This window comes from Mucilaginibacter sp. SG538B, assembly GCF_013376065.1.
GTDB lineage: Bacteria > Bacteroidota > Bacteroidia > Sphingobacteriales > Sphingobacteriaceae > Mucilaginibacter > Mucilaginibacter rubeus.
Genome location: NZ_JABMJI010000002.1, coordinates 1,441,785 through 1,524,506 on the forward strand (window position 1 = coordinate 1,441,785; position 82,722 = coordinate 1,524,506).

Consider the following 82,722-nt stretch of genomic DNA (forward strand, 5'->3'; position numbering starts at 1 on the left):
GTTTGCAAGAGATGAAAAGAAAATTGAGTTGCGGATTCTATAACTTTATCATGATACGGAAGCGCATGGCATCTTCATAACAACAAAGCCCTCTCCAAACAGAAAGGGCTTTCACATTTTATATAGGTAGATGATATAAATTTACTTAACAAATACTGCTTTTCCTTCAACACTTTCCCCGGCAGCTTGTCTTCTTTTATATAATACAAAGAGTGCGGTTGCTAATACCCCGATAATTCCCTCAATACAAACAGCCCTGCGTGGCCCAAGCTCATTGGCTAACCAACCGGCCATCAAACTTCCCACCGGGATCATGCCCTGGTAAGCCATTACATAATAGCTGATAGCCCTTGCCCGCATAGCCGGGATAGCATGGGTTTGGATATAGGTGTTGATGGCCGATGTTTGCGCCATCATACCAACCCCGGTAAATACCATAAATATTAAAGCAAAAGGGAGTTTGCCTGCATAGGCCACCATCAGCACGCTTGTACCAAAAATAAGACTTGCTATCGACATGATCTTTACCAGGTTTTTATTACTCTTCAGGTTAGCCAGATATACAGCACTAATTACTGAGCCTAAACCAGCTGCGCTCTCAAACCAGCTGAAGGTTTTTGCATCGCCATTAAAAAGATCTTTGGCGAAGATTGGCATCAGTGTATTAAATGGTATCACAAACAGGCTGCTTGCAGTAAGCATCAGGATCATGCTGCTCAGGTCGCTGTCACCGGATACGTATCTGAAACCTTCCTGTAATTCTGTCCAGATACTTTTTTCTGAACGGACAGGCACTATGGTGTTTAGCTTCATCATAAATAAACAGGTGAGCACAGGGATATAGCTCAAAAAGTTGCCAAAGAAACAAACATCCTCACCAAAAGCACTTAGTACGATGCCTGCAATTGCCGGGCCTGCAATACGTGCCAGGTTGGTCATGGTTGAGTTTAAGGCGATGGCATTAGGCAAATCGGCCTTGTCATCAACCATATCAACCATTAGTGATTGACGGCAGGTAACGTCAAAGGCGTTTACAATGCCCTGCAACAGGCTGAGGCCAATAATAGCGGGAATATTATAGATTTTGAAAAAGATCATGAACGCAAAAGCACCGGCTTGAAGCATGGATACTACCTGGGTAATAACTAAAATGCGGTAACGGTTATGCCTGTCAACAATACTGCCCGCATAGGGTGCCAATATTAATGACGGGATCAGGCTCACAAAACTCACAATCCCTAATAAAAGGGCCGAACCGGTGAGGCGATAAACCAACCAGCTCACTGCTGTTTTTTGCATCCATGTGCCAATGAGGGATATTGACTGACCGTAAAAAAACAGCTTGAAATTACGGTATTTTAAAGAGCGAAACACATTCATTTGTTCAATTCATAACAAAAGCAAATTCAGGTGAGTACTTAATGCAAGACTATTGAATTGTTTTATGTTGCAAATATCGCCCATATCAATACATTTGTAAAATAGATTGTTTTAATAGGATTGATAGATAAAAACGATTAATTATGGAATTGCGTCAATTGCAATACTTTGTTAAAGCTGCCGAAACCATGAACTTCACTGAGGCAGCAGCTGCTGTGTTTATAACACAAAGCACGTTATCACAGCAAATCAAACAACTGGAAGAGGAACTGGGCATGCTGCTGTTCGACAGGATTGGCAAGCACGTACGGATCACTGAGGCCGGTCATATATTTTTAACTCATGCCCGCAAAATCCTTAACGATGTGCAGCGGAGCAAGCAGGCCATCAGCGAATTGCAGAACGCCACCATTGGCGAGTTGAACCTTGGCGTTTCATATGCATTTACTTCTTTGTTATTACCCGCACTGGCACCGTTTAGCACCAAATACCCCGGTATCAAAATCTTTATCACCTATGGCAGCCCGGAAGAATTAGAAAAGAAACTACGCCTGGCCGAACTGGATATGATCCTCGCTTTCCACAATGAAAGCGACGACGAAGACCTGGAAATGCAGGAATTGTTTAGCTCGAGCGTGGTCATGGTGGTATCTAAAAATAATCCGCTGGCCCAACTCAAAAAAGTAAGTTTGGAAGAATTGGCTAAGCTTGACCTCATCCTGCCGGGAAAAGGCTTCAGTTCGCGCGATTTTATCAATGATCTGTTTAACCGTAAAAAGATAGTGCCCAATATAAAAATCGAGCTCAATGATGTGCATTCATTATTAGCCTTGGTTGAGAACGGCCATTGGGCAACTATCCTGAATGAAAAAGCTATCATAGGCTGGAATAAAGTTATCGCCATCCCCATCGAATCAAAAGATATCAAAAGGCAATCATACATATTATGGCAAAAAGGTGTTTACCGTAAAAGGGCAGCTATTTTATTTATTGAGGAATTGATGAAGGTGATGGAGAGTGTGTGAGAGAAGATATCTTCGTTTGATATTATGAATGATATAAATATCATTGGCGATTGTTTTTGATAACCAATGGTTTGTAATAAGGATTGACGTGTGGAAAAGTTGATTAATATTAAATTATAATTGAAATAGAGATTAAATATCTCAATTATTTAATCATCTTTAAGTCCTAATTATTTAAACACATGAAGAAAACCTTACTCTTTGTCACGATTTGTTTAATCGTGTTGAATGCTTCTGCTCAATCATCGAAGCAAATTTTTGAAAGTCCTAAAATGAAGGATGCTATCAAGACTCATAAAACGGTAGCTATTTTGCCATTTATTGTAAGTATAACTTATAAAAAACCGCCCAAAGGTTTTGATTATGCTGCTAATAAAGAACAAGAATTGAAATTAGGAAAATCTATCCAGTCGAGCATGTACACGTACCTTCTTAGAAAGGGTAGTGATTATACAGTTGATTTTCAAGATGTCGAAAAAACCAATGTGCTTTTAAAAAAGTACAAGCTTGCGGATAGCCTTGATTCACATACAAAGGATGAAGTTGCAAAACTACTTGGTGTAGATGCGGTTATTTATGGCTCTTATGCACAAGAAAGTACAAAATCGGAAGCAGGCGCAATTGTAACAACGGCATTGTTCGGTTTTGGAGGGAAGACCGGAGATGGTAGTATTATTATGCAGATAGCCAATGGCTCTGACGGAGAAACGATTTGGAGATATACCAAAAGGATGAACGAAAGCTTGTGGACATCAACCGACGATGTAATTGAGAAACAAATGAGGAAGATATCCAGAAACTTTCCTTATACAAAGTAACCGTTATATTATTAAAAAGGAATGGTGGCAGTTGAAGCTGTCGCCATTCTTATTCTATTATTATCTTTTATCTCTAATCACTTTTCTTGGTAAAAAATACCCCAAGTACACCGCCCAGTATCGCCTCAAAATAAGGCAATATCTTGCTGGTTTGTTCAAAGGAATCTTTGGCATATTGCTGACCGTGCTGAAATTGATCTTTAGGGATCATAACCAAAACCACCAGCAGGAAACCTATATAAAAAATGCTTACCAACAATGATAGCCTGTAAAAGAAAATATCTATTTGCGCATTGTCGTATTTGTTTTCCTGACTATAAGCCACTATAAAACCTGTTGTAATGAGAGTGAGGTAGGGGACAAGATGCTGTAATAACCATGATGCAATATCTGTAATGGTCTCTTTACCGGTCATCTGCCATAAAATTACGTAAATCAAAAGCAATGCGGATGAACAAAACCAAACTGTTGTTAGCTTTTTCTGGGCTTTATATTTAATGATCGAGGCCATAATCAGGGTTGTAAGCTTTCGGCTATATGTGATTTTTGGAGATGGGTTTGAGCATTGAACCGGGGTGATAACAAAGGTGACAAATGCGTGTTGGCCTCCTCCGATTTAAATTCATAAACAATTACGGTGCAATTATATCCCGGCTTAAAAGGTTTCTTTTTAATGGCATCAGGTAAAACATTGGCCGCCATACGGATCCATTCCAGTGCATTGCCTGCAGTTACAGGGGTGTTAGTTGCATTAAATGGCACATCCGTTACCAAAAAAGCGAAAACCCTGAAATATCCTTTACGGGGAGCAAAAAAATCTAACAGGCTCATGCTTTGGTACCGCCCTTCAGAAAAACGGTCACTGCCGCTAACGGAAGTAGCATCGTCATTAATTTCTTCTACTTTGGTAACTACTACAAAGCCATCAGGAATAGCGTAGTACCCAACGTCACCATAATTGCAATTTGATGAAGTAATAGCCCTATAGATGATATTGCTTGCATCACCTAATAACTGGCAGCTGCTAAAAATCGCATCGTCAAGTACCGCGTAAGTGTAACCTATCGGCGGAGGAAAAGGGAAAGACTTAATAGGGGCAACTGCTTTGTCAAAAGCCACCATCAGGGTATCCTGCGATAACGCCTGGAAATTTTGTTTCTGATCGGTAGTGAGCAATTGACTGGCTTTTTGTCGGGTTTCAGTCTGTAATATCATTAAACTACGTTCAGATACAACAGGCGACATCCGTCTTAGGTCGTTTGCTTTTATTTTATAAGCTCTTAATAATGAATCAAGCCTTCTTTGCTGTTCTGTTGAAAACGCATAACGGGTGGGCATACGGCGCATAATAACCTGAGGAGTAGATTGCGGCCTGGGACGGCTGATTATTTGTGCAAAGGCCAGGTTGCTCATGATACATAAATACCAAAGCAATGCACTTTTAAAGAGGTTCATACCAATTACTTTAAGGTTAAACTATTTGATAGAAACTAATGGTGCCGTTGTAACATATAAGGCAAAAGCTTTATTCAAAAGGCTGCCTGTAGCATACGGTCCAAATATAAACGGTGGTATTTTAAATAACGTAAGTAGTTTTACTCAATATGGTAAATGTGAGCGCGTAATTTTACCTGAATCAGGCGGTTGATGGTCAGTGCATTAAGGGGACTGATTACTTCTTCATCTCTTCCTTTACCGCCCTCAAAAACTCATTAGGATGTTTGGAGCCGATGATATAAAGCAGGCCATCGCGATCTGTAAGGTGGATAGCTTCGTTGCCTGATGTGAAAAAGCGGATGGTACCTTTGGTGTGCAGGTTATAAACCGGGTTGTTGAAAAGATAGCGGCTATAGGTACCTTTTTCAGCCTTGACAATGCTGTTCAAATCTATTTTTACCAGTTTGGTTGTCCATAAGCCATCGAGCATAACGCTTTTGTTTTCTACACGGGTGCGAAAATGCAGCAGGAACCCCATAATAATGGAAATAATGATGATGGCAAAACCTACAACAACCAGTAAATCGCCGTTTCGTTCACGTTCGTCGGTAAAAAAGTAGGCAGCAAAACAAAACATGGCTAAAACCAGGCGTATGGTTAGCGGTATAAATTCCCGGCCAAGGTATTGTTTTTCGGTAAAAACGGATTTATCGCTCATGTTAGTTTAAACAGTTCGAAGATAGTAACTTTTTTAGTGTTATCACTCACTTTATACCTTTCATCGGGGCGATAGCCGCCAACCCACATAATTTCGCCATTGCCATTTATCAGGATTGGGATTTCTTCCTTTTGGTGCAGCGGCACTTTTTGATTAATAAAAAAGTCGCTCAGCTTTTTTTTGCCCTTCATCCCCAAAGGGAAAAAATGATCGCCCTCGTGCCAGGTACGCATTTTTAACGGATAAACTAACTTATCAGCATCAATGGATACTGCCAACGGATTATCTTTTATAATCAGCGGACTATCATCATGCAGCAGGTTAAGCTTATAAACGCCAAAATTTGCTTCATGGTCTGTGGCATTGATAATAACTTCGGACAGGTGGGTCGCTGTTTTTTGTTTGAGAATGATGTTTTCCCTGTCAAGCAATAAGGTATGTGTTCCGGACTCAAATACCCGGCCCGGATGTTTATCAAGTGAGGCAATGAGATCGTCGATGGTAGTTTCATTAAAACCGTATTCATCCAGCAGTTTAAAAAGAAGCAGCCGTTTGGGGTTTAGGTTTTTTACTTTGGTAATGGGCAGGTATGTAAGGTCATTATGTATCTGCGGCAACGCTTGCCTTAATTCATCAAGCTTAAGTTCAAGCAATAGTTCCAGGTCACGGAAATGGAGCAGGTTGTTTTCAAATGTTTTTTCCAGCGATGGGTTCAGTTCCTTCAGCTTAGGTACTACTTCAAGCCTGATCTTATTGCGGGCATATTTTGCCGAGGCATTGGAACTGTCTTCAACAAAAGCTAAACCTTCGGCACTAACAATTGTCTGTATCTCCGTGCGGTTAAGAAAAAGCAGAGGCCGTACCAACCTGCCGTTTTTGGGCAAAATGCCGTGCAGGCCGGCAATTCCGGTACCGCGTGTAAGGTTTAACAATATTGTTTCGATAGTATCGTTTTGGTGGTGAGCAAGCGCAACAACCTCATAACCTGATTGCTGACCGATGGTTTCAAACCACTGATAACGCAAATCGCGGGCTGCCATTTGTATGGATACCCTGTTGTCTGCGGCGTATTGCTCTGTATCAAAATTAACAGTATGAAAAGGTACACCAAGAGCTGTGGCGAGGTCACGGCAAAAGGCCTGATCGCGCAGGGCTTCATTACCACGCAGTTGAAAGTTACAATGGGCAATACCAAAATCATAACCCGCGGCTTTAAGCAGGTGTACCATTAAAACCGAATCGATGCCGCCGCTTACAGCTGCCAGTATTTTGGCAGCAGGCGTAAATAAGCTGTTTTGCTCAATAAAATTAACAAACTGATTAACTGGCAGCATTCATCAAAATTATTAATTTAATAACCCCAACAAAAAACTAATTTTGCCATTGTGAGGAAATACGTTTTATGCTTTTTGTTTTTGGCGATGGCAACTACAGCCATGGCTCAAAAAAAATCAATTGTAAACCTGATACAATCTGAACGAAGCACCGGCGGAAAAACGGCTAGCGGCAAACAGCTGATTAAGGTATATAAAGGTGTGTTTAAGCAGGATTACTCTATCCTCCGGTCGGATAGTGCTTACTTTTATCCCAGCGATAATGCTTTTGATGCTTTTGGTAATGTAAACATAAACCAGGGCGATACGCTGAACATATTTTCGGATAAACTGAACTATAACGGCAATACCAAAACGGCCATCCTTACCGATAATGTTAAAATGGTTGACCGTGATGCCACACTAACCACTAATTATCTTACCTATAATACAGCCAGCCGCATAGGCACTTATACAGGCGGCGGAAAGTTGGTGAATAAGGACAATGTGCTTACCAGTAAAAACGGTTACTATTTTGCTTTTAGCCGCGACTCATATTTCAGGTACGATGTGGTGCTCACCACACCCGATGCTTTGATAAAAAACGATACCCTTAAGTATAACACGGGTACGCGTATTGCCTATTTTTTCGGCCCAACCAATATTTACGGCACCAAGGATAAAGATACCCTGTATACCGAGAACGGTTTGTATAACACCGTTACCGAGCAGGCGTATTTTGGTAAAAAAAACTCATACAGACAGGGTACCAAATCATTAAAAGGTGACAGCCTTTTTTACGATAAGCTGAAAGGCTATGGCCGCGCGGTAAAAAACATCACCTTCGAAGATAAGGAACAAAAAGTAACCATTAAAGGCGACCTGGGTACTTATTACAGGGCCGAAGAAAAAACTGTTGTTACCGAAAATGCTTATGTGGTACTGATCTCCGAGCAAAAGGACACCAGTAAAACCGATACCACGGCAAAGCAATTACCCGCTGCAAATAAGAATGCCAAAGCGGCGGCCAAAAAAGTAACTGACCTTACTAAAATTGCTAATGCTATAAAACCTGATAGCAACCGCAAAGCCCCGGCCAATACTATTCCCGTTAAACAGCCTTTTGCCATAGGTAAAAAGGATAGTGCCAATGTTGATATGGCGACTACGCTGGTACAGGGTGCTTTAAAAAATAATAAAGATGCTAATGCCGATGCTTTGATAAAAGCGGCAACACAGGCCAAAAAAGGGAACGAAAAGCTGATCGATTCGGCACTAAAGGCGGCGGCCCCAGCATTAAAAAACAATAAAGATAAAGCGAATATAAAAAACATAGGCAGCCTGGCCGGGGTGGCCGATGCTATTAAGCCTGGGGTTGCTAAAGTAGCAGGAAAGCTTGTCCCCGTAAAAACAACTGTGGCGCCGAAGGATACCAGCCACATCAAACGCGATTCGATATATATGACTGCTGATACCATTGAAACGCAGATCATGACCTATAAAAACCAGAAAATTTACCAGGAACGCCAGCGTACTTTACGCGATACTACGTTGAAACAGCGTAAACTGGCGGCTGATAAAAAATCGTCAAAGTTCCTCACTGCTTATTATATAAAGGTGCCTAAAGATACAAGTTATTTTCACCGCGATTTTTTTGGAAAGCCTAAACCGGTAAATGATTCATTACAAAGGAAAAAGGACGCGCTCGCTGCCGCTAAAAAAGCAAAGCAGGATAGTATATACCGTGAACAAATGCAACGCGACCCGGTTTTTAAACAATACCCGGTTAATTTGAAAGATACGGCACGTGTGCGGATGCTTATTGGCCATCACCACGTTAAGATCTTTAAATCAGATCTGCAGGCTAAATCCGATTCGGTATTTTATAGCAACAGCGATTCTACCATGCGCATGTATGTAAACCCGATTATCTGGACACAGGGCTCACAACTGAGCGGCGATACCGTATACATGCAAATGCGGCATAAAAAGCTGGATAATATCGAACTTTTCCCCTCGGCATTTATCGTAAATATTGAAAAGGATGACTCAACGCATTTTAACCAGGTATCGGGTAAAAAAATGCGGGGATATTTTAAGGATGATAAGCTTGACCAGATGTATACGTTTGGCAATGCCGAAACCATATATTTTCAGCGCGACAGCGGCAAGGTTTCGGGTATGCAGCGGTCATTAAGCAGCCGGATCCGTACCGTTTTTAAAAAGAACCAGGCTACGGATATTTACTTTTTAACCAAGCCCGAAAATCGTTATATCCCTATCGAAAAAGTTAAAGAGGATGATAAGATATTGAAAGGCTTTTTGTGGAAACCTAAAGAGCGTCCGGCATCAAAAGAAGACATTATTAAGAAGCGTAGTAAAAAAGCACCGGCAACTAAATCTCCAGGAAAAAATGCTCCTGCTAAACCCGGAACTGCTAAGCCGGGAGTGAGCCTCAAAGCGGATAGCCTGAAGAGCCCCGGAATAAAAAACCTCCCGGATAGTACCCTAAAAGTTGATACTGGGAAGAATAATGTAATAAAATTTAAAAAGGATACGATAATCAGAAATTTTGTGCCAAAACTACCCGGAAATGGGCAGAAAAAGGACAGTATTGTTAACAAAACGCCATCTGTTAAGAAAAACTGATCCAAAATTGAAAAAAAGTAACATTTTTTATCAAAAAAATTAGTCTACTAATTCTATAGTGCTTATATTTGACTAATTGTTATTATCGTTCTAACCAATTAGTTCTTTATGATAAATAATGAGGTCAGTCAACTTAAATTTAAAAAAGAGACAGCCGGCGGGCTATCTCTTTTTTTCTGCCTCATTTTAAAGCATGTTTAAACAACTGTTTTATTTTTCAATAAAGTAAACATCATCAATCGTGGTATGTTATCTCAATAAACAAACTGCCATGATCGATCAAAAAGATACCACACCGGCCGCGAAAGATGGGAAGTACGAATTCCTGATCAACTACTCAGAACGTGAGCTTACCTGCCGTGTTGAAAAAGAGCAAAATAAGCTGCATGTTTTTATTGATAACAACATCAATGCCGAACTCGAGTTACAGCCCGACGGCAGCCTTACCCAGGCCAGCGGCAACGCCCTGCCCGAATCAACCATCGAGTTTATTAAAAAACACATTATGGAGGGGTAGGAGAATAAAACTGTTGCTAAACTTGGAGATGGTATTTATAAAGGCTCTCGTTAAATTCCCGTAACATATTTGAAACCGCTTCTGTCAGCAGGTAAGCTTCGGGCGAAAGCGGGCAGAACAATGGTGGCCAAGAGCGCAGAAAAGGGCATAGCAAGTTTTTGCAGGAGCGGGAGCCTGTGAAGGCAGGGCAAAATAATTGCCGCCCGTGGTTCTGCCGCCCGGTTTGCAGGGCAAAGGCCTTGCGCGCAAAGAAGCCTATCTGCTGACTTGATTTATTCGCGAAGTATTTTGTTTTATAGGTGCTCATGAGCTCACTTGGCTCGGTTTTGATTCTTTTTATCAAGAAAAAGAACAAAGCCAACCCACGGCGATTGAGCGGGCCAATGTAACTTGGATACAACAACAGCTCTTACATGCTCCCAACAAGCATCTTCCAAAAATTTTCAATTTCTAAATATTATTCATTAATCTTGAACGGTATTCTAAACCAGATAAACCCTGCGCGCTGTTCCAATTATCGGCGCTTTATTATATATACGTTTTATGAACAAAACTAAAGTAGCCATACTGGGTGCCGGTTTTATTACCGATATCCACATGGAATCATATCATCGCTTTATTCCCGAAGCTGATGTGGTGGCCTGCTATGCCCGCAACCCGGAAAAAGCCAAAGCATTTGCCGAAAAATATCACATAGCCCAATGGTTTGATGATATTGATAAACTGCTTGCCGAATCGGGCTGCGAAGTGGTAGATATCTGCTTACCAAACTACCTTCATGCCGAAGCTACCATCAAAGCCGCGAAAGCAGGCAAGCATGTTATTATTGAAAAACCGCTTGCCGTTACGCTTGAGGAGGCCGATGAAATGATAGCCGTATGCAAGGCCAACAACGTAAAGCTGATGTATGCCGAAGAACTTTGCTTCGCGCCCAAATATGAGCGGGCACGGCATTTGGTAAAAGAGGGCGCCGTCGGCGAGATCTATATGCTGAAGCAGGGCGAAAAGCATTCGGGTCCGCATTCGGATTGGTTTTATGATATCAATTTTTCGGGCGGTGGGGTGATCATGGATATGGGCTGCCACGCTTTAGGCTGGTTTCGTTGGATGCTGAATAATGCCAAACCTAAAAGTGTTTATGCCAGCATGAGCACGGTGCTGCATAAAGGTCGTACCAAAGGCGAAGATAATTCGGTAATTATTGTTGAGTTTGAAAACGGCGTAACTGCCGTGGCAGAAAACAGCTGGTCAAAACATGGTGGAATGGATGACCGTTGCGAAATCCATGGCCTTGGCGGTGTTATTTATGCCGATTTGTTTATGGGCAATGCGGCGGTAACCTACAGCAGGGATGGATATGGTTATGCCATGGAAAAATCAGACACTACACAGGGCTGGAGCTTCACCATTTTTGAGGAGGCCTTTAACCAGGGCTATCCGCATGAGTTAAAACACTTTATTGATTGCGTACAAAACAACAAAACCCCGCTGGTGACCGGTGAAGACGGCAGGGCTGTGCTCGAACTCATCTACGCGGCCTATGCATCGGCCGGAGCAGGTAAAAAAATTGAACTGCCGTTTTCGGCGAAGATTGATAAACCGGTAAATCTTTGGCTCGATAATAAATAGCAAATGAAATTACATACATATCCTGATTATAATACCATGTCGAAGGCGGTGGCCGACCTGGTAGTTACCCTGGTTAACCAAAAGCCAAATGCGCTAATTTGTTTCCCTTCAGGTGATTCGCCGACCGGTTTACTTAGCTACCTGGTTCAATATGCAAACCATGGCCTTGTTAATTTTAGCCAAACCAATTTTGTTGGCCTGGATGAATGGGTGGGCCTCGACCGTACTAATGATGGCAGCTGTACCTACTTCCTCGAAAAACATTTTTTTACGCCGCTTAATATTTCAGCTAACAAAAAGAAGTTTTTTAATGCCGTTGCCGATGATCTGGATGCCGAATGCCAGGCTATGAACAAACATATTGATAAACTTGGTGGTCTGGATATGATGGTGGTTGGAGTGGGGCTAAATGGTCACATCGGTCTTAATGAGCCCGGTGCTGATTTTCATTCGTATGCCCATCACTCGGCTCTGGCGCCCATTACTATTGAGGTTGCTCAAAAATATTTTACTAAGGACACTGTTTTAACCGAAGGCATTACGCTCGGTTTAAGGCACCTGGCCGAAGCTTCCGTACCGGTGCTGATAGCCAGCGGAAGTAAAAAAGCACCTATAATAGCTCAGGCTTTGCAGGGATGTGTCACCAGCGATATACCGGCTTCCATATTTAAAACGTTGCAATATGCGCAGGTGTTTTTAGATGAATCCGCGGCGGCGGAACTGAGCTTAACAGTATAAGAGCTGAACCGAAGGCGGAAAGCATAAAGCCAAAGGTGAATGGCTTTATGCCTTTAGCTTTGCGCTTTTAGCTTTATAAAACCTATTGGCAATTAAACAGTTTATTAACCATAACCAATTGTATCCATGCCTGATGAACCTAAAAATACCGCCGAGCGGTTTACTTATGATGCCATAGTAATAGGCTCGGGCATCAGCGGCGGATGGGCGGCTAAAGAGCTTTGCGAGCAGGGCTTAAAAACCCTGGTGCTGGAGCGGGGCCGTGATGTGCAGCATATCAAAGATTATCCCACCGCAACTATGGATCCCTGGGAGTTTAAACACCGCGGGGCTATGACGAAAGCGTTCCTCGACGAAAACCCGTTGATAAGCCGTGCTGCCGGTTATGGTGAAGACGATGCCCATTTTTTTGTGAAGGATAAAGATCATCCCTACATACAGGAAAAACCTTTTGATTGGATCCGAGGTTATCAGGTTGGTGGTAAGTCGCTTACGTGGGGGAGGGCTTGCCAGCGATGGAGCAAGTTTGAGTTTGAAAACCCGGCCCGTTTTGGTTACGGCATTGAATGGCCTATTAGTTACGATGATGTGGCTCCATGGTACTCACATGTAGAAAAATTCATAGGCGTTTGCGGTAATAAAGACGGCATTGAGGCTATGCCCGACGGGGAGTTTTTGCCTCCTTTTGATATGAACGCAGTGCAGGAACATATCAGCGAAAAGATAAAAGAAAACTATCCCGACAGGCACCTGGTACATGCCCGCTGGGCGCATATTACTGAGCCGAAGCAGATCCACATAGATCAGGGGCGCGTTAAATGTATGGCACGGAACCTGTGTATGCGCGGCTGCCCCTTCGGTGGTTATTTTAGCTCAGTGAGTTCAACGCTGCCCTGGGCCAAAAAAACGGGTAACCTCACTATACGTCCCTTTTCGGTAGTGCATTCAATTATTTATGACGAAAAGCTTGGCAAAGCTACTGGGGTAAAAGTTATCGATACCAATACCAAAGCGGAGTTCGTGTATAAGGCCCGGATCATTTTCATGAATGCTTCGGCATTGAATACTAACCTCATCCTGCTCAATTCAAAATCAGAAAGGTTCCCGAACGGGCTTGGCAATGATAATGGCCTACTGGGTAAATACATCGCTTTTCAAAATTACCGGGCATCGGTAACGGCAGATATGGATGATTTTTTAGATCGATATTATTTTGGCCGTAACCCAACCGAGCTGATCCTGGCCAATTATCGTAACCTGCACAAACAGGAAACCGATTATAAAGGTGGCTTCACCACGTTTATGGGTGCATACCGTAACCGGGGACCAAAAGAAACTGGCGAAGGCGAGATAGGAGGGGCTTACAAAGATTCGCTTACAGAACCGGGCGGATGGAGTGCTTACATGTACCTGCAGGGCGAAACCATACCCAAGGAAAGGAACCATGTGCGTTTAAGTACAAAGCAGAAAGATCAATGGGGGATCCCGCTGCTAATCACTTCGGTTGAGTATGATGATAATGATGAGCGCATGATCCAGGACTTTTTAACCCAGACTGCTGATATGTTTGAGAAAGCCGGCTGTACCAATATTCAAAAGCACGAAAACAAACAGGCGCCGGGTCTTGATATCCATGAAATGGGAGGGGTGCGCATGGGGAAAGATCCAAAAACATCGCTGCTTAACCAATGGAACCAGCTCCACTTGTGCAAAAACGTGTTTGTGACCGATGGCGCTTGTATGGCGACTACCGGAAACCAAAGTCCTTCAATTTTGTATATGGCTTTAACGGCCCGTGCTGCTACTTATGCGGTGGGTGAATTCAAAAAGGGAAATCTTTAAAACTTACTAATTAAACATAACACCAATGAACAAGGTATTTTTAATAGCATTAACAGCCATCGCCATAAGCGGCTGCCATTCATCCACCCCAAAAAACTATAATAACGACAGCACCGTTGTTGCCGATACCAACAAAAAAACGGCGGTCACAACTACTGGATTTGAGCCATTATTTGATGGTAAAACTACCGACGGCTGGCATGCGTATGGTAAACCGGCACCGGGTTTGGCCTGGAAAGCAAAAGATGATGTACTGCATCTTGACGCATCGCAAAAAGGCGACTGGCAAAGCAAAAACGGCGGCGACATGGTTAGCAATAGTGAATATGAAAATTTTGACCTGAAGCTGGAGTGGAAAATTTCCAAAGGCGGCAACAGCGGGATCCTGTTTCATGTTAAGGAAGATACTACTAGATATAAATACAGCTACTTTACCGGCCCCGAATGCCAGGTTGTTGATAACAAGGAGAACGAAGACGGCAAACTCATCAAGCACCGTGCAGGTGATCTGTACGATCTGATCTCCATATCAAAAGAAGTAGTTAAACCTGCCGGCGAATGGAACCAGGTGGAGATAGTTTGCGATAACAGCAAGCTTGATTTTACTATCAATGGCGAGCATGTATTGTCAACTACGCTATGGGATGATAACTGGAAAAAACTGGTAGCAGGTAGTAAGTTTAAAGAATGGCCCGATTTCGGCACCTTTAAAACCGGCCACATCGTATTGCAGGATCATGGCGCTGATGTGTGGTACAGGAATATTGAGATTAAGAAGTTATAAGGCTTGTCCATGACTAAATCGTCATTATTGTGAGTTGGAAAATTTGACGTGTGAAGACTTACGAAGTTTCTGAAACTTCGTAAGTCTGGATTCTACAACTTGACGATATATTTCATCCCTGCCTCTTGTTTCCTGGGCATCTCGTGTCTTTCCTCACCTCAATACCGGAACATTAATGTAGCTATCATTAAACCATTTTATTTGCAGTGGTTCTTTAGCATCGCTGATAGTTTCGTCACTTACATTTTTTCCCGTTCCGTAGTTAATCTGCTCAAAAGGGCTTTTGTTGATATTGAGCAGGATCACAATACGGCTGCCTTTGCTGAATTGCCTGCTGGTGATATAGCTGTTAAAAAAAGGGATGCTTTCCATTTGTCCCGGTTTTAACAAATGCCTTTTCTCCGGGTTTGTAGCATAACTCGCCCTGCCCATAAAGTAGGTAAGGTAAAAGTATTTTCCGTAGGGCATTTCTTCAAACATCACTACGTGGTAGTCCATATCTTTTTTATTGATGATGGTTTTTAAAACCCCCGAAAAAGCTCCGCTTATAATTAAAGGTTTTGCGAGCGGAGCACTTTTAAAAACAATGCTGCTACCCGTATTCAGCGTGTCATAAATAAGCTGGTTTAAAAAATAATAGCTGCTGATACTATCCCGTCGGGCAAAGTTGACGGTTTGTGAAGCGAAAGCCTTGTTTAACGGCTTAACCGGATTTAACCGGGAGTTATCCAAATAAAACTTCAGGGTATCGTTACTCATTTGCTTTAATGAAGGCACATGTTTCCACTCGTTGCTGCTCATAACTTCAAAGTTGAATTTATTCTTCAGGATAGCAGGTTTGGGTTTGTTTTTGAAGATATAATCAAACCACTGGTAAATAATTTCGTGGATGTTGATCTGCGCCACGTCATCAATGCGGTAACCATTAAAAACCGAATCGGGATGCCCTTGTGAACCGAAATGCCCGTAGGGGCCGATGATGACATAGTGATTGGCGTTATGATTATATTTAAGATGTTCGCGATAGTAATACATGCCGCCAATTTGCCCGCCATCGTAGTAGCCGGTAGTTGTTAACACGGGTATATTGATATCTGCAAATTCTTTTTTATAAGGGATCATATCCTGCCAGTATTGATCATAAGTGGGGTGTGCTACCCAGTGCCTGAACATATAGTTAACTCCGCGGCCGGTAAGGCTATCAAGGGTATGATAAGCTAAGCCTGCATTATACCATTTCCAGTACAACTGGTTCCACTGCGGACTGTTGTAATCTTTTTCATCCAGAAATTTATTGTTGCTGGTGTAGTAGGTCCACGAAAAAACAAAGCTCATTTGCACGTTATTGGTCATGGGTACATCAAGTCCGGGTGCTACCGCGGCCGATGGCACAATGGTTTTAAGAGCAGGGTGAAGCTTCTTTGTAGCAGCCCATTGTGTAAAGCCGTTATAGCTTCCGCCGTACATGCCAACCCGGCCATCGCTCCAGGGTTGTTTGCTGATCCAGTCGATCACATCGTATGCATCGCGGCCGTCGGTTTCATAAGCCAGCGGCTCACCGGGACTGTTCCATTTGCCGCGGGTATAGGCAAATACACCAACATAACCCCTGTCTGCGGCTTCCTGAATTTTTAATGAATCTGTTCGTCGGGCATAAATGGTAAACTGGAAAATAGCTGGCAGCTTTTCGGTTACGCCTTTTTTGCGGGCCACCATCACGGTAACAAATGCGCCGTCACGTGTTTTTAGCAATACGCTATCCTGAAGGTAAGATCCCGTGGCTTTTTTGCTTTGTGCCAATGCCATGCTGCCAAAAACAAGGCATAGCAGGAACAGGGAGATTAATTTTCTCATCATTTTTAATTGTTGTAATATGTAATGGTTGATCTACTTATTTGCTGCCCAGTGCCTGAATTTTGCCGATTGCCGTTCGGATACTTCCAGTTGTGCGCCTGTATTTATGGTTATTTTTAAGCGGCCATCCACGGTTGTAATGGTTTGTATGTATTGCCTGTTAATGATCTGGGCACGGTTAATCCTGAAAAATATGTTGCTGTTCAATTTATCCTCTAACTGGTTGAGCGAGCTTTTTAGGAACACATTTTTATTGCCAAACAAAATCCGGGCATAGTTATCCATCGATTCGATAAGATGTACCGAGCTCCATTGGATAAAATGGTATTGTTGACGGTCTCTCACAAAGATCTGCCCGGCAGGATCTGCTTTGTTTAACCGCTGCCTTGCCTGTACTATGGCTTTTTCAAATCTTTCATCGCGGATAGGTTTTACGAGGTAATCAAGCGCACTTACTTCGAAAGCTTTAACCGCATATTGGTCATAAGCCGTTGTAAATATCACCGGTGGTATCTTCTCTAACGATTCCAGTAAGTCAAAGCCTGATTTTTCGGGCATCTGAATGTCTAAAAAAAGGAGGTCTGGGGTTTCTTCGCCTATCATTTTCAGGGCATCGTCGGCATTGGTGGCTTCTCCTGCAATTTCAAAGTCTGGGTAATTGGCCAACAGTCGCCGTATTTCATTTCTGGCAGCGCGTTCATCATCAACAATCAATACCATTATCTTTTTCATGAAACAGGAATTTTAATGGTTGCCGTTACTATGCCATTTGTTTCGCTGATGGTGAAATGGGCAAAGTCTTTGTATTGTAATCGCAAACGCTCAGTTAGGTTTTTAAGGCCAAGCCCGCTGCTATCGTGCGTCGGATTTAACCGGCCGGGATTACTTACGGATATTATCAAATTGTCACGGTCATTAATAAGTTGTACCCGAATGAGCCCACCTTGTTTTTGCTGACTGATGCCATGCTTTATAGCATTTTCAACAAGCGTTTGAATACACAAGCGGGGAACAAGCATACTATGATACTCATCGCCCGCTTCAATGTGATACTGTAGCCGCTCTTCAAGCCGGAGTTTTTCCAGTTCGAGGTAATCTTTAACAAGTTCCAGCTCTTCTTTTATGGAGATCATTTGTTTGTCGCCGCTGTAAAGGGAGTTTCGCAGTAGATCGGCCAGCAGGTCGATTGCCCGTCTTGCCGATTTGGGATCATCAATAACCAAAGCTTTAATGTTATTTAAAGAGTTGAATAAGAAATGCGGGTTAAGTTGTGCCGAAAGGTTGTTAAGCTGCGCATCGCGCGTAATAACCGCCAGCCGGGCATTTTCTTGGGCTATATTGATTTCGCGTTTTGCATAGTGGTATAAATGATAAGCCAGTAGCCAGATCGACATCAATCGTACCCCGGCCACAAAAATGCTATCGCGATAGAAATCAAAAAAATCGCCGAACGGTTCCGAAAACCCCGGTTTAAACCAAACCCTGAAAAGGTAAACCTTTGAAACAGTTACAAACAGGTAAACCAACCCCAATACGACGACTGCGGGTACTAACCTGGGTAATAATTTGTTTAATCCGAGGTTTTGCCAGCCCAATTTTACAGCGAAGCGATGGTAAAGGTGGGTTATGGTAATATAAACGGCAACATCGGTAGTAAATTGAAGAATGCCTAACCACCAGTTAAAGCCCGGCTGATTGTAGCCGGTATATCCCCAGTAAAGCGCCGCAACCGACCAGCCAATGAGCTGACATTTCCAATAAAGCGATATAGTTACCTGTTGTTTCAATTTGCTTGCTGCCGAATTATTATCAAAGCAACAAAAACTATTATATAGTTAAAAGATAAAGTACATGAGTGCAGGTATTTAGGGGATGAGCGCGGGAAGAGAATCGAGACTTTTAGACATAAGAGCCAGGAATGTTATGACCTGTAAAGCCTTCACAGATTTGTAACTTTAAGCGGGTTACTTCTTAGGGACTTTAAGTTTCTTCTCTCTCTTATTATCAGATACCATTTTTACAATGGTTTTACCCTGGGTTAGCTGTTTGGCATCTTTAACTTTTGCCAGCGAATTTTGCCAGGCTTCGTCTACCAACTTTCTTATTTCCTGCTGCGGAAAAGCTTCAATATCGTTCACCAGCAAATAGCGATACTGCTTGCCTTCGCCAATAAGTATTTTGTGCGGATCGGAAAGTTCGGAGCCCCAGTAAAAGCCGAAATGGGTATTGTAATTACCCCCACGGTACAGGGCAAATGAGCAAAAGATATGGCTCATTTTTTCGGTAGGCGACCAGCCCACTGCCAAAGCATTGTAATTGTCATAAATAAGTTCGTTGGCCTGAGGGTACAGATCCCATATAAAATCGCGCAGCCATAAGGCACGTTCCCGCACTTCGGATGGGAAGGTTCTCATAAAGAAAAGCAGATCGGTAACCTCATCTTTCGGCATATTATAAATGTACAAAGAACTCGCCTGAACCAGGATGGCAGACAGAAAAATTAATTTCTAATTCTATTCATCAATATCCGGCCCCTTGATCTTGTTACGATCAACACCACCTTCAAGTGATAACAAAAACGCAGGCAGCAACGTAAGGTTGCTGATCATAGCCACCAATAGGGTAATGGATAGCAATACGCCCAAAGCAACGGTGCCCCCAAATTTTGATATCGCGAAAATACCGAACCCAAAAAACAGCACAGTAGCAATGAAGATCATGCTGACACCGGTTTCGCGGATAGTGTCTGAAACTATTTTAGAGATACTTTTCTTACTGTGACGTAATTCATGACGGTAACGGGTAATGAAATAAATAGTTTGGTCGGACGAGATGCCCATGGCTATGCTGAAAATCAATATGGTTGACGGTTTAAGCGGGATCCCGAAAAAGCCCATGATGCCCGCTGTGATAACAAGAGGAATAAGGTTTGGCACAAGCGATATGGCAATCATTTTTATACCCCGGAAAAGGATCCACATTACGCCCGCAATAAGTACAATAGCCCACGCCAGGCTTTCATATAGGTTTTTCAACAGGTAGTTGGTGCCCTTTATAAATATGATGCTCGAGCCGGTTAGCTCAACATGGAACTTCTTCGGGTTGAAAATAGAATCGATCCTGGGCTGCAATTCAGCTAATACGGTATTCATTTTTTTTGAACCGGCATCAACCATTTCAAAGGTAACACGGGTAACGCGGTGGGTGCTGTCGAGATAGGTTTTTAGCAAACCGCTTGTACCTTTGCCTGAGTTGCCTGCATAGTTAAGGATAAAGTTTTGCTCCAGTCCGTCGGGCAGGCGATAGTATTCCGGACTGCCGCCGTAAAATGCCTGTGTGCTGAATTTCAACACCTGGATCAATGATACCGAACGGCTAAACTCCGGGTAGGAAGAGATCAGTTTTTCCAGTTTCTCTACCTTGCGGATAGTAGCCAGATTCATTACCCCGTTTTTGCGTTTGGTATCGATACTAACCTCTAAAGGAAGCACCCCATTAAAATTCGATTCAAAAAATTTAAGATCGTGCAGGGTGTTGTTGCTTTGGGGCAGGTCGTCAACCACATAGCCATTGATATTGATCCTGATCATACCAACAATGGCGATGACAACCAATAGGGCGGTGGTTAAATAAATAGTTTTACGTTTGGTATGCACCAGCTTATCTAAAGTGGCTAATAAGCCGTCCATCAGTTTACTGTCTTTAATACCGGTTTGGCTTGCCTTTGGTGCAGGCAGAAAACTGAATATAATAGGAACCAAAATAAGGCTCAAGGCAAAGGTTCCCATGATACCAATTGATGCTATTAAACCAAATTGGGTAAGCAATTCGCTATTGGTAAAGCATAACACACCAAAGCCAATAGCCGTAGTTACGTTGGCTATAAAGGTGGTGATACCTGCTCGCTCAACGGCAACCTCCAATGCAGCCATCTTATTACCGCTGATGCCATACTCATGAAAATATTTATTGAGGATAAATACGCAGTTGGGGATCCCGATTACCACAATAAGCGGCGGGATGATACCGGTTAAAAGTGTCATCTCATAATGCATCATTTGCAATACGCCGAGGCTGAATATTACACCCAATATCACGATCAGCACCGGAAAAATAACCGGAAACACCGAACGGAAAAACAGTAACAGGATCAGCGCGGTAATAACTACCGAAAGGCTCAGGAACAACGAAAACTCATGGGCTACCAAATCGCCTACTACAGTGCGGATAAGCGGTAAACCCGAATAGTGTACTTTGATATTATGCTTGTTTTCAAATGCCTGCCCAAGCTGATTTATCTTTTTAATAATGGGCACGCGGAATGGCGTATTAATGATCTTATCATCAAAAGTGATGGCCATCAGGGTGCTCTGGCCATCGTTACTTACAATCAGCCCCTTATAAAATGGCATGGAAGCAAGTTGTTGTTTTACACTATCAACAGCCGCGGCGGTTTGCAACAGACCGGTAACCAAAGGTTTCAGGACAAATTTATGCTGCAGGGTGTCCTTTTGCAGGTTGTAGATATTAGCCGCCGAGATCACAGCTTTGATCCCTTTTATTTTCTTTAACTGTTCGCCAATCTGGTACCAGTCGTTAAAAACATCTTTATCAAAAATATTGGGCGATTTAATGCCGATAACCATCGATGAAGCATCCTGCCCGAAGGTTTTCTTAAACTCGGTGTAGCGGATAAACGCCGAATCAGTAACCGGAAGCACTTTGCCGCCATTGAAGGTGATTTTTACCTTCGACGCTTCATAGCCCATAAAGGCACTCAGCGCTAAAACGCAGATAAAAATTATCAGCCTGTTTTTAAGAATTGCAGAAGCTACATGTTTCCAGAACATTATTAACAATATATAAAAGAGAGGCGCAAAACTACAAAAAATGCGTTATCTGCCTATTAATGATAGTGATAATGTGACAATGAGTTAACGGGTAACGGGTTATATGCCATTAGCTGATTTATTTGCGGCGTTTAGTGTTCAACTTTTTTAGGGCTGAACACTTGTTGTTGTTTTATAAAATATTGACATTGATAATCAGTGTGTTATATTTTGTTGGATTGGTTGTTTTTGGGCGTTTGAACAAGTTGATGTTGATAATCAAGGTTTTGTGTTTTGGTAAAAGAAAAAGTTGAACACCGGTTTTTTTAAAAGTTGAACACTTGTATTATGCCCTTTGCTATGTTAATATTGGCACTAATAACAATGGTATGGACACTGTAAATGCGCTATCCGCATTTGCACCTAAACTTTGTATTTTTGAGCATGAAAAGGTTGGTACGCAGTTTTGGTTTTGCGTTTAAGGGTTTAGGGTATGCTGCTAAAACCCAGCCTAATTTCAGGTTTCATTTGGTGGCCGGTATAATAGCTGTAGTATTGGGTTTTCTTTTCCGGCTTTCAACTGCCGAGTGGTTTTGGCTTACGGCTTGCATTGCCATAGTGCTTATTACCGAATTACTTAATACCTCGCTCGAGACACTGACCGATCTGGTTTCGCCCACTTATAACGAAAAAGCAGGTCATGTAAAAGATATAGCTGCCGGCGCTGTTGTTGTGGCTGCATTATTCGCGCTGATAACCGGGATAGTTATTTTTTTACCGAAGATCATTTTATTGATAAGGCATGCTGCATAAAACCAGGGGTATCATATTCAGGGCTACTGATTACGGCGAAAGCAGTGTGATCGTACAGATCTTTACCGAGAAATTTGGTCTGCAATCGTACATCATTAATGGTGCTAAAAAACCCAAGGCTAAAATAGGCAGGAACATGCTGCAACCCCTGCATTTGCTCGACCTGGTGGTTTATCACAAAAATACAGGCAGCGTGCAGCGCATTTCCGAATTAAAGAATGCGCCGGTACTGCAGAGTATTCCTTACGATGTGATTAAGAGCTGTATAGCCATATTTTTAAATGAGGTGCTGTATAAAGCCATAAAGCAACAATCGCCGGATGAAAACTTGTTCGATTTTATTTTCAGCGCTATTGAATGGCTCGATCATCAAACCGAAAGCGTGGCCAACTTTCATTTGATATTTTTAACCCGGCTTACCCGTTATCTCGGCTTTTACCCCGACCGTTACATGGCGGGTGAAGCTGATTATTTCGATATAAAAAACGGACAGTTTACCCGCTATAAGCCCGAAAGCATTTCCTACCTCTCGCCCCCGCATACCGATAATTTTCGATTAGTATTGCAAACCAGTTTTGAAGATATGCACCTGCTTAAACTAAGCAATGATGAACGCCGCTACCTGGTGCAAAAGCTGTTGGAATATTACGCTATGCATATCGAGGGCTTCGGCAATATCAAATCGGCTGATGTATTGGAAGAGGTGTTGGCGTAGGGCTAAAGTTCAAATTTTCTCTTTTTTGCGTTAGCGATAGTAGCGGATACCGGCCAACGTGGCTAAGGCTTGGTGCAGTATGAGCGGATAGCGCGGGCCACAGGCAACGCCCATATTACAAAACAGATCAGAAAATATATTTAATAATCAGCGCCTTGCAATTACGTCATTATAAGGAACGAAGCAATCTCCCACAGGCAGGTAACAGGGTATTGTTGTAATGAACTTACATCGTCGCGCTCCTGGCCGCGCGGGGCCAGGTACTTTTGTCGCCACAAAAGTACCCAAAAAGGCTTACAGCAGAAAGGCTTCTTTGAGCACACCCACCCCAACGGCCACCACTTGGCCTTGCCCTGCAAAACGAACAGAACCACGGGCTGCAATTATTTTGCCCCGATTCGCACTCGCCCATGCTTCTGCAAAAACTTGCTATGCCCCTGCAACAGCACATTCCCTCCATCGTTCTGCCCGTTTTCACTGCTGTGAAAAACACCAATTTTTAGTTTGTCATGGGTAGGAACGAAGCTCCTTCTTCACCCCGCAAACATACACAACTGGCGCGAGTACGCAGCGCCGGACACAGCTTGGCGTACTCGTGAATTTTTAAATTTGATGGAAAAGTCACGAGTACCCCAAGAACCCTCAGCACACCCTGCATACTCACGCCAGAATAGAGTTGGCATCTATATACCAAGGTAACTTATATTAAGAGCATCAGAATGATGTAGATGGTTATAAGGAGGATTAGCTATAGTAAGATCGAAAGCAGGAGATACAATTAAATTGTATAATTAAATTGCAGGTAGTGTTCAAAGATGTTATATTTGAGATAGAAGAAAGAGAGGAGGGGTATCCAGTCCGCTAAGATTTCCACCCCCTATACAATCGCCTCACACGAGTTACCTCTCAAGAATTAAAAGCTACTGGTGGTACAGTGGCTTTTTTTATATCAAATGCTTGATAATAACTCTAATATACGGGTAAACAAGTGATTATTAAAAAGAATAAATTCCACATAGTACATCGACGGTATAATTCGTTCGTATTGAGCGTTATAAAATTCAATAACTATTTTTTATTGACCTCGTTTTTTGGCCTTTTTTATTCATTTATAGATAGATAGCATCCATATCCCAACTGGTGGGAGTATGCAGGGTGGGGCTTAATACTTTGGGGTACTTGTGACGTTTAGGTGAATATAATTATCCAATCCTATCGCCGATGATTACCGGCAACTTTATGCAATATTCCCAAAACGGATTGGGGCTTTCTTTGCCCTCCCAGTATTGATGAGCTAAGTAAGAGCTTGTAATATTCTGTGTTCCGAAGAAAAGCCAATTCATGTCACATTTCTGAAAATTGTCGGTTTTGAGTTCAAATATTGGACTGTCTTCACTTCTAAATTGTGTCCTTAGCTTCTTCGCATCTTCTATCGAATCACAGGCAAAAATAGACTGAAATCTTGAAGTAAGCGAGCCAAAATAAGCTTGTCGAACGTGTTCAATATTAGCTTCGGTTATGATGGGCATATGATGAGTGAAATTTGGATGTGTTCCATGGGTGTGGCGCTGGTTGAGGTAATACCATCCATGGTGGGACAACCCTTCCGGGTAAAGTCTTTGAATATGTTTTCTTAATGATCCCTCTTCTAAAAGATTATCGACGCTCCATAATTTGATGTTGTAAGGATCTTGGTTTGTAAGTGAAATTGTTAGCCCTTCATTTAATGTTTTTGCTCGATCAACGGTAAAAAACTTCATAATTAAATAGATTCGGTTTATTTACAAAGATAAAGGAATCCAACTGGTGTGAGTATGCGATGTTAGGGAAAAGGTGTCGTAACCAATTAGACAAGATCTTATTTGGAAAAGTAACGAATGTCCAAGTATCAAGCCCCACGCTGAATACTCGCGTCAGAATATAAATAATGCTTAACTGGTCTCTGCGAGAGATGGTTGGAAAATGTAGATCCATAGTCCAATTTCTCCTTCCCATCCGTATTCTTCATCTATTCATCGATAAAACTTGCTATTGTAAAACTTAATTTTTACTATTGTGTAATAATGACACAAAGAGTATATTTTCCTTGCTGTCGTTATCGCCAATTAGCCCCTTTAACCTATTTAATTTTAAAAAATGAGAACGAGCTACAAACTACACGTTGCTTTAGCATGCGTTTTATTTGCCGGTGGCATTCACCAGGCAGTACAAGCCCAAAGCAAAAGCCCTGCACCACAATTAAGCGCAACAAACGTCAAGCAGATTGTTGCTGCCATGACACTCGAAGAAAAATCGAGGCTTGTTGTGGGGATGGGTTTTAAGATGCCGGGCGTACCCCCGCCGGTAAAGGGCAAAAAACCTGAAGCAATTGATATAGGCGGTTTTAAATTGCCTCCGTCTGATCCGGATGCTTATAATATACCCGAAAAAGTACCCGGAGCTGCCGGTCGCACGCATGCTATTCCACGTTTAGGCATCCCGTCTATCACGGTATCTGATGGTCCGGCAGGGTTGAGGATCGAGCCTATCCGCAATGGCGATAAATCAAAAACGTATTATGCTACGGCGTTCCCGGTTGCCACCTTGTTGGCCTCAACCTGGGATACCCAACTGGTAAATAAGGTAGGCATTGCCTTTGGTAACGAAGTGCGCGAATACGGTGTGGATATATTGCTGGCGCCGGGCCTCAACATTCACCGCAACCCGCTCGGCGGCCGGAATTTTGAATATTATTCTGAAGATCCGCTGGTTGCCGGCAGTATGACCGCTGCTATTGTTAACGGTATCGAATCAAACGGGGTAGGTACTTCTATTAAACATTATGCGGCTAACAACCAGGAAACCAACCGTAACTCCATCAACACCATAGTAAGCGAGCGTGCCATGCGCGAGTTGTATTTGCGTGGTTTTGAGATTGCGGTAAAAAAAGCACAACCCTGGACAGTGATGTCGTCATATAATAAACTCAACGGCACTTTTACTTCCGAAAGGCGCGACCTGCTCACTACCATTCTTAAAAAGGAGTGGGGTTTTAAAGGTTTTGTCATGACTGATTGGTTTGGCGGTAAAGATGCAGTAGCGCAGATGAAAGCCGGAAACGACCTGCTGATGCCGGGTAACCCAACCCAATCTGATGACATAGTGGCTGCTGTAAAAAGCGGGAAACTTAGCGCTCAGCAACTTGATGCCAATGTGGAGCGCATCCTGAATGTGATAGTTCAATCGCCTACGTTTAAAAAATATAAATACTCTGATGCTCCTGATCTGGCCGGTCATGCTGCTGTAGCCCGCGAGGCCGCCGCGCAGGGTATGGTGCTTTTGAAAAATGATGATCACGCGCTGCCATTTGGTGCAGGGAAAAGGATCGCTGTATTCGGTAATACCTCGTATGATATTATTGCAGGCGGTACCGGCAGCGGCGATGTAAACAAAGCTTACACTATTTCATTAATGCAGGGCCTGGCTAATGCCAACTTTAAATTACAGGAAACGCTTTCCAATAATTATAAGGCCTACCTGGCTGATATGAAGGCCAAACAACCGAAACCTAAAAACTTTTTTGACCATCCAGCCCCAATACCCGAAATGGATGTGAACGCAATCGTGGGCGAGGAAGCTAACGGTGCTGATGAAGCGCTGATTACGATAGGCCGTAACGCAGGTGAAGGTGCTGACCGAAAATTGGAAAGCGATTATTATTTAAACGATCCCGAAAAAGGGTTGATCAATGGTGTTGCCAGCGCTTTCCATGCTAAAGGTAAAAAGGTAATTGTTGTACTTAACGTAGGTGGTGTTGTTGATGTTACCGCATGGCGCGATAAAGTTGACGGGATTTTATTAGCCTGGCAGCCTGGCCTGGAAGCCGGTAATGCCATTGCCGATGTGCTAAGCGGTAAAGTAAACCCATCGGGCAAACTGGCGACCACTTTCCCGGCCGACTATAAAGATGTGCCATCGGCCAATAATTTCCCCGGTACGCCCGAAGGTAAACCAACCCAGGTTATCTATGAGGAAGGTATTTACGTGGGATACCGTTATTACGATGCCGCTAAAGTTACCCCGGCCTATGAGTTTGGCTACGGTTTGTCATACACCAACTTTAAATTCAGCGATCTGAAACTAAGCTCAAAGGTTTTCAAAAACATGATCACTGCCTCGGTTATCGTTAAAAATACCGGTGATGTAGCCGGTAAAGAGGTGGTGCAATTGTATTTGGCTGCTCCTAAAAAGGACCTGGACAAACCCGAGGATGAACTGAAAGCTTTCGGTAAAACAAAGCTGTTGGCACCGGGCCAATCTCAAACCTTAACGTTTACTATCAAAGCGGCAGATCTGGCTTCGTTTTATACCGACAGGCAGGCCTGGATAGCTGATGAAGGAGACTATAAAGTGAAAATAGGTTCATCATCGCGCAAAATTGAGGAAACGTCATCTTTCAGCCTGGCTAAAGATATCACTGTTGAAAAAGTAAACAAGGCGCTGCTGCCCGAACAAGCTATAAACGAACTAAAACTAAAGTAAAACCAACCTCGGCCTCTGCAATATTTTTTGCAGGGGCTTTTTTCTTTAACCTGAATCATGAAGGATTATGGCCAAACCAATTAAACTGATAACCTTGCTGGTCCTGCTGCCGGCAACCGCTGCTATAGCACAAACTAAGTGGACAGAAAGAAAAGCGGGCGATATTGCTTTTGTTACTAATACAGGCGGGCAAAACCTGGGCTACGCTACTACATCGGGTGTGAAAATATTAACCGTTGATGGCTTTGCTTTTAAAGATCTGAACAAGAACGGCAAGCTGGATAAGTACGAAGACTGGCGCTTGCCGGTTGATGAACGCGCTAAAGACCTCGCCTCAAAAATGAGCGTGGAGCAAATAGCTGGTTTAATGTTGTACAGTCGTCACCAGCCTATCCCGGCGGCGGCAGGTGGTCCGTTTGCAGGTACTTATAACAACAAGGTTTTTACTGAAAGTGGCGCTAAAGCGTCCGACCTATCTGATCAGCAGAAGCAGTTTTTGGCTAAGGATAATGTAAGGCATGTGCTGGTAACATCTGTACAAAGTCCTGAAATAGCCGCGCAATGGAATAATAACGCGCAGGCTTTTGTAGAAGGTCTGGGTTTGGGTATTCCCAACAATAACAGTTCCGATCCCCGGCATGGCACCGTGGCTACTGCCGAATACAATGCCGGGGCAGGAGGGGCTATTTCCATGTGGCCGGGCTCGCTTGGATTGGCTGCAACCTTTGATCCTGAAGTGGTGAAAAACTTTGGGCATATAGCTGCGCAGGAATACCGGGCTTTAGGTATCTCAACAGCACTTTCGCCGCAGGTTGATATCGCTACAGATCCACGCTGGGCACGTGTTAGCGGCACTTTTGGCGAAGATCCGCAGTTAGCTGCCGATATGGCCCGTGCTTATATTGATGGCTTCCAAACCTCGGCTGCCGAAAAGGAAATTAAAAATGGCTGGGGTTATAACAGCGTAAACGCTATGGTTAAACACTGGCCAGGCGGCGGTGCAGGAGAGGGTGGCAGGGATGCGCATTATGCTTATGGCAAGTATGCGGTTTATCCGGGCAATAATTTTAAGCAACATTTGATCCCTTTTACCGAGGGCGCATTTAAGCTGCAGGGTAAAACCGGCATGGCTGCGGCCGTGATGCCTTATTATACCATCTCCTATAACCAGGATATCAAAAACCACGAAAACGTCGCCAATAATTATAACTCCTATATTATTAACGACCTCCTCCGTAAAAAATACAAATACGATGGCGTAGTTTGTACCGACTGGCTGGTTACCGGCGATGAAACTACGGTTGATTCCTTCCTTTCGGGCAAATCATGGGGCGTAGAAGGCCTTTCTATAGCGCAGCGCCATTACAAGGTGCTGATGGCGGGTGTTGATCAGTTTGGCGGCAATAATGAGGTTGCCCCGGTTGTTGAAGCATACCAGATAGGCATAAAAGAACATGGCGAAGCGTTTATGCGGGCAAGGTTTGAGCAATCGGCAGTGAGGTTATTGCGCAATATTTTCAGGACTGGCTTGTTTGAAAACCCTTACCTGGAACCTGAAGTTTCCAAACAAGTTGTTGGCAAGCCTGAGTTTATGGATGCAGGTTACCAGGCCCAGCTTAAATCCATAGTAATGCTGAAAAACAAGGCTAACATTTTGCCTTTGCAAAGCGGCAAAACGGTATATGTACCTAAAAAATTTACTCCGGCAGGCAGGAATTTTTTGGGAATGGAGACACCTGAAAAATTGGAATATCCTGTAAATATGGAAACTGTTAAAAAGTATTTTAAAGTAACCGATAACCCTGATGAGGCCGACTATGCCTTGGTATTCATAGCCAGCCCCAACAGTGGCGGCGGTTATAACAGCGCCGATGCCAAAAACGGAGGAACAGGATATGTACCGGTTAACCTGCAATACGGAGCATACACGGCCACCGATGCCCGCGCTACCAGTATAGCAGGTGGCGACCCGCTGGAGAAATTTACCAACCGTACTTACAAGGGTAAATCAAGCACTGCTATTAATGTTACCGATTTGGCTATGGTTACCGATACTTATGCCAAAATGAAAGGGAAGCCGGTTATTGTATCTGTTAATATGAGCAATCCGATGGTATTTGCTGAATTTGAAAAGGATGCCAATGCCATCATCGTTGATTTCGGCGTGCAAGGCCAGGCTTCACTTGATATCATGACCGGTAAAACCGAACCATCTGCATTATTGCCGCTGCAAATGCCGGTTGATATGAAAGCCGTTGAAGCTCAGTTTGAGGATGTGCCGCACGATATGAAATGCTATGTTGACGAGCAGGGCAATAAATATGATTTCGGTTTTGGCTTAAACTGGAAAGGGGTGATTAAAGACGGGCGTGTGGATAAGTATGTGAAAAGTGTGGTGAAGCCGTAAAGGCGCGTCTCCACTGCGTCATGGGTAGGAGTTAAAATACGGGTCTCTGAAGGAGAAATAACATGCTCCATCGTCATGCCGAATTTATTTCGGCATCCCACAGGACAGGTAGTCGCTTTGCTTAGCATGGCTGCTTAGCGAGTGGGGTGCTGAAACAAGTTACCCATGACAAAAATAAAAAATGGGTCATGCTGAGCCCGTCGAAGCATAGTGGGCAGGCCTCTGCGCGCGAGTCTTCGACAGGCTCAGACTGACAGGCCGTCTTTTGTCACCTTCAGAGTCCACGGGTTTAAACACTCAGCATGACAAATGTTCGTTATAATTCAGACTTACGAAGTTTCAAAACTTCTTAAGTCTTCTGCTTTTTATTTGGAATAATAAGGTGGAAAAATCAGATGGTCTCACTTCACAACGCGCTTGGCATTGTCTTTCACAAAAGTATCCCAACCTGAATATGATTTTTTAGAGCCCGGGTTTCCGGAACCCGAACCCGTAGGGATCCGCTGAAATGAATGGCAAACAGCTACAGCCAAACCATCGGTAGCATCCAGAAAATCGGGGGTTTCCTTGAACTTTAATAGGCTTTGCAGCATGGCAGCTACCTGTTCTTTGGTAGCATTGCCATTACCGGTTATAGATTGTTTTATTTTGCGGGGAGCATATTCGGTGATGTCTACATTGCGCGATAATGCCGCTGCTATGGCCATTCCCTGCGCGCGACCGAGTTTCAGCATCACCTGTATATTTTTGCCGTAAAAAGGGGCTTCAATAGCCAGGCAATCGGGGTGGTAGTTATCTATAAGGGCAACGGTTTTTTCGAAGATGCGCTGCAGCTTAAGCATATGATCGTCGGTAACGGGCATTTTTACTACCCCCATAGCAAGCAGCTCAATTTTAGGGCCGGTTTCCTTTAGCAGTCCGTAACCCATAACGGCTGTGCCGGGGTCGATACCTAAAATGATCCTTTCCTTTAAATTTACCACCTGCTGCATATGGCTCAAAGGTAACTAATCAAACTAAATTATTTAGCAATACATCCATATATTGCTCCCGGCTTATCATCCTTGCTCCAAGCGATTCGAGATGACCGGTGTGTACCTGGCAATCGATAAGCTTGTACAGCCCTGTATTGCACAGATAGATGAGTGCTGTTTTTGAAGCGTTGCTGACGCGGCTAAACATACTCTCACCACAAAAAACATCACCTACGTGTACACCGTAAAGGCCGCCGACCAGCTTGTCATCCTGCCATACTTCAACCGAATGGGCATAGCCTTCCAAATGCAGACGGTTATAAGCGGATATCATATCGGGCACTATCCAGGTGCCGTCCTGCCCTTCACGCGGAGCGGTTGAACAGGCTGTTATGACATCGTTAAAGCAGGTATCAACAGTAACCTTCAGTTTGCCGGAGCGTAATATCTGCCGCATGGATTTGGATACTTTCAACTCATCAGGAAATAAAACAAACCGCTCATGAGGCGAATACCACAGGATAGGTGTATCATCACTATACCAGGGGAAAATGCCGTTTTGATAGGCCAGCAATAACCGTTTGGTACTCAAATCGCCGCCAACAGCCAAAAGCCCGTCTGGTTCGGCCAGATCGGGCTTTGGAAATATTAAACGTTCGTCGAGCCTGAATATCATCAGGCGCAAATTTATGCTTTACGGCGGATCACCAGCTTTTTATTTTGGGCTTTGGCTATCGCATCCAGATAAACCTGCAATTCGGTGTATTTGGCGGCTGGGATCACATGGTTTTTTAAGTTGAATTTGGTAGTGCTTACCACCTGGTTTTTAGTTGTGTCATAAACATACTTAACATCATAAGTGCCGTAAGTAAATTTAAGGCTTTGATCGGTAGGCAAAGCATCAATTTCAAAGCCGGCAGGCAAATCAATGGTGGTAACGCATGTTTTTAACATGGGAATTTCAAAGAAAAAATCGCTTTTTCGTTTTTCAAGTATGGGTACGGTTGTTTTCCACAGATCAAAAACACGGGGTTTGTAAAACTGCTTGTTGCCCGCCGATACATCGCAAAATTTATCGTACTCCAGCTCAATGTCCAGTTCTTTTATGCCGTCTTTATCTGTTGATGGCTTGAACTCAAAAACTGATGGCTGCTTCATGTTCAGCATCTTGATGAGTACCTGTTTTTGCTCGTCGGTTTTTAAGGCGGCTATACCCAGGTAATCATCGCGGTATTCGCCTGTGCTTAAAATTTTAAGTGTTGCCTTTGCGCCGCCATCCGCGTCAAGTACCACATGCGCTTCGCTATTAAACTGGTTGTCAATATCTGTACTGCGCGGAGTTTTAACCAGTTTGCCTCCATCTTCAGTTACCAGCAGGGCGTACCTGTTTTCGGTAAACGGCCCGAGCTTGCCAAAAGGCTTTTGCATATTGGTACACTCAAGCCAGGTAGTATCACCTTTAAAAGGTACACATAAAATAATGTGATTAAAGGGATCGCTTGGAAATGCAGGATCAGCGGGCTCTTCGTTTGAGCCTGCGTTTATTATGGCATAATACGATGGAATATCAGCTGCCTTTAATAAGGCATACATGTAGTTTGATAAGGCCTTGCAATCGCCATACTTTTTCTGGTCGACAAATGTAGCCGGGAATGGCTTTAAACCCCCAATGCCGAGCTGGATACTTACATAACGCATGTTTTGCTGCATGTATTGGTATAAAAATCTGGCTTTCTCTTTGTCTGTTTTAAAGTCGGCCGTCATTTTTTTAACCTCGGCTATCCGCTCCGGACTAAGCGAGCATACGTCTGCATTGAGGGCCTGCAGCCATTTGCCAAAATTTTGCCAGGTGCTGATATCGCCGGGAATACCACCAAACTGGAATGAGTTTGCTGCAAACATGATCCGCGGCATAACCTGCCATGATTCAGCATCGTCTTCGGGCTTTATAGCTTTTAAATTTTTTACATGCCAGGTGTACTTTTCAAACTCTCCGGCAGGTGTTTTTTCGGGCTTGATGGTGGTATTCTTATTCATGTACCTGAAGCCTACCGAAGGATTGACCAGGACAGTATACTCCGCGTTTTGGACGGCCCTTTCAGATCGTTGGATCTCCCATTCACCAAGATCAAGAAAGCTGTTCATATCCTCCTCAAAAATTACCTCTATAGTAGTTGGATATGCAGATATCGGATGTTTTATGGCCAGCATCCGGTCGTCCGTTACAATCGAGATCCCATCGGTAGCGGCATAATCATAAAAATCGCTCTTGTGATATTTTTTTATCATCGTTCCATCAGCGTTGTAAACCAGCATTTGCACGTTATCAACACTGCTGAATTTTTTATCGTAACCCAGGCCAAGTTGAGCAGCGGCATCACCTTTTTCATTTAAAACAGTAATGATGGCGTGATGCTTTAGCGTCATTTTACCAGCTGCTTTTACGGTAACCTCGTCTGAAGAATACCGCACAACCGAATTTGCTTCTCCCTTTAATGAATCGGGGATGGTTGATGCTATATAAAATTCTTTCGGGAGATTTTTATCCTGTCCATAGCTTTTGATTGATAAAATGACAATGCCTGCAATAGTTAGCAGTCTGTAAAAATATGTAGTGCTCATGTTTTCGATCAGGCTTTTTTAAGTACTATCTGCTCAGTAAGCATATCCTGCATTTGTTTGTAGAACTCTCTCAGCTCAGGATAACTTTCTTTTTCGTAAAAAGCCTTTTCGTATGATATAACATATCGCACTACAATCATTCCATCCTGTTCGGCAATAAAACGTTTAAGGCTTATACTTTGATCGGGCATAACCATGCGTATGCTTTTTGGCAGCGCATCAACTTTATAACCTGTCGGAATTTTGTAGGTACCGTTTATCTCATACCTGTTACGATGCCCAAAATCAATATCAGTAGCGCGCTTTTCGCTCAGGAAAGGGTTGGTACGTATAGGGGTAAAAAGGTTGGGGTTAAAATAAATATATGTTCCGTCGGAACCGGTGAGCTCCAGGTCAAAAGCTATATTTTGTACCAGTGGCAGGGTATCTGACTCCATATCCTTCATTTTTAATGATGATATTTTAAGGTTGTTATCGTTGGCCTTTATGTAGTCGATATATTTTTTTTCACCATCGGTTTTATAACGTTCAACACTGCTTATTTTGTGGTAGCTGAAGCTGCTGATATCTGCGGTTCCGGTCATTTTGCTATCCGCCCTAATGTCGGCATTGATCATGACCACCTGCCTGGCCGGAACTGCTTTTGTAATATAGAGCATATCATAAGTGTTAGCCTGCTTATCAATATACAAACCCGATGAATTCAGTAGCATATCGGGTGTTTCATTATATAAATTGTATTTGTTTGTAGCATCAAGTATGTACTCTTTTGTGCTATCAACAGGAATATAAACCACTGCACGGTTAAACTGCGAAAGCGAGGTGTTGAAGCGGTTCACTTTTCCGTGTTCGCGGGTGCTCACAATCATTGGGTAGATTTCCTTAATGCCCGATTGCTTAAGCAGGTGGTATAAAATAATATTTACCTCGGCCGAATTGCCCGTTTTCTTTTCCCAGGCCCGGTAAGTACCATCGTTGGTATACCAGCGGTCAACGCCATCCCATTTCATGAGGGTTTTTACCTGGTTAAAAACGTAAGCTATTTTTTCATCATCAGTTTTAAAGGTTTTAGCTTTGGTGATAATAGGCTCTTCGTCTTTTAATTTACGTTTTAACTGGCCGCCAAAATCTTCATCATCGGCAATAATGCCGCCCACTTTAGCCCAGGTATCTGAATATGACTTGTAAAAGCCATAGCTTGATTTTACAGAAGTAAGGTTAAACTGTAACGACATGATATTGTCGGTATATGAGCGCATGTAAGGCTCATCATGCAGCGAAGGGATGTTTTCCATAACCCTAAAATCTTTTTCATCATTATATGATAAAGGATTTGTGCCGGGCATGGTGCGGGCTTCTGAATCATGGGTTGCTTTTGAATAAGGCATCCAAACGTGGTTCACCGTGCGGAAATACAACAGATCGGGAATAGACGTATCCAACTCGCTGTACCGCACCGGTATTTTTTGCTGAAAATCCCACGACGGGAAATTGCTTATCGAAACAGTATGATATTTATACTTGTATTCAATTACCGACCCCGCTTTAACGTTGGGCATTGAAAATACAATGGCATTGCGTACCTTATCAATGGTTTGGGTATAGATAAGTTTTTTATCCAGTTTGGTTATTTCGGGCTTTCCGTTAACCAGGTTAATGGTTTCGGCTTGCACGTCGGTAATATATTCCAGCCGGTTACCGCCGTAATATTCAATACGGATGTTGGCTTCATCTTTACCATTATCGTTAAAAATCTTGATCCGTTTGTGGTACTCGCCGCTAATGTCAAATGAACTATCGTAATAAACATCGCCTTTGTTAAAAAGAACTTCGGCATTGGCATCGGGCTCAAAATCGCATTTGGCCATTTCAAGGTCGGCAATTTCAATTTTGCCAAAAGGTAAAACTTTAGAAGGGGGGGCGGTTTTTTTTTGAGCGGTAACCGGTAACGCAAATAGGGCTGCTCCAAGCAGCAGTAAGAGCCTGTTCATCGTGATGAGGTTTAATCACATCAAAAATAACAATTACCGGAATATTTAAAAGCAAATTTTTTTAGTCATTTTAATTTAATTTTTCATAATGAAAGTTCCTGTCATGAATTTATTCCCGCGTATGTTATTTTGACATTAAAATTTTATTTCATAGCCCCGTTTACGTACATTTATTTAACTGGCATTTGGATTGATATACTGTAATTAATGAAACAAAAATTTTATGATACTGCTGTGAAGCAGGAAAAAGCGGTACTTGTAGGTGTAATAACGCCCAATGAAACCGACGAGATTGAGAAGGAACACCTGGAAGAGCTCGAGTTTTTGGCCAGCACCGCGGGAGCGTTAACGGTGAGCCATTTCACTCAAAAACTACAGCGCCCGGACAGGGCAACTTTTGTTGGCTCAGGTAAACTGGAAGATATTAAAGCCTACGTTAAAGAAGAAGAAATTGATATAGTTATTTTTGATGATGGCCTTTCGCCATCGCAACTGCGTAATATTGAGAACGAACTGCAGGTAAAGATCCTGGACAGGAATAACCTCATCCTGGATATTTTTGCAAGCCGTGCCCAAACAGCACAAGCTAAAACGCAGGTTGAGCTTGCCCAATTGCAATACCTATTGCCCCGCCTTACCCGCCTCTGGACCCACCTTGAACGCCAGAAAGGTGGTATTGGTATGCGTGGCCCGGGCGAGTCGCAAATTGAAACCGACCGTCGTTTGATCCTGAATAAGATCTCACTGTTAAAGGATAAACTAAGGCAGATAGATAAACAGAACGAGACCCAGCGCAAAAATCGCCATCAGCTTGTACGTACAGCATTGGTTGGTTATACCAACGTAGGTAAATCGACTATCATGAACATGATTGCCAAATCGGAAGTGTTTGCCGAAAATAAACTGTTTGCTACACTGGATACCACCGTAAGGAAAGTCGTGATTGAGAACCTGCCCTTCCTGATGTCGGACACGGTAGGGTTTATCCGTAAGTTACCGCACCATTTGGTTGAATGTTTTAAATCGACGCTTGACGAAACCCGAGAAGCCGATATCCTGATCCATGTAGTGGATATTTCGCACCCAAATTTTGAAGATCAGATCCGTACGGTTAACGAAACCCTCAAAGATATCGGCGCTATTGATAAACGCATTATTACTGTGTTTAACAAGATAGATGCCTTTAAACCCGAAGATCACCAGGTACCACATCAGGAAGAGCCATTAACGCTGGAAGACTTTAAACAAAGCTGGATGGCGAAGAACAATGCACCAGCCATATTTATTTCGGCAACTAAAAAGGAAAATGTGGAGGAGTTCAGGGCCTTGCTTTATAAGGAAGTGAAGGCTATACATACTGAAAGGTATCCTTATGATGCTTTATTGTATTGATAGCTGATTGGATAGATATAAACAAAAGAGGGACGCATTTTGGTGAGTCCCTCTTTTGTTTTTGGAAGCAATGCAGTTAGACTAATCAGTCAAAAATATACCCTGCTTCACCTCCGGTATAATCCCTTTCTCCAATGCAGTATCAAACATCAGGTTAATAGCTTTACGTCCTTCCTCGCCAAGTTCAATTGAGTATTGGTTTACATAAAGTTCGATGTGTTTATACATCACTTCTTCGCTCATTTCCTGGGCATGTTGTTTAATAAACGCTAAACCGGATTTTGGATTAGCAAAAGCAAACTCCACCGATTTACGCAGCACCCGGTTAATTTTATGCTGAACATCCAACGGTAAATTGCGGTTAGCTACAATGCCACCCAATGGAATTGCACAGCCTGTACGTTTTTCCCAGTAGTCGCCAAGATCGATGATTTTTTTGAGGCCTTTATCCTGGTAGGTGAAACGGTTTTCGTGAATGATCAAACCAATATCTATACGGTTATCAAGCAAAGCATCTTCAATTTCTGAAAATACCATTACCTGCTTGTTGGTAGCTTCAGGAAAGGCAAGGCCTAATAAAAAGTTGGCTGTAGTATATTTGCCCGGAATGCCAATCAATGGGTTTCGGCTTCCTGATTTCGGATCGTGGATCAGGTTTTTCTCCAAATCCGAAATCGAAATTTCCAGATTCGAAATCAACAATGGCCCTACACCAAAACCCAGCGCGCTGCCCGAGTCAAGCAGCACATATTTATCAGTAACGTAAGCAAAGGCGTGGTAGCTTAGCTTAGTGATATCCAGCTCACCGCGGAAGGCTTTTTGGTTAAGCGTTTCCACATCATCATAAAATACTTCAAACTCCAGGCCTTCAGTGTCAATTTTATGGTGAATGAGGGCATCGAAAATAAATGTATCGTTAGGGCAGGGCGAAAATCCGAGCGTAAGTTTCATGCGGGTAGTATTAACTGTTAATGATCTGGCTCACCAGGTCGACGGCAAATGTATTCAGATTTTTAATGGCCAGCCCAATGTTCCAGGCCTCACGATTACGTTTCTCAACATAATTTGACACTGCCCTGATTTGCATACCCGGTACGTTCATCTGCCGGCAGGCGTAAAAAAAAGCCGCGCCTTCCATGCTTTCCAATTGCGGGTTTAACCTTTGCTGTACTTTTTGGATGGATGGCTCGTGGCCGTGCACCATATTAACGGTTATAGCCTTTGCCTTTTTCAGAAAAAAGTTTGGATAAACCTGCTCAAGCGATGTTGTGGGCAAAAAAACACTCTCGCCAAAGCCAAGCATATCAATGGGGATAAAAGCTTCGTCATCCTGTGCGCCAAGCTCAGCAAAGGTATCTTCGGTTATTTCCAGCACATCGCCTAAATGGAAATTACGGTCGAAACTGCCTGCTATGCCCAAATTGAGTACAAGATCATAGGTATGGTTGCTTAATTGCCGGGCCATGCCAAAGGCTGTTGGTACCATGCCTGTACCGGTTATCAGTACATCAACCTTATTGCCCAATTGATTTACGAGAGGGGCAACCTCAAATTTGGTAGCTGCAACAATGAGTATAAGCATATTGCATTATTTTGACGGCTAATATAAAACAACTACCCTGTTTTTGTTTTGTATATTTGCACCCACTTTTGTTATGATGATACATATAACGCGCAAGGAACATTTTAATGCCGCTCACCGGATGTACCGTGAGGAATGGAGCGCTGAAAAAAACTTTGAGGTGTTTGGCAAATGCGCCAACCCCAACTGGCATGGTCACAATTACAACCTGTTTGTAACTGTAAAGGGCGAAGTCACGCACGCCACAGGCTATCTTATCGACTTAAAAGAGCTGAAGATAATTATCAACGAGTACGTTATCGAAAAGCTTGACCATAAAAACATCAATAAAGATGTTGATTTTATGGCGGGCAAAATGGCATCGACCGAGTTGCTGTGCATTGAGATCTTTAACCAGTTAAAAGGACCTATTGAAGCTTACGAGGGGGTGTTTTTACATTCGGTTAAGCTTTACGAAACTGAAAATAATTCTGCCGAGTATTTTGGCGGTTAATTTTATATAATGAGCGACTCACAATTTAGCCAGGATACCGACGATGACGATTTCGGCGGATACATTAAAATAGATCGTTATAACCAGGACCGGATTGATAGTTTGAAAGATAACTACCATAACGTATTAAAGCAAATAGGCGAAGATGCCGCACGTGAGGGCTTGTTAAAAACCCCCGAGCGCGTTGCCAAAGCCATGCTTTATTTAACCCATGGTTATGAACTTAATGCCGAAGAGATCCTGAACTCGGCCAAATTCAGGGAAGATTACAGCCAGATGGTTGTAGTAAAAGACATTGAAGTTTATTCGATGTGCGAGCACCATATGCTACCCTTTTTTGGCAAGGCGCACGTTGCCTACATCCCTAACGGGCATGTAGTGGGCTTAAGTAAGATTCCAAGAGTTGTTGATGTATTTGCCCGCCGTTTGCAGGTGCAGGAACGTTTAACAAACGAGATCCGCGATTGTATTCAGCAAACACTTAACCCTGTAGGCGTTGGTGTGGTAATTGAATGCCGCCACCTGTGCATGAGCATGCGCGGCGTACAAAAACAAAACTCGGTAACCACCACATCGGCCTTTACCGGCGAGTTCCTGAAAGAAAAAACCAGGACAGAATTTTTGAATTTGATAAGTTCGAAGTTAAGTTAAGCCCCGTTGGGGAGAGATTAGAGGTTGGAGATCAGAGATTAGTTTTTAAAAACCTAATCAGATTCCCGCCTTTAATCGTATACAACTAATCTCTAATTAACTAACCTCTAATCTCTAAGATGAAAGCATATATTTTCCCGGGCCAGGGCGCCCAGTTTCCGGGTATGGGCAAGGACCTGTACAATCAATCAGAAAAAGCACGTGAGCTGTTTGAAAAAGCCAACGAAATCCTGGGTTTCCGCATTACTGATGTAATGTTTGAAGGCACAGCCGATGACCTGGTGCAAACCAGCGTTACCCAGCCTGCTATTTACTTACATTCAACCATTTTGGCCACAGTTTTGGGTGATGATTTTAAGCCCGAAATGGTTGCGGGCCACTCCCTGGGTGAATTTTCGGCCCTGGTAGCCGCGGGTGCTTTGTCATTTGAAGATGGCTTGCGTTTGGTAGCAGCACGTGCCAACGCTATGCAAAAAGCTTGTGAAATACAACCATCAACCATGGCTGCTATTTTAGGCCTTGATGATTTTACGGTAGAAGACATTTGCCAGCGCATAAGCGAGGTTGTTGTGCCTGCAAATTACAACTGCCCAGGCCAGCTGGTGATATCGGGCTCCATTGCCGGTATTGACGAGGCCTGTATTAAGATGACCGAAGCCGGTGCAAAACGTGCCCTGAAGCTCAAGGTAGGCGGAGCGTTCCATTCGCCGTTAATGGAAGCCGCGAGGGTTGAACTGGAGGCCGCGATTGTGGCTACCGAGATCAAAGCCCCCATTTGCCCCATCTATCAAAACATAGATGCCAAGCCATATACCGATCCTGAACTGATTAAACATAACCTGATAGCCCAGCTTACCGGTGCCGTTAGGTGGACACAAACCGTAATGCATATGCTTGAAGATGGTGCCACCTCATTTACCGAAGTAGGGCCGGGCAACGTACTGCAGGGCCTTGTTAAAAAGGTTGATAAAACCGTTGAAACTGCAAGCGCCGCGTTACCGCAATAATTTTTAAAAGCCACATACAACATGTGGCTTTTATTTTTGTTATAGGCTTGTATTAAACAAAAAATCCATAGTATAGCAACATCTTGACTACTTCCGGAAAAATACGCCTATTGCTTGCCCTTTTAGGGCTTAGTTTGCTGCTTACGGCCGTTATTGTTCAAAAAACATATACGCCCGTAAACAGCCTTGTGCAGTCTGCCCGGATACTGGAAGACAACCTCCATAACAAAGAAGCGTTTATAAATAAGCAGCTTAACGGCACCGAACGTTTTAAAAAGATGATGAACCTGCGCAATAATGAGCAGGACGCTATTAATGCTATTGAAAATTTTACCACCCAAAACAACATTTGGTTTATAACCTTAACCAATAATAAATTAAGCTTTTGGAGTGGCATAAAAGTATTGCCCGATAGTACCAATACCATTAAAGATGGTTATTCCTTTATTAAGCAGCCCAATGGGTATTATGAAACGTTCCGGAAAACGGAGGGAAATTTTTCCGTTATCTTCTTTATTCCGGTTAAGATCAATTACGCGTTCCAGAACAAATACCTTCAAAACAAATTTGCCAGGGATCTGCTCGATGATGATAACATTGATATAGCCGATTTTACAGATGTCAACGTTTATGAAGTTCATAGCAGCGATAACGATTACCTGTTTTCGGTAAAGCTTAAAAATAATGACGCCAATAATGATTTTGTTTATTATGAACTTTCATTTTGGATACTCACCGCCATTACGCTTTGTGTACTGATGCATAATATTTGCAATTACGTGGCATCAAAAGGGTATGTGGTATTATCTATCATATTTCTTGCTTTATATATTGCGCTGTTCAGGTTTGTTAACCTGCATTATAACCTGCCCGATTTTACGTATAAGCTTAGCATTTTCAATCCGGCATTTTATGGCTCAAGCCTGGTTTATCCTTCGCTGGGCGATTTTTGTATCAATATCCTGGTCATTTTTTGGTTTGTAGCCTTTGTGTACAGGCAGCGCCGCAGGTTTTTAACCAATGTACAGAGCAAAACTGCCGGCTATGTTATTGTGGTTGTTGCTATTTTAACGCTTATAGGGGTGTCAACATCGTTATTGCGTTTGTTTCATGGCCTGGTTATCAACTCAAAAATCAATTTTGATGTAAACAATGTACTCAGCTTAACGGGGTTCAGCATATTGGGGGTATTAATGCTGTGTTTTAGCTTTTTGATATTTTACCTGCTCAATGAAATCATTTTAACCATATGTCTGAAGCTTAACGTACCCCGAACGCACCAGTTATTCCTGTTTTTGTCCGGAATTATCATGGCTACCGTCGTATTTGCCTATTTTCATGAATTTACGCTGTTTTACATATTGTGGGCACTGTTGGTACTGATAAGGGGCTATAGTTTTATTTACTATAAAGGGCAGCTTTTTGCCACATCGTTTTTAGGTATCGTGTTTATTTGTGCCCTGATAGCGGCCATTAAGCTTAATCATTTTGAAGATCTGAAAGAGCACGAAACCCGGAAAGCCCTGGTACAAAAACTGGAGATCCCGGATGATGCCACAGCCGATTATATTTTTAAAAGGATAGAAAATCAAATTATAACGGATACGGCCATAGTACGCTATTTTATCAATGGCCTGCACAACGGCGATTATCTAAAAACCCGTTTCCAAAAACTTTATTTTGATGGCTACCTGTCAAAGTACGAGTTTAAAGTTCATGAATTTGATGCCAATGATGAACCTACATCGGCAGATAAAAACTACTCGCTGAGTGTGTTTAAAGACCTCGTATTATATAGCTCATTTAAGGTATCCGACTATTTTTACCGCGAAAATGAATCATTCGGGTACCAGAATTACTTTGCCATACTGCCTGTAAATACCAGTAATAAGCAATTGGGCACTATTGTAATTGAGCTTAAATCAAAACCACTGCAATTATCGGGCGCTTTCCCCGAGTTATTGATTGACGGCAACATAAGCCCTGAAAATGACTTTAAAGATTATTCATACGCCTTTTATAGCGATAATAAATTGCTGAGCCAGCGCGGCACCTATGTTTACTCGCTCGATAACAGGGAGTTTAAAGGCGACCTGAAAAAATACACCGAAAAAACCACGCAAAACCACAGCACTGCCTGGTACGAAAGCTTTACAACATACAATCACCTGATATACAGGCCCAGTGAAAGAAACCTGATTGTTGTTAGCAGGGAGGAAAACTCACTTTACTATGCGGTTACTTCGCTCACCTTCTTTTTGGTGGTTATACTGATATTCAGCGCGGTTATCATCACTTTAAAATGGTCATGGGCCCGCATCAAGATCTTTAACATAGCCGAAGACGGGCTGAAGATAAACTTCAGGATAAATTTTGATAAGGTATTGTATAAAACCCGCATCCAGATCTCGATGATCCTGGCCGTAGTGGTTACCCTGGTGCTTGTTGGTTTTATTACTTTTTTATCCATCAGTAACCAGTACTATACCCAGCAGGAAAAAATGATCAGGGATAAAATAACCCGTATAGCATCGGCATTTGAAAACGGCCTTTTTACCCAGTATGTTGAGCATCTCAATGAGGAGAGCCAGGTTCATTTTAATGAATTGGCCAATACTTACGCAACCGATCTTACTTTGTTTGATACCAACGGTGTTCCCTTACTAACCACTCAGCCTAAAATTTATGAAAACGGCCTCGTGGCAAAACGGATGAACGCCCGTGCATTCATCTTTTTGAGCAAATTGCAAAAAACCGAGTTCGTAAACGACGAGAAAATTGGCGAACTGAGCTATAAAGCGGCCTATGCCCCGGTAACCCTTACTGCATCAAACAAAACGGTTGCCTATATCCAGCTGCCTTATTTTAGTAATGAAGCCGATTACCGCGAGCGCATAAGCTCATTGCTTAACGTGATGATAAACGTTTACGCCATTGTTTTTATAGCAATTGGCTTGTTTGCCATTATTATAGCAAGGCAGATAACCGCGCCCTTAAACTTTATACAACAAAGCCTCAGCAAAACCATCTACGGTAAAAAGAACGAACACATCAAATGGTCGCGCGATGACGAGATCGGCGCATTGGTTAAGGAGTATAACAAAATGATATCGGCCCTTGAAAACAGTGCCCAGCGGCTGGCACAATCCGAACGCGAAAGCGCCTGGCGCGAAATGGCCAAGCAGGTTGCGCATGAAATTAAAAACCCGCTAACGCCGCTAAAACTGGGCTTACAACTGCTTGATAAATCATGGAAGGACAAAGATCCCAGGTTTGATCAAAAATTTGAACGTTTCAGCAAGTCATTTGTGGAGCAGATTGAAAGCCTGTCGTCGATAGCGTCGGAGTTTTCGGCATTTGCCAAGATGCCGGATACCCGCATTGAGCAGATCAATATTTTTGATATGTTGAACCAGGCAGTTACCATTTTTAAACAGATGGATAATGTGCAGATCACCTATCTGCAACCAGAGAATTCGTTCATTATCAATGCCGACCGCGACCAGCTATTGCGCTGTTTTAATAACCTGTTGAAAAATGCTATTGAAGCCACCCCTCAAGACAGGAAGTGCATCATAGATATCAATTACCTGGTAACCAGCAAAAACATCCTGCTTACCATCAAAGATAACGGTAACGGGATTCCGGAAGAGATGCGTGAAAAGATCTTTGAGCCAAACTTTACCACCAAAAGCTCCGGAACGGGTTTAGGCCTTGCATTCATCAAAAACTCTATTGAAAATGCCAACGGCAAAATTTGGTTTGAAACAACTATGGGCACAGGAACCACATTTTATTTAAGTTTACCTGCTGCTTAATAATTAAACCGCAGGTAAATCAAAGGTAAACAGCGGATTTACAATACAACACCGCAATTCACAAAAGCTATGAGCAATAACCTGGAATACAGAATTGTTAAGCCCGGTAAACCACTTTCGGATTTTGTTGATAGTTTTTGGTTTTTACGTAACCTATCGGACGCCGATAAAGATACAACGGGGTTACCCGACGGACTTATTGATATATTGCTTTTTAAATCCGCTACACAGCCTTTTAGTATTGCACAGCTTGGAGGACTAACCCAGTTTGAACAGGCCAAAGTTTCGGCCAATAGCGTAATATTCTGCATTAGCTTCAAATTGCTTGCCGTTGAGTATATTTTTGGAGAGGCCATTGCCGATATAGTAAACGGTGGCAGATTTTTACCGGAAGGCTATTGGGGGTTTACAGAAAACGATTTGCTGGATTTTGACTGCTTTGTTGAAAAAGCAACGCAAAAGATCAGATCACTTATTCCGGAAGGCATAGATGAACGTAAACGAAAATTGTTTGAACTGATTTATCTAACGAAAGGGAGGATCACGGTTAAAGAGCTTTCCGAAAAAGCGTTTTGGAGCAGCCGGCAGATAAATCGCTACTTTAATCAGCAATTCGGGATCTCACTTAAAGCTTATTGCAATATTCTTCGTTTCCGCGCCTCGTTGGAGCATATTGCAGACGGCCGGCTGTTTCCGGAGGAGAACTTTTTTGACCAGAACCACTTTATCAAAGAAGTGAAAAAGTTTTCGGGCGTTGTACCCAAAGAATTATCCAAAAACAAAAACGACCGATTTATACTATTATCGGCCATCAGGCAGAAATAATTTTGCATCGTAATTAAACGATGGAAAATTATGTTATTAGATAATAAACAGGTTGCTATAGTAGGCGGCGGACCGGCGGGGTTGGCCTTAGCAAGGCTTTTACAACTTAAAGGTGCAAATGTAAAAGTATATGAAAGGGATATGGACAGAAATGTACGGGTGCAGGGCGCCACGCTCGACCTGCATGAAGGCACAGGACTGGAAGCGCTGAAGCGGAGCGGTTTGCTGGATGAATTTTATAAATACCACCGTCCTGTAGCAAGTAAGATGCTGCTTGTGGACAGGATGCTCAATATTACATTTGATGACCACAACTTTGCGACTATTACCGCGGAAACCCGCCCCGAAATAGACCGTGCGCCTTTGCGGGATATTTTATTGAACTCATTGCAGCATGATACCGTGGTATGGGACAGCCATTTCATTTCAATGGAAAGAGAAAGAAAAGGCTGGCGTTTGTTTTTTAAAAACGGATCGAACGCCTATGCCGATCTGATAATTGCGGCTGACGGAGCCAATTCAAAAGTGCGGCCTTATTTAAGTGACGTTGAACCGGTTTATTCAGGTATCACGCTGATTGAAGGCAATATTTACAACGCTGAAAAATACACCCCAAAACTTTTTTCCTTTGCAAAAGGAGGAAAAGTAATGGCGTTTGATGACGGGCGATTTGTAGGTTATGGCACAAAAGCCGATGGCTCAATTATGTTTGTGGTGAATTTTAAAACACCCGAAAACTGGCTGGAACAAAGCGGCATTAATTTCAATAACAGAGAGGAAGTTTTTGAATGGTTTAAGAAAGATTTTGCCAGCTGGAGCGATGAATGGCATGAGTTTTTTACAAATGAGGTGGTTTGTTTCATTCCCCGTCCGCAATATTATTTCCCATTAAATCAAAGCTGGGAAACGGATGAGAGCCTTACAATGATTGGGGATGCCGCGCACCGGATGCCACCATATGCGGGCGAAGGTGCTAATGTGGCATTGCAGGATTCATTTGAACTGGCCGAATGTTTAACCGGGAATCAATTTACGGATATCAAAACGGCGATTGCCCATTTTGAAAAAGAAATGGTTGCAAGAGGAGCTAAAGCCACAAAAGACACGCTGGAAAATTCGGAGAGAATGTTTTCAAAAACTGGTTTGGCACAAATGGCTGAATTCTTTAAACGGCACTGAATATATTAAGTCGATTAGAATAAAAAGGCTGCGGTATTCTGTTGCCATGTCACGACTTTTACCTCGTGGCCATTTGTCAATATTGACGGGGCATCACGGCTAATACGTTCTGTTATTTGTTTGCGTAAACATTGCCGCTCGCGGCATGTTAATAAATAATGATCAGGAAATTAAAATCAGGGCAATACAGGATCTACTCCAAAAAAGTCGATCCTGAAAGCCGCAAGCGTAAAAATCTCGGCACTTTCGATTCAAAAGAAGCCGCAATGAAACACGAAAAAGAGATACAGTATTTTAAGCACCATTAACCTGCAATTGCTTTTCCAGGTAGTGAAACAAGGTGGTAGGCCCATGTTGGGCGGTTGGAATTTCCGATTGCTGGCTAATGGTAAGTCTCGTCATATTAGCGAAAGATGCCGCCGCTTTTTCGGAAAAGCCGCCCTTTATCATAAAGTCTTTCCAACCAGCTTCCGGGATAGTCACCACGTTTACCGTTTTGTGCAATAGCTTACCGAATGTTTCAGCCACATCCTGATTAGAATAGGTTTCAGGCCCTTCCAGGAAGAACAGCCCGGTCTGGTCATCCAACATTAATTTGGCTGCAAATGCACCGATATCTGCCGGCGCGACCATGGGCAGCTTAAAGTCCGCCGGAAACAAAGTGGTCAATTCTCCCTTTTCACGGACGGCTGGTATTGCCTGGTCAAAATTGCTCATGTAATAAGCGCTGCGGATCACTGCCAGCGGGATGTCGAATTTGGCTAAGCCCTGCTCTAATTCATACAGTGCACCGAGGTCAAAAATATGATCTCCGGGCTGTGCGCCATAGGTAGAAGCGGCGACGATCTTTTTCAGTTCCGATCCTTCAAGCGCGTTTAGGATACTGCCGATCTGTTCCCTTTCCACCGCATCGATATCTTTATCGGGAGCCGCATTCGGATTCAGCACAAACAGGCGCTCAGCCTGTCCGAACAGTTCTTTTAAACGGACTGTGTCCCGGATGTCTGCAACCTCATAGGCTGCCCCCTTAACAATCCATTCGGCAGCTTTAGCTGGATCATGGCCAATGATCATGACCTTTTGTTGTTTTTGCAGCAAAGCGGTCGAAAGCGCGGCACCGATATGGCCGGTTCCTCCTAAAATAGCGTGTGTGTATTTCATAACGCTATTAATTTCAATATTCATGCCGTAAAAACTTGCCAGAAGTCCGCAACGATTTTTTGTTTTTCGTCATCCCAACCGTCGGCCATTTCTACATGCATCCGCAAGGAATTGTCAAGGCATCACCGAACGATGCTTTCTGCGAAATTGCTTAAATTGGGCAAGCTGTCAAAAAGCAGCAAAGCCTATGATCAAGTATATAATTTCATTCCTGTTGTTGGCGCCAGTCGCCGTTTGGGCCCAGTACAAACCCGGATTGCTTGTACTGACCAATGCGACCATCATTGATGCAGAACACCGGGTGCCGCTTCCCCGTCAAACAGTGTTTATTTGTGATGGTAAGATCAGCCTTACTTTTACGGCCGGTGAGCACACCATTCCGGATTCTGCTATAGTAATCAACCTCGAAGGGAAATCACTCTTGCCGGGCCTGGTCGATAGTCATGTGCATATGGCAACCGATCCGAGCGGTGTAGACAACCGCGCGCGCACACTTGATGTGCTGAAGCGTATGCTGTGTAGCGGTGTGACCTGTGTGAGGGATATGGCCGGTGACGGACGTGTACTTGCCGGTTTGGCCCGCGATGCACGGCTCGGAGAGATCACGTCACCTGAAATCTGTTATTCTGCCCTTATGGCCGGTACCGTGTTCTTCAGTGACCCGCGAACAGCGACGTCAACAAGAGGCGGTATTAACGGGAAAATGCCCTATATGCAGGCTATCAGCGACTCCACAAACCTGACACTGGCAATAGCCGAAGCCAAGGGCAGCGGCGCGAGCGGCATCAAGCTCTATGCTAACCTGACCACCGGGCAGGTTAACCGGATAATGACGGAAGCACAGAAACAGCAGATGCCCGTTTGGGGGCATGCCTGGCTGCAGGGCGCAGGGCCGTCCGACCTTGTCCGGGCAGGACTGATCTCCATTTCGCACGTGCCGCTGCTGGTCTGTGAAAAGGCACAAATACCGGAAGCCTGGAAAAAAGCCGGGCATAACGCCGCGTATTGGGATCAGGTGACGCCTGATCTGCACGGACTTTTTGACCTGATGCGAGCGCATCACACCATTCTGGACGCCACTTTACTTACCTACAAAGTTTGGGCAAGCCAGGATTCGGCCGCTATATGGGACTATGAGATAGGTAAACGGATCGTTGCTCAGGCTTATCGCGCAGGGATAGCCATTTGCGCCGGCACCGATGACGATCAGGAAAAATTTGTTCAGGAAGAAATGCGCCTGCTCGTAACGGAAGCTGGTTTCAGCCCTATAGATGCCATCATAGCCGCCACCCAAAACAGCGCCGCAGCCATCGGACTACAAGGGCGAAAAGGACTCGTTAAAGCAGGGATGGATGCCGATCTGATCGTATTGGACGCTGATCCTTTGGCATCCGTCGATAACATCACAAAAGTAAAATTAGTGATCAAAGGCGGCAGGATCTACAACAGGTAACAACTATCATAGCTTTTTGTCAATATAACTTCGGCGTGGCCCAACTCTTGCTGAGTGTTTAAATCCCGGACCTCTGAGGGTTAGATGACAAAGAGGGGCTGTCAGTCTGAGCCTGTCGAAGACTCGCGCGCAGAGACCCTGCCCACCATACTTCGACAGGCTCAGTATGACACCCATTTTTTAAGTTGTCATGGGTAACATAAGGAGACAGGTTCGTTTAGCACTCTTACTCTGTCATGGATTACAAAGCGGCTTTACGAATTATACAGCTACCTTATTGAGCTTTAGAACCCTGCTTTTTTGCAGTTTCTTTTTTTCTTTTGTCCATAATCAGACTGCCAACGGTGTAAATAAGCATCAGGAACCCAACCAAAGCTGTCTCGGCTTTACTTTGCACAACACCGCCCAGCAGGCATATCGCGCCGAGGATGGTGCCATAAATAAGCGCAGGCTTTCTGCGCATGAAAATAACCATAATAAGAAATTTAAAGATTATCAATAATGTACATAGCGATCAATCAATGTACGACAAGGTCGGCTTCGGCATTGATCTCGTTGCCTGCTTTTACTTTATCCCATATGCGCACGTTGACATGATAAACTTGCCCGGATGCCATGGGCTGTGCAATTGTGATATCACCCCGTAGCTCGGTTGCTCCTGCCGGCGGATAACCTTTGCCGCCGGCAAAAAGGTCGGCAGACTTGATCACCGGGTTACCTTGCTGATCGGTAACGGCCAGCATCATACCCGGATAAACTTTTCCGTCCTTTAATCCGTAATTAATGATGCCCAGGGCTGCAACGGACACACGCGTGTTTAATGATACCTTGTTGCTGCTCAATGGCGTGCCTGATGCATCGATCAGTAAAACATTCCGCACACTAAAGCCATTGTAATTGTAGGACAATCCTGTACTGAGGTCTTTTTTGGCGCCCCTGCTGAAATTGCATGCGGTAAGTGCCGTGCAGAAATATATCAACATAATGATTAATAATGTTTTCATGGTGTCGGGCTGTTTTTTATTGATAGGCGATATCAATTATTGTATGATCGATAGCAGAAGCCGGGTTGTTAATTTCTATTCTGTCGATGTATCCCTGGGCATTTTTGTGATAAGTGAGATTATGGGTGTAGCCCGGGCCTTTTATGAGTGTTGGCAAAGTTTTACCTGCGTATATCGATGGGAAAGTTACGCCGCTCCCGCCGTTATCGTTAGGTACAAAGTCGCTCGGATAGTCTGCGGTGCCAAAATAATCGAATCCAAAATTGCTGCCTTTTAATGTGTTTACGTTTTCGGCCGAGAATCCTGAATAGGTTACCGTACTATCGTCATTATCGCTGATGATCCTGCTGCTTAACAAATTGTCGTTATCATCCCATGTGTAAATAAATGTCAAATGACGGACCTCCCTTCCGTAATATGTACCTGTTTGGACTATTTTGGCCAGGCGGCCTTTCGTGTCATAGCTAAAGATTGAGTTATATCTTTCGTTAGTGCTCGGATAACTAAGAACCGTTCCAATACGTCCGCTGTTATCTAAAGTAACATCCGTAATTAATTTATCGGCGTTATAAGGCTGTGATATCTCAAAACCGCCGGCATTATAAGTGATGATGTTATTGGCATTTCCTACGGTGGCTAATCGTTTCTGGTCATCGTAAGTGTTATTATATACGCTCCTTATGTAAGGATAAGTGATCACCATTTGCTTTACCAATGGTGTCACCTCCTGGGCGGGTGGGGTTTTGGCATCTTTTGAACAAGATATAGCTGCCGTTGCAACAAATATTATTGCAAACAATGGTTTTAAAGTTTTCATAGTGTAAATAATTTTACCGCCGTTAGCTTTAATAATTTTTTCATAGGTAAGTTTTGTTATTTGTAATCAGCGCTTTCAACAGGAAGCGCCGTAATGCCCCGGAGGCAAAATTGTTATTACAAAAAAAATAAACTGTTGGGAAAGTTAGTTTCGCGGTTGTTACAAATCAGTTCGAAATCGTTTCATGAATAGGGCAGGTTTAGCTGTATGTAACAAAAGGTAAAGGATTTGTAACATAAACATAAGTAACATCATGAAGTATCACCTTTATTTGTAGTATCCGCTATGAATGTTTGTCCACCTGTATATAATACCTATGAAAAAGATAACAAGCCTGATACTTCTGATATGGCTATGCTGTACCAGCGCCCTGGCCCGGCAGCCCGACACTGCATCGAACAACGCCGCGATACGGCAGATGATTAAAAATTATGAAGATGCATGGAATAGCCATAACCCGGAAAAACTGGCGGCCAGTTACACCTCTGATGCTACCTGGGTAAACTGGTTTGGTGCCTACTATAAAGGTCGGGATGATATTTTTAAGCATTATAAGCAGGTTCATAATACTTATTTTAAAAACACACAGTACTATACCCGGGCTGTTGAAGATATTACCTATCTTAATCAGGACCTTGCGGTTGTACACGTACGAACGGGTCTTGCCGGCGACGAACGATATCCGGGTCAAACGTTTGAGTTTCGCAGGATGATCGTCGTGGTAAAACGGGACGGTGAATGGAAGATATTTGCGGGTCAAAACGCCCAGCTTGAAAAAGGCATTAACTAATATTAAGGCCGCTCTGTTATGAATAAAGCCATGCAGTATCTGTATATTATAATAAATATAATATATTTTTGATTATAAAATCCCGGCAGTTTTACGCAAACTTAATCTCAACATGCATCCAGCTAAATGTACCTTCGTCTTGTTGCTTTTGGCTTTGTACGGTACGGCCAATGCGCAAGACACGGTAATTCTGCATCATAAAGATTTCGGCGCCTACAATGAAATATCACTGCGTGATAAACACTGGTTCTTTCATCCTGAAATAAATAACGCAAATACACCGCCTGATGTTCGTTCCGGCGGCTGGGAAACTGTACAGTATACGGCGTTTGGCACAGACAAGCTACCCGCCGGGTGGAAAGGTATTGGCTGGTTTAATATTTGGGTAAAAGCAGGTAAGGATGTGGCAGGCCAAAAATTTGGCCTGCGCATTAATCATGATGGCGCGTCAGAAATATTTATTGATGGTGAGCCAATAGGCGGCTATGGCAAAATCGGCCACCCGGTTGAAGCAACGGAAGCCAACCGGGCACCATTGGAGATGATACCCTTTTGGTTAAAGGGCAATGCGCCGCATCTGGTAACTATTCATTACGCCAACCCTTTTGGTGTGTACCGTAATTTTGTAGGCTTTGAGGTGTTACTTACCAATTACGATTTGTATAGCAAGCGTATAATGCGCGCCCGGACGCTATATAATTTTGTGCCAATGTGTGCTGCCGCCGCCTTCATTCTTGGCCTGCTGCACTTTTTGCTTTTTCTGTTTTATCCGAAGCAGAAGCTGAATTTTTATTACGCATTGTTTGTTATGCTAACGGGCATCACCAGCGGGTGTGTATACCTTTTTTATTTAACTGCCCATCCGCAGCTGCAATATATTGCTCATTACATGATCTATAACCTGAAGGTGTTGCTTTTGTGGTGGGGGCTCATTTTGTTGTATAAGTTAGATTATGGCCAGGTACATCGCTGGCGCCAGGTTACCCTGGCGTGCGTATGCTCGGCCTATTTACTTTTTTACTTTTATAAATTTTATATATTAAAGGAAACTGATTTTCCTGATTTTTTTTCATCAGTTTTCCTGGTTTGTAATGTGGATGGCTTTATCTGTGTATATCACCTTATACGTAAAGGCAGGCGTAAGGCGTGGTTGGTTACAACGGGTGTAATGGCAGTTTTCCTGGTTTATATTTTTTGCTGGGATGATACGTTCGGCGTATGGCCTTACGGTTATAATTCAATGCGGGTATTTGTGATGAGCGCGGGCGAACTTGTTTTACCGGTGTGCCTCTCCCTTTATCTCGCGCTCGATTATGCCGGCACAAACCAGCAATTGGCCGCACAACTGGCCGAGGTTGAAGCATTGTCGGCTTCTGCACTGTCAAAAGAAGCTGAAAGAACCGAAATGGTTGCGGCTGAGGCCCGGAAGTTAGAAGCTATTGTACAGCAACGCACAGCAGAACTAAAAGAAAAGGCGGATAAGCTGCGTGAACTGGACGCTGTTAAATCAAGGTTCTTCGGCAATATTGCGCACGAATTCCGGACGCCGTTAACGCTCATCCTCAATCCGGTTAAGGAACTTGCCGGCAAGACCTCCGATCCATCATTGCTGAGGGATTACCGGATGATCCTGAATAATGCCGAGCGCTTGCTGAGGCTCATCAACCAGTTGCTTGATCTGAGTAAACTGGAGCAGGGATTAATGGAATTGTTGTACGAACCGCTCGATTTAAACGCATTGTTATTAGGCCATGTCCAAAGTTTCGAGCCGCTTGCATTGCAAAAGGGCATCACACTGCATTTCCGGTCAAACTATCGCGAACTTTGGGTAATGGCAGACCGGGATAAATTGGATAAGATCATGCTGAACGTTATCGGGAATGCGGTAAAATTCACGGAGGTCGGCAGGGTGGAGATTTTTCTTTATCACGATGATGGGGTGCCCGGGAATCAATATATAGTTCGCGTTCGCGATACAGGTAAAGGGATACCCAGATCAAAACTTCCCTATATTTTCAGTCGTTTTTACCAGGTCAATTCGCCGGGCAGCCAGGCTGCAGAAGGAAGCGGTATCGGTTTGGCACTTTGTAAGGAACTGATTGAGCTAATGGGAGGCAGTATTGCGGCAAATAGCTGGGAAGGGGCATTTACCGAAGTGGTGATCCAGTTGCCTTTAGACGAAGCGGCGGGCGGTCATGAGGGTGTAGTGGAATTTAAGACCATGAAAGCAGCCGCTGAAAGCGAAGAAGCAAAACCTGATAAAACCGAGACCGATATGGACTTGATTTTGCTGGTAGAGGATCACCGGGAGCTCCGTGACTTTATTGAACGTCAGCTTGCGGAGCAGTACCGGGTAATTACCGCTTCGGACGGCAAGGCCGGAATCACAATGGGTATAGAACAAATTCCGGCACTCATTATTACCGATGTGATGATGCCCGATACAGATGGTTATGAGTTGTGCGGGATATTGAAAAAAGACGAACGGACAAGCCATATCCCGGTCATCATGCTGACAGCAAAGGCCGACGTAGATAGCCGTGTAAAAGGTATTCAAACAGGAGCTGATGCTTATCTTGCCAAACCTTTTGAGAAGCGCGAACTGCTGGCCCTGATCGGGAATCTGATCGGGACGCGCAATGTTTTGAAACAACATATTGCAATGCACAAGAGATGGCTGATAGAGTTGCCCAATATGCCGACGATAGAGCAGGCTTTTTTAAATAAGATAAAAGCCGCGGTTGAAAATAACCTGGATGACAACAGCTATGGAACCGATCAGCTGGCTGGGGATATTGGTATGAGCAGAATTCAGCTGCATCGAAAATTAAAGGCAATAACTGGCCGGGCCCCTGGCGAACTGGTACGCGAAATACGGTTACAGCACGCACACGATCTCCTGGCGCGCCGCACAGCCACCATTGCGGAAGTGGCTTACCAGGTAGGTTTCAGCAGTCCGGCAAGCTTTTCAGCAAGTTTTTCACGGCATTTCGGTTTTTCGCCCAAGCAGGTAAATTCATTGCATTAACTCCATTTATTAAGCCAGATCTTTTTCTTGCTGCTCTTCTTCAAAACCGGAATATGGCAGTGGGTTTTCGAAACGGCAGATAGAATTATTTAGGCAGTTTTATAGCATGTTTCCAATTGCGAACGCACTTCGTTCGCAATTGGGCCGGACACATTACAAGAGAATATTGCGCATCGATAATTCAGATAAAAGAGATTTTTACATAGCGGAAGCCATAAAGAATAATTGGACGACACGTTAGTTAGAACGCCAGGTTCATAGCAGTTTATGAGTAATGACAAAGATAGCGTGTTGGCAGTAGCCCGAAATGAGAAGGAACTATCTGATGCCATAGAAATCATAAAAGATCAAATATGAAAGTTCGAACTTCAAGGCTTTTTGCTTGAAATGTAGCCATATACATATGTCGAACTTTTTCTTGGAGGATTTGCGTAAAATGGTGTTTTAGAAAAAGGTTCGAGAGCGGCGCATCGTATTTCTCGAACTTTTTTCTGCATCATAACAATGTTCGGGAACTCTCAAGGTAGATGCTTGGTTTCAATTCAATCTCCTGTATTCATTTGGCGTGACACCTACCTGTTGTTTAAACAGGCGGGTAAAGTGTGATGGGTATTTGAAGCCCAATTCATAGGCTATCTGACTGATGGTTTTCCGGTCGTCAAAGATTTTCTCTTTTGCCGCGTCGATCAGTTTGAGCTGGATAAATTCAAGCGGTGTTTTGCCGGTTTCTTTTTTGATCAGGTCGCCGAAGTAGTTAGCCGATAGGTTGAGTTCGTCTGCAAAGTATTTTACAGCCGGTAAGCCAATTGTTTGCGGTTTGTCAGAAGTTAAATAACCATTCAATAAACTTTCAAAGCGTTCGAGGATACCCTTATTCACTGTTTCCCGGGTAATAAATTGACGGTCATAGAAACGTACACAATAAGTCAGCAGCAATTCCAGATTAGCTACGATGACTTGTTTGCTGTGTTTGTCAATAGGGCGTTTCGTTTCCGTTTCGATTTTCGCAAAGCAGTCTTTGATAATCTCCTGCTCATCTTCTGAAAGATGCAGCCCTTCATTAACCTTATAGCTAAAGAAATTATACTCATGAAAATGACGGGCAAGGTTAGTGCCGCGTATCAGGTCAGGATGAAAAACAAGTATCAGTCCTTGGGGTTGGCGCCATTCTTCATTGCTTTCAATATGAAGAACCTGCCCCGGTGAGAAGAACACCAGCGTTCCTTCCTGAAAGTCATAATGACCTTTTCCGTAACGGAGGTCGCCAACTTTTACGCCTTTCAAACTAATGGCATAAATACCCATGTGCATGTGCTTAATCTGATTGGGCTTCGCCCTGGACAAATCCAAAACGCTGATCAGCGGATGATAGGTCGGGTGATTACCAAACTTATTATAGGTGCTCACACTGTCGAAGTTGATGCTGTGTTCCATAACCGGATGAATTAATACACTCAAAATTACAGGTTTTCATTCCAGCAACGGCTTCTGCCGGTCACAATATGTAAAAATGGTAAGCATCCCCGTAAAACGTATAAGTTAACATTTCTATACGCGGGCTAATTTTGCACTATCAATTTTAAACATAGAAAATATGGAAATCTCATTCAGTAACAAAGTGGTTCTGGTTACAGGTGCAGCATCGGGCCTTGGCCTGGCAACAGCTAAAGCCTTTGCGCAGGCAGGCGCAGCAGTTGCCCTGGCCGATGTGGATGAACCAGCCGTTAAGGCGGTGGCAAGCGAACTGAGGCAGGCCGGATATAAGGCCATAGGCATCGGCTGTGACGTAAGTAACGAAGCAGAAGTTGCAGCAATGGTGGAATATACTATTACTACACTGGGGGGCCTGGATGCAGCCTATAACAATGCAGGTATACAAGTGCCGGTAGCGGAAACTGCTGATGCATTGGGGGAAGACTTTGACCGCGCTATAGCAGTAAACCTTCGGGGCGTTTTTAACTGCCTGAAATATGAACTGCGCCATATGCGCGAACAAGGGAGTGGTGCTATTGTCAACTGTTCCTCACAAGGTGGCCTGATCGGCACCGCCAACTTAGGCGCTTACACCGCTGCCAAACATGGCGTGCTGGGTTTAACCAAATCATCGGCCTTAGAGTATGCTGCAAGAGGTATTCGCATCAATGCCATTTGCCCTGGTGTCATCGAAACGCCGATGGTTTCCAAAGCCATTAAGGATGCGCCTGAGCACATGGACGCGATCATCAGATCCATTCCAATGGCAAGAGTGGGTAAGGAAGACGAAATCGCTTCAACCATTCTTTGGCTTTGCAGTCCGCTTGCAGGCTTTATGGTCGGACAGGCCGTTGCGCCTGACGGTGGTTTTACCATAGCCTAAGACTGTTGTAAATACATTTCAACAAAATCTTAATTATCAATAATTATATTATGGTAAAGGTATTTAGGATAACAATAATCTTGACGGCGGAAAGATGTTGCCACTGTATGGCCGCACAATTTCTGCTGGATATTAACAAGGCCTTAACGCCCCGAAAAAAATACGCTTGATTTAAAAACATATAAATAGATATATTATGAAAACAAGAAAATTAGGAAGCCAGGGTTTAGAAGTTTCAGCTATTGGCTTAGGCTGTATGGGTATGAGCTTTGGTTATGGCCCTGCTGCAGACAAAAATGATATGATCAAATTGATTCGTCGTGCAGTAGAAAAAGGCGTTAGCTTTTTCGATACCGCTGAAGTTTATGGCCCGTTTGCCAATGAAGAACTTGTGGGAGAAGCATTGGCACCATTTGGCCACGAAGTAAAAATTGCCAGTAAATTTGGCGTCAAAATAGAAGATGGCAAACAGCTGATGGATAGCCGCCCCGATACGATCCGTAAAAGTATTGAGGGGTCGCTAAAACGACTGAAAAGAGATGCTATTGATCTTTACTATCAACACCGTGTAGATGTTAATGTGCCGATGGAAGATGTAGCCGGAACCGTTAAAGACCTGATACAGGAAGGTAAAGTTAAATTCTTCGGTATGAGTGAGGCTGGTGTCGATTCCATCCGCAAAGCGCATGCTGTTCAACCATTAACCGCATTACAAAGCGAATTTTCGTTATGGTGGAGAGAACCCGAAGAAATCATCATACCTACCCTGGAAGAACTGGGTGTCGGCTTTGTTCCGTTTAGCCCGCTTGGTAAAGGGTTTTTGACCGGTAAGATTACAGAAGATACTCAGTTTGGGGACAAAGATGTGCGCGCCAATTTTCCGCGTTTTCAGAAAGAGGCAATCGAAGCAAACCAGGCATTGATCGACCTGATCGGTAAAATCGCCAAAGATAAAGATGCCACACCGGCACAGATTGCTATTGCATGGGTACTGGCACAAAAACCGTGGATCGTTCCGATTCCGGGAACTACTAAAATCCACCGCCTGGATGAGAATTTGGGAGGTGTTGAAGTTGAGTTAACACCTGCTGATCTGAAAGATATTGAAGATACCGCTGCTCAGATAAAAATTGTAGGCGACCGGTATCCGGCTGCTATGCAAAAAAGCATCAACCGCTAATTTAAATTTTAACAACCGGTCCTGCCTCTTGATGCAGGATCGGTTTAACACACATTTATCATGGAAATAGTGCTCAAATATTAAATACCCGGCAACAGGATCTGGACAAAATATCTGCATTCACTTCGGTCGGCAATATTCCCAAATTAAAGCAAGCGTTAACAGCGGCGTTAGAAAATGGCTTAACCGTTAACGAGATCAAGGAAGCATTAACACATCTCTATGCTTATGTCGGTTTTTCACCATGTATATTAGCATTAAACACTTTTAAAGCATTAATAGACGAGCGTGAGGCAGCCGGAATAAAAGACGTTGTTAGAATAGAAATCGCACCAATTCCGCAGGAAGATAATCGCGGATGGGCGTATTTTAAAAGAGTACCTTTTTGCTGATATTTTTGATCGTGATTTAGTAGTCTCTGGGCGAGATGAACCTTAAGGAGAAATCGAACTGCAAAAAGATTGTTGATCGTAGTGCCATCCTATTTTTTTGACTGTTAGCTACAACCGGTTTACGAATTTCTTTACTAAAATCGAATTAGTAAAGCTCGGATTGTAATTGTCTGGCTTATAGATTTTTATTAGCATAAAAAAAGGAAACGGCCACAGGGTGGTGTTTCCTTAAGTAGCGGGGAGCAGGATCGAACTGCCGACCTTAGGGTTATGAATCCTACGCTCTAACCATCTGAGCTACCCCGCCGTTTTTATTTTTATGGCTCTTTTTGTGGTTAATAAAAAGAGTGGCTTTGCTATAAAACAAACGGCCGTCCCTAAAAAGGTTTGCAAATATAGTAGAAATTCGTTTTCTTTAGAAAAAATGTTTCACATTTACTTTTGTTCCTGTTTTTTTAAGTGTAAACCGAATGTCCGAAAAGAAAAAATTTACCATTGAGTACGAGATTAAGTCATCTCCGCGTATCCTGTTCAGCTTCTTAAGCGAGCCTAATGGCTTGTCTCAATGGTTTGCCGATGAGGTTAATATTCGTGACCATGTTTATACTTTTACATGGGATGACGAATCGCAAAAAGCCAAACTTTGTTCAGTTAAGGAAAACAGATCCGTACGTTTTAAATGGCTCGATGATGATGCCCAGTATTATTTTGAAATGGAAATAATGCAGGATGAACTTACCAATGATGTAGCCCTGGCCATTACTGATTTTGCCACCGAAGATGCCATTACAGAACGAAAGCAGATCTGGGATAACTCTATCGATTACCTCATAAGTGTATTGGGCGCCTGATAAAACTTTATTTTAGCTAATTTTGTACGCTGAACTGGTTTTGCACGTTAATTGGTTTTAACTGTGCGGCTAACTGGTTTTGCCCCTGTTAATTGCAAATAGCACTAATGAAGAAGATCCACCTTTTACTCCTTAAATCGTTTATAAGGCCTTTTTTGGTTACGCTTTTCATCGTGATGTTTGTGTTGCTGATGTTGTTTTTGTTTAAATACATTGACGACCTTATTGGAAAGGGCTTTGCCTGGTATACCATCCTGGAGCTCATGATGTATAATTCGGCCACCAATGTTCAAATGGCCCTCCCGTTATCCATCCTGCTCTCTACCATCATGACCTATGGCTCCCTTGGCGAGAATTACGAGCTCGTTGCCATCAAAGCTGCCGGTATTTCATTAAGACGTGCTATGTACCCGATGATAGTCATAGTTACCATACTTAGTATTGCCGCGTTCTTTTTTTCTGATTATATGCTGCCGGTGGCCAACCTTAAATATTATTCGCTGTTGTATGATGCCCGGAAACAAAAATCGGCCGATTTGCTGCCCGAGGGGGTGTTCAGTACCAGTTTTCCCGGCTACACAATCCGTGTAAAGCGTAAGGACCCGGACGGACAGCGGTTGTATGATATCATGATCTATAAAAAAAGTGAGAAAGGTGATAATAACAATTCGGTGATCCTGGCCCGCGAGGGCACCATGTTCCGCACCATGGGCGATAAATACCTGGTATTACGTTTAAAGGATGGGGTGACATATGAAGAAACCGCTTCCGAAAATGCTACATATAATACGAGGCAGCGCCTGCTGCGGGAGCGTTTTAAGGAAACCGAAACCAAGTTTGATCTGTCGGCATTTAAGCTTACCCGTACCAGTGAAAGCGAGTTTAAGTCCGCATCGCAAATGATGAACATTAAACAGCTGAGGCATTATCTCGATTCGTCGCAGCGTTCAGTAGATAGCAATGTGATGGTGAATTATAAACTGGTTACCCCATACATTAAATACTATTCAATACCTGCGCAATCCAAGGTTATTAAAAAATATAAAGAGTTTGATCCTAAAAAAGATGTTTTTCAGGGCCTTACCTTATCCGAACAGCAAATGAGCCTCAACAGTGCGGCTTCCGAAATAAGGTCGATAAAGGATGTGATCAAAAACCGGAGCGACAGGTATAAAGGCGATTCGGAAGGTATCCGCAGGTATTTTGTAGAGTATCAAAAAAAATATAACCTTTCGGTAGCTTGTTTGGTATTGTTTTTAATCGGTGCGCCGCTGGGCTCCATTATCCGCAAAGGTGGTTTGGGTTTGCCGGTAGTAGTTTCGGTGGTATTTTTCCTCATCTACTATATCATTACCACTATCGGCGAAAAATCGGTTAAGGGCGGCGATATTAACAAGTACCTGGGCATGTGGATTTCTATTATCACGCTGCTGCCTATCGGTTTGTTCCTTTCTTATAAAGCGGCTACAGACTCCGCCCTGTTTGATATGGAGATTTATAAACGTTTTGTAAACCGCGTGGCAGCAAAGTTTAAGCCCAAGGCAACCCGCCACGGTCATTAACGGTATATTTAATAAAAGCCATATTATAAAAGCATTATCATTTTACACAAGGCCGACCCAAGTCATGGTAATATGCGTTAAATTTGATTTAGATTAAACAAGCGTTTAGGCGCTACCCAACAAGTAAGTATAGAATGTTAAACACCATACAGGAAGCGATTGAAGAAATCAAAGCAGGTAAAACAATTATCGTAGTTGATGACGAAGATCGTGAAAACGAGGGCGACTTTTTAACGGCCGCCCGCAATGCCACCCCCGAAACAATTAATTTTATGGTACGCCATGGCCGCGGCCTGGTTTGCGCCCCAATTACAGCGCAAAGGGCGCGCGAGCTTGACCTAATGCCTATGGTAAGCCATAACACCACATCGCACGAAACTAACTTTACGGTTTCTGTCGATTTGCTTGGTCATGGCTGTACTACAGGTATTTCTGCAAGCGACAGGTCAAAAACCACACTTGCGCTTATCGACCCGGCTACTAAACCCGAAGACCTTGGTCGCCCGGGGCATATTTTCCCGCTGATAGCCAAGGATGGCGGTGTACTGCGCCGTACAGGGCATACCGAGGCTGCGATTGACCTGGCCGTTTTAGCCGGTATGGAACCTGCCGGCGTTATTTGCGAAATTATGAAGGAAGACGGCGAAATGGCCCGCCTGCCCGATCTGCTGGAGATAGCCAAAGAATTTAATCTTAAAATAGTATCTATCAAAGATCTCATTGCTTATCGCCTGGAGCATGAGTCGATGGTAAGACGTGAAGTAGCTGTTAAAATGCCTACCGAATGGGGCGATTTTGACATGATAGCTTATACGCAGGTTGATACCGGCGAAAATCACCTCGCTCTGGTAAAAGGAACTTGGGAGCCCGGTGAGCCTATTTTGGTCCGCGTGCATAGCTCATGTATGACCGGCGATATTTTTGGCTCATGCCGTTGCGATTGCGGTCCGCAGTTGCATAAAGCAATGGAGATGATCAGCAAGGAAGGTAAGGGCGCTATTGTTTATATGAACCAGGAAGGCCGCGGCATTGGCCTCATCAATAAATTGAGGGCTTATCACTTGCAGGAAAACGGTTATGATACTGTTGACGCTAACCTAAAGCTGGGCTTTAAGATGGATCAGCGCGATTATGGTATCGGTGCGCAGATCCTGCGCAGTTTGGGTATCACCAAAATGCGTTTAATGAGCAACAACCCCAAAAAACGGGCAGGCCTTATCGGCTACGGTTTGGAAGTTGTTGAGAATGTGCCTATCGAAATAGCGTCAAACCCTCATAACGAAGCTTACCTGCGCACCAAACGCGACAAGATGGACCATGCCATTATGCGGGATCATTGATCGTTATAAGCTAAAAGCGAAAGGCTGAAAGCCCAAAGCGAAATAAATAATTTATAATAAAAGGCTTAAAGCAGATCGCTTTAAGCCTTTTATTATTCAATGTATTTGTGCAGGAAAGCTTTTGGCTTTTAGCTTTAAGCCTTCGGCTCTACTGATCCTCATCTTCATCGGGCCTGGTTGCCGGTGTGGTAATTGACGATGGGATAGGAGCGGGGTTAACCGGCGCATTTTTGCGGCGGCCCTGTCTGAATATGTTCCGGATAAACTCACCGAAGGTATCAAAGTCACGCTGGTAAACCAAACCTAATCCGTTTACATACTGTGGTGCCAGCACATCTGTAAGGCTGCTTAGTGTTACGTTGTTTAACGCCCTGTAAGAGTATCTTGCCGTTAAGTTGCCGTCACGGCGTATTTTGTATAAGGCCTCAAAGTCTTTGGTGAGGCTGTTAAACCGTTGGTTAAACAGGTTGCTGTTGCTGTTATTAAAAATATCATTTGAGCCGTTGTTGCTGAACAAGCTTCCGTTAAATGATAGCCTGCTATCAAAAAAGCGCAGCGAAGCACTTGCCTCGTTGAAGGAGCGTATATTTAAGTCGAAATTTTTAATATTTGATTGCGAAATCAGGCTGTTAAGCTTGTTAAATGCAAATTCGCTCACGGCCTCGCCGGCTGTGCCCAGCACCTGGTTGGTTAAGTTATTACTGTTTGAGGTAAAGTTACGGCGAACGATAATACTGATAGCCTGCTGGCTCCGGTTATTGGCATCGGCAAGGTAAGTTGACAGATCGTCTTTAACCGAAGGATCGGTAGGGAAGTTAAAGTCAAAATCAATATTAGGCTGCAATAGAGATTTGGTCAGGATCAGTTCGGCCTGTACCAAAGTTTGCTGCCCCGAGGTAGGGGTTTGTAAACCCGCGGCAGTGTACAGCGGCGCCTTACTGGTACGTACCTCATACAGGGCTTTAAGGTTAATCTCGGCATTTGAGGGGTTACCTGTCCACCTGATGGTACCGCCCTGGCTTACTGTAAAGTTTTTACTGATAAAGTTTTTGGCAGTAAATTCAAACTTGCCCGATGATATCAAAAAGTCACCGTACATCTCAAAATCGCCCAGGCTGTTAATATTTAATTTTAAATTACGGGCTACGCCGCTGCCCTCAAGTTGCCCATAATCAGTAGCTATTTTTACAATAGTTTTTTCATCGGCGCTCAAATCAAAGTTTAGGGTAACACCATTAAAAGCACGCTCTTTGGCAACAACTTTGGCGGTATCACTATGGCTTACAAATTTAATGAAATCATAATCGTTGGCGGTTGACGAGGTGTTGAGCGGTATATTGAAAACGGTACCTGCATTGGTGCTGGCTGTAATATCAATCTTCATGTTATCAACCGGTCCGTTGAAGTTAAATGTGCCTGTGCCATAAGCCGTACCATAATAAAGGTGGTTATCTTTAAACGTGGTATTCAGGGCCATCAGGTTATCGGCTTTAAGGCTTACATTAATATCCGGGTTAGATAGGTTATTGAGGTTTACGGTACCATTGGCGGTTCCGATACCTTTGTGAATGTCTTTCAAAACCATATCCTTAATGCTGATAATGCTATTGTTGACATCCAGCTTATTATTAACCGTATAAGCTGTTTTTAAATAATTAACGGTAAGGCCGGTATTAACAAGGGTAACGGTGCCATTAAGCTGGGGGTTTGATGGCTTGCCGGTAAGCTTCAGGTCGGTTGAAACATGGCCTTTTATATCCGAAACGAGGTCTTTAACAAAAGGCTCAAATATAATAGCTTCGGTTTGGTTCATCTTGATATCAAAATCAAGGTTATCATCAGTCTCTTTGCCAAACGAGTAGGTGCCGCCAATGTTCATGGTTTCCAGGCCGCGGTTAATGATATTCATATTAACATCGGCTTGTTTACGGTCGTTACCAAGCATGGTGGCCAGTTTCACATTACCTATCAGCGTTTTGTTCATGGTAAGTGAATCAATGGTTAAATGCGAATCGATGCCCGGAGATTTGAGCACTGAGGTCAGTTTAACATCGCCATCCAGGTAGCCCTTTAAGTTTACCCCCGAAGTGCGCGTGAGCTGGTTAAACGTACGCATGTTAAACTTCCGGAACGAGAGCTTTAACTGATCGGCGGGATTATCGGATATAAAACCATCGATAAATACTTTTTGCGGCCCGTTTGAAAGCTCAAAGCCCGATACCTGCGTTTTGCCGTCCAGTAAACGGATGCGCACCTGCTCCTGGATCTTCCATTTCTCTTTTTCCAGTATCACGTCTGATGGTAGTAGCTTCAATTTGGCCGTGGTATCGCGTCCAAATTCAACCAGGCCATAAAGGTCCAGCTGGTTAACAGCGTTTTTATCCGAGAGCTTAACGTTAAAGTTAAGGCTGTCGTTTTTCAGGAAGTTGGTAATGTTGATATCCTTTATAAAAAGACTGTCGGTTAGGTCAACCCGCCTCAGGGATACGTTGAGGCCCAGCAAGCTATCGGTAGTGTTTTCGTCAATAATAAAATCATGGAAAACTGTTTTGCCGTATTTAAGCGTTTTGATATAGCCCGATAGCGTAGCTGTTTTCTTTTCCGAGTTAAACTGCCCAACAAAAGTTCCTTGCTCAGGGATTTTCAGATCGGGCAGGAAGATGGCTGTAAGCGGATCGAGGTTTTTAAGGTTGAGATTAAAATCAAACTCCTCCGGCTTAGGCGGCACTATAGTTGTTTTTATGGAAGGGATATACTTTTTAACGATGGTTTTAAAATACGAAGGCAGGGTTGCAAGGTCATATTTGCCCTTGATGCTGCCATCGGCAAAGTCAGATTTTAAAGCGATGGTGCGGTTATTGCCTATTCCTTCTGCTGATAGGTAAAGCGAGTCAACCGCATAATTATTCCGCGGATTGACCACCCTTGCCGGGGAAAACAGGATGTTCCCCTGCAAATTGGCCAGGTCATCGCCTTTAAACTGGGTTTTAAGCAGCGTGCTTACAGTTAAAGTATCTTTGGTAAAACCAAGCTTGTTCAGGTTAGCGTCCCTGATATCGGCAGTTAAATCATAAGTTGGCAAAGCGGGATTAAGGTTAACCTTGCCTTTAAGGTCAAGCTTTATGTTCCTGTCGTTTATGGTAATATGAGCGTTGGCCAGCCTGTTTATAAAACTGCCGTTAAGTGTAAGCCTGTTATAGGTGTAGTTATTATAGGTGACGGATGCGATTTTTGCATCCACTTTTTCAGTAAGGCTTTTCAGCGCGTCGCCGCTGCCCTGTATGTTTGAAGTAAAGGTGGCCCTGCCCAAATCGCTTTGATCAAGCAGGGTGCCCAGGTCAAAGGCATAGGCGTTAACCCTGCCGCTATAGCTTGGGCGGCCATTTTTATCAATTTTAAGGTTGATGTCTGAATCAAAACGACCGAGTGCAGTTTTAAAAATACCATAGGCAACAAAATCATTCTGCGAGCCGGTAAACCTGCCGGTAAAATTAAAGTTGCCAAATTTGGAAAGTATGGCCGGAGCCTTTTCTGTAGGCGTTCCCGAAAAATGGCTGATCAGGTAATCAAGGTCTTTTTTGTTGGAGGCAACCTGGTCAAATTTTAGCTCAAGGAATGCGTTATCCCAATCGGTAAGGTTGTGCAGGTTAAAATCGCCTTTAACAAAAGTGGCCTGCCCGCCGCTAATGGTCACTTTTTTGGCTTTGAGGTTGTTCACATAACCTTTGGCTTGCCCGTCGATACCCAAATCAAAACTCACTTTTTTTAATGAACTGGTAAAGTAGGCGATATCCGATGACGAAATGCGTGACGATTTAAAGCTGGCATCCATGTGTACCTTATTTTCAAAATCGTCAAAATCATCAAACGATTTAAACTTCATCCGGAAATAATCCTTTAGGTCTGATCGGGGTGTTTGAATGGCGAGGTGCCTTAGTAAAATCTGATTGGTATCTATTGTAGCGTCCGATGCGAAGTGTTTTACCGTAAAGCCGCTTTTTTCATGCAGGCTTAAGCTTTTTATATTAGCTTTAAACAGGTGGTTCTTTAAATCCATACCCTGTATCAGCGTGCTGAAATGCTGAACATCCAGGTCGTTAAAGTTAACCCCGGCTATCACCGTATCGCGCAGGCTATTCTTATACCTGAAATGAAAGTTATTGATAGCAATAGTGCCAAAATTTAGCGTCCAGGGTTTGTTCTGGTTTTTTTTGGTGGTATCCGCCGAATTAAAATAATCTATAACAAATTGCAGGTTGGTAGTACTGTCTTTTTGTTTTTTGAGATAGAAGGAGCCATTATCCAGTTCGATATTGGAAAAGTTGATGGTACGGCGTTTAATACTTCTGAAAAGATAAAAACCCTCAACATCAACAGCTAATCGGGGTGTGCTTAGTAAAGTATCCTGTTTCTTATCCAAAATATAAAGCCCCTCAATTACCACCGAGCGAAATGGCCTGAGGTAAAGGCTTTTAATCCCAACTTTGGTTTTCAACTCGCCGGCAATGTAAGCTGCCGCTTTTTTGGCGGCCCAGGTTTGTACCGGCTTAAACTGAAATGTGAGCAAAAGTATGCTCAATGTCAATAAAATGAACAATACCAGGCCCAGGAATATTTTGAGTACTTTTTTAATAACTTTGCACCTTTAATTAGTGAGTTAGCGAAATAATGAGTTGGTGAATTTTCCTCTATCCCTATACAATTAGTAAGAGGAATTGGTTTGCTTCTCATTAATAAATCACTAATTCACTAAATCAGTAAATCAATAATTAATAAACACGTGCCCGTAATTTTAGGAATCGAATCATCATGTGATGAAACCTCAGCTTCGGTTTGTGTTGATGGCGTGATCATGAGCAATGTTATTGCCAATCAAACCATACACGAGGCCTATGGAGGCGTGGTCCCCGAGTTAGCCTCAAGGGTTCATCAGCAAAATATTGTTCCGGCTGTTCAGCAGGCGTTATTAAACGCAAAAGTAAGCAAAAATGATATTGATGCGGTAGCTTTTACACGCGGCCCCGGACTTTTAGGCTCGCTTTTAGTAGGTGTATCATTTGCCAAAGCTTTCGCACTGGCAAAAGGCATCCCGCTTATTGATATTAACCACATGCAGGCCCATATCCTGGCCCACTTTATCGGCGATAAAAATCCCTCGTTCCCTTTCCTTTGCCTTACCGTATCTGGCGGGCATACGCAAATTGTGCTGGTGAAGGATTATTTTGATATGGAGATCATAGGGCAAACCCTTGACGATGCAGCCGGCGAAGCCATGGATAAAACCAGTAAAATTTTAGGCTTGCCATATCCCGGCGGACCGCTCATTGATAAATATGCACGCCAGGGAAACCCTGATGCTTATAAGTTCCCGGAGCCGCAGATCCCGGGGTATGATTTTAGCTTTAGCGGGCTGAAAACCTCCATCCTGTATTTTATCCGCGATAACGTAGCTCAAAACCCTGATTTTGTTAACCAGAACATGGCCGATATCTGTGCGTCTGTAGAAAAACGGATTGCTACCATCTTGCTTAACAAACTGCAAAAAGCGGCACAGGCATATGACATTAAAGATATAGCTTTGGCGGGTGGCGTATCGGCCAATACAGGCTTGAGGTTAGGACTGCAGGCCATGGCCGAACAAAATGGGTGGAACAGCTTTATCCCTAAAATGGAATACTGTACTGATAACGCCGCCATGATTGCTATAGCAGGCTATCATAAATTCCTTAAAGGCGAATTTGTAGGACAGGACGTTGCCCCGATGGCGAGGATGGCGTTTGCCCCCCAGCCCCCTAAAGGGGGAGCTATGGTGGAGTAATTTAACGTACAGATTACAGGCAGATTGGCATTTCAAATAAATAACACATTAAAACTCCCCCTTTAGGGGGCTGGGGGGCATATGAACGCATCAGGATATATTTTTTACATTGTTTTTGTTATTCCGCTAATAGCTGCGATGGTTTGGCTTATGCGCCAGGATAAGAAAAAAGGGAAGATTGGGCTTGTAGTGCTGGCGGTTTTGGTAGTAGGGGTTTTGATTTACGTTTATCTTAACCGGGAAGCGCTGAACGGCGTAAGACCCTAAGGAGGATAAGCCTGTTTGTTGATAATCGGCTCAGCCACTCTTTATCATCTCTTCATATTCCCTGATCAACTTTTTGGTGGCCCTTGCAAGGTAGGCTGTTATTAACAGTTGCTTCAGATCGCCGGGTGATACGGTTTCGAGGCGCACCAGCATATATTTGTAATTTTGATAATGCGGAGTGATGAAAAAGGTATGCGGATCAAGCGCTATCCATTTTTCGCGCTCGGTGGTGTAAATGGCCAGTTGCTCATCCTTTTCATGTATGTTGGCGAAGATCTTATCGTTAACATAAAATGCGGGATGCTCAAAGTGCATTTTGGTGGTAACGCCCGGGAGCGGAAGCAATGTGCTTTTCATAAACTGCAGAAATATTTGCATATCGGTAGCCATACTTAAAGTTAATAAGTTTTCTCCATGGCATCCAATAAAACAGTAATTTCGGGTGCAAAACAGTATGGCTATGAACAGCAATAACCTCCGGAAATTATACGGCGATATCGATATCTATTTATTCGACCAGTTATTAAAAGGACGTTTTGACGATTGCCGCACTATACTTGACGCAGGCTGCGGCAACGGGCGAAACATACCTTATTTTTTGCAAAACGGTTTCAGCGTTTATGGTATTGATCAAAGCGAACATGCTGTTGAACTTTCTAAACGCTTATCCGCCGAGCTGTGTCCCGATCAGTCGCCTGATAACTTTAAACTGGCCGCTGTCGAAAATCTGCCTTTTGATGACGGGCAGTTTGACCTGGTAATTTGCAGTGCCGTGCTGCATTTTGCTAATGATGCCGAACATTTTGACAATATGGTACGCTCACTATGGCGCGTACTGAAACCAGGAGGTTATTTCTTTGCAAGGCTTGCATCTGATATCGGCATTGAAACATTGGTACAGCCTTTGGGTAATTACCGCTACCTGCTGCCCGACGGCTCCGAACGGTTTTTGGTAAATGAAGAGATCCTGCTTGAATATACCCGCGAGCTGGGCGCACAGCTTTATGAACCTATAAAAACCACCAACGTGCAAAACCTGCGCTGTATGACAACCTGGTGCATGCAGAAGCAGTAACCATAATTAATTGCTGAAGTTTTCTCTCCGTCTACATCATTTTGCTGTTCATCGATACAATGTTGCCATGTATCGACACAGTAAGTGTTAACAACAATTTCGTCCGAAATATTTGCGTTAAGCTTTCAATAATGGTTTACACAACAATTATTATTAACGCTTAACACACCACTTTATGATTATTCTGCTTTGCGGGTTATCCGGATCAGGTAAAACCACCCTTGCTCAACATGTTAAAATGAGGTTATCTGATACCGATATCCCTGTTGAAATTATTGATGCTGATGTATACCGTCAAAAGCTGTTCCCTAACCTGGGTTACACTAAGGAAGACCGTTTTGAAAATATCCGCAGGCTTGGTTTTATAGCCGGTAAATTATCCGGGCATGGCGTTGTAACCATCATCAGCGCTATAAACCCATACGATGTGATTCGCCGCGAGCTGATGGCTACTTATCCTGATGTAAAGCTGATCCATATCGATTGTCCCGTAAAAACACTGTTGCAAAGGGATACCAAAGGACTTTACAAGCGCGCGTTATTGCCCGAAGGCCATCCGGACAAGGTAACTAACCTAAGCGGTATTAATGACCCTTTCCAAATCCCGTCGTCGCCTGATTTGTATATCAACACCCATATTACCAGGCAGACCGAGGCAACCGAAATGTTGGCAGGTTTTATTCTTGATAACTATCAGCAGGTGCAAATTAAGCAGCTACAGCCGGCCGGCCGTTATTAACCAAGGTATGATCAATACAACAGTTAAATTCACGCCCCGGCAAACGTTAATTATTGCGGGGATGCACCGTTCGGGTACATCGCTTATAACCAACTGGTTAAGCCGCTGCGGCCTGCAAATTGGCGAGCGCTTATGCGGCAGCGGTACAGGCAATGTTGATGGCCACTTTGAAGATCTGGAGTTTTTGAAGCTGCATGAAGAGATCCTTGATCGTAACAGTTTGGAAGTATCGGGGCTAACCGATACCCGGGATATTGAAGTGCCGCTTTATCAACTTGAAAAGATGAAGGCAGTAATTGGCATTAAACAGCAGCTTTATAACCAATGGGCCTGGAAAGACCCGCGCACCTGTCTTTTTTTGGATACTTATGCCAAGCTGTTGCCCGGTGCGCGGTACCTGGTAGTGCTGCGTAATTATCAATCGGTAGTTAGTTCATTACTTAGGCGTGATTTTGTATCCGTTGACCAAAAGTATATGGCCCGTAAATATATTCAGCGCCAGGTTTGGACTCATTTCAGACGGCCGCGCAGGTTGAAGGCTTTTTACCATGACCATGCCGAAAGCTATTTAAAAGTATGGATCAATTACAATGAAGCAATATTGAAAATGCTTAAAAAGCTGCAGCCCGATGATTACCTGGTAATTAATTATTCGCAATTGCTCGAAAACGACACCGAAGTTTTTTCGTTTTTAACCGGCAAATGGAAGTTTGCACTCAATTATTTCGATTTTAAGGACGTGTACAAGCAGGAGTTGATGAACAAAGCAGATGATATCAGCGAGTTTGTTACCGATAAAACATTGCTGATAAAAGCAACCTACCTGCTGAAACGTTTGGGCAGCTATATGCGGGGCAGTGAAAGTTTTCCGGGGAGGGAGGGGTAGTTTTTTAGCTTGCCTGATATTGTAGTCGCCGGAGATCTTCTTAAAAACCTCTTCTAAATATTTCTCATATTCCCAATTAATTCAGAGCCATTACCCTACATAGTTAGAGATTCCCTTTTTTAAAACCTTATTTGTAATTAATCTAAATAAATATAACTTTGCGCCAAATCCGGGTTGCAGGTTATTAAATTTTGTGGCTCGATTAATACTGCTGATCCTTCAATCAATTCATTATTAAGTAAAATATGCATTTTACATTTACCCCTATTCTTGCTTCCGGTAAGCCGGCTATAACAAATGTATCTTCAACTCTTAAAGTAGTGATCAAAATAGCTTTTAGCTTTATACTGGCGATGCTGTTTTTAAACTACAATGCAACTGCGCAAACCGGCACAGGAACTATAAAAGGTACTGTAAAAACTGCCGATGGTAAGGCTGCGGAGTATGTCAACATTGTTTTAACCAATACTAAGTTTGGTGCTACTGCCGGGCAAAGCGGCCATTTTACTATTAAAAATGTTCCGGCAGGTACATACACCGCGGTTGCAAGCTTTATCGGCCTGCAAACGCAAACCAATGAGGTTACTGTAATTGCAGGCGAAACTGCCACTGTAAACTTTGTTTTAACCGAGGGCGCTAAAGACCTGCAGGAGGTTTATGTTAAAAGCGCCAGGCATAACAAATTCCTGAAGAAAGAAACTGAAGATGTTGCCCGCCTGCCGCTGAAAAACCTTGAAAATCCGCAGGTATACAGTGTAGTTACCAGCGAACTGATGAAAGAGCAGATTGTAACCAGCTATGCAGATGGTTTTAAAAATATCCCGGGTACGGGTGTGCCATTAGTATATAATAACGGACGTACTACCTTGTTATCAAGAGGTTTTGTTACCGGCAACTTTATCCGTAACAGTGTAGCAGGTTATAACTTTAACGGCATCGACCCTGCCGATATTGAAAAGATAGAAGCTATAAAAGGCCCTACCGGTACGCTGTTCAATAGCAGCCTGGCTTCGTTTGGTGGTTTATTTAACCGCGTTACCAAACAACCTAATGAAACGCCGCGTACCGAAATTGCTTATCAAACAGACAGCTTTGATCTCAACCGCCTTACGGCCGATGTTAACATGCCTTTAAATAAGGATAAAACGGTGCTGTTCCGCGTGAACGCGGCATTGCACAATGAGCATAGTTTCCAGGACGCGGGCTTTAATCGTGGTTTTTTTGTAGCCCCCAGCATAACCTACATCGTTAATGATCGTTTATCGGTTGATGTTGACGCCGAAATAGGTAACTCGAACGCTACTTCGGCCTACAGGCTTGCCCCGGATATCAAAGGAAAGATCTATAATGTTAAAGATCTCGGCATCGACTATAAACGTTCTTTCGGTAACAATAGCGTTGATTACCTGAGCAGGCAAATTGATCTTTATTCATTGATCAATTACAAGATCTCGGATCACTGGAAATCGCAAACCATGTTCAATAAAACTTTTTCTACTACCAAGGGCATGGTTACCGCGTTTACCCTTGTCGATAGTAGCAAGCAGATAAAACGGCAGGTTACCCAGGAAGATTATCCTTATTATATCACCAACGTACAGCAAAACTTTATAGGCGATTTTAAAATCGGTCAGTTCCGTAACCGCATTGTTGCAGGTTTGGAGTATTACAATCAAAAAAGCAATAATACCAACGTTACCGTAAGCACACCGGCAATAAGTTATCTTGACCCGGGAGCAGCTTATAATAGTTTTACGGCAGACAAAGTTTCGGCACTTGTAGCCGCCGCCGCTCCCAAGCCCGGCGATTATGTTCAAAACAATCAAAGTTCATATGCGGCCTATGTATCGGATGTGTTTAATATTACCGAGCGCCTGAATGCCATGGCCAGCATCCGTATCGACAGGTTTGTTAACAAAGGCGCTTACACACCCGCCGATGGCAAAACCACCGGCAATTTCAGTCAAACGGCATGGTCGCCCAAATTTGGTTTGGTTTACCAGGTAGTTAAAGACCAGGTATCGTTATTTGGTAATTATATGAATGGTTTTAATAATGCTACTCCTACAGCCACAAGCTTTGATAACTCAACTTTTAAACCCCAATATGCCAACCAATGGGAAGGTGGTATAAAGGCCGACATCTGGGATCATAAAATCAGCTCGACAGTTAGTTACTATAATATTTCTGTGACTAATACCATAATGGATGATCCGGCACATACTGGATTTATTACCCAGGCAGGCACCCAGTTAAGCAGGGGCATCGAGGCCGAAGTGATCGCCAATCCTTTGAGTGGCTTCAATATCGTCGCTGGTTTTGCTTATAACGACAGTAAAATTACTAATGCAGCCCCTGGTGTTGCCAGTATTCTGGGCTTGCGTCCGGCCAACTCCGGCCCGGCAAGGTTGGCCAACTTATGGATGAGCTATCGCATTACCCACGGTAAAATTCAGGGTTTGGGTTTTGGAGTGGGTGGCAACTACGGAAGTGATTCATACCAAACCAATACCGCTGCGTTTAAATTCACCATACCGTCATATACCACGGTTGATGCCACTGTGTTTTATGATCAGCCTAAATACCGCATAGGCTTTAAGCTGGACAACCTGACTAACGAAAAATATTGGTCGTTCCGTTTGGCGCCACAAAACCCAACTCGTGGTACATTAAGCATGAGTATTAAGTTTTAAAAATAATAGCACACAATTATAAAAGGCTTACCTCATTTAAGGGTAAGCTTTTTTTATCGCTAAAATTTATTGTTGAATGTCGCATCCCGGTGCATTTTTTCGTATCCCTTCTAAACCATACTTTACACAAACATGAAATTACATTTAACCTTGTCGTCCCTGCTATTATTGGCATGTTTTAAATTGTCCGCACAAACAAATGCTATTCAATTTGGCATCAGGGCGGGCGTAAGCAGCACCTGGTTATCCCGGACGCCCGGCACGGATGTGCAGATCCGCGATGCCGAAAAAAGCGGGTCCGGCTATTTCGCCGGGGCCTTTGCCAGCTTTAATGTCAACAGGTTTTCGTTGCAGCCGGCTATTATTTTCAATTCATTAAGCAGTAAAACTACCGAAGAAGTTTTAAGCGGAGATATTGTTTACCGGATGTATGGCAAATGGCGTTTATATTATATCCAGGTGCCGGTTAACCTGGTTTATAACATTCCGGTTCATGGCGGCAAATTTTATCTGGGCGCCGGGCCATATATTGGTTGGGCTTTGTCAGGTAGGTTTACACCGGTAAGCAATGAATCGCCGGGGCAATCATCTCCCGCCGACTTTAGCTTCAAAGCTAAATTTGGCAGTGATGAGAGGAGCAATTTTAAATCTTTCGACTATGGAGCCAACGTAGTCGCCGGCTTTGAGTTTGATAACGGTTTAATAATTAATGCAGTTCATAATTTAGGGCTTGCTAATATCGAGGTTGGTAATTACCCATACAAGAAAACCAGGACCCGGAACCTGGGCATTGCTTTGGGGTATAAATTTTAGTGAAGCTTTTTAGCTCAGTTTTGCAAACCAGGCCTGTCAACATGCTTATTTTACCTTATACTCTTTGAGGTTAATGTTAACCTCATTCAAAACTTTCATAGCTGAAATTTGTATTTCAACTATGAAAGCATTGGTTTTTGAGCAGGCAGGCAATGCCGCTGATGTGATACAACTGAAACATTTAGCCTACCCGAAACCGGCTTCCGGCCAGTTGCTCATCAGGGTGAAGGCCTGCCCTGTACACCCGGCCGACCTGCTTTTTATTGCCGGAAAATACCGCTATCAGCCGGTGCTGCCCCAAATAGCGGGACTGGAAGGCGCCGGTTATGTTGAAGAAGCCGGGCATGACAGCATTATCCCCAAAGGCAGCCTGGTGGCTTTTAGCAAAATAGGGGCATGGGCACAATATGTGGTAGTCGATGAACAGGACGTAGTATTATTACCCGATACCTTCCCCTTAGAAAAAGCCGCGCAATTATTACTCAATTCGTACACTGCATATGGTTTAATACAGGAAGCAAAAGTTAAAAGCGGCGATTGGCTGCTGCTTACCGCGGGCCATTCCACAGTATCGCGCATAGTAATACAACTTGCCGCCGAAAAAGGTATTTGTGTTATAGCCACCGTACGAGATGAGGCGCAAAAACAAGAGTTATTAGCTTTAAAAGCCGAGGAAGTAATAGTTCCGGAATCCGGCAAACTTAAACAGGTTATTGATAAAATTACCAAAGGCAAGGGCATTAAAGCAGCGCTTGATGCGGTAGGCGGGGATCTGGCTACCGAAATAATATCCTCGTTATCGCCCGGAGGGCACCTTATTGTTTATGGTTTGCTTGATCCCCAGCCGGCTGCCTACCTCAATGCCGAAGTCGTTTTTAAAAACCTGGTCATTAAAGGTTTTGGTGTGAGGGGATACGTGGCAGGGCTTTCGCTCGAAGAAAAAACTCAGATGATCAGTCATTTAGTACATTCCATTGGCAGGGCCGAATTTCAGCTTGCAGCATCGGCAACTTATACAGTTGATGAGTTTGCGCAGGCTTTTGTTTATGATAAAGGGGGGAAGGTTTTATTAGCGTTTTAGCTATAAAATAGTTGTATTAAATAGTTAAACAAATCGTAAATTTAGCATTAAGCGCACGGGTCTCGTACGTACCTAAATTGTTTGTTATGAAAACTATATTAATACCGGTAGATTTTTCCGACACCAATACCAATGCTATAAAATATGCAGCCGACATGGGTTGTGATATGCCGGTAAAGAAAATTATACTGCTCAAAAGTTATTATACATCGGTATATGAACAAATCCTTCCTTCGCCCGATTTTTTACTGATAAGCGCTGATGATATTGAAAATGAGCGGCAAAAAATAGAAGCTCAGCTTAAGGAGCTGATGAAAAAGCTGAAAAATCGATGTCACGAAAATATTGAGATAGAAACGGTAGTCAGCACTGAGCCTATCGTTAGGGCTATACACAATGTAGTTGAAGATCAGCACCCCGACCTGATGATAGTTGGCGGCGATATGGGGCATGAGTTAAGTATGATTGGCGAACAGATCATTGAAATAGCAAAAAGCAGCCCGGTAAAAGTACTGATCATTCCGCCTGATTGTAATTATCAGAAAATAGAACAGGCACTGGTACCCTGTGATTTGGAAGCCGTAGCCCGGCTCGGCGTTTTAAGAGGCCTTAACACGTCGCACAGCTGGCTTAATCCCAAATTGATGCTGCTTTATGTCGACCCGAAGAAAAAGCATATTGGCCGGGAGGCCGAATTTGAAGCATCGGTAAAACAACTGGTTAATTGCTATGAATGTAAGCTTCATTATTCGGAGGATAAAAATATTGTACGGGGCATACTCAATTTTGCTACAGAACAACAAGTACAATTGATCATTGCCCTGCCGGGCAAACACAGCTTTTTTTACAACTTAACCCATAGCAGCATAACCGAAGCTTTGTCTTTAAATGCCAGGCACCCGGTATTGATCCTTAAATAAGATTTCTAATCAGGAAATAGCTCCAATCGCGTTAAAACGGGGTATTACAGTGACTGTATCGTCGTGCTTATTGACGAAAGCGGCTGTAATAAACCATTGCCCGGATAATGCCATACAAAACATCCGCCAGATTCATGCCGGGTAAACAGGTTCATAATGATTTAACATCGAGGTTAAGCCGGGATAAAACCTTTCTGTTTATATTTAGTTAAGTAGTCATTTATAATTAGCTTACTTAATTAAAAGCATGGAAAATTTTACAATGCTGCAGTTTTTTGAATGGTATTACCCCGCCGGAGGCAGATTGTGGAATCAGTTAAAAAATGATGCAGAAAACCTGAAGAAAAAAGGGATCGATTCGGTATGGCTTCCGCCGGCTTATAAAGCGGCAAGCGGAGGGCTCTCGGCCGGGTATGATGTTTACGATATTTATGATCTTGGCGAGTTTGATCAGAAAGGTACAATCGCAACAAAATACGGCACCAAACAAGAATATCTCGACGCCATAGCTGCGGCGCAAAAAGCCCAGTTAAAGGTTTATGTTGATGTGGTACTTAACCATATGGGCGGTGCCGATGAAATTGAAAAGGTGAACGCCCGCAAGGTTGACCCCGCCAACCGGAACGAGTTTATTAGCGAGGTTTACGAAATAGGTGCATATACCAAGTTCACTTTCCCGGGCCGCAAGGGGAAATACTCCAAATTTATATGGGATTGGCAGTGCTTTTCGGGTATTGACTATGATGCCTATAAAAAAGAAACGGCCATATTCAGCATCCAGAACCAATATGGCGAAGGCTGGAAAGATGTGCTTGACGACGAAAACGGCAATTTTGATTACCTTATGCTTTCAGATATCGACACCCGTAACCCAAGCGTACGGGAGGAACTGAAAAAATGGGGCAAATGGTATTTTAAAACCGCAAAATTTAATGGCTTCAGGCTTGATGCCATTAAACATATGGATCATGGCTTTTACAACGAATGGCTTGATTATATGCGCAATGAGTTTAAGCAGGAATTTTTTACTGTTGGCGAGTATTGGGCTTTTGATTTGCCTAAATTATTAAAATACATTGAGGTGACCGAAGGGCGCATGTCGCTTTTTGATACCTTACTGCATGATAACTTTCATCATGCTTCGAGGACCGGGAAGGATTATGACCTCACCACTATTTTTGATAATACACTTTTGAGTGTAAAACCCGAGCTGGCAGTTACACTTGTAGAAAATCACGACACCCAGCCGCTGCAGTCGTTGGAGCAACCAATCGATCAATGGTTTAAGCCTTTGGCCTATGCGCTCATATTGCTGCGTGAGGCTGGTTATCCCTGTGTTTTTTATGCCGACATGTATGGCTCAAAATATACAGACAAGGGCGGCGACGGCGAGGAATACGAAATTGAGTTACCTGTGGTTGAAGAACTGGAAACCATGCTTTATGTTAGGAAAAACATGGCCTACGGAACCCAGCGCGATTATTTTGACCACCCTAACTGCATAGGCTGGACGCGTGAAGGTGATACCGATCATGAAAATTCAGGTTGCGCTGTAGTGATTTCAAACAGCGAGGATGGTTTTAAGGAAATGGAAATTGGGGCCGGGCATGCCGGTAAAGTTTTTGTGGATTATTTAAACAAACATGACGGCGAGGAAGTAGTGATCTCTGCTGATGGTTGGGCCGAGTTTAAAGTGAAGGCCGGATCGGTATCGGTTTGGGGAATTAAGAAGTAATTTCTGTTAAACGGGGTGAACATTTTATACATTTGTTCACCCCGTAATATATATGCTATGAAATACGAAGAAGTCCCCCTGGTAAATAATGAGGCCATCCACAATTTTGAATTGACTGTTGAAGGCTACCGTGCTTTTATCGACTACAAAAAAAAGGACGATAAAATTTACCTCATCCATACCGAAGTGCCGGTTGAGCTGGAAGGCAAAGGCGTGGCATCGGCCATTGTTGAAAAAACATTCAACTATATCGAACAGAATAACCTGAAACTGGTGCCGCTTTGTGTTTACGTGGCATCATACCTGAAACGCCACCCCGAGTGGTCCCGGATATTGGCTATTGCTCCCGGTCATTAACTTATGCGGGTTTTAGTTACGGGCTCATCCGGCAGGTTAGGAGCAGTTACAGTTAAGCATTTGCGGGCGCACGGTCACAAAGTTATCGGCATAGACTTGATTGCCGCCGAAACTACCGATGAACTGATTGATATATTAAATAAAGATGCTGTTTTAGCCATCGCAAAAAACACCGATGCAATTATTCATACCGCGGCAATCCACGGTAAACATTATGAACTCAACTACCCCAGGGAAGCGTTCATCGATGTGAATATTTACGGTACGCTCAATTTGCTTAATGCCTGTATTGCTAATAGTGTTCAAAAAATGCTGTATACCAGTACTACATCTATTTATGGCGATGCGATGGTGGATGCTAACCAGGCCGTTTGGGTTGATGAAGAACTGCCTATTAAACCACGGGATATTTACGACATCACCAAGCAAACCGCCGAGCAGCTTTGTAAGGATTTTTTTTACCGCGAAGGTTTACAGGCATCGGTGTATAGAGTTGGCCGTTTCCTCCCCGAAACAGATAACCTCAAACTAAATCACCGCCTGTACCGCGGCCTCGATGAACGCGATGGCGCCGAAGGCCTCCGATTAGCTTTGGAACAAACTTTTCCTGAGTTCGAGATCTTTAATATCACCAGTAGTTCACCCTTTAAAAAAGATGAGCTTGTACAATTAAAACAGAACCCTCTCGAAGCAATAAGAAAGCATTATCCTCAGGCTGAAACTGTTTATCTATCAAAAGGCTGGGAGTTCCCAAAAAGTATCGACCGGGTTTATGTGAGCGAAAAGGCTAAACGGTATTTTGGTTACGAACCAAAGTTTACATTTGATTATCTGTTGAATAACCTTATAGCTCGTTAAAACTTCGCAAGTTTTAATCCAAAGAAAGGAAACCACTCACTTATCAACCTAATCAACCATTCACTACACTAATATGGAGAAGTACTAACCGCCGTCCACCCCCCATCAACTACCAAATTTTGACCGGTAATTTGCCTTGCATCTGGCGAAACCAAAAACAACACCGCGTTTGCCACATCTTCAACAGTTGCGGCGCGACCCATAGGGGTAATGCGGGCCCAGGTTTTTTGATATCCGGCATCTTCCATCGTGCGCTCGGTAAGGGTGGCACCGGGGGCCACGGTATTCACGGTAATTTGATGTTGTGATAGTTCAACCACCAGGCTTTTAGCCAGCATTTCAAGCGCGGCTTTCGTCATACCGTAAGCGGCAAGGTCTTGGTGGGCCTGGTGCCCCGTAACGGAGGACATGAACAGGATACTGCCCCCGCTTTTTTGTTTAACAATTTGCCTGGCTGCCCTTTGCGCTAAAAAGAAACTGCCCTGCAAATTAACATTCATTACACTTTGCAGGGATTGGGCAGGGTAATTCAAAAAATCGCCAAACAAAGTGATCCCGGCATTGGCAACGGCAATGGTAAGTTTGCCATAACGCTGTACCGCTTCATCAACCATTTGTTGTATAAAATCAATGTCCGAAGCATCGCCGGCTATCGGGTAACAATTACCGCCGAGCCCGTTAATGGTATCGGATGCCTGAACAGCCAGTTCCTCACTCAAATCATTCAATAATACATACGCACCGGCGAGACTTAGCTGTTTAGCTATTTCAAAACCTATTCCTTGTCCGGCACCGGTTACTATAGCTACCTGTCCGTTAAATTTATCAGTTATCATTTTTAGGTTGATGGTTGGTTAACTAATTGCTTGCTGTCATGGGTAGCATGTCGAAGCATGGTGGGAGGGCCTCTGCGCGCGAGTCTTCGACAGGCTCAGACTGACCGGCCCTCGCTCAAAGCTTATTTGTTATTTTGTCTCTCTCAATGCGAATCCCTTAAAACCTCACTCCCCGAGCTGCCTCTTAAAAAATCAAGATCAGCGCCAAGATGGGCTTGCTCTACATGCGTTTGATATAAATAAGTGTATCCCCGTTTGCTGATATTGTTATTTAATACCAGCTTTGATTTTCTTTCGGCAATTTCTTCATCACTAACCTCAAGGTGCAGTGTACCGGCGGGTACATCAAGTTTAATCATGTCGCCATCCTGTACTATAGCCAATGTTCCGCCGATGGCCGCCTCGGGCGAGACGTGCAGCACTACCGTGCCAAAGCCCGTACCGCTCATCCGCCCGTCGGAGATGCGTACCATATCGGTAATGCCCTGGTCGGCCAGTTTTTTTGGGATCAGCATATTGCCAACTTCGGGCATACCGGGATAGCCTTTAGGTCCTGCATTTTTCAATACCAGTACGCTATCTTTATCCACATCCAATGCCGGATCGTTAATGCGATGATTAAAATCCTCTATATTTTCAAATACCACGGCTTTGCCGGTATGCTGCATTAAGCCCGGGCTTGCCGCCGACGGTTTCATCACAGCCCCGTTTTCGCAAAGATTACCTTTAAGTACTGTTATACCCGCTGTTGGGTTAAAAGGATTATCAACCGGCGCTATCAGTTCGCGGTTAAAACATTCGCTATTTTCATAATTACATAATATAGGGTGCCCGCTTACGGTTATGGTATCGCTGTTTAAGTGTTCGTGGAGCTCTTTCATTAAAGCAGGCAAACCTCCTGCATAATAAAAATCCTCCATAAAATATTTACCCGAGGGTTGCAGATTAGCCAGTAAGGGTATTTTGCGGGATGATGTATTGAAATCATCCATGCTTAAATCAACCCCGATGCGGCCTGCTATAGCCAGCAGGTGAATAATGAAATTAGTAGAGCCGCCAATAGCAGCGTTAACTGTTATTGCGTTTTCAAAAGCCGGCTTGGTAAGGATATCTGAAGGTTTCAGGTCTTCACGCACCATATCAACAATGCGGTTGCCCGACAGGTGTGCCAATACTTTGCGACGAGAGTCGGCCGCGGGGATAGCGGCGTTCTCTGCCAGTGAAAGCCCCAGCGATTCAACCATACAAGCCATGGTTGATGCCGTTCCCATTACCGCGCAATGCCCCTGGCTCCGGGCCATGCAGGCTTCGGCTGTATAAAGGTCTTCATCGTTCATTTGCCCGGTTTGATGATCGGCGAAAAAACGCCAGATATCCGATGTGCCGATATCCCTGCCCCGGTATTTCCCTGTTAACATTGCCCCGCCCGATACTACAATGGTTGGAATATTTACGCTGCAGGCTCCCATTACCAGTGCAGGCGTGGTTTTATCGCAGCCGCAAAGCAGCACCACGCCATCCAGTGGATTTGCGCGGATACTCTCTTCAACATCCATACTTACCAGGTTTCGGTACAGCATGGCAGTAGGTTTAACCAAAGTTTCGCCTAATGACATCACCGGGAATTCAACGGGATATCCACCGGCTTCATAAATGCCGTTTTTTATAGATTGGGCTAATTCCCGGAAATGGGCATTGCAGGGTGTAAGCTCCGACCATGTATTGCAGATGCCAATCACCGGCTTCCCCTGCAACTGATGTGCCGGGATGCCCTGATTTTTCATCCAGGCGCGATATATAAAGCCATCCTTGCCCTTTTTACCAAACCATTGCCGGCTCCGTAGCGGTTTTTCCTCCATTATATAGATGTATTGTGTTTTGAATTGGTTGTTTAACAAATATAGATTTCTATAAATCGTTTTAGGGCATTGTAAATGAAAAGTTAGGGAAATAGTGTGCCCGGGGGTATGCAAGTCATCGTGGGGTGAGTTTCCCGCGGTTATCTTCCTAAGTATATAGTAGAGATTGCAAATGGATAAGTTATCTATAGTCCCGATGTTGATGAGTCCTGATTTTTGTAAGTGTTAACTGCGGTGCTCAAAACAGCAAGCTGAATGAGGGCGTTGCCTTCGGCCGGGCTATTCGCTCATACGCCTGCAGGCATTACGCTCGTTGGCCGGTACCCGC

At 43.6% G+C, this 82,722-nt stretch carries 70 protein-coding genes and 1 tRNA gene (1 of these 71 cut by a window edge); 43 read left to right on the plus strand and 28 right to left on the minus strand.

All coding sequences use genetic code 11. The features are described 5' to 3' along the window. Positions 1-43, plus strand: the final stretch of a protein-coding gene (locus FHW88_RS15805) for a hypothetical protein (protein ID WP_090534467.1). Its footprint begins 332 nt before the window's first position; only the last 43 of its 375 coding nucleotides appear in the window; the start codon falls outside the window, past its left edge; its stop codon occupies positions 41-43. A 98-nt stretch (positions 44-141) separates the two neighbouring features. Here FHW88_RS15805 and FHW88_RS15810 read toward each other — a convergent pair whose 3' ends face one another. Continuing rightward, complete coding sequence (locus FHW88_RS15810; RefSeq protein WP_175490116.1) at positions 142-1,380, minus strand: MFS transporter; 1,239 nt, start codon at positions 1,378-1,380, stop codon at positions 142-144. Between the two features lie 143 nt (positions 1,381-1,523). On the opposite strand from FHW88_RS15810, the gene FHW88_RS15815 reads away from it, so the two are divergent. Both FHW88_RS15815 and FHW88_RS15820 read left to right on the plus strand, forming a co-directional pair. Next, positions 1,524-2,405: a LysR substrate-binding domain-containing protein gene (locus FHW88_RS15815; protein ID WP_176626668.1), complete on the plus strand. Its 882-nt coding sequence runs from the start codon at positions 1,524-1,526 to the stop codon at positions 2,403-2,405. A gap of 182 nt (positions 2,406-2,587) precedes the next feature. Then, positions 2,588-3,223 (plus strand): hypothetical protein, encoded by a 636-nt coding sequence (locus tag FHW88_RS15820; RefSeq protein ID WP_176626669.1) that lies wholly within the window; start codon positions 2,588-2,590, stop codon positions 3,221-3,223. A gap of 73 nt (positions 3,224-3,296) precedes the next feature. Here FHW88_RS15820 and FHW88_RS15825 read toward each other — a convergent pair whose 3' ends face one another. From FHW88_RS15825 to tilS, 4 genes are all read right to left on the minus strand, one after another. Further along, entirely contained in the window at positions 3,297-3,734 is a 438-nt protein-coding gene (locus FHW88_RS15825) for a hypothetical protein (RefSeq protein ID WP_090534471.1), read from the minus strand. 2 nt (positions 3,735-3,736) lie between these two features. Next, a complete protein-coding gene (locus FHW88_RS15830) occupies positions 3,737-4,678 on the minus strand; it encodes a hypothetical protein (RefSeq protein WP_176626671.1) in 942 nt (313 codons plus the stop codon). Positions 4,679-4,895: 217 nt separating this feature from the next. Next, positions 4,896-5,378: a hypothetical protein gene (locus tag FHW88_RS15835; protein WP_090534476.1), complete on the minus strand. Its 483-nt coding sequence runs from the start codon at positions 5,376-5,378 to the stop codon at positions 4,896-4,898. Further along, positions 5,375-6,712: a tRNA lysidine(34) synthetase TilS gene (gene tilS / locus FHW88_RS15840; RefSeq protein ID WP_176626673.1), complete on the minus strand. Its 1,338-nt coding sequence runs from the start codon at positions 6,710-6,712 to the stop codon at positions 5,375-5,377. Before tilS ends, FHW88_RS15835 begins: the two co-directional genes overlap by 4 nt. A gap of 51 nt (positions 6,713-6,763) precedes the next feature. Between tilS and FHW88_RS15845 the strand changes: the two genes are divergently transcribed. Together FHW88_RS15845 and FHW88_RS15850 are read left to right on the plus strand one after the other, a co-directional pair. Next, complete coding sequence (locus FHW88_RS15845; protein WP_176626674.1) at positions 6,764-9,340, plus strand: OstA-like protein; 2,577 nt, start codon at positions 6,764-6,766, stop codon at positions 9,338-9,340. Positions 9,341-9,611: 271 nt separating this feature from the next. Continuing rightward, complete coding sequence (locus tag FHW88_RS15850; RefSeq protein ID WP_091216455.1) at positions 9,612-9,857, plus strand: hypothetical protein; 246 nt, start codon at positions 9,612-9,614, stop codon at positions 9,855-9,857. Between the two features lie 16 nt (positions 9,858-9,873). On the opposite strand, the gene FHW88_RS15855 is transcribed toward FHW88_RS15850, so the two are convergent. Continuing rightward, positions 9,874-10,164 carry a hypothetical protein gene (locus tag FHW88_RS15855; protein WP_176626676.1) on the minus strand — a complete coding sequence of 97 codons (291 nt, stop codon included), beginning with the start codon at positions 10,162-10,164 and terminating at the stop codon, positions 9,874-9,876. Between the two features lie 236 nt (positions 10,165-10,400). Between FHW88_RS15855 and FHW88_RS15860 the strand changes: the two genes are divergently transcribed. The 4 genes from FHW88_RS15860 (at position 10,401) to FHW88_RS15875 (ending at position 14,850) form a co-directional block, all read left to right on the plus strand. Continuing rightward, entirely contained in the window at positions 10,401-11,486 is a 1,086-nt protein-coding gene (locus tag FHW88_RS15860) for a Gfo/Idh/MocA family protein (protein WP_176626678.1), read from the plus strand. A gap of 3 nt (positions 11,487-11,489) precedes the next feature. Further along, positions 11,490-12,224, plus strand: a complete 735-nt coding sequence (locus tag FHW88_RS15865) for a glucosamine-6-phosphate deaminase (protein ID WP_176626680.1) — start codon at positions 11,490-11,492, stop codon at positions 12,222-12,224. Positions 12,225-12,350: 126 nt separating this feature from the next. After that, positions 12,351-14,066 carry a GMC oxidoreductase gene (locus tag FHW88_RS15870; RefSeq protein WP_176626682.1) on the plus strand — a complete coding sequence of 572 codons (1,716 nt, stop codon included), beginning with the start codon at positions 12,351-12,353 and terminating at the stop codon, positions 14,064-14,066. Positions 14,067-14,091: 25 nt separating this feature from the next. Continuing rightward, a complete protein-coding gene (locus FHW88_RS15875) occupies positions 14,092-14,850 on the plus strand; it encodes a DUF1080 domain-containing protein (protein WP_176626683.1) in 759 nt (252 codons plus the stop codon). Between the two features lie 153 nt (positions 14,851-15,003). Here the strand turns inward: FHW88_RS15875 and FHW88_RS15880 are convergent, their stop codons facing one another. From FHW88_RS15880 to FHW88_RS15900, 5 genes are all read right to left on the minus strand, one after another. Then, entirely contained in the window at positions 15,004-16,707 is a 1,704-nt protein-coding gene (locus tag FHW88_RS15880) for a CocE/NonD family hydrolase (protein WP_176626685.1), read from the minus strand. 30 nt (positions 16,708-16,737) lie between these two features. Further along, positions 16,738-17,436: a LytR/AlgR family response regulator transcription factor gene (locus FHW88_RS15885; RefSeq protein ID WP_218117206.1), complete on the minus strand. Its 699-nt coding sequence runs from the start codon at positions 17,434-17,436 to the stop codon at positions 16,738-16,740. Next, positions 17,433-18,491, minus strand: coding sequence for a sensor histidine kinase (locus FHW88_RS15890; RefSeq protein ID WP_176626687.1), 1,059 nt, complete (start codon positions 18,489-18,491; stop codon positions 17,433-17,435). The genes FHW88_RS15885 and FHW88_RS15890 overlap by 4 nt, the downstream gene beginning before the upstream one ends. A gap of 177 nt (positions 18,492-18,668) precedes the next feature. After that, positions 18,669-19,154: a hypothetical protein gene (locus FHW88_RS15895; protein ID WP_176626689.1), complete on the minus strand. Its 486-nt coding sequence runs from the start codon at positions 19,152-19,154 to the stop codon at positions 18,669-18,671. Positions 19,155-19,217: 63 nt separating this feature from the next. Beyond that, positions 19,218-21,554: an efflux RND transporter permease subunit gene (locus FHW88_RS15900; RefSeq protein WP_176626691.1), complete on the minus strand. Its 2,337-nt coding sequence runs from the start codon at positions 21,552-21,554 to the stop codon at positions 19,218-19,220. 423 nt (positions 21,555-21,977) lie between these two features. Between FHW88_RS15900 and FHW88_RS15905 the strand changes: the two genes are divergently transcribed. Together FHW88_RS15905 and recO are read left to right on the plus strand one after the other, a co-directional pair. Further along, positions 21,978-22,346: a diacylglycerol kinase family protein gene (locus tag FHW88_RS15905; protein ID WP_176626693.1), complete on the plus strand. Its 369-nt coding sequence runs from the start codon at positions 21,978-21,980 to the stop codon at positions 22,344-22,346. Next, positions 22,336-23,061 (plus strand): DNA repair protein RecO, encoded by a 726-nt coding sequence (recO, locus tag FHW88_RS15910; RefSeq protein ID WP_176626695.1) that lies wholly within the window; start codon positions 22,336-22,338, stop codon positions 23,059-23,061. Before FHW88_RS15905 ends, recO begins: the two co-directional genes overlap by 11 nt. Before the next feature lie 1,202 nt (positions 23,062-24,263). Here recO and FHW88_RS15915 read toward each other — a convergent pair. After that, positions 24,264-24,821, minus strand: coding sequence for a hypothetical protein (locus FHW88_RS15915; RefSeq protein WP_176624997.1), 558 nt, complete (start codon positions 24,819-24,821; stop codon positions 24,264-24,266). Positions 24,822-25,197: 376 nt separating this feature from the next. Between FHW88_RS15915 and FHW88_RS15920 the strand changes: the two genes are divergently transcribed. After that, on the plus strand, positions 25,198-27,582 hold the full coding sequence (locus FHW88_RS15920; protein WP_176626697.1) for a glycoside hydrolase family 3 C-terminal domain-containing protein: 2,385 nt from the start codon (positions 25,198-25,200) through the stop codon (positions 27,580-27,582). Between the two features lie 67 nt (positions 27,583-27,649). Beyond that, complete coding sequence (locus FHW88_RS15925; RefSeq protein ID WP_176626699.1) at positions 27,650-29,989, plus strand: glycoside hydrolase family 3 protein; 2,340 nt, start codon at positions 27,650-27,652, stop codon at positions 29,987-29,989. 401 nt (positions 29,990-30,390) lie between these two features. Here the strand turns inward: FHW88_RS15925 and ruvC are convergent, their stop codons facing one another. From ruvC to FHW88_RS15945, 4 genes are read right to left on the minus strand one after another with little or no spacing between them, the layout of a single operon-like run. Then, the gene (gene ruvC / locus FHW88_RS15930) at positions 30,391-30,981 is read right to left on the minus strand and encodes a crossover junction endodeoxyribonuclease RuvC (RefSeq protein WP_176626701.1); all 591 of its coding nucleotides are present in this window, start codon (positions 30,979-30,981) and stop codon (positions 30,391-30,393) included. Between the two features lie 19 nt (positions 30,982-31,000). Beyond that, the gene (aat, locus tag FHW88_RS15935) at positions 31,001-31,639 is read right to left on the minus strand and encodes a leucyl/phenylalanyl-tRNA--protein transferase (RefSeq protein WP_176626703.1); all 639 of its coding nucleotides are present in this window, start codon (positions 31,637-31,639) and stop codon (positions 31,001-31,003) included. Positions 31,640-31,650: 11 nt separating this feature from the next. After that, positions 31,651-33,585 carry a DUF3857 domain-containing transglutaminase family protein gene (locus FHW88_RS15940; protein WP_176626704.1) on the minus strand — a complete coding sequence of 645 codons (1,935 nt, stop codon included), beginning with the start codon at positions 33,583-33,585 and terminating at the stop codon, positions 31,651-31,653. A gap of 8 nt (positions 33,586-33,593) precedes the next feature. Next, the gene (locus FHW88_RS15945) at positions 33,594-35,576 is read right to left on the minus strand and encodes a DUF3857 domain-containing protein (protein WP_176626706.1); all 1,983 of its coding nucleotides are present in this window, start codon (positions 35,574-35,576) and stop codon (positions 33,594-33,596) included. 207 nt (positions 35,577-35,783) lie between these two features. Between FHW88_RS15945 and hflX the strand changes: the two genes are divergently transcribed. Then, the gene (hflX, locus tag FHW88_RS15950) at positions 35,784-36,968 is read left to right on the plus strand and encodes a GTPase HflX (RefSeq protein WP_090534515.1); all 1,185 of its coding nucleotides are present in this window, start codon (positions 35,784-35,786) and stop codon (positions 36,966-36,968) included. A gap of 81 nt (positions 36,969-37,049) precedes the next feature. Here hflX and FHW88_RS15955 read toward each other — a convergent pair whose 3' ends face one another. Continuing rightward, on the minus strand, positions 37,050-37,919 hold the full coding sequence (locus FHW88_RS15955; RefSeq protein ID WP_090534517.1) for a menaquinone biosynthesis family protein: 870 nt from the start codon (positions 37,917-37,919) through the stop codon (positions 37,050-37,052). 10 nt (positions 37,920-37,929) lie between these two features. Beyond that, on the minus strand, positions 37,930-38,550 hold the full coding sequence (mqnB, locus tag FHW88_RS15960) for a futalosine hydrolase (protein ID WP_090534519.1): 621 nt from the start codon (positions 38,548-38,550) through the stop codon (positions 37,930-37,932). 76 nt (positions 38,551-38,626) lie between these two features. On the opposite strand from mqnB, the gene FHW88_RS15965 reads away from it, so the two are divergent. From FHW88_RS15965 to FHW88_RS15995, 7 genes are all read left to right on the plus strand, one after another. After that, positions 38,627-39,043: a 6-pyruvoyl trahydropterin synthase family protein gene (locus tag FHW88_RS15965; RefSeq protein ID WP_090534603.1), complete on the plus strand. Its 417-nt coding sequence runs from the start codon at positions 38,627-38,629 to the stop codon at positions 39,041-39,043. Between the two features lie 9 nt (positions 39,044-39,052). After that, positions 39,053-39,694 carry a GTP cyclohydrolase I FolE gene (gene folE / locus FHW88_RS15970; protein WP_090534521.1) on the plus strand — a complete coding sequence of 214 codons (642 nt, stop codon included), beginning with the start codon at positions 39,053-39,055 and terminating at the stop codon, positions 39,692-39,694. Positions 39,695-39,813: 119 nt separating this feature from the next. Next, the gene (fabD, locus tag FHW88_RS15975; RefSeq protein WP_090534523.1) at positions 39,814-40,701 is read left to right on the plus strand and encodes an ACP S-malonyltransferase; all 888 of its coding nucleotides are present in this window, start codon (positions 39,814-39,816) and stop codon (positions 40,699-40,701) included. 83 nt (positions 40,702-40,784) lie between these two features. Continuing rightward, the gene (locus FHW88_RS15980; RefSeq protein WP_139160075.1) at positions 40,785-44,519 is read left to right on the plus strand and encodes an ATP-binding protein; all 3,735 of its coding nucleotides are present in this window, start codon (positions 40,785-40,787) and stop codon (positions 44,517-44,519) included. A gap of 69 nt (positions 44,520-44,588) precedes the next feature. Further along, positions 44,589-45,344 carry a helix-turn-helix domain-containing protein gene (locus tag FHW88_RS15985; RefSeq protein WP_176626708.1) on the plus strand — a complete coding sequence of 252 codons (756 nt, stop codon included), beginning with the start codon at positions 44,589-44,591 and terminating at the stop codon, positions 45,342-45,344. 30 nt (positions 45,345-45,374) lie between these two features. Further along, positions 45,375-46,523, plus strand: a complete 1,149-nt coding sequence (locus FHW88_RS15990; protein WP_176626710.1) for an FAD-dependent oxidoreductase — start codon at positions 45,375-45,377, stop codon at positions 46,521-46,523. A gap of 158 nt (positions 46,524-46,681) precedes the next feature. Beyond that, a complete protein-coding gene (locus tag FHW88_RS15995; protein WP_176626712.1) occupies positions 46,682-46,831 on the plus strand; it encodes a hypothetical protein in 150 nt (49 codons plus the stop codon). Here the strand turns inward: FHW88_RS15995 and FHW88_RS16000 are convergent. After that, positions 46,818-47,684 carry an NmrA family NAD(P)-binding protein gene (locus tag FHW88_RS16000; RefSeq protein WP_176626714.1) on the minus strand — a complete coding sequence of 289 codons (867 nt, stop codon included), beginning with the start codon at positions 47,682-47,684 and terminating at the stop codon, positions 46,818-46,820. The two genes, FHW88_RS15995 and FHW88_RS16000, sit on opposite strands and share 14 nt — an antisense overlap. A gap of 187 nt (positions 47,685-47,871) precedes the next feature. Between FHW88_RS16000 and FHW88_RS16005 the strand changes: the two genes are divergently transcribed. After that, complete coding sequence (locus FHW88_RS16005) at positions 47,872-49,137, plus strand: amidohydrolase family protein (RefSeq protein ID WP_176626716.1); 1,266 nt, start codon at positions 47,872-47,874, stop codon at positions 49,135-49,137. 274 nt (positions 49,138-49,411) lie between these two features. On the opposite strand, the gene FHW88_RS16010 is transcribed toward FHW88_RS16005, so the two are convergent. From FHW88_RS16010 to FHW88_RS16020, 3 genes are read right to left on the minus strand one after another with little or no spacing between them, the layout of a single operon-like run. Beyond that, on the minus strand, positions 49,412-49,600 hold the full coding sequence (locus FHW88_RS16010; RefSeq protein ID WP_176626718.1) for a hypothetical protein: 189 nt from the start codon (positions 49,598-49,600) through the stop codon (positions 49,412-49,414). 55 nt (positions 49,601-49,655) lie between these two features. Then, on the minus strand, positions 49,656-50,141 hold the full coding sequence (locus tag FHW88_RS16015; RefSeq protein ID WP_176626720.1) for a hypothetical protein: 486 nt from the start codon (positions 50,139-50,141) through the stop codon (positions 49,656-49,658). Between the two features lie 16 nt (positions 50,142-50,157). Continuing rightward, complete coding sequence (locus tag FHW88_RS16020; protein WP_176626721.1) at positions 50,158-50,958, minus strand: hypothetical protein; 801 nt, start codon at positions 50,956-50,958, stop codon at positions 50,158-50,160. Positions 50,959-51,274: 316 nt separating this feature from the next. Here FHW88_RS16020 and FHW88_RS16025 point away from each other — a divergent pair, with 316 nt between their 5' ends. The 3 genes from FHW88_RS16025 (at position 51,275) to FHW88_RS30185 (ending at position 55,017) form a co-directional block, all read left to right on the plus strand. Further along, a complete protein-coding gene (locus FHW88_RS16025) occupies positions 51,275-51,748 on the plus strand; it encodes an SgcJ/EcaC family oxidoreductase (RefSeq protein WP_176626723.1) in 474 nt (157 codons plus the stop codon). 112 nt (positions 51,749-51,860) lie between these two features. Continuing rightward, positions 51,861-54,776, plus strand: coding sequence for a response regulator (locus FHW88_RS16030; protein WP_176626725.1), 2,916 nt, complete (start codon positions 51,861-51,863; stop codon positions 54,774-54,776). 79 nt (positions 54,777-54,855) lie between these two features. Then, the gene (locus tag FHW88_RS30185) at positions 54,856-55,017 is read left to right on the plus strand and encodes a DUF1016 N-terminal domain-containing protein (protein ID WP_410505664.1); all 162 of its coding nucleotides are present in this window, start codon (positions 54,856-54,858) and stop codon (positions 55,015-55,017) included. Between the two features lie 296 nt (positions 55,018-55,313). On the opposite strand, the gene FHW88_RS16040 is transcribed toward FHW88_RS30185, so the two are convergent. Further along, positions 55,314-56,210 (minus strand): helix-turn-helix domain-containing protein, encoded by an 897-nt coding sequence (locus FHW88_RS16040; RefSeq protein WP_176626727.1) that lies wholly within the window; start codon positions 56,208-56,210, stop codon positions 55,314-55,316. 160 nt (positions 56,211-56,370) lie between these two features. Between FHW88_RS16040 and FHW88_RS16045 the strand changes: the two genes are divergently transcribed. The 3 genes from FHW88_RS16045 (at position 56,371) to FHW88_RS30430 (ending at position 58,704) form a co-directional block, all read left to right on the plus strand. After that, positions 56,371-57,132, plus strand: a complete 762-nt coding sequence (locus FHW88_RS16045; protein ID WP_176626729.1) for an SDR family NAD(P)-dependent oxidoreductase — start codon at positions 56,371-56,373, stop codon at positions 57,130-57,132. A 196-nt stretch (positions 57,133-57,328) separates the two neighbouring features. Further along, positions 57,329-58,312 carry an aldo/keto reductase gene (locus FHW88_RS16050; RefSeq protein WP_176626731.1) on the plus strand — a complete coding sequence of 328 codons (984 nt, stop codon included), beginning with the start codon at positions 57,329-57,331 and terminating at the stop codon, positions 58,310-58,312. 77 nt (positions 58,313-58,389) lie between these two features. Beyond that, positions 58,390-58,704, plus strand: coding sequence for a carboxymuconolactone decarboxylase family protein (locus FHW88_RS30430; RefSeq protein ID WP_410505665.1), 315 nt, complete (start codon positions 58,390-58,392; stop codon positions 58,702-58,704). Positions 58,705-58,937: 233 nt separating this feature from the next. On the opposite strand, the gene FHW88_RS16055 is transcribed toward FHW88_RS30430, so the two are convergent. After that, positions 58,938-59,011, minus strand: a tRNA-Met gene (locus tag FHW88_RS16055). A 163-nt stretch (positions 59,012-59,174) separates the two neighbouring features. Between FHW88_RS16055 and FHW88_RS16060 the strand changes: the two genes are divergently transcribed. The 3 genes from FHW88_RS16060 (at position 59,175) to FHW88_RS16070 (ending at position 62,457) form a co-directional block, all read left to right on the plus strand. Then, positions 59,175-59,555, plus strand: a complete 381-nt coding sequence (locus FHW88_RS16060; RefSeq protein ID WP_090534561.1) for an START-like domain-containing protein — start codon at positions 59,175-59,177, stop codon at positions 59,553-59,555. Positions 59,556-59,662: 107 nt separating this feature from the next. Beyond that, entirely contained in the window at positions 59,663-61,117 is a 1,455-nt protein-coding gene (locus FHW88_RS16065) for an LptF/LptG family permease (RefSeq protein ID WP_176626733.1), read from the plus strand. A gap of 134 nt (positions 61,118-61,251) precedes the next feature. After that, a complete protein-coding gene (locus tag FHW88_RS16070) occupies positions 61,252-62,457 on the plus strand; it encodes a bifunctional 3,4-dihydroxy-2-butanone-4-phosphate synthase/GTP cyclohydrolase II (RefSeq protein ID WP_090534565.1) in 1,206 nt (401 codons plus the stop codon). Between the two features lie 148 nt (positions 62,458-62,605). Here the strand turns inward: FHW88_RS16070 and FHW88_RS16075 are convergent, their stop codons facing one another. Then, entirely contained in the window at positions 62,606-67,036 is a 4,431-nt protein-coding gene (locus FHW88_RS16075) for a translocation/assembly module TamB domain-containing protein (RefSeq protein WP_176626735.1), read from the minus strand. Between the two features lie 201 nt (positions 67,037-67,237). Here FHW88_RS16075 and tsaD point away from each other — a divergent pair, with 201 nt between their 5' ends. Both tsaD and FHW88_RS16085 read left to right on the plus strand, forming a co-directional pair. Beyond that, positions 67,238-68,275, plus strand: a complete 1,038-nt coding sequence (tsaD, locus tag FHW88_RS16080; protein ID WP_176626737.1) for a tRNA (adenosine(37)-N6)-threonylcarbamoyltransferase complex transferase subunit TsaD — start codon at positions 67,238-67,240, stop codon at positions 68,273-68,275. Between the two features lie 81 nt (positions 68,276-68,356). Beyond that, complete coding sequence (locus FHW88_RS16085; RefSeq protein WP_090534570.1) at positions 68,357-68,542, plus strand: hypothetical protein; 186 nt, start codon at positions 68,357-68,359, stop codon at positions 68,540-68,542. Positions 68,543-68,572: 30 nt separating this feature from the next. Here the strand turns inward: FHW88_RS16085 and FHW88_RS16090 are convergent, their stop codons facing one another. Further along, positions 68,573-68,899, minus strand: coding sequence for an MmcQ/YjbR family DNA-binding protein (locus tag FHW88_RS16090; protein ID WP_176626739.1), 327 nt, complete (start codon positions 68,897-68,899; stop codon positions 68,573-68,575). Between the two features lie 103 nt (positions 68,900-69,002). Between FHW88_RS16090 and FHW88_RS16095 the strand changes: the two genes are divergently transcribed. The 10 genes from FHW88_RS16095 (at position 69,003) to FHW88_RS16140 (ending at position 79,699) form a co-directional block, all read left to right on the plus strand. Then, positions 69,003-69,617 (plus strand): class I SAM-dependent methyltransferase, encoded by a 615-nt coding sequence (locus tag FHW88_RS16095; RefSeq protein WP_176626741.1) that lies wholly within the window; start codon positions 69,003-69,005, stop codon positions 69,615-69,617. A 175-nt stretch (positions 69,618-69,792) separates the two neighbouring features. Beyond that, positions 69,793-70,356 carry an adenylyl-sulfate kinase gene (locus FHW88_RS16100; RefSeq protein WP_176626743.1) on the plus strand — a complete coding sequence of 188 codons (564 nt, stop codon included), beginning with the start codon at positions 69,793-69,795 and terminating at the stop codon, positions 70,354-70,356. 7 nt (positions 70,357-70,363) lie between these two features. Beyond that, positions 70,364-71,242, plus strand: a complete 879-nt coding sequence (locus FHW88_RS16105) for a sulfotransferase (protein WP_176626745.1) — start codon at positions 70,364-70,366, stop codon at positions 71,240-71,242. A gap of 245 nt (positions 71,243-71,487) precedes the next feature. Continuing rightward, a complete protein-coding gene (locus tag FHW88_RS16110) occupies positions 71,488-73,935 on the plus strand; it encodes a TonB-dependent receptor (protein ID WP_176626747.1) in 2,448 nt (815 codons plus the stop codon). 132 nt (positions 73,936-74,067) lie between these two features. Next, positions 74,068-74,748: a porin family protein gene (locus FHW88_RS16115; protein WP_176626749.1), complete on the plus strand. Its 681-nt coding sequence runs from the start codon at positions 74,068-74,070 to the stop codon at positions 74,746-74,748. A gap of 121 nt (positions 74,749-74,869) precedes the next feature. Continuing rightward, positions 74,870-75,829, plus strand: coding sequence for a zinc-dependent alcohol dehydrogenase family protein (locus FHW88_RS16120; RefSeq protein ID WP_176626751.1), 960 nt, complete (start codon positions 74,870-74,872; stop codon positions 75,827-75,829). Positions 75,830-75,915: 86 nt separating this feature from the next. Continuing rightward, on the plus strand, positions 75,916-76,749 hold the full coding sequence (locus FHW88_RS16125) for a universal stress protein (RefSeq protein ID WP_176626753.1): 834 nt from the start codon (positions 75,916-75,918) through the stop codon (positions 76,747-76,749). A gap of 247 nt (positions 76,750-76,996) precedes the next feature. After that, entirely contained in the window at positions 76,997-78,484 is a 1,488-nt protein-coding gene (locus FHW88_RS16130; protein ID WP_176626755.1) for an alpha-amylase, read from the plus strand. A gap of 57 nt (positions 78,485-78,541) precedes the next feature. Beyond that, on the plus strand, positions 78,542-78,841 hold the full coding sequence (locus FHW88_RS16135) for a GNAT family N-acetyltransferase (protein WP_176626757.1): 300 nt from the start codon (positions 78,542-78,544) through the stop codon (positions 78,839-78,841). Between the two features lie 3 nt (positions 78,842-78,844). Beyond that, entirely contained in the window at positions 78,845-79,699 is an 855-nt protein-coding gene (locus tag FHW88_RS16140) for an NAD-dependent epimerase/dehydratase family protein (protein ID WP_176626759.1), read from the plus strand. Between the two features lie 68 nt (positions 79,700-79,767). Here the strand turns inward: FHW88_RS16140 and FHW88_RS16145 are convergent, their stop codons facing one another. Together FHW88_RS16145 and FHW88_RS16150 are read right to left on the minus strand one after the other, a co-directional pair. Then, positions 79,768-80,535: an SDR family NAD(P)-dependent oxidoreductase gene (locus FHW88_RS16145; RefSeq protein WP_090534594.1), complete on the minus strand. Its 768-nt coding sequence runs from the start codon at positions 80,533-80,535 to the stop codon at positions 79,768-79,770. 143 nt (positions 80,536-80,678) lie between these two features. Then, the gene (locus FHW88_RS16150) at positions 80,679-82,394 is read right to left on the minus strand and encodes an IlvD/Edd family dehydratase (RefSeq protein ID WP_176626761.1); all 1,716 of its coding nucleotides are present in this window, start codon (positions 82,392-82,394) and stop codon (positions 80,679-80,681) included. Between the last annotated feature and the right edge of the window lie 328 nt (positions 82,395-82,722).

Coding starts and splice junctions, on each gene's coding strand:
- FHW88_RS15810 (WP_175490116.1), bottom strand. CDS start 1,380: ATGAATGTGTTTCGCTCTTTAAAATACCGTAATTTCAAGCTGTTTTTT.
- FHW88_RS15815 (WP_176626668.1), top strand. CDS start 1,524: ATGGAATTGCGTCAATTGCAATACTTTGTTAAAGCTGCCGAAACCATG.
- FHW88_RS15820 (WP_176626669.1), top strand. CDS start 2,588: ATGAAGAAAACCTTACTCTTTGTCACGATTTGTTTAATCGTGTTGAAT.
- FHW88_RS15825 (WP_090534471.1), bottom strand. CDS start 3,734: ATGGCCTCGATCATTAAATATAAAGCCCAGAAAAAGCTAACAACAGTT.
- FHW88_RS15830 (WP_176626671.1), bottom strand. CDS start 4,678: ATGAACCTCTTTAAAAGTGCATTGCTTTGGTATTTATGTATCATGAGC.
- FHW88_RS15835 (WP_090534476.1), bottom strand. CDS start 5,378: ATGAGCGATAAATCCGTTTTTACCGAAAAACAATACCTTGGCCGGGAA.
- tilS (WP_176626673.1), bottom strand. CDS start 6,712: ATGCTGCCAGTTAATCAGTTTGTTAATTTTATTGAGCAAAACAGCTTA.
- FHW88_RS15850 (WP_091216455.1), top strand. CDS start 9,612: ATGATCGATCAAAAAGATACCACACCGGCCGCGAAAGATGGGAAGTAC.
- FHW88_RS15855 (WP_176626676.1), bottom strand. CDS start 10,164: ATGAGCACCTATAAAACAAAATACTTCGCGAATAAATCAAGTCAGCAG.
- FHW88_RS15860 (WP_176626678.1), top strand. CDS start 10,401: ATGAACAAAACTAAAGTAGCCATACTGGGTGCCGGTTTTATTACCGAT.
- FHW88_RS15865 (WP_176626680.1), top strand. CDS start 11,490: ATGAAATTACATACATATCCTGATTATAATACCATGTCGAAGGCGGTG.
- FHW88_RS15870 (WP_176626682.1), top strand. CDS start 12,351: ATGCCTGATGAACCTAAAAATACCGCCGAGCGGTTTACTTATGATGCC.
- FHW88_RS15875 (WP_176626683.1), top strand. CDS start 14,092: ATGAACAAGGTATTTTTAATAGCATTAACAGCCATCGCCATAAGCGGC.
- FHW88_RS15880 (WP_176626685.1), bottom strand. CDS start 16,707: ATGATGAGAAAATTAATCTCCCTGTTCCTGCTATGCCTTGTTTTTGGC.
- FHW88_RS15885 (WP_218117206.1), bottom strand. CDS start 17,436: ATGAAAAAGATAATGGTATTGATTGTTGATGATGAACGCGCTGCCAGA.
- FHW88_RS15895 (WP_176626689.1), bottom strand. CDS start 19,154: ATGCCGAAAGATGAGGTTACCGATCTGCTTTTCTTTATGAGAACCTTC.
- FHW88_RS15900 (WP_176626691.1), bottom strand. CDS start 21,554: ATGTTCTGGAAACATGTAGCTTCTGCAATTCTTAAAAACAGGCTGATA.
- FHW88_RS15905 (WP_176626693.1), top strand. CDS start 21,978: ATGAAAAGGTTGGTACGCAGTTTTGGTTTTGCGTTTAAGGGTTTAGGG.
- recO (WP_176626695.1), top strand. CDS start 22,336: ATGCTGCATAAAACCAGGGGTATCATATTCAGGGCTACTGATTACGGC.
- FHW88_RS15915 (WP_176624997.1), bottom strand. CDS start 24,821: ATGAAGTTTTTTACCGTTGATCGAGCAAAAACATTAAATGAAGGGCTA.
- FHW88_RS15920 (WP_176626697.1), top strand. CDS start 25,198: ATGAGAACGAGCTACAAACTACACGTTGCTTTAGCATGCGTTTTATTT.
- FHW88_RS15925 (WP_176626699.1), top strand. CDS start 27,650: ATGGCCAAACCAATTAAACTGATAACCTTGCTGGTCCTGCTGCCGGCA.
- ruvC (WP_176626701.1), bottom strand. CDS start 30,981: ATGCAGCAGGTGGTAAATTTAAAGGAAAGGATCATTTTAGGTATCGAC.
- aat (WP_176626703.1), bottom strand. CDS start 31,639: ATGATATTCAGGCTCGACGAACGTTTAATATTTCCAAAGCCCGATCTG.
- FHW88_RS15940 (WP_176626704.1), bottom strand. CDS start 33,585: ATGAGCACTACATATTTTTACAGACTGCTAACTATTGCAGGCATTGTC.
- FHW88_RS15945 (WP_176626706.1), bottom strand. CDS start 35,576: ATGAACAGGCTCTTACTGCTGCTTGGAGCAGCCCTATTTGCGTTACCG.
- hflX (WP_090534515.1), top strand. CDS start 35,784: ATGAAACAAAAATTTTATGATACTGCTGTGAAGCAGGAAAAAGCGGTA.
- FHW88_RS15955 (WP_090534517.1), bottom strand. CDS start 37,919: ATGAAACTTACGCTCGGATTTTCGCCCTGCCCTAACGATACATTTATT.
- mqnB (WP_090534519.1), bottom strand. CDS start 38,550: ATGCTTATACTCATTGTTGCAGCTACCAAATTTGAGGTTGCCCCTCTC.
- FHW88_RS15965 (WP_090534603.1), top strand. CDS start 38,627: ATGATACATATAACGCGCAAGGAACATTTTAATGCCGCTCACCGGATG.
- folE (WP_090534521.1), top strand. CDS start 39,053: ATGAGCGACTCACAATTTAGCCAGGATACCGACGATGACGATTTCGGC.
- fabD (WP_090534523.1), top strand. CDS start 39,814: ATGAAAGCATATATTTTCCCGGGCCAGGGCGCCCAGTTTCCGGGTATG.
- FHW88_RS15985 (WP_176626708.1), top strand. CDS start 44,589: ATGAGCAATAACCTGGAATACAGAATTGTTAAGCCCGGTAAACCACTT.
- FHW88_RS15990 (WP_176626710.1), top strand. CDS start 45,375: ATGTTATTAGATAATAAACAGGTTGCTATAGTAGGCGGCGGACCGGCG.
- FHW88_RS15995 (WP_176626712.1), top strand. CDS start 46,682: ATGATCAGGAAATTAAAATCAGGGCAATACAGGATCTACTCCAAAAAA.
- FHW88_RS16000 (WP_176626714.1), bottom strand. CDS start 47,684: ATGAAATACACACACGCTATTTTAGGAGGAACCGGCCATATCGGTGCC.
- FHW88_RS16005 (WP_176626716.1), top strand. CDS start 47,872: ATGATCAAGTATATAATTTCATTCCTGTTGTTGGCGCCAGTCGCCGTT.
- FHW88_RS16010 (WP_176626718.1), bottom strand. CDS start 49,600: ATGCGCAGAAAGCCTGCGCTTATTTATGGCACCATCCTCGGCGCGATA.
- FHW88_RS16015 (WP_176626720.1), bottom strand. CDS start 50,141: ATGAAAACATTATTAATCATTATGTTGATATATTTCTGCACGGCACTT.
- FHW88_RS16020 (WP_176626721.1), bottom strand. CDS start 50,958: ATGAAAACTTTAAAACCATTGTTTGCAATAATATTTGTTGCAACGGCA.
- FHW88_RS16025 (WP_176626723.1), top strand. CDS start 51,275: ATGAAAAAGATAACAAGCCTGATACTTCTGATATGGCTATGCTGTACC.
- FHW88_RS16030 (WP_176626725.1), top strand. CDS start 51,861: ATGCATCCAGCTAAATGTACCTTCGTCTTGTTGCTTTTGGCTTTGTAC.
- FHW88_RS16040 (WP_176626727.1), bottom strand. CDS start 56,210: ATGGAACACAGCATCAACTTCGACAGTGTGAGCACCTATAATAAGTTT.
- FHW88_RS16045 (WP_176626729.1), top strand. CDS start 56,371: ATGGAAATCTCATTCAGTAACAAAGTGGTTCTGGTTACAGGTGCAGCA.
- FHW88_RS16050 (WP_176626731.1), top strand. CDS start 57,329: ATGAAAACAAGAAAATTAGGAAGCCAGGGTTTAGAAGTTTCAGCTATT.
- FHW88_RS16060 (WP_090534561.1), top strand. CDS start 59,175: ATGTCCGAAAAGAAAAAATTTACCATTGAGTACGAGATTAAGTCATCT.
- FHW88_RS16065 (WP_176626733.1), top strand. CDS start 59,663: ATGAAGAAGATCCACCTTTTACTCCTTAAATCGTTTATAAGGCCTTTT.
- FHW88_RS16070 (WP_090534565.1), top strand. CDS start 61,252: ATGTTAAACACCATACAGGAAGCGATTGAAGAAATCAAAGCAGGTAAA.
- FHW88_RS16085 (WP_090534570.1), top strand. CDS start 68,357: ATGAACGCATCAGGATATATTTTTTACATTGTTTTTGTTATTCCGCTA.
- FHW88_RS16090 (WP_176626739.1), bottom strand. CDS start 68,899: ATGAAAAGCACATTGCTTCCGCTCCCGGGCGTTACCACCAAAATGCAC.
- FHW88_RS16095 (WP_176626741.1), top strand. CDS start 69,003: ATGAACAGCAATAACCTCCGGAAATTATACGGCGATATCGATATCTAT.
- FHW88_RS16100 (WP_176626743.1), top strand. CDS start 69,793: ATGATTATTCTGCTTTGCGGGTTATCCGGATCAGGTAAAACCACCCTT.
- FHW88_RS16105 (WP_176626745.1), top strand. CDS start 70,364: ATGATCAATACAACAGTTAAATTCACGCCCCGGCAAACGTTAATTATT.
- FHW88_RS16110 (WP_176626747.1), top strand. CDS start 71,488: ATGCATTTTACATTTACCCCTATTCTTGCTTCCGGTAAGCCGGCTATA.
- FHW88_RS16115 (WP_176626749.1), top strand. CDS start 74,068: ATGAAATTACATTTAACCTTGTCGTCCCTGCTATTATTGGCATGTTTT.
- FHW88_RS16120 (WP_176626751.1), top strand. CDS start 74,870: ATGAAAGCATTGGTTTTTGAGCAGGCAGGCAATGCCGCTGATGTGATA.
- FHW88_RS16125 (WP_176626753.1), top strand. CDS start 75,916: ATGAAAACTATATTAATACCGGTAGATTTTTCCGACACCAATACCAAT.
- FHW88_RS16130 (WP_176626755.1), top strand. CDS start 76,997: ATGGAAAATTTTACAATGCTGCAGTTTTTTGAATGGTATTACCCCGCC.
- FHW88_RS16135 (WP_176626757.1), top strand. CDS start 78,542: ATGAAATACGAAGAAGTCCCCCTGGTAAATAATGAGGCCATCCACAAT.
- FHW88_RS16140 (WP_176626759.1), top strand. CDS start 78,845: ATGCGGGTTTTAGTTACGGGCTCATCCGGCAGGTTAGGAGCAGTTACA.
- FHW88_RS16145 (WP_090534594.1), bottom strand. CDS start 80,535: ATGATAACTGATAAATTTAACGGACAGGTAGCTATAGTAACCGGTGCC.
- FHW88_RS16150 (WP_176626761.1), bottom strand. CDS start 82,394: ATGGAGGAAAAACCGCTACGGAGCCGGCAATGGTTTGGTAAAAAGGGC.